Below are 88,190 nucleotides of genomic sequence, written 5' to 3' on the forward strand. Positions count from 1 at the left end.
CCATACATTCAGCTCCTGATGGATGAACGCGATGCCTTGGCGCTCCGCTTCCTTCGGATTGGCAAAATACGTCTCCTTGCCGTCGATGACAATCGTCCCTTTATCCTTGGCATGCAGTCCGGTGAGAATATTCATCAGGGTGGACTTGCCGGCACCGTTCTCGCCCATAAGGGCGTGAACCTCGCCTTCTCTCAGGTCAAAGTCCACACCGGACAGGACCTGGTTCGTGCCGAAGGCTTTGTGGATTCCTTTCATTTGAATGTGCATAAGGACTCCTCCTAAAAAGTTTTGCGAGCAATGCTTCTTGACTGTTCTTCATAGCAAAACTTGCTTCGTAAGCAGATGCTTAGTTTTGCGAGCAATGCTTCTTGACTGTTCTTCATAGCAAAACTCTGTTCTTCATAGCAAAACTTGCTTCGTAAGCAGATGCTTTGTTTTGCGAGCAATGCTTCTTGACTGTTCTTCATAGCAAAACTTGCTTCGTAAGCAGATGCTTTTCAGCCAAAGTACACGCCGGCTTGTAAAATGATGTTCGCGAACGGCTTGGCCTCGCCAGTGCGGATCACGGCTCTAGCCTTCCGGGTCAGCTGCTTGAACTCCTCATGGGGACAGGTTTCAATCGCCCGCCCCGCGAATTTCCCTTCTATATAATGAAGCGCTTGCGGATTATCGGTCTGAATTTCATTCGCAATCACGACCTTCTCAATCTCCATGTCGGCTGCTACCGCATTGACGGTTTCTTCAAAGCTCGGTGAGCCGAGCGTTAATGCCAGGTCGATTTTTTCGACACCATCGGGGATCGGAAGCCCGACATCCGCGATGACGATCGTATCAGTGTGGCCCAGATCGGCCAATACTTTGGAAATGTGGCTGTTCAAAATCCCCTGCTTTTTCATCTCACATTTGCGCCTCCACTTCTTCGCGCACCGGCATGCCGCCCTGGGCGCCAAACTTCGTTACCGACAAGGAGGCGGCACGATTCGCAAAACGGACGCTTTCATACACCGGTTTGCCTTCAGCCAGTGCGACGGCAAATGCCGCATTAAACGTATCTCCCGCTCCTGTCGTATCAACGGCCTCCACCTGGTAGGACGGGACAAGCACTTCCTTGGCTCCATCGAAATAACGGACGCCGTTGCTGCCTTCGGTGATGAACAGCTTGTTGGGATATTTGCGGAGTGCTTCGGAAACCGGAAGCCCGGAGAACAAAATCTCGGCTTCATGCTCGTTAGGCGTGATATATTCGGCATTATGAATCACCTCATCCTCCAGCGCCCGTGCCGGAGCCGGATTCAGCAGCAGAGGAATATTCAGCCGCTTGCAAACTTTGCTGACATGCGTAACGGTCTCAACCGGAATTTCCTGCTGGATCATGACCATATCCGCATCCTCGAAAGCATCCAAGGATTGATCAATATAAGCCGGTGTTACCTCATTATTGGCTGCTTTAACTACAACAATACTGTTATCGCCTTCAGCCAGCACGATGTGAGCCGTGCCGCTTTCCATATGTGTAACCGGTTCCACATAACGTGTAGAAACATGATTCTTCTTGAAGTTATTTAAAATCGTTTCGCCGAACGTATCGTCCCCTACTCGCCCGATCATCGTAACATCGGCTCCAAGACGTGCCGCTGCAACGGCCTGGTTCGCGCCTTTACCGCCGGGCACGGTTTTGAAACTCTCGCCGAGAACCGTTTCACCGGCTCCCGGGCGTTTGGACGATGTGACGACAAGATCTATTGAAGAGCTTCCTACTACAATAATTTTAGCCATGCTGATTCACCTTCCTGGTCGTATCCCGCTCCGTAAACGTCACGGGCATCTGAATGGTTTTGTTATCTATGTTTACATCGTCAATCAAACGGACAAGCAAATTCGCTGCAGCCCTGCCCATATCGTATGCCGGCTGCCGGATCGTCGTCAGCGACGGTGTAAGCAAACTGCTTAGCGGAATATCGTCAAAACCGATAATCTGCACATCATCCGGCACGTTCTTGCCAAGCCTGAGGGCTTCATGCAGAACGGCTGTCGCCACGATATCGTTGCTGGCGATGACCCCGTCCGTGAAGGGATGCTGCTCAAACAGTTCTTTCGCCCATGTCCCCGCCTCCGTAAAGGAAAACGACGAGGTCATGACAACGTTAAATGCTATCCCCTGTTCGCTCAGAGCTTCGATGGCTCCCTTAAAGCGATCCTGGGCCGGCCGGATATGCGTGGGCCCCTGCATGACCGTGATCTGCCGGCTGCCGCGCGCAACCATCTCTTGGGCGGCAATTCTTCCGCCTTCACACCCGTCGGCATAGACCGACGGGCGGTTATCCGCCGTCCGGTCCAGGAACACCACCGGAATGTTCAATCTCCGGTATGTATCGGTATCCGGATGGTTCGTGGAAGCGATGACGCCAACCACATTATTTTGGACGAAGGTTTGTATATATTCTTTTTCCTTCTTCATATTCTCGTCGCTGTTGCCAAAAATAATTCGAAAATCGTTCTCCTGCATCTCATCCTCCACCCCGCGAGCCAGCTCAGGAAAGAAGGGGTTGGTGATGTCCGGCAGCAGCAGGCCGATCAGCCTGGATTTACGTTTAAACAGAGATCTTGCGACTTCGTTGGGTGTATAATGCAGTGCTTTAATCGCGGTTTCAACCTTCTTGCGGGTATCATCATGCACATAGCCTGTCTCATTGATCACCCGGGAAACGGTTGCAACCGATACGCCGGCATGCTTCGCTACGTCTCGAATGGTTGCCATTTCATTTTCTCTCCTCGATGTGGAACCGGTTACAGATATAAAATAACACAATGTTCCCGATTTGACAACAGCGCTTTCAAGTTATTTTATGGCAGAATCTAAAACATGAAGCCACGCATAGTATAAACCAGCATGGCTTCATGAGCTTTTTTCAAGCTTCGCAGTGCCCTTTATCAAAATTAATTTTTGACGGGGATCGTCATCTCAAGCTCGGGAATAAAGGTCTTCTTGCCGGTAACGTAATCATCGATATAAGGACGGATCGTAATGGATTCCGGAAGCTTCGGCAGCGGATCCATATCCGTGGTGACGGCCATAAAATCCGTACCCTTGATTCGGCTTCCAAAAGACCCCCCCGTGCTCTCCACCTGATTGCCATCCTGATCGACCAGCAGATAACCAAACTTAGGACCACTATCGCTGATATCCCTGACTCCGTTATCCTCATGCATGGTCAGTCTTGTCATGACGGGCGTGAACTCGATGCTTCCCAAAGCCATTTTACAGTTTCCCCATACCTTGGCTGGAGCATCGGATGTCACCACCCTGCTTGAGGCTTCATTCTTCTTCACGGGAATATCGAATAGAAACACGTCCTTCGGCATGTCGACAAGTCCGATCTTGAGGTTCAGCGTAAACTGGTCGGGGAAATTGTACTTTTGTCCATCCTTGGAGCTGTATTCTGCATGGCTAACCGTTACGATGGTGGCGGAAGGCGCGTTGGCACGACCCCACTTTTTCAAGGGACCTCGGGACATCGTCATATCTACGTATTCCCCGTTCACTTTTCCGCTCATGCTGAAATCACGGTTATTGAATTTGTGATCCGCGGTATCTTCCTCCAGTACGAAATAGATGGTGGATCCCGTGTAGACGAGCTTCGTGATCCGAATGGTGACTCCGTTCTTCGTTATGCTTTGGTTAATGTCCTCCAGCATGCCCTTCTCTTCTGCCGTTTGGAGTCCCATATGGTTAGTGAGCTTGTAGATTTCCTGAATGAATGGCATCTCCTTCAAAGATTTCGCCATGGTAGGCGAGATGAAGGCGGAAGCAAGCAGGATCAGACAGAGCATAAAAACAGCGGCTGAAGAAAGTAAGCCGATATGGCGTTTCCGTCTCCGTGACGGTGACAGGGATACAAGCTGACCCAGAGCCTCCTGCATTTTAGTCTCGACGATCTCCGGCAGCGTATCGGTAGGAAGCCAAGCAGCCCGCTTCAGCTTCGATTCCAAATCATTTGGATTCATGTGCCACCATCCTTTCCGGCGAATCACCAAGAATACGCATCAGCTGCTGTCGTGCCCTGAACAGGCGGCCCTTGACGGCCCCTTCTTTAATGCCCAAGACATCGCCGACGTCTCTCATGGACAAGTCCTGAAAATAAAAAAGATTGACCGCCAACCGCAGCGGTTCGTCCAGCTGTTCCACGGCCTCTCTGACTGCTACAGCTTCATAATCCCCATGTCCGTGTTCCGCCATTAGCTCCAGGTTTTCAACCGCCACCGTTTTGGACTTGTTTCTCAGAAGCTGGTTGCATTCATTGATCAGAATTCTGTACATCCAGGTTTGGAAATATTCCGGCTTTTTAAGGGTATGCAGCGATTTGTATGATTTCAGGATCGTCTCCTGGATGGCATCCGCGCAGTCTTCATTATTGCGAAGGATCGAGAAAGCAAGCCCGTACATTTTGGTTTTCATGCTTAACACAAGCCGAATGAATGCGTCGTTATCCCCTTTTCTCGCCTTCTTCACCTCTGATTTGATATCCACACGTCACGGTCTCCTTCGTAAATAATCCTTCATCGGTTTTAATACATAACGTTAGATGCTGGTTATATGAAAAAGGTTATACCGTTTTGGAAAAAAAGCATCCTCCATAGATTCATGGATACGAATCCCATATTATGGATTTTGGCCTATAACTTATTTCCCTACCGAGCGTTATGTAAAATATAAGGTTTAATCGTGATAATCCGAATTCTATCATTTACCGCAAGAGAGAGGTGTTTATTTTTGAACAAACACGCGGGAGTGCTCGTCATCCTGCTGGTCGCTGCACTTCTCGCCGGCTGCAGCTCTGACAAGCAAACCTCCCTTGATTATGGCAAGCCGTCCAATCAGACCCGCATGGTCATTACCGACAAGGGCTATAAATGGGATATCGACAATTCAGCCCCATCGTTTGATGAGACACTCAAGCAGGTCTCGTTTGAAGTCAAACAGATCCGGATGCCTTTTCCGCCTAGCCATACGGCGGCGAGCATAATTCAAGCTCCTTTTGACATGATACAGCTCACCTACGCGAATCTGGAAATGGGACGCCAGATCATCCTGGTCGAGAGCAACTCGCAGGATAAGGACGAGCCTAAGGGTAAAGACGGACCCAAGCTGAAAAACGACGAGCCTTCTTGGATTCAAAGCGATTCTAACATGAGCGCGCTGTATTGGAGACACGACGGATTAACCTTCCTGCTGATTTCAAATCAGATTAAGAACCAGAAGTTCGTGCCGCTGTATAGTCCGGAGGAGCTTGTTCAGGTTGCCGACACCATTCAATGAACGTTCAGTCAAAATATGAACTGCGGGTGATTATAACAGGCGTCGTGCTCGTCACATTCAACCTGCAGAAAAAGTCCTTTATCCGGCGGATAAAGGACTTTTTCATCTCTTCTATTTCCAATCGATTCTGACACTGCGGCCTTGAGGACTGCCTTCGAACGACAGTAAAACGGTTCCCGTCTCGCTGTCATATTCAAACTGAATGGATTTGCCTTCAACGGCTGCTTGTATCGGAGGCAGAGGGGTCCTCAGCCGGGTGCTAACCATAATCCCTTCGGGGGATTCGGCAATCCACGAGTATCCTCCCTCATATAGCACTTCACTGCGGATTCTGGAAGATGTGGCTAGAATCCCCGGCTGCGCGGCATCATCGGCATGAAAGCCTAAATCATAGAGCAGCGCGTTACCATTGGGCTTCAGGTGGACCCGCTTGACCACCGGCAGGTGCGGATCGAACAACGGTATAAACGAGCCGGTAAGCTCGACTTGATTGTTCGAATCTAATGCATCAGTCTCATCCAATACATGGATGATTCGATAAGGCCCGCGCCGGATATCCAGCGTCCCCTTCGTTCTGAATTCCGCTGCCTCTCCGCGGTACCCTAGCGCCTGCTTGACGCCACCGATCACCAGCTCGGCGCCTTCCGCATGCCCGGCGAGATCCGCCGGATGCTTCCGGATGAGCAGCACGGCCCCGCTGCCGACGGGATGCATGCCTTCCTCCGGCACCCTGCCAAGGCCTAAGGAGTCAAACAGATGCTCCTCCGGATGCGCATAGGCACCCCTCAGCGAATCCCGGTTCCACCATTCTCTCACTTGGTGATAGGGATCGCTCCCATCCCCGACATATATGAGAATGCCGCCATCACGTATCCACTGCGCAAGCACCTGATGAATCCCGGGATGCTCCGGCTTCATGAATTCATAGCTGAGCAGCAGCACCCTGTAATCATCGAGGTATCCGGGGAAATGCAGCACATTGTCGTATTGGAGCGGCCGTACCGGAATTCCGCTTTTGAGAAGCGGAAGCGCCAGACCGTAGAACGGCGACCAGTCCAGCAGCTCCTTCTCCTCTTCCTCAAGCGTATAGGGCGAATGCGTTCCGTCGTATCTCGAAGCGGTGCGTGGAGAATCGCCTGGATGCTCCACGCTTCCGCGCTGATACATGGCCGAATTGGCCAAACAGAGTCCTATGCCCTTTAACGCAGCGGATTCCTCGATATCCCCGTCATACTTATGCATCTCGCCCAGCATATGCATGATGGTCAGCAGTTGAGTGGCATAGGTGCCGGGAATCGGCTCTTTTCCGCTGCCGTCTTCCTTCGGATAGCTGCCTTCGAATACCCGATGCGGCCAAGGGCACACCTCGTACCGGCTAACCCCAGGATGGAGCAGTGATGCGGTCACCGTAGCCAGATAATTCTGTTCATAGTCCGCCCAGGTATACGACGGATTGTCTTCAATCGGATCATGCAAGAACCACATATCCCTGCCGGTTCCGCGCGTGAGCTCCTGCATCATGCCGTACTCCAGGTAAGCCGTTTCGAACGTCCTTTCTCTGCGTACTCCTTGGTACACGTTCGGCGTCCGGCTGGTTCCCGTCCAGATCTGCGCGATAAACCCGTCACAGGATGGCATGGAAACAAACATCGACTCCGGACTGACGATCCGCCACTGCGTGTAGTTGATCAAGCTGTGCGTCGGAATATAAAAGCGGACTGTCCTGCCGTATGTCGTCAGCGCATATTCCTTCATTTCACTGCAAATCCGGTCCATAGCCCGATAATACATCGCTGCCTTCAGCTTGGAAGCCCTGTACTGCGCATCGCAGGAAGCATGAGGAGGTTGCCAATCTTCTCCGTAATAATTCAGCCACTCGCGCTTGAAGGCTTCCGAATATCCCGAGACTGCCCAGAATTCGGGCTCCTCCATATGGATGGCTTCCACGCCGGCATCGATCGCTTTTTTGATATGCGTGGATAGATACGCCGCAAAGGAAATGGTAGGCACCATGTAGGGAACATCTTTCCCATGAAGCAAGCGCTTGCCATTCCGGTCCATCTGAGCTTCGTCCCAATGATTGCGGCCGTCAAAACGTCCATAGAGATAATCCTGATATTCCCCCCAGGATACGCCGGTCATCAAATGAACGGTGTATCCTGCCTGCTTCCAGCCGTCGATACGTTCGGGCAAATCCTCTGATATGCCGTATACCATGACAAAATCCGTACGCAGATCATATTTGGGACCGTAGGGCCTCGCTTCCTGAAATCCCGTCCACTCCGGTCCTGCTTTCGATCGAAGGCTCACAGCGCGTTCCCCCTTTAGTTCGGCATCGCCAGCTTGACGACGTCTTTGCCTTTCAGTTCTTCGTTCACGTATTTCATCGCATCGTCGTATCCCGTCTTTTTGATCTGATCGCGCAGATCATTGATGACCTTCAGCGCCGCATCATCCGATTTGGTGAATATCGCCTGCTTCCATACAGGGTCCATCTGATCCATGGATGGTTTCAGCGCATCCCAGTTCGGCGCTTTCGTAATCACGTCGCCGGGGTTGAAAGCGGAGATGATGCTGATGCCGTTCGGACGCAATATTTTGCGCGCTTTGTCCATGGCCGCCAGACGATCCTGGTCAGCCCAGATATCACCGCCGCCGACGGAGTTGATCCGATCCAGGCCCGTCATGTTCTCCAGTCCGATCGCAATGCCTTGATTGCGCTTCACTTTTCCGGTGGTATCCTCGTTGAATTTGTCGAACCATTCCTTCTTGGCTACCGCCTTGCCGTCAACTTTTTCCCAATGCACCCCTTCGACGCCGTAATGCACGAGCATGAAGCCTTCGTCGGAAGCCAGGAAGTCCAGCAGCTTCAGCGCCGCGTCGACATCCTTGCATTTTTTCGTGATGACCGTGACGTTATTGCCTTGAATGCCCAGGTCTACCGGACGGTTCGGCTCCGCACCGGCGCGGTCGAGCGGTCCTACCGGAACATAGTCCGAGCCTGGATGTGCTTTCACGTAATCCTTGGACGCATCGAGGATCGCAGGGTAATGCGCTGCCAGAATCGCGATACGGCCCTGCTTGATCTTTTCGTTTGCAATCGGATCGGTCTGCGTGAAAACTTCGGGATCGAGCAACCCTTCGGAAATCAGTTTGCGATAATACAAAGTGTATTCTTCATAGGCCTTCGTGAAGAACACATTTTCGAGACTGCCGTCCCCTTTGTCCACGTAACTGGTTCCGTAGAAGAGGGTATTGCCGATGCCGACGGCCCAGCCGTCATGAAAGCCCCCGAGAGGCATGACAGGCATGCCGTTTTCCGTTAGATTCGCATCCTTGATTTTTTCAGAAATTCGTACAAATCCTCTTTCGTCTTGACCGATTGGGGATCGACCCCGACTTTGTCCGCGATATCCTTGCGCACGTAAAAGCCGTACAGCCAATCATTTACGTCTTTTCCTGTGGCGGGTTGATTCTGATACATCAAGTATTTTTTGCCGTCGATGCCCCCGATTCCCTTTTCATAGAGCGCAGGCGGCACATTTTCCTTGGCGATCGCTTTGGCGAGGTTCGGGTATTTGTCGATTTTGTCGGTCAGGTCCACGAGCTGTCCTTCCTTGGCCGCTTTGATAATGCCATCCAGCTCACCGCCCCATGCAGGTCCCGTATATATGTCCGGCAGATCCTGCGTCGCGAAAATCGTGTTGACCTTCTCAACCTCGCTGCCTTTCGTGTAGTCGATCTTGATCTTGATCCCCGTCTTTTCCTCAATCGCCTGTGTAACCGGCGTCGTGTCCGTGTCCGGACCGGTAGAACCGTTCCAGTTGTTCAGGATGGTCAGCGTCGGCGTTTTACCGTCCCCGCTTGCTCCGCCACCTCCGCCGCAACCGTACAGCAGTCCGGTCAGCATGATGACCCCCATCAAAGAACAGGCCGCTTTTAAATGTAATTTGCCCATATGAACCCTCCCCAACATTAGATTGATATGATCAAGTCCCTTAGGGAACCTGTATCCTCAGCCTTTGACCGATCCGATCATGACGCCTTTGACGAAGTACCGCTGCAGGAACGGATACACGCATAGAATCGGGAATACCGTAATCACCAAAAGGGCCATTCGCATCGATTCGGGCGTGGCGCCCGCCATGTTCACATTGACCGTTTGCCCGCCCTGCTGTGCCGCTCTCTGCATGGATGAGGACAGCGCTTCGGCTTCCGTCAGCATTTGCTGCAGCAGCGTTTGCACCGGAATAAGATTTTTGTCCGACACATAGTAGGCACCCGTAAACCAGTCATTCCAATGCGCCACGCCGATGAACAGCGAGATGGTCGCAATCACCGGACCCGACAATGGCAGAATGATCCGCACAAAGATCTGGAAATCATTCAGACCGTCGATCCGGGCCGATTCCTCGATTTCCTCGGGAATGCCCTGCAAAAACGTTCGAATAATCACAACATGCATGAAATTGAACAGCATCGGAATCACGTAGACCCAGAACGAATTGATCAGGTGCAGCTTTTGCAGCGTGATGAAATAAGGGATGAACCCGGCGCTGAAGATCGTTGGCAAAAAGATATAAAAGGTAAAAAACGTGCGTCCCGGCAGCGTTTTTTTCGACAGCGCGTAAGCCATGAGCGTACAGAGCAGCACATGCGCGGCGGTACCGATCACAGTCCGCAAGATCGTGATTTTATACGCCTGCCAAATTTGCCTGTTATCAAATACCTGGGCATAATTGTCCAGCGTGAACTTGCGGGGATAGAAATACAGCGCCCCCATCATCGAATCCTTTCCGTCATTCAGGGAGTAAACAAGTATGTAAATGAACGGATAGATCATGAGAAACCGAAAAAGGCTAGCAGAATGTAATTCAGCAAATTGAAAAAGGAAAATGAACGAGTTTTCATGCTTGACCTCCCCTAGAACAGTGATACATCGCTGACTTTGCGGGCGATCCAGTTGACGGTGACGATCAATATCAGGGCGATGCCGCTTTGGAAAAGCCCTACGGCTGCCGCATAACTGAGTCGTCCCTGCTGTATGCCCGAAGTGATGACGTGCACGTCAAGCACGCTGCCGATACTGGCGGTAGCCGGCCCGTTTAACAGGAGCAGCTGTTCAAATCCCGCACTCATGAGACTGCCTGTTGCGAGAATAAACAGAATGACGGCAATGTTGCGGATACCCGGCAGCGTAACATGCCAAATTTGCCTGAAGCGGCTGGCGCCGTCGATCTTGGCTGCTTCATAGAGCTGCTGGTCAATGCCGGCGATCGCTGCCATGTAGATAATGGAGTTCCAGCCGATGTTTTTCCAGACATCCGAGCCGAGAACAAGCGGGTAAAACCAGGTCGTATTGTTCATGAATTGGACAGGATGAGCGCCGAAAGAGGATAAAAGATCGTTAAGCGGTCCCCCGTACATGGACAAAAGACGCTGCATCAACGTGACGACGACGATCCAGGAGACGAAATAAGGCAGGTAAGAAAGCGTTTGGATCGTTTTCTTAAACTTCAGGTTGCGGATTTCATTGAGGAGGATCGCAAGAATAATCGGCATCGGGAAGCCCACAAGCAGCTTCATCAAGCTGATGACAATGGTGTTGCGGATGATGTCTGAAGACTGGTAGTAATCAAAAAACTGACGGAAATACTTTAGCCCCGCCCAGGGACTTCCCGTAAAGCCGCCGACAAACGTGAAATCCCGAAATGCGACCTGAAGTCCATAAAGCGGAACATACGAAAAGATAAAGAACCAGACGATACCGGGCAGCAGGAACAAGTAGAACAGCTTGTGACGCCATACTCTTTTCCAAAGCAAGGATGACTTCATGAACCTCACCTCTCTTCCAGTCGTAATTGAAACAGATGTCTAAATGTAAGCGATTGCAAAGTGGCGTGTGACAGTGAATTTCTCTATACTCCCCCTTCCACATGTATAGGTTGACTGATCTTCAGGTGTCCGGCGCGGCCGAATATGACTTACAGACTTTAGAATTATAATATAATATATATTTATTATATTCAATATGTTTTTTTGATAAATACATGGTTAATTTGTTTTTGGATTTTAAAGCTGCTAGTTACAAGCTCAAAAAAAATCTTCTCCGCAAGGGAAAAGATTTCATTCCAGCTGAACGCTGGAGGCTTATTCAGGGCTGTTCCGGAGGCTTTCCGGTCGTTTGTCCATGCACCAATTCCGGGTTCAAGAGAATCTTGCTGTAGCTTCTGTCCCTCTCCCTCCGGCCTTGATGAATCAGGTCCAGCATTGTCGCTGCCGCCTGGCTTCCAATCTCGTATTCAAACTGCTTGATATGGGTAAAAATGCTGAAATCATCCACAACGGAAGTCGGCTCATCGAAGCTGATGATGGATAGATCCTCAGGCACCTTCAGACCCGCCTGTTTTGCGAGCTGGTACATCTGCACGCCGAGCCTGCCGTTCAATGTGATGTACGCCGTGGCCATTTTGTTGCGCATATAGCGAAGCAGCGGATGGTTTTCGGCCTCCCTTAAGCTTTCAATATGGAAATCCGTAATGATATGCGCCGGGTTGATCATCGCTCCTTTCATTTTCAAAGCGTTGACGTAACCCTCGATCCGTTCCTGTACCGTCAACGTCTGAATCGGAGAATCCGAACAAATCGCGATCTGCCGATGACCGAGCTCCCATAAATAATCTACCGCCAGCTTCGCTCCCAGCTTGCCGTCCGCTGCAATATAATCCGTCTCAACCCCAGGCAGGAACCGGTCCATCAATACAAACGGATAGCCCGAAAACTTCATGCTCAGAAGTTCTTCATTATAGTGCTCTTCATCGACCGGGAAGATCACAATCCCTTCCGCTCCGATGCTCTGAAGCGTCTTCAGCGCTTCCTTCTCCTTCTCGATGTCTCCGTCGGAGAGGAGAATCATCACCCGGTAACCTTGCATGGCGAGTGTGTTTTTGACACCGTTGATGAGCCGAATGGCGAAGTAATCCAGAATGGAGGGGATAACCAGACCAATCAGCTTGGAGGCTTGAACTCCGGAGGTCGCGGGTTTCGGCAGCGGAGATTCGTCCTTGATGCTCGTCGGTTCTACCTGTTTGCGTTTGCCCACAAAGCTGCCCTTACCCGGTACCCGGTCGATAATCTGCTCGTCAGCAAGAGTGGATAAAGCCTTGACGACCGTGATCTTGCTGACGTTAAACTGCTCCATGAGTTCCTTTTCCGTCGGAATCCGTTCACCGGGCTGCAAACCGTTGGAACGGATGAGCTCAAGTATATATTGCTGGATTTTCTGATAAAGCGGTACTCGTGTATTCATATTCATCTTGAAATCACCATACTTTTATATATTTGCTATATACATTTTAAACTATTATGAACTTCATCGGAAAAAAAGTTGATTATTTTTAGCTTAAAACATAAAATTCTGTATTCGCAAGATGAATGGATACCCAAAACAAAAAAAGCGCAGGTCATGCCTGAGCTTTTGGTCTTCCGTTGGTACATCGATTTTACAGTACATCGGGCGTCGGCGTCGGTGCCGCATATCCACCTGTCGAATACGTCTTATCGATCACGGAGCGGATTTCTTTGACGGACTTGCCTTGTTTGCTGAGCTCCGATACGGTCATTGCCGTTTCCACACATACGCCGCAGCGTGTTCCGTGATCATCCCATACGACACTTCCATCCGGATGAACCTCTTTGATGAAACAGTTCAGGTTGCTCTTATGCCCCGCGCTTTCGCCGCAGCCGCAGTAGCAGGGAATGGATCCCAAAATATCCTTCACCCCGGCAGCAGTGGTATATGCCGTCTTTAAGACCGGATCGAGCGGATCCAGGAACGTCGGGAGCTTGTCCGTTCCACCCGTCATCTCCTGCAAATCGCCGTTAGCCGCCACCTCCTTATGAGCTTCTCCATGATGATCTGCCGGTTCCGCAGCCTTCGTGCCGCAGCCGGCCAGCAGCAATCCTGAAAGAACAACTCCGAGTATCGTAATTCGCGTCATCTTGCCCAACACCATCTCTCCTTCTGAACGATTTCTTTCCCTGTACTCCAGTATACCATGAGATCGTTCATTTGGAGGAATCGTCACGGATTCGCCACCGAAGAAGATATTATCCTGAAAATCCGTATTTCCACCATTAACTTAACTGTAATGATTCCGTTTAAGTACCACTTTTGTTATAATTGGAATCATCAGCTCGAACACGGAACCGATAGAAAGGTGATTAATCCATGGAACAGTCCGTCAATCCGATTGAAGAATGCGATGCAACCTGCATGGGTTCAGAATCAGAACTGAGCAAAATCAAAGAAGGACTGATCGATGATCAAGCCGCGTCTCAGGTAGCCGATTGGTTTAAGGCATTCAGCGATCCCACCCGGGTCAAGCTGATCGACGCGCTTCTGCAGAGGGAGCTTTGCGTGCATGATTTGACAATCCTGCTGGGCATGGGTCAATCTGCGGTATCCCATCAGCTCCGGTATCTTCGCAATTTGCGTATCGTTAAACGCCGCAAGGAAGGAAAAACCGTATATTACTCGCTTGATGATACACATATTGAACAGATTTTTGTTCAGACGCTTCAGCATACCCAGCACGCATAAACCATTGATCGCTGTATGTAGTTATTCCTTCTGGTATCTACAAAAGGAAGGCTCTCTTGTAACCCAAGAGAGCCTTCTTTGTCTTCATTGGAATTCAATTCATATGAATCGCAATGATCCTATTGTCTGAGCGGGCCGGCTTCATCGACCCAAACGGTAAGGCTTTCGAAGGATTTGCGTTTCGCATTCTGCTGCGGCTGCTCCACCGGTACGCCCAGATAAATGAATCCCAGCATTTTATCGTTCGTGCCCAGACCGAAATGCTCGTTCATCTTCGGATGATACGTCGGCTCGCCGGTTCTCCAGATGGCACCCAGGCCAAGTCCGTGGGCTTCAAGAAGCATATTCTGAATCGCGGCGAATACCGCGCCGTATTCCTCTAGCTCAATGACCTTAGCATGCTCCTTCGGCGACACGGCAACCGCAATGACGACCGGTGCCCGCATCGGCTTCGTTCTTGCCGACTCCGCAGCTGCCGCCGCTTCCGGTGATTCGGGATCAGCCGCATTAGCCCGCGCTACGTCCGCAAGTGCTTCGCCAAGCATTTGGCGGCCCTCGCCTCGCAGTACGAAAAAGCGCCAAGGCTCTGTCATCCGGTGATTTGGTGCCCATGTTCCAGCTTCCAGGATTTGCTCAATGTGCTTCACAGGAACTTCCTCCTGCGTTACCTTCCCTACGCTTCTGCGCGTACGTATGGCTTCTGAAATATTCATGTTCGTTCCCTCTCTCCAATTAAGAATCTTTCTCAATGACTTATATTGTATCAAATTTCCCTTCTCTTTTCCTGTTCGTTAACAGAAATCTTAACATTTTTACCATCGTCTGATCTTCCTCTGACTCTGAATTAATATTCGCTTTATACAATACTTGAAAGATACATAGGTTCTTTAACCATTTACTGAAGAGGGGAATGATTCATATGACAAGAAAATGGTTTATTTCCGCGCTCGCAACACTCACGGTTGGCTCCGCGCTGCTGACCTCCGCTCCTGCATTCGCTGCTGAGGTGCAATATTCAGCCAACGGACAAGCTTTCACCCCTGCAACCTCTGCAGTCGAACAGGACGGACGGCTCTTTTTGCCTGTACGCGACATTGCGAATTTATTAGGCAAATATGTGGACTGGGATGATGTCAGCAAAACAGCGTTGTTTTCAGACAAGCCTAAATTGACGGGTAAGTATATGCTCCATGAAAAAGATCTGGCGCAAGGCATCAAATTCGGCATCGGCTCTTCCCTCACGCATATCCCAGGAGATCCGGAGAATGTCTTCTACACAACGGCCGACCGTGGCCCGAATGGAGAAGTGGATGTTAACGGCACGACGCGCCGCACCTTCCCGCTTTCGAACTACACGCCTACGATTTACAAAATCCAGCTTGATCAAGGCAATATTAACATTTTGGACACGATACCGCTGAAAATTAACGGCAAGGACCCGGTAACGGGCACCAGCCTGATTACGGGCCTGCCAAATTTGAAATCCCGTGACGAAGTACCATATGACGGAGCTGCTGAAAAGGTTATCTCCTATGACCCTTACGGTCTTGATGTCGAAGGGCTGACGTACAACCCGCAGGACGATACCTTCTGGATTTCCGACGAATACGGCCCTTACCTCGTGCAGGTCAAGCGTGACGGCACGCTGCTGCAGCGTTTGGCTCCCAAAGGCATCAGCTCCGAGCTGAACACAGCCGCACTGCCGCTGAAGGAGAACCTTCCCGCCGTCTATTTGAACCGCCGCCAAAACCGTGGAGCGGAAGCGATCGGTATTACTCCTGACGGCAAATACATGTTCATGGCGATGCAAAGTCCGCTGCGCAACCCGGACAAAAGTGTAGACAACTCCCGTACGCTGAGAATTCTGAAATTCGACCTCTCCACGCTGAAGCCGGTTGCAGAATATGCATATATCACAGAAGATGCCGGTCAATACAAAGATCTGAAACAGGCCGATATCGTCATCTCCGACATGTTTGTGGTCAATGAGCATACGATTCTGATTGATGAACGCGATAAAAATGCCGGAGAAGCCGCTCAGCTCAAAAATTTTTTTTCGATCGATCTGCAGAACGCCACCAACATTTTGGGACAATACGATGATTCGACCAAAGCCGGCAAGACGCTGGAACAGATGAGCTTCTCCGAGGTTCGTCAAGCAGGAATCCAAACGCCTGTTAAACGCACCGTGCTCGATGCCGTTGAATTCAAGTACCCGAACGAAAAAATCGAAGGCATTTCGCTCGTCAATGGCCATACCCTCGTAATTGTAAACGATAATGATTTTGGTGTGGCCGATCCGACCTCCAAGGAAAACGGAACGGATCTGTGGACCTTCGAACTGCCTTACGAGATTAAATAGAAGCCTCCATCGCTAACGGAAAGCATAACGGATGGGAAGCAAAAAAAGACTGATCGACATGTCGATCAGTCTTTATCATTGAGCCATAGCCTCTATTCATAACCTGACTGCCGGAATGATTTGCAGCTTTGGTCTTTCCTACTTCAATTTCAGTACCCTCATGGCGTTCAGCACCGCAATAATCGTGACGCCAACATCCGAGAATACCGCCTCCCACATCGTGGCGATCCCGAAGGCTCCAAGCAGCAGGAACACCGCTTTGACGCCCAAAGCGAATATAATGTTCTGCCATACGATGCTTCGCGTACGCTTGGCGATATGAATCGCTGCCGCAACCTTTGACGGCTCGTCGGTCATGATGACAACATCTGCTGCCTCAATGACGGCATCGGAGCCGAGTCCACCCATCGCCACGCCTACATCCGCTCGGGCAAGTACCGGTGTATCGTTGATTCCGTCCCCTACAAACACGATTTTCTCTTTCGGGGACTTCTTGCCGTCCAGCTTTTCGATCTCCTCGACCTTATGCTGCGGAAGAAGCTCGGCATGTACTTCATCCATTCCCAGCGAGCGGCCAACAGCTTCACCTACAGCCTTGGAATCCCCGGTCAGCATCACTGTCTTTTTGCCCATTTGTTTGAGGGTTCGAATCGCCTCAAACGCGTCCTCTTTCACTTCATCCGAAATGATAATATATCCGGCATACGTGCCTTCCATGCTAATATGGACCGTCGTGCCCGCCTCTGACGGCTGCTGGAAAGGGATCCCTTCCTTGTTCATGAGCTTGGCATTCCCTGCCAAAATTCTCTTGCCGTCGACTTTGACCTCGATCCCATGTCCGGATATCTCGTTATAGCCTTCGATCCTCGCCTCATCCAGCTCTTTACCGTATGCGGTACGGATAGACACGGCAATCGGATGAGTGGAATGATATTCGGCATACGCCGCCAGCTCCAGTAGCCGATCCTTACTGATCTCTGCTTGAGATGAAGAAATATCCGTTACTTTGAAGGCGCCTTTGGTCAACGTCCCCGTCTTGTCGAACACGACATATTTAACGTCGTTCAATGCCTCCAGATAGTTGCTGCCCTTCACGAGAATGCCCGATTTGGAAGCCGCCCCGATCCCGCCGAAGAAACCAAGGGGAATGGAGACGACAAGTGCGCAGGGACAAGAGATAACAAGAAAAATAAGTGCTCTGTAGATCCAATCCGAGAACGCGGCGCCGCTAATCAGGAGCGGCGGTACAAGTGCCAGCAGGAGCGCCACGATGACAACCACCGGCGTATAATATCTGGCAAACTTCGTAATGAAATTTTCCGTTGGCGCCTTCTTGCTGCTCGCATTTTGCACCAGATCCAAAATTTTCGATACGGTTGATTCGCCAAATGCTTTGGTGACTTCAATGGTCAGCACGCCGTTTTTGTTGATGAATCCGCTGAGTACCTCTTGTCCGGTCTCCATCTCGCGAGGAACGGATTCACCGGTCAATGCCGACGTGTCCACCATCGAGCTGCCTTCGATGACGACGCCGTCAAGCGGCACCTTTTCGCCGGGCTTCACGACGATCAGGTCTCCGACCTGTACGTCTTCCGGGGCGACGCGTCTGGTTTCCCCATCCGTTTTCAAGTTGGCATAGTCCGGACGTAAGTCCATCATTGCGCTGATCGACTTTCGTGAGCGGTTAACGGCAATCCCTTGAAACATTTCGCCCACCTGGTAAAAGAGCATGACCGCGACGCCTTCCGGATACTGCCCGACGCCAAAAGCGCCGATGGTGGCGACCGACATCAGGAAGTATTCATCAAAGACCTGCCCGCGGAAGATATTTTTAAGCGCCTGCAGCACGATATCGCCGCCGACGACCACATAAGCTGCAAGGAAAATCGCAAGCTCCACATAGGCGTTCGCATGCAGGAGCATGCCGGCAGCTGTCAAAACCGCGCCGACGACCAGCCGCACGGCCATGACCTTGGTACCGCCGCTTCCGTGATCATGGGAATGGGAATGTCCATGGCCCTCTTCCCCTTGTGCTTCAGCGTGGTCATGCCCATGATCGTGTTCATGTCCGTGGCCATGCTCATGAGAATGTTCATGCCCTTGGTGGTGTGCTTTGCTGCGACCGGCACCTTGGGACGGAGGTGAATCCAGCACCTTTACATGGGGCTCCAGCTTTTTGATTTTACTTTTCACGTTAGTTAGCAGTTGTTCATTCTCGTCATCGGTTTCATAGGTTAATGTTTGTTTCACGAAATTGACGGAGCAGGCGGTAATGCCTTCCATTTTCTTGACACCGTCTTCGATTTTCATGGCACAGCTAGCGCAATCCAAACCGTCCAATAGGAGCTCCCGTTTCATTTTACCGGTTGCCTCAGCCATCGTAATGCCTCCGATCCAAACAGAAAAATATAATATGAGCATATATTCATATATAAACTTGTTAAGCACATTATATTCACTATCTTGGAAAGATGTCAATGAATTCTCGCCTAAAATGAGTATCATGTCCCAAAAAAACCGCGTATATACGCGGTCGTCATAAAGCGGCTAGATTTCATCTTCAGTTTGTTCGGAGCTCATTAAGCTTGCCTTGTTCACATGATACCGTAATAGATGACTCCTGTGACCGTTATGTAGAGAAGAGACCACTCTTTGGATTATAGCGGCTTCCTTTTCTCCAGATAAACTTTATTCATGAGTGAAAGCATTAAAACGATGAGTAGAAACAACTGCATGCCGCCGAAACCGAGCCATACCTCGTCAACCGGCCCTCCGAGCAGCGTGACGGCGAATAAAGCAATGGCCGTCCACATCACAGTCACATTCGCATGATAGGCGCTGTACATTTGACCGCGATGACGAAACTGATAGGCAACGACCGCTCCTGCAGCTGCGGCGGTTCCGATGGATTCCCATCCTCCATCTTCGAGAAAAGCCTGCAGCAGGCTCCAGCAGCCGTACCCGGAAATCAGCCAGGTCAGAGCCGTATTTGCGTACAATGCCCACGGTTTGTGATGCCGCATAATTTTATATGCCAGTATGAGGACGCCGATCCATATAGCAAGAATAGTCCCGCTCATACCGCCGCTGAAGTATAATAGCGATAACGGAGAACGGATGACCGATTTGAAATCGAAAATAAGCGGGCTGAATTTCCACACGAGAATACCGATCAGAAGAACGGTCATCAGATCGTCCAGAACGGCCTTGCGTATGACCGCATCCAGGGACCTGGTACGGATAAGCGTGGCCAGATAACCCACAGCCACTGCAATAATTATCGTGAGCAGCGAATATTTCAGCATCAACGGCCCAAGCATAATAACCTGCAATGCAACCGCTCCTTTCATTCGATAGATCATGATCTCTCTATATTCTACATGAAGTGAATATGGTTTTGATTTCTTTTTGTTAGCTCTGAAAAAAAGAACCTGGCAAACATGCGCCAGGTTCTTGCGTTTAACGGCTTTTGATCAATAGCTCCACCGCCTCGTTGACCTGCCGTCTCGGATCGACATGATCCTCCTGAGCTTGTAGAACACATTGCTCCAGATTGACGGCCACGATATAGGCAATGGCTTTATCCGCTGCGCTGCGAACTGCCGATAGCTGAGAGACGACTTCCTTGCAGTTCTTTCCGTCCTCCATCATCTTCAAAATCCCACGCGTTTGTCCTTCCAGACGTTTTAATCTGCGGATGACTTGTTCATCATACACCATCATCTCGCCTCCTTTCAGACAAGCAGGCTGGTAAAAGCGGATTGCCCCAGGCTCCTTCAAGCAAAAATTATTGACAGCAAGGTCCGCACCCGAAGGCACCTTTGCCGCCTTGAGGGGCATATATACGCATAAAACCGTAGCGCTTCAGCATGTGCGCTGCTTTTTTGGTCTGACGGCTGTTCGCTGCCAGAATGAGTACCGGCTCTTCCGCCGCCAGCTGGGACTTGTGAACATACGGCAATCGGCCCATGGATATATTGATGGAGCCCGGCACATGACGCTTGATATAGTCCACCGAATCTCTCACGTCGAGCATTTGCAGCTCGTTATTTTCATTGTCTTGCTCTCGCAGCTCATCCGGATTCACGAAGGTCAGCCCGTTGACCGGCGAAAACTCGCGCACGGCCCACCAGGCGAATGCAGCTGCGAGGAGAGTTAACATCAACCACCACATTGGTGCAGGTTCCTCCTCTTATCATGTTGAAGCCGTTCAGGATTATTTATGCAAGGGACAGGTGAGAATATTCATACCCTATGGGGTATGTCTTCATTATAATGATCATTCCTTATTAAGTCAATATTGATCAAACTTTATCCTCTGCTGAGATTTCGGCAATCCGCAGCTGCTGGGTGGCGAATTCCCGGTACATCTCATGACTTTCGAACAGCTCATGATGGGTGCCTCTGCCCGTGATCCGGCCTTTTTCGATAAAAAGAATTTGGTCGGCATCCACTACCGTCGATAGCCTATGGGCAATGACCAACGTCGTTCGGCCCTTCATCAGATTGTGCAGCGCTTTCTGCACAAACACCTCGGATTGGCTGTCCAGGCTTGATGTAGCTTCATCCAGCATTAGAATTTGCGGATTCCGAAGGAGCGCGCGGGCAATGGAAATCCGCTGGCGCTGGCCGCCGGAGAGTTTAATCCCCCGCTCGCCGACTTCCGTCATATATCCTTCCGGCAGCTCGTCGATAAATATATCGGCATAAGCCATGTGAGCCGCACGCTTGATTTCATCATCTGCGGCCTCCCGGTTCATGCCATAGCATATGTTATCGCGGATGGTACCGGCAATGATCGGACTTTCCTGCGGAACATACCCGATCTGCTCGCGCCAGGAGGCTAGTGAGAATCCGGCGACATCCTGCCCGCCGACACGGATTACCCCACTGTCCGGGATATAAAACCGTTCAAGGATCGCAAACAGCGTCGTTTTGCCGCCCCCGCTGGGTCCGACCACGGCCGTCACTTTCCCGGGCTCCAGCGTAAAGCTTATATCGTGCAGGACCGTATCTCCTTTGTCATACGAAAAATGCACGTTCGCAAGCTCAATGGTCTGAATCGGGCCGGTGAGCACTGCGCCTGCCGATACATCTTCCTGGTTGTCCTCCAGGATATTCACGATTCGTTCCGTCGCTCCGACGGATTTCTGCAGCTGGGTAAAAAACATCGTAATCTGGTTCATTGGCATGATGATCTGCACCAGATACAGAATGAAGGCCACCAAATCGCCTGCCGAAAGCGCCCCGCTGGAGACCCGCATTCCGCCGTATCCAATGATCAGCACCATGAGGCCCATCATTACGAAGGAAATGATCGGACCGATAAACGCCTGAATTTTCCCTTCGCGGATTCCCAGCTTAAGCAGTCCGCGGATCGCCTTTTGGCCAACCGCAGTTTCCCTGTCTTCCGCGTTCGAAGCCTTGACCAGCCGGATTTCGGATAATACCTGGTTCAGAATCGTCGTGAAATCTGCCGTCTCATCCTGCAAACGCCGCGAAATTTGCAGCATGACTCGTCCGAGCGGCACCAAAACTGCAGCCGTGACGGGAATGGCCGCGAGGATGATCAACGTCATCTTCCAATCGAGCAGGAGCAAAATAATAATGGCTCCGATCATGGATATGATGCCATTGAAAAATCCCGTGACATGCTCGGATACCAGGCCCTTGAGCACGGCCGTATCATTCGTCATCCGGCTGATCGTATCGCCGGTACGGTGGTTGTCGTAATAGGGAATGGTAAGCTTGAGCAGCTTTTTCCACAAACGGTCCCGGAGTTTTGCGACGACCTCCTGTCCGATCCTGTTCAGCAAATAGATTGAAATGCCGCCCGATATCGCGGAAGCGACGAAGGTTGCGACCAGCAGGACGATTTGCGACGGCTTGATGCTGTCGACCGTAAAGCTGTCGACCAGCCCTTTCGTAAACAGCGGTACGACAAGACTGACCAGCGTTGAAATGACGCTGAGCGCAACGGCCACGGAAAGCATCCAAACGGATGGCTTGGTTTCCCGAACCAGCCTTACGAATGCTTTCCAGTTCCCTTTTTGATAGCTTTCTTTCATATATGAGATGGCTCCTATCCTGTATACTTTTTTATCTATCATTGCTTTTCCTAACCGATTATACAGAGAATGCGGCATGAAGTCATATATTGAAGGATTGTCCGGATTTCAACAAGGCAGATATCATATTTGGAGTGAGCGGCAGCAATAAGAAAAACGTCTAGCGACGTAATTTCTCAGAAGACAGACCGCCATTAGCGGATGTTTTTCTTGCAATATCACGAAGCCGTGGCTCTGCAGTTTATACTCTCCGATATTATCAAAAAAGACGCGGATGGTATCCGCGTCTTTCTTCAGCTTCAAGCGGTAAACAAGCTGTTTACCTTCAGCTCCAGGGAGTCCCAGAAGGACTGTATATCCTTTATCGGCGGCCCTTGAATGCTGTCTTTTCCTTTTTCGTAAATCACGTCTTTATTTTGATTGAGAACTTCGAGATATTTTTTGACGAGAATGGCCGTCTTGGTCTCCGGATGCTCGCTGACGAAGGTTTGATACTGCTTTTTGACTTTGGGCAGCAGCTTTAAGGTTGTATCGTCCACCGCATCATACCGGTATTCCGTCAGGTACGAATTCAGGTACATCTTATATAGCTCGAGTACGTCCTTGGCTTTCAGGCCATCGGGATTCTCGGTCAAGTAATATTCCGCCTTCAGGATGCGGTCCGCCAGCTCCTCCCTGGTGATGACGAGGGCTCCGTCTTCGAAATAGCTCTTCTCCGATTCCATAGCCTTCAGAACGATGTAGCTCTTCAGATCATTGGACAAGTACTTATCGTATTTCTGCAGCGCCTTATAGTCGACCTTCCAATAGAACATGCCCTCCGTGTTACCGAGCGCCAAACCACCGGCCTGCTGCGACAGCAGCCACTGCTTCAATGTGTCATCGCCTTTGATGTTATTGATGTCCATCGGATAACCGATTTCATTCATTTTCTGCGACGTTTCCGGCTTGGACAGCATGGTCAGGAAGTTGTCGTTCAAGCTCGGCAAATACCGGTCATAGTATTTTTCCAGCTCCAGGAACAACCCGTCCGCCTGCTTCTGATCCGCCTTCGGCATGCTCTCGTCGAGGAAGCGGATAACCTCCCCGGGCTCCTTTGCCTGCGTGGTCAACAGCTTGAACCGTTCCAGCATGTCTTCCTTCGTCTCGGCCGGCGGCTGCGTGGCGGTTTCCTGCTGCTTCGCAGGCTCCTGCACAGTCAGACTCTTGTTCCCGCAGCCGGAAACCGCGATCACGGCCGACAATGCGAGCAACATCCAAATGGGTTTCTTCAAAAAAATCATCATCCCTATCCCCTACCCCCGTTACATCATTTGAAAGTATAAATTTCGGTCAGCAGCTTCGCGCCTGTCGCTGTCAGGTTCATTTCCGGATTCATAAGCCGGGTACCGTCCGGGCTCCAGGCAAGCAAACTCTGGAGGTTCGGATACAAGGACACCAGCGTCGTATGTCCGGTTTTCGCATCCATCACATATAGTCCGGAGCCGCCCCGTTCCAGATTGAACAGCGCGTAAGCCAGCCTCGAGCCGTCCGGCGACCAGACCATCTGTCTGGCCAGGCTGCCTTCGGCGATCGTGGTCGCCTGACCCTTGTCATTCGCCGGCTGCAAAATTACTGAATTCCGGTTATCGCCGCTTTCTTCAGCTATGGCTAACATGCCGCCACCGGGAGCTGCCGAGAAATCGGCAACCTTTTTGCGGATGAGGATGGGTCCCGCGGTAGTTTTCGGCTTGCTCGATGCGTCGAAGGAAGCATCCAGCCGGTACAGCTCTCGATCCTGATTCAAGTAATATGCCGTAAACTTGTCTGCATTCGACGGATCTAAGACCGCTTCCGTTTTGACGACGACTTCATCTTGCTTCAGCTTATGGATCGGCGTTATCCCGCCGTCCAATCCAGCAACGCTGAGCTCGTATACCGTTGCCAGCAAATAGCCCCGATTGCCGATCCATGCTCCGCGCACGTTGCCGTTCAGGATCGAATATGCTCCGTCATTCACCTGAATGCCGGTCTTCATTCCATCCTGAATCCGGACGAAACTGGCGTCCATCATGTTGCTGACAAACAGCATGGACGGATCGGGCGACGGATTGACCGTTAACGCATGCTCGATACCGAGCGGCCGGTCAGGATCCTTAGCCTTCACGAGCGAATGCACGGTCAGCTCCGCCTCCATCCACTTGGGCTTTCCGGTGCCGATCATTTCATCGGCCGACAGCCAAGCCAGACCGTACAGGTCATCCAGCCGGTCGATCCGTTCCAGCTCCACTTTGCCTGCGGGTTCGCGAATCGGAGGATTCTTGACCGTCACGCTGCCGCCGGCCCCGCTGCATCCGGCCGTGATAGCGATCACGACGGTCAAAACCGCAATGCCGATATGTCTATGCCACAACCATTTTTTCAATGCGGCTCCTCCTTTTCGTTAACCTCTGTCTGTAACCGAGTATAGGGAATAATCGTTTCTAAAAAATATCGAATTGTTTCAAACTTATAAACATTTTGCGCCAGCCAGCGGAAATGTAACGATAAATTCCGTGCCGATACCATCCGCCGGCGTCTCGACCCGGATGTCGCCGCCGTTTTGCCTGGTCAGCTGCCTGACCAGCGCCAATCCCAAGCCGCTGCCGCCGGACTTGCGCGCACGGTCGTGATTGACCGTATAAAACGGCTCGAACACCAGCTCCCGCCGGTCCTCGGGAATACCCACGCCCGTGTCGCGAAAACTTATTTCGACCGTATCCCCGACAATTCGGTTCGATAGCGTTACCGAGCCCTCCGGGGTATTGTATTTGATCGCATTATCCAGCAAATTGATGAAAATATGGGTCAGATTGTTGCGGTCACCCGTCATCCGTGCAGGCTGCAGGCGCACATGCAGCGTAATATCGAACTGCTCGGCCTTTCCCCGCATCCGCGACGCGGCGTCGGAGAGCAGCTCGATCAGCTCCACCTCTTCGGGGTGATGGTCAAATTCGTATTTTTCGGATGCGGCCAAGTGCAATACCCGCTCCACCAGTTCATAGAGTCGCCCTGCTTCTTTCGTAATCGATTGATAGGCGTCCTGAATCAAAGCCGGATCATCCGGGTACATCTGCAGCAGATCGGCATAGGCCCGGATCGAAGTCAGCGGCGTTTTGAATTCATGGCTGATGTTATGGATAAAATCCTTCTGCTGCCGTTCCAGCAGCTGCAGCTTTTCCAGCGTTTTGAGCAGCTTCTCCTGTTCACGTTCGAGAGACATCACGTTGGTTTGGATGGCAAGATTCATATCGAAGATCCCGCTGCTCAGCTCGCCCAGCTCATCGTTTCGCCGCAAGCCGGAATGCTCGAGGTAATGGCCGCCCCGTATCCGATCGGTATCCTTCTTCAGGCGGCGGATGGCGCTGGCCTGCCTGTTCATGTACAGGATGCCAAATATGAAGGAAAGACCGAGCACCACCGCTCCCGCAATCCAGAAGAGCCGCTGCATGTTGCGGTAAAATGCGTTCTGGCCGGCTACCGACGTCTGAAAATGAATGACCCCGAGCTGTTCACGGTCGGACGACACGGGAGTAAGGTATTCCAGGACGTCGCCGTGAATTTCATAAGCAATTTTGTCTTGTAATGCAAAATCCAGCAGATGCCTTACATTCGGCTTGGCGGCCATGACAAGCGAATCTCCCGTTTCGTTGCCATCCGCATCATACAGGATGACCCTCATGCCGCTCACGGTGCCCAGTTCGCGTGCAAGCGCGGGGCCTTGCAGCCGCATGAACGTCGCCGCGTCCACCTGCGTTCCCGTCACGAACAGCTGGCTGATCCGATCCGAAGCCACATCCGCCTGCTGCTGCATCGTGTGTTCCATCTGCTGCTTCTGATTGCCGGAGATTCCTTTTAAAATCAAAAAACTGAGCAGGCCGATAGCGAATATAAGCAACACGGCCAAAAACCCAGTAAATTTCCATTTCAAGCTGATGCGCATGCCCGTTTCCCCCGTCCTCCGCTAGCATTGGCCCGATCTGACGATGCAGCGTAGCTGCTGTTCGTCCGTCCGGGCCAAATGAGATGATCTAAGCGTAGCGGAGATAACGCTATTTTTCAACAAAGGGAATTTCGGGGCACCTTCATGCCGAGCCTGATGCGTTGGTGGACCGATAGTGGTCCGGCGTCCGTCCGTAAGTTCCCACTCGCCAAATCCATTCGAGCGGCCCCAAAGGAAAACGGTTCAACCACATGATGCTGAAGAGCACCTGCACCATCAAAATCTCGATCGCCAGCATCGCCAGGATCAAATAGTATGCTTGATGGCTCAATCCCAAAACCTTGTCCAGCGTCAAAATGATTATCGTCTGCACCATATAATGGGTCAGCGCCATCCTGCCCAGCCTGTTCAAAGGCATAAGCCATTTTTGTATGAACGGAAACTGCAGGAGAAGGGTTAACGTGGAGACGTAAAACACGTCTTCCGCCAGTCCGCCCACAGTCATCGCCAAATCCGGCATGCCTGTGAGATCCATTATCTCCAACTGTGCCCATAAACCGGCGGGAATCAGTAGCAGCGAAACCGTCTGCACCGCGATCCATCGCTTTCGATGAAAGGCTACCGTTTCGAAGATTCGGGATTGGCCGGCCCACAGGCCCAGCACGAACATGCTGAGAATCATCCCGATCGAGCCTGTCCAGAAATAGGTGAGCAACAGCAACAGAGCAATCAAGAAATTTATCCAAGGCTTCAGCTTGTACAAAGGCAGCAGGAGAAAACCGAGAATTGCATACGGCAGCAGCGCTTCCCCCGGTTGGAAATGGTGGTGTACGAAGCCGAAGATCATCAGAATCATCAGCCTGCGCGCAAATAGGATGTAAGCCCTATCCCCACGTGTCTTGGCACGGGATATGAACAGATAGAAGCCCGCGCCGAACAGAAAGCTGAAAATCGTAAAGAATCTCCCATAAACCGCCATATCAATGAAGAGTAGCAGTTTGCGTTCCATGACGCTCCAGAATCCCATCTGCGGCGGTATGGGGACGTAAGGGATCATTTGGAGAATATTGATGAAAAGGATGCCGACAAGCGCAAAGCCGCGCAAATAGTCGAGTATATCGATTCTTTTCATCTTACACCATCACCCTTTTCAGCTTTTGTATATACCGCGAGCTGACCAGCGCAAAGTACACGGCTTGAACGATCAAAAAGGCGGCCGAAGCGATCAGCACCGGCTGATTGACATCATCGAGGTCGAAGCCCTCGCGAACCCGGTTCAACACGACCAACGTCTGAATCGCCGAGACCAGAATGGGAATGAAGAACAGCATCGCGATTTGAATCACGGAGGATTTGCCCATTTCGACGTCCCGAAGCCCGATTTTGGACATGGAGGTGTACATCCGCTGATCCTGCCTCAGCTCCGAATGGAGCTTGAAATACAGAAAGCTCGCCGAGCATACCGACAGGAGCGATGCGATAAAAATACCGACAAAACTCATCATGGAGACGGACTGCTCGTGGTTGGCATACGTTCCGCCACGGACCATCATCAAGTTCGAGGATTGCCCGGTCGACATCCGGTCGTAACCCCACTGCTCCAGCTCCAGACCGACCCGATATTCCTCATTTTTTCTTTCCGGTGCCTTTTTTCCCGTCCAGGAAGGTACCATGAATATGTGCGCCGTCTGTTTCCAAAAGCTTTTCGATTCCGGAATTTGCCTGATCAGCTCGTTATACAGCTCCCGGCTTACGATCAACATACTCGTGCCCGGTACCGGAGATACTTCCTGCTTCGTACGGATTTCGTTCATGATTTCAAGGTTTGCGGACGGGTCGTTCAGCTTCACCGCGGTATGAGGGCTCCACCCTGGATTGTTTGCCGCTTGTTTATCCGTCTGCACCAGTACCGTTTGTTCGCCTTTCAGATCGCCCGCCTGTTTCAGGCCAAGCGCATTCGCTATGCGCTGATAGCTGTCCGCCGGCATGACAGAAACGTCAAGCTTGCTACCCAAAGCCTGGGCGCGGTAGGATTCGGTCAAGAATGTCTGATAAGCAATACCCTTCTCGTCCAACTTTTGCCGAACAAGCTTCAATTCGTCCTCGGCTTGGTCCGGCTGATTCACGAAATACCGGATCGGGTACGGATCTTCCAGGTACACGTTCTGGCTTCGCACGTTCACCGACATGATAAAAGCGACGGCCATGCAGCAGATCGAAGTGACGACCGTCACCATGAACAGGATCTGGGCATTGTCCTTGATTTTATAAGCCATTTCCGATATCCAGATCAGATTCGTGCCTCTCCACGTCAGCTTCCGGCTTCGTTTCAGCAAGCGAAATGCCAGCACCGTAATTTGCGTGAAAAAGAAATACGTACCGGCAATGCCCGTTACGGCGGCAGTCATCAGACTCTTATCGATTTCGAAATACCCGGCTGCCAGAAGGGCAATACCAAGCAGCGATATCCATATAGAGGCCTTCGGCTCTTTTTTCGGTTTGCTCGAACCTTTCAGCAGCTCTAACACCCGGTTGCGGTTGATGAAAAACAGCGTGAAGGCGGAAATGACAATAAACAGCAGCGCAAAGGAGCCGACGGTTAACAAGAGCGCCTTGACAGGAACATATAACCCGAGCTGCTCGATACCGATCATACGCGCGCTGAGCGCCAAAAACAGCTTGGACAGCAGCAATCCCGAAAGCAGACCCGTGAGGATGGCGAGCAAGCCGATGATCATATTTTCGACGAACACCAGCCTACCCAGCTGCCCCTGGGTCGCTCCCAGAATCGTCAGTATCCCGAACTCCTTGTTTCTTGCCTTCAAAAACGATCCGATGGAATACAGTACGAACAAAAACGCGAAAACAAAAATGATATATTCCATGACCTGCATCACCATCTGCACGTTTGCTCCAAGGTCGGTCCGGTTGATATCCGGATGAAAGATGAACAGCGCATAAGTGAAAAACACCATCACCATAAAGCTGCTGCTTAAGAAATAAGCGAAGTAGGCACGAGCGTTACGCCGTACGTTATTAAACGCGAACTGTCGAAAGCTCATGCGCATGACCTCCCAAATACGACAGCATATCGATGATTTTCTGAAAAAATGCCTGCCGGCTGTCACCCCTGCGTATTTCGCCGGAAAGCGCCCCGTCCTTGATGAACACGACGCGATGACAGTAGCTTGCAGCCACCGCGTCATGCGTAACGAGCATCATGGTGACTCCGTCTGCCTCATTCAGGCTTTCCAGCGTCTCCATGACCGTTCGCGAAGATTGGGAATCCAGTGCTCCCGTCGGCTCGTCGGCCAACAGTAAGGACGGCTCCGGAATGATCGCGCGTGCGATGGCGGCTCGCTGTCTTTGTCCCCCGGAAATTTCATATACGCGTTTGTTCAAAATATCCTTAATGCCGAGTCGGCCGGCAATTCGCTCCAGCCTTTCCTCCATGCTCCGCAGGCTCTGCTTGTCGAGCGTCAGCGGCAGCACGATATTTTCGGCGACCGTGAGCGTGTCGAGCAGATTGAAATCTTGGAACACGAATCCTAGCTCCCTCCTGCGGAATAAGGCCAGTTCCTTCTTCTTCAGCGCATGCGGATTGCTCCCGTTGATCGTCACGGTTCCGGAGCTCGGAGGATCGATGGTAGATACCATATTCAGCAGCGTTGTTTTGCCGCTGCCCGACGGTCCCATGATGCCGACGAACTCCCCTTTTTGAATCGAAAGTCCGATGTCCGTTAACGCTCGGGTGGTCACTTTGCCCGAGTATACCTTGCTAAGACCAGTGACTTTCAAGATTTCTGTCATATGAACTCTCCTCCTAAGATGGCTCTCTCTATGTACTCCACTTTATAGCACAGCCCCGCGGTACACTATGGATTCTCCTTACCCGAACCTTAAACATTTGTAAGGTTTTGTTCGCCCCTGCTTCGAAATGAATATTTCCTGAAATGGCAAAAGAACGCTGCGTGGTCCGCAGCGCCGTTTTACCTCTACTATCTGTCAAAAACAAATCGCACTGTCGTACCTTCCCCCTGTTCGGATTCGATCTCGACCAGATGTCCCAGCTTATGGCTGACTTCTCGGACGAGATACAGTCCCATCCCGGTGGATTCATGGTAATGCCTTCCCTGGTTGCCTGTAAAATAAGGATCAAATACCCTTCCTAAATCCTCTTTCGCAATGCCGATTCCTTCATCCCGGATTTCCAGCCGTGTCTTCGAATTCTGATTCCATGCTTTGAATATGACCTTTTTGCCCGTTTCGGCTGAATATTTCACCGCGTTATCCATCACTTGTCCAAGCATGAACTCAAGCCATTTGGCATCGGTGATGACGATCAGATCAAAAGGGATATCCATTTCGGGGTACACGCCTTTTCGGATAAACCACTGCCGGTTATCGGCGATGGATTTCTCCACCGCATCAAGCAGCGGGACCCCCTCCACCTTGAAATCCTGCTCGAACTTGTCCAACCTCGAAGTATATAAGGCCATTTCAAGGCCTTTCTTCAGCCGGTCGATTTCCTCCTGCAGCCCGTCTGCAGCCGGATCATCGAGATCCATATCCTGCAGCGAAAGCTGAATGACGGATACCGGCGTCTTCATGTGATGCACCCAGCGGTTAATGAATGCCGCATGGTTGTCCAGCTTCTGCTGCGTATCATAAAGGCCGCTTCTATAAAGCTGAAACTGGGCACGCAGCAAATCGCTCACCGCCTCAGCCAGCGGCGCTTCGTCAAGCTCATTCAGCGATTGATCCATTTGGCCCAGCGGTCGATCCAGTCTGGCATACATTTTTTTGTGACGGTAGAATCGATAAATGAGATACATTCCTAGAATAACCAAGCTCAATAGCGCGCCATAGGATGCATCGGAGAAGGAGTGCCGCTCATCCGCAAGCAAGTACCACAGCCCAACTAACATGAGTTGAAGCACATAAAACAGGATCAGCGGCAGCTGCTCTTTCAGAAAAAGCTTCATGTCTCTAATACTCCCTCCAGGCGAAGCTTGTAGCCTGCTCCCCGAACGGTTTCGATCGAATCTTCCATGCCGAGATCCTTTAACTTTTTGCGGATTCGGGTGATATAGACGTTGAGCGTATTGTCATCAATGAAATGCCGATCCTCCCACATGAGATCGAGCAGCCTTCCCCTGCTGACAATACGGTTTGCCTTCTTCATCAAAGCTTCAACGAGGACGGCTTCTTTTTGCGTCAATTCAGCACCGCCTTGTTTATACGTCAGCATAAAGCGCTCCGGATAAAGCACCAGCCCCGATGCCTCTACCGTTCGTTCCTCCGTCTTGGCAGAATAAGAGCCATAAGCCCTTCGTAAATGACTGCGGATCTTTGCCACCACGACATCGTAATGAAAAGGCTTGGTGATATAATCGTCCGCACCGTTTTCCAGCGCCATGACCTGATCCATCTCGCTTTCCCTCGCAGAAATGAACAGGATCGGGCAGATGGAATGCGACCGGATCTTTCGACACCAATAGAACCCGTCAAACATCGGCAAATTCACGTCCAGCAGTACGAGATCCGGCTTTGCTTCCCTAAATTCATCCATGACATGGTGAAAATCCACGACGGCCCTTGCCGTGTAGCCGTATTTCTCGATATGCGATTTCAGGAGCCCTGCAATTTTGGCATCATCTTCAATGATCAATATTCGGATTGATTCCAGTTTCCTCATCTCCATTCCCACCGCATTTGCGGATTGTATTTTCTCTCATATCCATTTGTTGCGGCGATTCATATGATATATAAATTTTTCCTAACTCATCCTCTGAAACAACTTCGGCGGCTGTAAAAGCCGATCCCTGTAACAGAGATCCGGACACAGCGGCAAAGGAGATGACAGCATGGCTAATTTCAAAGTTTTCAACCGATCGACACGTCCTTTGTATACGCAAAACGTGAATACTTACGCTTCACCCGTGATCGGCACAGAGGCAGGTTCGGGCGCCGCCTCGGCGGGAGAATCCTTTATGCTCACCTCGGGCAGCGTCAGCGTTCCGGCTTCGCAAAGCCTACTGCTGCAAATCAGCAACCCTTCAGGAAGCGGGAAATCGGTTCATGTCTCCCGAATATCGGGTGGTGCTACAGCCGCTGCAGCAGTCAACGTGTATTCCGGCGGTACGATTACCGGTGGAACAACGCCTACGCCTCAGAATAATTTGTTCGGCAGCAGCATAGCCTCCGTCGTAGCTGCCCGTCAAAATAACGGCACGCTTGGAGGTACCCCCATTCTCTATTTGAACTTGCCGATTACGACAGGAATATATTCAATCAACTTGGACGGCTCGCTGATCGTTCCGCCCGGACAGACGCTGACGGTTACGCTTGGGACTGGAGCATTAACGGCTTCCGTCAATTTGACCTGGTGGGAAGCTTAAATGAAAGAACGTGATGATACCGAACCTGTGAGGAGGGGACCGCATGCCCAATGATTATGTGTTCGACGACCCCAACCAGCCCGTGTACACCAACCTGACCAACACTTACACTTCTCCAGGGATCGTTGCTCCACCGGAGACAAACGCCGGCGCGACGGGAAATCTGTATGTCGTGAATGCAAGTAACTCCACAACGCTCGGCCTCCTCGGGGGGAGCGTTATAATAACCATTCAAGTCTCCAATCCGGCCGGAAGCGGCAAAACGCTCTATGTCTCAAGGGAAACGGGCGGCGTGAACGTCGCACTGAATCTGCTCTCGTCCTTCAGCGGTAATTTAACGCTAACCAAGGGCGGCACACTGACTTCACCGACGACGTTAACTCCCGTGAACAGTAATTTTGGAAGTACCCGTACGAGCGTGATGACCGCACGCTCTTCGACCGCGGCGCCAACGGGCGGAACTACCTTTACAGCGTTCCTCTTCAGGCGGGGCCATTCCTCTATAACGAAAATGGACGGTACGTGGTTCCCCCAGGTCAGACATTCACAATGACCGTCAGCGCGTCACTGACCGTAGCGGGTCTTGTCGGAACCTCCGCAGATCTCGTATGGTGGGAAGCCTAGACTCGGCCAATAAGATCGATTTGTTATTACCTGCTGACAGTTTGCGGCAGAGGCTGCCAGCCCGTCAACCAAGCCTGGGCCGTTCGAATCAGCTTTTGTGCCGCAGGCGTGCTGCTCTGCGAAGGATTGAGCGCAATTCCTAAATTCCGGCAGCTGTGATCCTCGAGTTCAAGCGCCGCGACTGTATTCGTTCTTCCCTGTATGATCATTTCCGGCAGGATGCTGATGCCAAGACCGTTTTCGACCATGGCGATGATGGCATAATCATCCGCAGCCTGAAATGAAACGGGTGGCTTGATATTGCCCTTCTTCAACACCCGTCTGACATCGTAATCGCTGCCTTCCTTCGGCATGATGAACGGTTCTTGCGCAATTTGACTGTATTGGATAGAGGGATGACCTGACAAAGGATGTCCCGGCGGCATGATGCAAAGCATCCGGTCCTGTCTGAGCGGAATGATATGAAATGAATCCATCGTCGGCAGCGAGACGAATCCAAAATCGATTTCTCCTTTAAGCAGCCATTCCTCGATCTCATGATAATCCCCTTCAAACAACCGGACTTCAATATTCGGATGCTCGCTGAGGAACTGACGGATTATCCCGGGCAGCCAGTGGACGGAAATACTGGTGAAGGTTCCGATCCGGATCGTTCCCACCTCAATGCCGCTGATTAACGCCGCCTCCTGTTTGAGCTGCTCCTGCACCAGCAGTATATCCCGTATGTATTTCAGCATGCGTTCTCCGTTATCAGTCAGTTTTACGCCGGAACGGCTGCGGCTCAGAAGCGTAAATCCGAATTCCGTTTCCAGGCTGTGAATGGCATGACTGACACCGGACTGCGTTAAACCGAGCACTTCCGCGGCTTTGGTTAAACTGCCCAGCTCGACAACCCGCTGTATTATTTCGTATTTAATCAGACTCATGAATCTTCACTCCGTCTCACAAACTTGTTCGTTCAGAACCATTAATTTTTCTCATGCTAATAATGATAAACATTCAATTTTCTTATCCTAAAATACCACTTATACTGATTCAGGCACAATATGAAATTGACTTCATGATGTAAAGGCTGGAACATATTCGATGAAACAATATAAGGCAGATTTAATCATTCTTATGGTGACCTTCTTCTGGGGATCCTCTTATTTATTCATGAAAGTCGGTTTGAACTCACTGGAGCCGTTTAACTTGATCGCACTTCGCTTCGGCGTGGCATTTATTGCGGCAGGCTCACTATTTTTCAAGAGAATCCTCCTTGCAGACCGTAAAAGCATACTCTACTCGCTGTTCCTTGGATTGCTGCTGTTCGGCGTCTTCGCCTCCATTATGCTCGGGCTGCGCGGCACCTCGACCTCCAACGCCGGTTTCCTGATGAGCCTGACGGTGATCTTTGTGCCGGTCTTGTCGGCCTTGTTCATGAAAACCAAACCGGACAAGCGCCTTGTCGCAGGCATACTCCTTGCGATGACCGGGATCGGTATGCTTACCTTGAAGCCTCATGCCACGCTGCAATCCGGCGATGCCTGGTGTATTCTCGCTGCGCTTCTGTTTGCCTTGCATATTATCATGACCGGCAAAGCCGCGAAAAACACCGATTCACTGAACGTCGGTATTCTTCAGCTGGGATTTGCCGCTTCTTTCGGCCTGATCTTTTCCTTGCTGTTCGAGTCGCCCAAATTACCGGGAAGCACTTCAGGCTGGATCGCCGTACTTGCTCTTGGCATCGTGTGCAGCGCAATCGGTTTCGTTCTCCAGGCCATCGCGCAGCAGTATACCACACCAACCCATACCGGCCTGATTTTCGCGCTGGAGCCGGTTGTCGCGGCCGTGTTCAGCATTGTTTTTTTGCATGAATCGCTGACAATTCAGGGATATTTCGGTGCGGCCATGGTGCTGCTTGGCGTAGCGCTATCAGAGCTGGATGCGAGAAAGCTGTTCGGCTTCCGGAAGATGGCCCGGGGCTCTTCGTATACATAGCGGCACATCATTGTTCGTTCATAAAAAAGAGCAGCCCGGAATATTCCGGGCTGCTCTTTTCTTATTTTCTCAAACCGTATTTCTTCAGCAAACTTTTCATATCCGCATTAATCGCCTGTACATCCGGGCCGGCTGCCGGTTTATCCGATAGTCCGTAAGCCTGTTTCAGCTTCAGAATCGCATAAACCCGGTTGTTCAGCACATCCTCAGAAATGGAGCCGTCTTTAACGGCTGCGGTTAACGCCGCAATCGCTTGCTTCTCTTTATCGTAATCATGTCCGACCAGGATGATGTTACCTCCGGCAAGAATGGCGCTCACCGAAGCTTTTCCGATCTCATAATTTTGCTCAATGGCACCCATCGTCATATCATCCGAGATCACCACGCCTTGATAACCCAATTCATTGCGCAGCAAGTCTGTGATGATCTTTTTCGAGAAGGATGCCGGATAATCCGGGTCGATCTTCGGCATAAGTAGATGAGCGATCATGACGACCTCCGCTTTATGTTGGATCGCATCCTTAAAAGGAACGAGTTCCAGCTTGCGCAGGCGGGAAAGATCATGATTCACGACCGGAAGCGAGGTGTGGGAATCGACGGAGGTGTCTCCATGGCCGGGGAAATGCTTGATGACCGGAACGACCTTCTGTGCCCGGATGCCTTCCATCGTGGCGATCCCCATTCTGCTGACCAGATCGGCCTTGTTGCCGAATGACCGGTCTCCGATAACCGGATTGTCCGGATTACTATTAATATCCAGTACTGGAGCAAAGTCCATGTTAAGGCCAAATCCTGACAACTCATGACCAAGCGTCTGCCCGATTCCGCCTGACAGTTCCGTGCTATCCTTCTGTCCGATAGCCTTCATCGCAGGTATTTTCACAAAATCGGCAGGCATGCGGGATACGCGCCCTCCCTCTTCATCGACGCTCATCCAGAGCGGCACGGGGTTGGATTTATTAACCGCCTTGAGATCATTGAACAACTGGAGTGCCTGCTTGGTGCTCTCAATGTTGTTTTTATAGAAAATAAATCCGCCGACATGATATTTCTCGATCAATTCCCTCGTCGCATCGCTGCTCTTGACCCCATCCATACCGACAAGAACCAGCTGCCCGATCTTCTCCTCCGTCGTGAGCTTGTTCAGCTGTTCCAGCGCCGGATCATTAGGCACTTTATTCACATCCTCCGGCTGCGTTTCCTGATTACCGGATGGCGTATTGGGCTCATTGGTATTCGAGGAACCCTGCGTATCTTGGCTCCCGGATTGATTCGATGCATTTCCCGTCCCCGGCTTGGCCGAATCCGTTCCTCCCCCGCATCCGGCGGTTAACATTCCGGCAAGCATCAGGGTCATGCCGAGCTGCCATATCCTCTTCATGTTCATGCTCCTTTCTCTTCCCGAGAGTCTGCAGTATTCACTCTTCTTGCCCTTCTTGGTCCGTTTCGGGTTGTTTCTTTGAAGGGTTCTTGTGCATCAGATTTCGCCGGGTCGCAAGCGTCGTGCCCGGAGGTACCTGTATCAAATGGCTTTTGGATATGCCAATACGCTGCGAGGTGTAAATGCCGCTGTATCCCGAAAATAGATAGCTGATAAGGCAGGCGATAAACATATAAACCGCTCCGCTCGAACCGAACAATTCGATCCCCATCAAAAAACAGGCTATCGGCGTATGCGTCGCCCCGCAAAACACCGCAATAAAACCAAGCGCGGCCAAAAATGGACCATATAAATGGAAAACATCCGCCAGCGTGTGCCCGAGAGTCGCGCCGATCGCAAACAACGGCGTGACTTCGCCGCCCTGAAACCCTGCTCCTAGTGTAACCGAAGTCAAGATCAGCTTCCATAGGAAAGCAAAATCAGGAACATACTGACTTAAGGCGTCCGAAATCAGCGGGATGCTGAGACCCAAATATTCGCGGGAGCCAATGACAAATACCAGGCCGATGACAATCAAGCCGCCTACTGCACTCTTCAGGGCGGGATGATGGAACCACCGCGTAAACAGCTTTTTCAGCGCATGCGTTAGCTCACTGAAGCAAATGCTTGCCAGCGCAAACAGAAGCGACGCAGCCGTTACCTTGAGAAGCACCGAGAAGCTGAGAGCTGGTGCTATCATTTGCGGGTATTGGACATGCGACACACCCCACAGCTTCGTCGTGATCAAATGACCGACAAAGCTGGCCGTAAAGCAGGGAATCAATGCCTCGTACTGAATGAGGCCAATGGCGATGACTTCCAAACCGAAGAGGGTTCCCGCAAGCGGGGTTCCGAACACCGAGCCGAAGCCGCCGCTAATGCCGCACATCAGCAGAATCTTGCGGTCTGCTGCACCGGCCTTGATCCAAAGGCCGAAGCGTTCCGCCAGGCTCCCTCCCATTTGTACTGCGGTTCCTTCGCGCCCGGCTGAACCTCCGAACAAATGCGTGATCAGCGTGCCGAATAACACCAGCGGAGCCATTCGCAGCGGAATAGCCTCATTTCCGTTATGGATCTGTTCCAGGATCAAATTGTTGCCTTTGGAGCTGTTCTTGCCCACTTTCCAATACAAATAGCTGACCAAAGCCCCGCCCAGCGGAAGAAAATACAGCAGCCAGGGATGCTCCAGCCGGGTATCTGTCACGAATTCCAGCGCGATCAGGAAGATGGCCGAAGCCGACCCGCTCAAAATCCCTACAACGCCTCCCAGCCAGATCCATTTAAAGAAACTGCGAAACAATGCTGCATGACTCAGATTCGAAAGCTTTTGGATATTCGGAAATTTATTCTGATTCATCAATTCAGTTATGCCCCTTTTCCTCAACGATATGTAAAAGAATACGGCGCACGCTTGGCAGGAGCACTGAAAACAAAACAGACTCCTACCAGTGTGTGATTCTTTCACTGGTAGGAGTCATCAGCCTTGCGGCGGTTATGGCGAACTCCATCGCCTCGTTACCATGATTTGCTGTTTACATTGTATACGAGTGCATCGGATTTCGTCAACTGCAGTGTACCGTTTATCATGTCCTGATGGTCGTCCGGCCCGCTTCTATGAAGCAAAGATCCCCCACCAGATTTTAATCGCGGTCGCGGCGATCAGTACGGCAAGTCCAACCCTTAAATATTTTACGTTCAAATGGCGGCTGACACGGGTGCCAAACGGAGCGCCCATGACGCTCCCGATAACCGTAAAGAGCGTTGGCAGCAGCGGGATTCCCCCGCCAATCAGCTTGCCCGATACCCCGCCGATTGCGGAAATGAACACAATCGCAAGCGAGGAAGCAACGGTTACCCGGGTCGGAATTTGCAGCACGGTCAGCATGATGGGAATCAGAATGAACGATCCGCCTGCACCCACAATACCCGATACAATGCCGACCATTAGAGCCGCAACCGAGGCAATCACCGGCTGAAAGGTGATGGATTGAAGCTCGACATGTTCCCGGCTTCCGCGGTTTGGAATCAGCATCATGATTACGGCAATCACCGCCAATACCCCGTACACGATGTTGATCGTGTCGCTCGGCAAATACCTTGAACTGACGCTGCCCGCCAAGCTGCCGACCAGGATGCTGCCCCCCATATTGGTAATCAGTCCTTTATGCATCAAGGGCTTTTCGGTTTTGCTCTGCTTCTTGAATGCAAGGATACCTGCAAGCGAGGAAAAGAAAACCTGGAACATGCTGATGGCCGCCACCTCTTTGGCCGTGAAGCTTCCCGCATGAAGGAGCCCGGGAACGTACAGCAGCAGAGGATAGTTGATAATCGCTCCTCCAATGCCGAGAAGACCGGAAAAGAAGGAGCCGACCAGGCCGATGAGAAACATGATGATGTAGCCTGCTGCATCCACGTTCGTAACACCTCCCTGCTGGTCACAATTTCGAATAAACTTCATCCAGAACACTATACTAATGAAACCATACGCGTTATAATATATCCAAGTAATTCAATGTGAATAGGATGGTGATTTGAATTGCTTCATAAAATTAGACGTCTTTTTCAAGACCGTTGCCCGGATTGCTCTGAAAAACTGCAGGCGACTACCGATCACCTTCGCTGTATCAAGAGCTGTCCCAACGAGCATTATACCGAGGAAACCTACTGCCATCTCAATATAAGAATCGTGTATCACAATTAGAGGTCATCCAAGAAAGATTGAAAACCGCAAACACTCCGGTGCAACGGAGTGTTTGTTTTTTCGTCATCAGCTTATTTTTTCTTAATCCAAAACGTATATGTGCCTTCTTCCGCCTTACTGTCAACCAACTGATGTCCGGTCGAGTTCGCCCAGCCGGTCATATCTTTTTGCGAGCCTTTGTCGGTTGTCTGTACTTCGAGAATTTGTCCGGACTCCAGCTCCTCTATGGCTTTCTTCGTTCTGACGATTGGCATCGGGCAGGCAAGTCCCTTGGCGTCCAATACTTTATCTGCGTTCATGGAAATCCCCTCCTTAGTTGTCATGTACGGCGCAGCGGTTAGGACCGATTTCCATTTCACGCTGCTCCTCTTCGTCCGGGTTGATTTTACCCATGTTGGTTTGCCTGATTTCCTGATAAGCATTCGGCTGCGGAGGCAGGTTCTCCGTCACGGTCTTCCGGAAATCGGTTTCGTCTTTTATATTCAGGCCCGGGTTCGTACTGAACAGATCCCCTAGTTTAGCCCACACCTTGCCCTGTACATCCAGCTCGTTTACTTTGCCGAAATGGGCTGGCAGCACGATCAGGTGCTCCGGCAGGCCGCCGTAAAGCTCATACAGCGAATTCCGCAGATCGCTGACCCAATCCTCCGCCTTTCCGGCAAGATCCGGCCGGCCGATGGAAGCTATAAATAATATATCTCCCGTAAGCAAATACTGATCATCAATCAGGAAGGACGTGCTTCCAATCGTATGGCCCGGTGTATATATCGGATGGACGTTCACGTTCCCAGTTCCGATTCGGATATCTCCGTTTTCCACAAGCTCGTTATAAGGATAAGTGACTTCGTCAGCATCTTTGGGCGGCAGCCAGTAAGCAGCTCCGGTCACATTAGACAACTCACGTCCGCCTGAAATATGGTCGGCATGCAGATGGGTATCCAGGACATGCTTGATCTGTACGTCACGCGCTTGTGCAAAATCAAGATAAGGCTGGATCATACGCGCCGAATCGATCACCACGGCCTCACCGTCAGAAACAACCATATAAGAGAGGCAGCCTTTGCCGATTCTAACGAACTGGTAAACCTCTCCGCCGCTCATGAGATCGCCGATTTTTACAGGCTCCAAATGCTCGCTCCAGAGCTTCATGCCCCCTTCGAGGTAGTATACATTTTCGCGTCCGGCTTCGGCAATCTGTTCCCCGATAAACTGGGATGACCCTTCTTTGGCGCAGACGACCAGGAGACGCTTATGATCCGGAATTTGCTCCAATGCAGGCTCGATCCCATCGAGCAAATCGAAATAAGGAATGTTGATGATTTCAATCTTTTCGCCTTCGATTTTCCAATCGTTAAATTCCGTTTCATTACGAACATCCAGGATGAACAATTCCTCATGTCCGGCGACGATTTGTGTCAGCTCATGCGGCGTCATTCTGGTGATCGTTGTTGGTTTCGTCTCTTCTGACATGATTTTTCCTCCTCCAAAATAGGGGTGTTAGAACGACAAGGAAATGTTCGCATCCTTGGCAAAATCAATGAAGGTCGCGGCGCCGCCGACCTCAATGCCGTCGATAAAATCTTCTTCCTTCAGGTTCATCACGTCCATTGTCATCTGACAAGCAATGATTTTTACGCCCAATTCCTGAGCCATCGATACCAGTTCCGGAATGGATGGCACATTGGCCTTTTGGAAGCCTTCCGCGAAATGTTCAGCGCCTGCCGGCATCGGAAGCTGATGATGGGCTTGCTTATGAATCAGGTTCAATCCTTCAAAGGTAAAGAAGATTCCGACTTCCGCATCGCTTGCCGCCGCTGCCGTTGCGATATTGAATACCTTGTATGCGTCGAACATGCCACCGTTTGCTGCGATAATTGCTACTTTTGTTGCCATTTTTACATTCCTCCAATATAGATTGTTATAGATTTCATTAGTCCCGTTCTACATCGCCGTTCCACTGCGACATGCCGGGAACGACGTTCTTAATATTCTTAAAGCCCTTTTCCTCCAGCAGGTTCGCCGCCAGATTGCTGCGGTTGCCGGTCCGGCAAATGATGTAGAGCTCGCTGCCGGGAATCAATTCGCCAAGACGCTGCTCCAGCTCGCCAAGCGGAATGTTCAGCGCGTTTTTGACATGGCCAAAAGCATATTCGGCAGGTTCGCGGACGTCCACTACACGGATCTCCGTATTCCCATTCAGCAAGCGTTCCAGTTCATCATTGTGCACGGTATGTGGGAACGTCATTTCTTCCTTCACTTCATCAGGTTCCGATTTTCGTACATAATGTCGGTAGACATGGCCTTCCTGCTTCGTACCCAAAAACTGATGGCCCGTCGAATTTGCCCAGGCCTGGATATCGGCTACAGAGCCTTTATCGGTAGCTTGCAGTTCTAGCACTTGTCCGGTGTTCAGCTCGTTCATGGCCTTTTTGGTGCGGACGATTGGCATCGGACATGCCAGCCCTTGGGCATCCACAACGCGGTCAACTTTAATATCCATACCTTCACCTTCCTCACTAAGCTTTCGAACAATCGAGTCATTTCCTTCGTGTACCCTATCGACCGGTTAATCCCTGGACGTTTCACCGTGCCAGTTCAGCATGCCGCCTGTCATATTATGGAGCTTCCGGTGTCCATGAGAGGATAAAAATTCGCAGGCTTGGCGGCTGCGGTTGCCGCTGCGGCAAATCATAACCGTTTCTTTGCTGCGGTCGATCTCATCATGACGAACCTCGAGCTGGCTAAGCGGAATCAGCTTCACTCCCGGGATATGTCCTTCCTTGTATTCCGTCAATTCCCGGACATCAATGAACTCGACATCTTCGCGGCTATTCTGTAGTAACGCTTCAACTTCTTGCGGCGTGATGTCAGTCCATAATTGGTTGAGCATCATTGTCAGCCTCCTTCCCTTTTGAATATACCCCATAGGGTATTAATCAGGCCGTAAAAAATGCAGGGGATTCTTTTCGGCCTCGTAATACCCCTACGGGTATTCATTCTATCTCGTTCGTAGTTCCCTGTCAAGTCCGTTGAAACATCCATACTCATCCCATTACTCTGGGAACCTGTTTTTTCTTGGATGCAAACGATGTATACTGGCATTATTCATCTATTTATGAAGGCGGTGCATTTGTATGAGTATTGTCGTAAGTAAGCCTTGGGTGCTGGCCCGGATGTACGAGCCTGATGTGACGATCGTTGATTGTCGTTTCGAGCTCGGCAAGCCGGAAGCTGGAAGAGATACCTACGAGCAGGAGCATATTCCCGGTGCGGTCTACTTGGATCTCGAGCAAGACCTCTCGTCCCCGGTTCGCGATCATGGCGGGCGCCATCCCCTCCCGGATCCGGAACAGCTCAGCCGTACCCTGGCCCAAAAAGGAATTACGCCCGAAACCCGGGTCATCGCTTACGATGATCAAGGCGGCATGTATGCATCCCGTTTGTGGTGGCTGTTAAACTACTTGGGACATGAACAGGCTTATGTCATGAATGAAGGCTTCACCGCCTGGAAAGGCGCCGGTTATCCGGTTGCGGCAGATCAGCCGATCCGCGTGCCTGCAAGCTATACATATACCCTGCAACCCGAAATGCTGGCCAGCATGGAAGATGTACGTGAGGCTGCGGGAAACGATGAAGTGATCGTGATCGACTCCAGAGATCCGCGCCGCTATCAGGGCTTCGATGAAACCTTGGATCCGGTGGCGGGCCATATTCCCGGAGCTCGAAACAAGTTCTGGAAGCTGCTTATCGGGCAGGACGGCAAATGGATCTCATCCGATTTACTTGCGGATCATTACAAGGAGTTCCCTGCCGACAAGGAAATCATCGTATACTGCGGCTCCGGCGTATCGGCCTGTCCGAATTTCATCGGACTGAAGGAAGCGGGTTATGAGAATGTGAAGCTGTATTCGGGAAGCTGGAGTGACTGGATTAGTTACAGTGATAACCCGATAGCGACCGGGGATGAAGAACAACCGAGCAAGGAATAGCAGGATGCGGCTTTTGAATACATCGCCATGAGGTCTCTATACCCCGGCGGTGTATTTTTTATGGTCGTAAGTCAACATGGAGTCCACTCACAATGATGAAAGTGATTGCAGCGTTGAAGGCTCAGAAGGAAATAATCAGATGGTGTCGAATTGAAGTATTAATAATAATTGTATTATTTTGTAAAGGCGTGATGATTAATTAAACGAATAATCCTTTTTCTTATTGCAGGAGTTCTTGTAGTTTCAATGCTCACCGGAGCCGTTAGAACAGCACCAAGTCCCGGCAACGTACCTGAACTAAAAATAACACTCAAGAAAGTTGCCATGATGAAACCTAAGGAATCCTTGACTATTTACTGGACAAAGAGTGAACAAGGTATATTTAAAACAGGTATCGATTCCAAGACGACGAAGACTTCCTCTGTGCTATCAGGGAGCTATGGCAACGTCATGTATCAGAATTATGGTTATGTGTTCCTACTGAAGTATGATGAAAATCGCAAAAGTGATATTTACCAACTTGAGATTTCGTCCAATAAACTAAAGAGACTTACAAACGAGGGGGACATCGAGTATTTTTTCCTAAAAAAGAATAGTATTTATTATGTTAAAGGCAGTATGACTATAGAGCCATCCGTTTACCGGATCTCTATGAGTGGGAAGTCACGAGTAAGAGTTAGTCCAACCGTGTTGGATGAGGGAGATAAAAAGTATCGATATTACATTGCTAGTACTGGACCATTAGATATGGGAGACGATATATATTTTCCATTAGTGCGGCAACCGTGGCCGTCGACTGGAGAAAAGTATATCGAACGTCAGGAAGAAGAGGAGTCCGAGCATAAAGGCGAGGAAGTATTATCTGCTTACGAAGTCGGATATTCCGACTATATTGGTGATGTTGACTCAGATTCATTTGTCTATACAGAGAAGGATCTAAAGTCAGGGGCGTCCTATCTCCATCTCTTCTTTAAGAATACTGAAAAGGTGAGAAAGATAAATGGTTGGGCTTTAGAGCCAGTGGATATTATTAATGGATGGGCTTATTTCACGGCCGAGTCTCTAGATGGAAATAAAAGTGGATTATTCGCTATTCAATTAGACGGGTCAGAGTTACATCAAATCGGTAATGACGAATTTACATATTCAGATTACATCGGTAGTGTTAAGGGATATCTCGTGTTTCAGGATCGAAATAACGGCTCGTTTACAGTTTATAAGTAACATAGATGGTTTCACTTAAAAATACGTATACATGATGCTCCGAGCGTGTGCGCGTTCTCGTTAAATAAAGGCAAAGGCTAAAGGCCGAAACTCCACACAAAGGAGAACCGGCCTTTATTGATGTACGTATAACGAAGGGGCCTTGTGAATCAGGCTGGAGCGAATTCAAGCCTTGCCTCATTAATCCAGGCGGTCAACTTGAGATCAACCAGACAACCCGTTACATTATTATTCTGCGTCCTGCCAAACGTTGAACTTGTTTCCGTCCGGATCTTTGAATTTAAATTGCAAACCACAGCTGCCTTGGTCGCTTATCGGTTCCACGTAGACGCCACTTTCGCGAATTCGTTTATGGACCTCTACGATATTCTCAACCTCGAATGTCAGTGAGAACATTTCATACTTTTCGCCTTCCCATTGATCCGTCAGGAAATTTGCCGTCCTCTTCTCTTTCGTTTCCAGCAGGAACAGCCATTGCCCGTTACCGAGCACGAGAATGGCAGGGTCGAAAGATCCCCGGGGTCTTACGGAAAGTCCAAGTGTCTCACTGTACCACTTGGAAGCAAGTTCCAAATTAGATACGGGTAAATAGTTGTGAGACACCCTTTTTAACATCGGTGCTCGTGTTGCTTGTTGCTCCTCTGTTTTGGTTAGTTCTTTTTTGGCCATGAACAGTTCCACCTCTCTTCATAATTCTTGTTTCTACATAGAATGAATTATAGTAATTACCTCTCATTCCCTGATCCACGGGGGATTCTTGCGTCAAGGATGTAATGATCTTGATTCATTCTATCTAGATATAGACGATCTAACTTGATCAAAGCCGTCACGCTCAAGCTCTTTTTTTACTTTTATTTTCAACTGCATGATACGCATTTCCATCCGGGTCGTAGAAAACGAAGTGTTTGCCGATCAACTTGTTCGTTTGGATCAACTCCGACTTGATTTCGTCATGTTGCAGCTTATGCCACAGCTCCTCTATATCGGACACCTCAAAGGCTAGTAAGGGCAATTCGCTTGGCAGATGGGGATGGCATTCCAGCAAATACAATTCATGTCCCGACTCTATTAAAAGGTTGCCATGTCTGCTGATTCCCAGTTGAAAATGACGGACAAACCAGTCGGATATCTGCTCTCGATGACGTACAGGAATATAGAAATGCCCGGCGTTTCTCAGTATTGTTTCCGAGACTCTCTGTTCGAAATTCCGATCTAGACGCTGCAGGCGGATATAAGGCTCGAAATCGCCGGTGAGATGCCGCTTCAGTATTTCCTTGGCCCGACGAATACGGCTTTCCACAGCAGATAAGGAAATATTCAGGAATTGACCGATTTCTTTCATTGACCATTCGCTTAAATAATACAGCATAATGGCTGTTTTACTGGTCTCCTCTAATTTTTGCATAGCGTTCCAAATCATTTCTTGCGCCATATACTGATTTAACCATCGATCAACATTATTAATGGATGGGGCAATTGCTTCTTCGTAAGGCAATGTTTGTTTTTTCTTTTTTACGAAATCAAGACTTGTTCGATAAACAATCGCGTATAACCAACTGCCCAATTTCGAAGGATTCTCTAAGGTATGTAATCGACGATAACACTTAATCAAAGCTTCTTGCGTTGCATCCTGCGCTTCATGGAAGTCCCCGATAATACTGAAAGCAACGGATAGCATAGCGTTAGAATATTGAAGCACGATCTGGCGAAATGCATTGAAATCGCCATTTCTGGCTTCGGTTATGAATCGATGAACATCGGCCCCCTGCTTATCTTCATCCATGCCAATTCCCCCTTATGATTGAGACATTCACATACCGTATAGACCGTTTTGTTCCATTATATTTTGGATGTTTGGTGAAAAGTGGCGGCAACAAACAGATTCATATATGATTATATAAATTATGGAAATACAAACAGTCAAGATATCTACATATTACTCAAAGCAATTTCTAAGCGAATACAACCCAAATATTTTGATTTTCATGGAAAAGAAAGGAGGTACGAAATCATGTTAAAAATCATGAAATATTTGATTTTCAAAATCGGTTATATATACGGCAAGTTCCAGTATTTGATCATGAGCATTGCCGTAATAGGCATTTTAGATTTCCTTGTTTACTATGAACTTGCTGTTTCGATGATGGCGCTGCTAGCTCCTGAACTAGCCCCAGTGGTATTACTAATCATTGCTTGGCTCATGTATAAAGGGATTAAGAAGTTCATTGAAACCCGACGGGGCAAGAAATATAGTTTTTTTTAGACGAGTAAGCACGCCGACATCATAAGTTGTCAACATCAATCAAGTCCAGTTACGGCAAATATTTCTCTGCAATACTGGTCACATAACCGTCTTTTGAAGTAATAGTGCACAGGATTCCGGACTCGGGATACGGCTTGAAATGATCCATGAAGGCTTGCTTGCTTACGACTTTGGTTTGATTCGCGCCCCCGCTCTCCGGGTCAAGGAGGATGTACTTCGTTTCAACCGTCACTTTAAGGGGTTCCGTATCGGTGCTTTTGCTGAGAACATAGAACCCACCGGGCATATCCACGTCCGGATTGATGTTCAAGTTTTTAAATCGTGCGGAATCCTTCAGCGTAAGCCATTCGGCTTTATCAAAATCAAAAGAATCATCGTCCACGCTAAAGTTCAGAACATATCCCAATAACGTGCTTTCAGGCGTGATCGCAAAGTCCTTAGCCGTAGCATTATGGTCCGCAACCAGTTGATCTTTGGTCACATGTTGACCAAGATCTTCATTGATATACTGAAGGGCGACCTGTAAGGGGTCAAGAAGAGTGGGTGCCTCCCCTTTTGCCGCTTGCATCTGCAAACTGGCATAATAATCCGCTATCGCCATCTCCGTTTGGGGCGTATTGTAATATTCATTCCCGTTGGTATCCTTCCATCGCTCCACGCACCAAATCCCCGCATCGCCTTGAACAACGGGCTGGGATAATAAAAGCTGGCTTGTTTCTCCCGTGGACAACGGGAATTTCACCAGGATGTGATTTCCTGGATAGGTCTCATGAGGCAGCTGCCCATTCCCCTCCAGAAATACGCGAAGCGCCATTTTCTGTCCGGATGTTGTCTTCATATCATACTCCCCGCTTCCGATCACGCCCAGATACTGCGGTGTCGAGTCTGTAACCGAAAATATTAGCATCGGCTTTCCCATGCTTCCTTCTTCGGTAATGTAACCATCGCTCATCCCTTCGGTCACGATCAACTTGCTAGGATCTTCCGGTTTCAGGCGGTATTCAAGCGCCCAGATTTCCACAGGCGTTGGAAGCAGGTCGTCGAATTCCGCTATTTTTTCAAATTTAGTCATTTGGCTATCGACAATCTTCACATCTTTAAAGCCTTTCATTTTCTGGTGGATATATTGCTCAGCATAATCTTTGACGGTTAATTCCGCTTTTCGCGGATTGCTCATGAGTCCTACGCAAAGGGCTATGACGGCAATGACTGCCACGATTACAACCCAAAATGCCGGCTTCTTGTAATGAAGGATATTGATGATTCGCCCTTTCGTGCTACTCTCTCCAAATGCAAGAGGAGATCCGCCTATGAAGCGTTTTCCGGTAGACAAGGTCAACAACGAAGTCGAATAGTCCTTTTTTATTCCACTGCCCAATTGTCTAATAACACTTTCGTCGCAGGATTTCTCCATGTCATCGCTCATGAGGAAGAATGCCACCCAGACCAACGGATTAAACCAGTGAATGCACAGGACGGCGAACGCCAAAGGTTTAATGATATGATCCAGCCTTTGGATATGAACTTGTTCATGTTTGATGATATAAGCTTTTTCTTTATCGTTCAGACCGATCGGCAGATAAATTTTGGGACGAAGAAAGCCGAACACAAAGGGCGTCGTCATTGCGCTTTTTTCATAAATATTATTAAATAAGGGGACTGCATGCTGTAATTTCCGATGAAGTCGTACCGTGGTCACCATGCTGAATGCGATCAGCAAAACAATTCCGAACAGCCATACATACTGGCCGAATTCGAACCATAGATTGGCGGGAGTTGAACTGAGATTAGCATCTGGTGAAGCAAGAGGAGTAGATGCGGGCAACATGGGATTCGCCGTTTGGGCTTCCAATTCGGTGATTCCGCTTTGCATGGGAGGCGTTTGCGGGTAGATTCTGTTAAGCGGAACACGTTGTGCCTGAGCAGGGATGAAGCTGAATACGCTCTCGAAAGATACTGGGCATACGAGCCGGAACCAGACGACGGACCAAAGCGCATAGGAGTAAATCTTGGGGATTTTTCTGAACAGCATTCGCGCCACGATCACGAACAAAATGACATAAATCCCTGTAATGCTCATGTTTAACGTATGCATAAACAGCTGAGCCACGGATTATCCCTCCTTATGCTCGTTGATCAGTTTTAGCACATCATCAATTTCACTCTCGCTCAGCTTTCGGGTTTTGGTGAATGCGGCCAAAAACTTTGGCAATGACCCATTAAAAGTGTCCTTCACAAACTGATTGCTTTGCTCGGCAAAGAAATCATCCCTTTGGATAATCGCGACGACAACACCATTTTGGTTAGCAAAGATCCCTTTACTCTCAATACGTTTTAGCATGGTGTACGTGGTCGATTTCTTCCAGTTTAGCTCTGACTCGCACAACTTGACTAAATCTCCAGACGAGATCGGCTCATGGTCCCAAATTAATTTTCCGCGAATTTCCCTTCCGTTTCCGTCAGTCTGATGTTCCCCAATTTACACGCCCCCCTCTGGTCTACATTTCATAGACCGCTTCTTCTCATCCCAGTCTATAATTTGTAGACTCATTTGTCTATATATGGTTATTATGTTTTTTATTACATTTTCTTCATTCATCGTTCATCGAAGAATTTAAGTATTCGGAAAGATCAAGCGATTGGTGTTTTATAATCGATATTCTGTAGCCACGGTAGAAATAAGGAGGGAAATCTTGTGGACCGCAAGCCCGGGGGGCGTGGCAGGTTGGCCATACGTGATTTGTTGTGGCCTTCAGCCAGCGAACGTTGACAGCCTTCCGATGAGCATGATAATAATGTATATGGAATACGATGGTATTCCTAATGCTACCTTCAGAAAGGCGGAATGTCTTTTGATTGATACCCAGCCTAACCCTAAACCTTTTATCTCGTAAATACTAAGATAAGAGGTGCATTAATTGATGAACATCATACATGAACGCAATAAAATCGAACGACATATCAGGTCCTTGAAAGCATCAGAGGAATTCAAAGGCAGCGTACTGGTTGCCGCACATGAAAACATCATTCTCGCAAAGGGATATGGTCTGGCAAGTGTCGAACTAGGCGCAGCGAACCAGCGCGAAACCGTCTACCGCATAGGCTCCGTTTCAAAGCCGATCACTGCTGCAGCCATTTTGACCCTAGTCCGGCATGGCCGGCTTCGGACCACTGATTGCGTAACAACCTATTTGCCAGCGTATCCGCAGTGGAGCAAGATCACGATCGAGCATTTGCTTACCCATCGGTCAGGCATTCCGAACCTTGTCATGCTTGCGGATTTCCCACAGTTCTCGCTGCAGCCGCATACCCTTGATGAGCTCATGGCACTATTCAGTGCCCTTCCCTTGAACTTCGAGCCAGGAACACAGTTCGAATATACCAATTCGGGCTATATTCTGCTCGGAAAAGTGATTGAAGCGATCAGTGGGATGAACTACGCCGAATGTGTGCAGCAGCATGTGTTCCTTCCCGCAGGGATGGAGCATACATGTCTGGACGATTCGCGCACAATCATACCAAACTGCGCAAGCGGGTATGAGTATGATTCTTCAGGCAGAATGATACGAGCATCCTATATCGACATGTCGAACGTTCATGCGGCAGGGGGATTCCTATCAACGATCGACGATCTCTACCGATTGGACCATGCGCTTCGCCACCATCGTTTGTTCGATCACCATGTTTCTCAAGGCATGAATGCTCAGCACTTCCACCCCTACGGGTACGGTTGGTTTCAGACAAGCTTCCCCGTTCTCTTCCATCATGGGGGAATCAATGGTTTTACTTCCACGTTCATTCGCCATCTAGAGCAGGATTTCACGGTTATCGCACTCAGCAACCGGGTCACGCCGAATACGGCGGCGCTCGGTCTCCAGCTTATGGAAATGTTGATCGAAGATTGATATCCTGAATGTCCGCGACGAAGACGAATTTGAGGATGCTGCAGGTTAGGACAAGCAACCTGTAACCGTCTGATATGAACATAAAAAGGCCGTCAGCCCTCCCCCGCGAGGATGCTTGATCGGCCTTTTTTTTGAATAAAATTGAATGACTTTATCGTCCCCCTGCTTGCGCATTTGCTAAGAAAAGTCGCCGTCTGCTCATTCTGGCCGGACAGCTTGAATATAGACGGCTTCGCCTGTAAAGCTTGAAAGCCTTCCCGTTTCATCCGCTTCCACCGAGAAAAATCCGCGAACATCCTCCTCGGCCTCCAGCAGACTTCTCTCCAGCGCATCTCGATCCGCTTCCGGCAGCCCGGCCCGCTCGCACCAATCCTGGAACCGGAACGGCTTCGGAAAGCAGCTGAGCGTCTCGAGGCGGAAGCCGGTTTTTTCGAGCACATGAATCCACTCCGATTTTTTCCATGCTCTCACATGGCTTACATCCCGCCGCTTTTCGATATCATTATAAAATGCATCATAACGATTCTGCTCGGGAGCCACATTATCAATCAGCAGCAGCTTGCCTCCCGGCTTGACGACCCGCAGTGCTTCCGCCGCGAAAGCGGGGATATCCGTAAAATGATGCGCGGCGATTCGGCAGGTAACCAGGTCAAAGGAGGCATCCTCGAACGGCAGCTGCTCCGCATCCCCCGTTACATAACTTACGTTGGTGTGGCCATTGCCGCGGATAAACCGCTCCGCCGCTTCCAGCATTTCACGGGTCAAGTCATAAGCCGTCACATGCCGAACCCGCGGTGCCAACGCATTGGCCACATGGCCGCCTCCTGTCGCAATATCGAGCACATTCATAAGAGCATCGGCTTTGGAGCAGGACACGAGCATGGCCAAATCCTCACCGTTGGCGTGGCGTGCGCTCGTCACATACTTTTCCGCATTCCGGGCAAATTGCTGCCTTACCTGCTTTTTCACCAAATCTTCCGACATAACCTCTCCTCCTTGAAGGTCCATTATAACTAAGTTTTCAAAAAGCATATATGTTTCATCTAGTAAAACCTCATCCCGACTATCGGTACAAAAATAACTTATCACAGATCATGAAGATTGTAAATTATGCCATGCAAATACGCTCCATTACTCCGATTAGGCGCTTATGATAGCAGGTCGTTTGCAATCATTGCTTTCGCCCCCGTTCGATTCGACGAACCAAGCAGCCTCTGGCATATTGTATGGATTTTGCTGTTTTTCACCAAAAATTTTGCTATAATACAAACCAGTTTGTCCCCCTTATTCTTAAGTCAAAAGGTGTGTTCCTTATGCTTTCATTTTCCAGATTAATCAAATGCAAACCCCCGATCCCGTAATTTCCTTGCCAGCTGATTGAGATTTTCGAAATATAAGGGGGATATGAGCTGTGCAAAGAAAAATCTCAAAACCGTCATTATTATTGTTGATTGTTCTCGTGGGTTTTCCACAGATGAGCGAAACCATGTATACGCCGTCCTTGCCGGACATCGCCCGCCACTTGGGCGCAAGCAATAACGTGATCCAGCTTACGCTCAGCGTGTACTTTTTAGGCTTCGCCATCGGTGTTTTTTGCTGGGGAAGACTTTCGGATTCCATCGGGCGGCGGCCCGCCATGTTGTGGGGAATTCTCGTATACGGCCTGGGCAGTTTCGGCTGCTATCTCGCGAATTCCGCCGATTGGCTGATGGCATGCCGCTGCATCCAGGCTTTCGGAGCCAGCACAGGCTCTGTCGTCACGCAAACGATGCTGCGGGAGAGCTACGATGCAGCCAAGCGCCATGCATTGTTCGCGCAAATATCGGCCGCGCTCGCGTTTACGCCGGCGTTAGGGCCACTCATCGGCGGATGGATAGACCAGGCGCTCGGCTTCAAAGCCGTCTTCTTCGTGCTGGTGCTGATAAGCATCGTGCTCCTGTCCTATGCATGGAACGCCCTACCCGAAACAAGGGTGACGATACCGGCGAATATCCGAATATCATCCGTGGCCAAGCGCCTTCTCACGGACTCCAGAATCTGGGCGTATGGCTGTCTCATCGGAGCGGCTAACGGCGTCCTATTCAGCTATTATGCGGAAGCCCCGTTTATTTTCATCGAATATTTTCATATGAATCCCGGTGTCTACGGCTTCTTCGGGATATTTGTCGCTCTGTCTTCCATTGGCGGCGCGATGCTGTCCAAAAAGTGGACTTCCCGCCGCGGGCCGCAAAGCATGATCTTGACCGGCTCCTTCATCGCAGCTCTCGGAGCCCTTTGCCTCCTGTGTCTTACCCTGTCTGGCATGCAAGCTTCCGCGGGGACATTAACGGGCATGGTCATCTGTACCTTCATCCTGTTGCTCGGCATCGGCATGTCGCTCCCGAACTGCCTTAGTCTGGCGCTGACCCGTTACGGGGATGTTCTCGGCACGGCCGGAGCCATTTTCGGATTGGGTTACTACCTGATCATCAGCCTGATCACAAGCGGCATGAGCTTGCTGCACAATGGATCGCTGGCGACGATGCCATTGTATTTCCTTGGCTTGACCGCGGCTATGGTCCTCATCAGCCGATGGCTTGCGAAGACCGCAACGGCATAATCCGATATGGGATTAATGATGCTGAAACCAGCAGAAAGAACCCGCCACATGGCGGGTTCTTTCTATTAAACTCATTTTCATGCAATGTTGTAGATTCATCCAGCATCGTCTGCATATGGCAGCATATTTTCGCGGTATTTGCCCGGCGTCACACCCTCCAGCTTTTTGAATGCGCGGATAAACACGACATCACTCGTGTAACCGACCATCTGGGCAATTTGCCCGTTGGTCAGATCCTTGTCTCCCATATGCTGCTTGGCAAGCTCGATCCGTTTGCGGACGATCGCATCGCTCAGGTTTTGGCCGCTCTGCTTCTTATAGAACGTCGAGACATATTGCGGGGTCATGCCGAAGCGGTCCGCCACCATGCCAAGTCCCATATTCGGATCCGTGAAATGGGTTTCCACGAACCGCTCCATCTCCTGCTGCAGCTGCGCGCTGTGATCGGTCCGCTCCGTGACCAGCGATTCCGTCAACAGCTGGTACAGCTTTTTCGTCCGCCGGTGCATTCCTTCGGCCGTCTCGTACGAGAAGATATCCTTCACCAGATCGATGTCCGGGCCCAAAATCTCGTTCGGCTCCGTGCCGGTCGCGTTGATGATTTTCAGGAACGTGCTTGTGATGTTGAAAAATAAGCAGCGCCCCATCTCCGGCGTCATGCAGCCGGACTCGAAGTTCATCATATAGATGGTATCCAGCAGCTTCAGCACGTTATCCGCATCACCGCTGCGGACGAAATTGATCAGCTGTACCTCGATATCAATCGGGTAATAGTAGTGCGCGTGGACGGTCTGAATATCCCGGAAATAAATAATCGTGCCGCTGCCGCGGATAATGCGGTATTCAAAGGCGGCCACCGCCTCCGCATAGCTTTCCCCAATGCTTTTCGCTCCGGAATGAGGCTGGCCGGCGGCCACCGTAATATCCATTTTAAAACGCTGCTCTATCACGTTTTTCAGGGATTCACACATCAGCTTCACGACGAGTTCCGCTTCGGCGCCCTCCATGACATCGAAGTTCATCAGAAAAGCGATCCGATCGCGGTCCAGCTCTACGGCGAATGATTTATGCGGACTCGGAATGAGCTCCGTTCCGATGTTCGAGATAATGAACCTGGCAAGGGCCCACTGCTCCTCGTCCTGCCCCCCGTTAAACCTTTCGATGCTGTCCAGATGAACCAGAACGACCGAGAAGTAATCGCTTACAAACTCCAGATTCATAAACCGCAAGGAATGGCCGCCCTTATCCGACGTATCCACGTTCATCTGTCCGCGGATGAGCCGCGACAGATAATTGGACCGGATGACAGGGGTTTGGCGGGCCAGCAGGCTGCGCAAATTCCTCTCTTCGTGCAGCGAGCCTTCGATCGTCTGCAGGATAAACTCGTATTCGTTGACGGATGGCTTACCGCTCCAATCCTTGCCGCGCAGAATGACATTGACCGCTCTTCGCAGCGGGCTGTAGTTGCGGTATGTAATCATAAAAGCGGCGGACATGCCGACGAACAGGCACAAGGCGAACAGGATCATGGCCCAACGTTTAATGAGAATCACCTGCTGCATGAACACGCTGCGCGGGGTAATGAGGACGTATTTCCATCCTTCTTTTTGGGAAGGGGTATACGAAACGATCTTCTCATCTCCGTTCAAGGTTTGATTGAACAAGCCGCCCCCGCCCTCGATTTTGGACAGCACGCCTGAGGGAAGCGGTTCCCGGTCCGTCGCCATAATCGTTCTTCCGCCGCCGTCCACGATGTATATCGAGCTGTCGCTCGCGGTTTCGATCTGCGCGAACATTTCCTTGATCCGGCTTTCATCGATCAGGACGACAAAGCTGCCTTTGATATCACTTCTGTCGCGGCCGGGAAGGGACTGGATGAACGTCACGACGTTAGCCGGCTTTTTATCCAGGCTTTCCATCGGATCGTATTCCGCCCGCCGCAGCAGCGTGGAAGTTGGAAGATAGGCCATCGAATGATATTGGTGCAGCATGTCGTCCCGCCACTGCTCGTAAGGCATGCCCTGATAGCTGTAATACATGTCGTAAAACTTTCGTGAATCCGTCATGAGTCCTGTCTTGAGGATCAGATCACTTTTATCGAAATACACATAGTAATCCAAAATAAAATTCGTAATATTCCCGGGACGGGACATGGTGTTTCTCATAAACTCGATAAATTTGTAACGATCCGCACTCTCCGGATCTCCGCTCAGCTTCAACAGATACTCCAGCTTCGGGTCAAAAATGATTTGTTGAACGAGCTTTTCCACTTCATTCAGCTTGCCGTCCAAGGACAGCTTGAGCTGCTCCAGCATGGCTTTGTTGGACCGGTTGGCCCCGTTTTCCAGACTGGCCTCCACTTTGGTATACAAGAAGGCGCCCATCGAAACGGGAATAAGCAAAAGAACCAGATTCGAGATCAGCATGGTCATCCATACGCTTTTCAAATTTCGTATTCCGAGTGGACGAAGCAGCCATTTCAACAAGCATCCCCCCTTGTTAATGCATTATGACTTTTCGCAAAAGCGAACGATTACGTTCATTATAATGCAGCAGGCAGGGCTGGTCACTGATTTATTCTTTGATGGCACCGATCAAAACGCCCTTGACGAAATACTTCTGCAGGAACGGATACAGACAGATGATCGGGAGCGTCGAGACGATGATGGTGGCGTATTTGATCGTCTCCCCAATCGCGTATTTATCGTCGGCAGCCACCCCCGTCGACATGGAATCGGTCGAGTTCGCGATCAGAATTTCCCGCAGGACGAGCTGCAGCGGATATAGTGTCCGGTCCCTCAAATACACGAGTGCGGAGAAATATGAATTCCAGTGTCCGACCGCGTACCAGAGAATCATCACGGCGATAACCGGCATGGACAGCGGAACCACAATCCGGAAAAGGATCGTCAGCTCGCCCGCCCCGTCAATTCTGGCCGATTCCTCAAGCGATACTGGAACGCCTTGAAACGCGGTACGCATAATGATCAGATTAAACGTGGAGATCGCACCGGGGATCAGCAGTGCCCATGGGGTATTCATCATACCCAGCTTATTGACAAGGATGTAGTTCGGAATCAGGCCGCCGCTGAACACCATCGTGATCACAATCCCGAACATGAGAATATTTTTGAAATAAAGGCTGCGCCGTGAAAGCACGTAGGCCCCAAGCGCCGTCATGAATAAGTTGATCGCGGTACCTGCCGCGACGTAAAACAATGTATTCCGATAACCGCTCGTGATCATCGGATTATCGAACACCGCTTTGTAGGCTTCAAAATTAAACCCGAGCGGCTTCAAGAGAATACCACGGTGTTGAATGAAAGCCGGCGCCTCGCTGAGAGAGGCAAACAGAACATACAAAAACGGGTATAACGTTATGAAGCAAAGCAGTAGCATCAGTATCGTGTTGACGACGCCGAATATTTTTTCACCTGTCGTTTGTGCGCCCATCGTTTGGCCTCCTTACCACAGTTTATTTTCGGATACGCGTTTGCTGATGGCATTGGCGGACACGATCAGAATCAGGCTGATGACCGAGTTGAACAAGCCGACGGCCGTGGTGAAGCTGTAGTTGGCTTCCAGCACGCCTTTGCGGTACACATACGTTGAAATGACATCGGCAGTCTCGTAGGTAAGCGGATTATATAGAAGCAATACTTTTTCGCTTCCTACCGACAGCAGATGTCCCATGTTCAAGATCAGCATGATCACGATCGTCGGCATAATGCCTGGAATCGTAATATGAAAAGCCTGCTTCCATTTATTCGCCCCGTCGATCTTCGCCGCTTCGTACAGCGTCGGATCGATATTGGCAATGGCCGCCAAATAAATGATCGATCCCCAGCCGATGCCCTGCCAGATGCCGGAGGATACGAAAATAAACCGGAACCAGCCCGCCTCCTTCAGGAAATCGATCGGCTCGAAACCGATCAGGCCCAGCAGCTGGTTGATCAGGCCGTCGCGGCTCAGAAAATCGAACATCATCCCCGCCACCACGACGATCGAAATGAAATGCGGCAGATAGGAGATGGTTTGTACGAAGCGCTTGAACTTCATCCGGCGGATTTCGTTCAGCAGCAATGCCAGGATGATGGCGGCCGGAAACCCGAAAATTAGGTCGTATACGTTCAGCAGTAGCGTATTCCGGATCAGCCTCCAGAAATAAACGCCGTTAAAGAAGCTGTCGAAATGCTTGAAGCCCACCCATTCGCTGCCCCAAATGCCGCTGGCCGGCGAATAATCCTTAAACGCGATCTGTTGTCCATACATCGGACCGTAATGAAAAATAAGATAGTAAGCAATCACCGGAAGAGCCATCAAATAAATGATCCAATTCCGGCGGAGAACCTTCCGGATTGTCTGTCCGGTGGACAGTTCGGACGCGTTCTTGGCGGAACGCTTGTTCATTCGTTTGTTACTGCTCAGCTGCCACATCGGTTTCCCTGCCTCTCTGTTCGAATCTGGTTAGAAAAGCCGGGAGATGCGCGAACATCCCCCGACCTTGAATTCGGCATCCATGCCTTAACGTTTATTGAAGCGGTCCAAGGCAGCCTGCTGAATTTTGATGGCGTCTTCAATGCCCATCGCCTCGATCTTCTTCACGTATTTATCGAAGTTGTCGAGCGGTTCGGCGCCCATGATGAATTTCAGGAACATTTCGTCCTTATACGTATTGATGTCCGTCATGATCGAAGCGTACTGCGAGCTTTCGTCCTTGGTCGGCGTGACGAGCGGCATTTTGCGCTCATCGGTCGGCTGGGACCATACTTCAAGCGCATCCCGCTGGTTCGGCAGAGCCAAATACTGCATTTGGAAGTCGTCGCTCAGCACGAACGGCGCGCTCCACGTCGAGCGGTTATGCTTGGCGAACGACTGCTGCAGGCTGACGCCGCTTGGCGGGTTCAGCACGTCCGGCAGGAAGACCGGCTTGCCGTTCTCCATATTGTAGGCTTCGCCTTCCTTCCCGTAATTGAACAACAAATTTCCTTTATCCCCATACGCATAATCAAGCCATTTCACGGTTTCGATCGGATTGGTGTTGCTCGTCGAGATCGCCGCCCCAATGCCGTTCGTCGCAAAATCCTTTTGTCCCCACAGCGGCTTGTCGCCTTTATTCAAGACCGGATACGGAGCGGCAACCAGATTGAAATTCGGGTCCTTGTCTTTCATCAGGTTGGCGTATTTGCCGATGCCGCCGCCGTTATATACCGGAGCCGCGCCGAGCTGGTTGCCCGTCATTTTCGCGTCAAACAGCTTGTCGTTCGGTGCCGCGAAATCTTTATCAAGGAGGCCTTCCTTATACCACTGGTTCATCGTCGTCAAAAATTCCTTGTACTCCGGCTGAATCGGACCGAACTTCACTTGATTGTCGATCTGGTAAAAGCCGTAGTTGATGCCCCAAGCGCCCAGGAACGGCGCATCGATGCCGACATCGTCCTTGGTGAAGTACAGCGGAATTTCATCGGCCTTGCCGTTGCCGTTCGGGTCCTTTTCTTTAAAAGCCGTCAGCACGTCATGCCATTCGCCGATCGTCGTTGGTACCTGGAGACCGAGCTTATCCAGCCAATCCTTGCGGATGGATGGACCGTAGAACACGCGAACCTTTTCCCCACCGCGGAAAAACGGGAACATGTACAGGCTTCCATCGTCCGTCGTCACCTGTTTCTTCCAATCCGGATGCTCTTCCAGCAGCTTCTTCAAATTCGGCGCATATTGATCGATGAGTTCATTGAGCTTAATGATCTTGCTATCCTGGATCGCCTTTTCCGGACCGCCCGGATACCCGATCCATGAGGTTTCGATGACGTCCGGCAGCTTGTCGGAAACCATCATCAGGTTAAACTGCTCGGATGCCTGCGCGGAGTCCGTCGGCGGATGCTGGAAATCGACTTTGACGCCCGTGATGTTTTCGAGCTCTTTATACATCCCCATTTCCGCATAGGTTTTCATCTGAGCCGCCGCCGCTGGATGCATGCTGACCCAATAACTCAGATGCGTAAGCTTTGGCGCTTCTTCTGTCTTGCCTTCCGCGGAAGTGCCCGCTTTGGATTGATCCGTGCCTGAACTGCTTCCGCATGCCGCCAGCGATAACACCAGCGTCGCTGCCAAAAGCGCAGTTCCGATTTTTTTGCCTCTTTTCACCATGTAAGCGCCTCCCTTTTGATCGTTTCCGAATTTCCGGAGCTCGGTTTCGGCTGTTTCCTCCCACCGGTATCCCAAGTATAGGGAACGCCCCCTACTGCAGGATACTGGAACTTTTTCACCGGCCTTAACCTTTCATAAGATTCCGGACTGACGATTTTAATTTGCGTAGATGTATTTTAAGATAAAATTGGTATGAAATGCGAAAGAACCTTGCTGCGCCTGGATTTCCGGCGCGCTTGTAAAACATCAGTCCTCCAGGCGCACGAGCCGGATCGCCCTCAGCTTCACCGGGTCGGCATGCCATATCTCGGTAAATTGCGGCGATGGGTCCTTGAGCCTTGAAGAACCGAGAATCAGCGTTTTGATGCCCGTATCCTTCCACGTGAACGTTCCCAAACGCGACACAACGGCCGTATAGGGATGCTGGCATGACGGCGAATCCAGGTCTGCCTTGTCCTCACCCGGCTCTTTAGCAATTGCTTGACCCTCGGATTCCAGTACGATCGGCTCGGGATAGAGACCTTCCCAATCCTGGTCATGGCGTTTGAAGCTCACGAGCAGCAGCTCGTAGGTTCCGGGTTTGACCAGCTTGAAGTTCCATTCCGCGCTTCGGAATGGGGCTGTGCCGGCAGCTGCGTCGGGCTCCCGGACGAGACGGACCTGCGCGTAAGGCACTTCCAGCTGAAACACACCGTCCGGCAGCTGCGTGAGCGTGCGGTCGAAGTCGTTCTCGCCTTCAAGCTCGAGCGCGATGACCGAGACATACTGATCGGTCGGCTGGGACGGCAGCTGAATCTGCAACATATGAAGATCCAGCGGCTCGTCGTAAAATTGCTCGCAGCTCAGGTTCGTTTGGCTCGCATCGGCCAATGCATACGCTCGAAGCACTCTATTGCGAATGCCGGTAAGGCGCAGGCTGCGCACCGTCCAAGTGTCGTTATGGATGTGAAGATAGACGCGTCCCGGTTTGGTCGTAATCGCACCCCATTCCGGCTCAAATGGAAAAGGGCTGCCGTCCGTTCCGTACACCGCCTCTGCGTTTCGGCGGGTCCATTCCCCAACCTCACGCAGGCGCTCCGCGGAGAGCTCGGGGATTGTTCCCTGCGGCGTCGGCCCGACGTTCAGCAGCAGGTTCCCGCCCTTGCCGATCACGTTCACCAGCTTGCGGATCAGGGTGTCCGCCGTTTTCCAAACCTGATCCTTGGTGGTATAGCCCCAGGATTGGTTCAGCGTCATCGGCGTCTCCCACGGCCGGGCATCCTCCCCGCTCATGCCGATCTCATTGTCCCCCTTGGAAACGAAATCGCCCATGCCCATGTAATGCGACACCCTGGAGTTGATCAGGCAGTCCGGTTGAAGACTTTGCACATGTCGGACGATGTCCTTGCTGTCTTCCTCGGATAGACCTCCGGCGGTATCGAACCAGAGCAGCCCGACCCTTCCATACTCCGTCAGCAGCTCCTTTATCTGAGGCTTCGCCTTGCCTTCCCAATATTCCGGGAAACGCTTCTCCTCCAGCTTGTAATCCCATGTGTTGTTATGCTCTTTATGGAGCGCATGCGGATGATGCCAGTCGATGACATGCGAATAATAAAAGCACAAGACCACGCCAGCCTCCTCACATGCTTCGGCCAGCTCCTTGAGCGGGTCGCGCCCGAACGGCGTCGCATCCGCGATGTTAAAGGCATCCGCCTTCGAACGGTACATAGCGAAGCCGTCATGATGCTTGGCGGTAATCACGATGTACCGCATGCCCGCTTCCTTCGCCAGCGCGACCCACGCCTGCGCATTAAACTCGGTTGGATTGAACTGTTCCCCCAGCTTCTCATATTCCCGGACACGCGTCCGGCTGGCGTACATGAACCATTCCCCCTGCGCCGGAACGGCGTATAATCCCCAATGAATGAACATGCCGAACCTGCCTTGAGTCCACCATGCGGTACGCGGATCACGTTCCATAAGGCGGGTTTGCTTGTTTTTGTCCGTATTTTCCGTTCGATTCAATGCTTCCACGCCCTTTCCTACCAGTATGGCTTCCAGTCTCTGGTAACCCTGACGAGAGCCTCCTGCACGTAATAATCACCCCAGATGCAGCATTCATCCACTCCGTTATTCCCCGGCTTGCTGTATACCGCATGCAGCAAAATGCCGTTCGATTCCGGCGTATGCGTCGTCATATAATTTTCGATGAGGGATTCCAAAATAAGCAGCGCGGCATTTTCATATTGACGTTTGAGCGGATCGATCACAGGAAGGTGCTTGGCTGCCTCGAGTAGTCCGCATACCGCGATCGCAGCTGCGGAGCTGTCCCGTTCCTCCGGTCCTTCCGTGAAGATCAGGTCCCAGTAGCAGACATAATCCGCCGGAAGACGGTTGAGAAAATAGTTCGCGATTTTAGTCGTCAAACCGATCAGCTCGGCTTCTCCGGTATAGCGGTAAGATAGCGGGAAGCCGTAGATCCCCCACGCCTGACCACGTGACCAGCAGGAATCGTCGGCATATCCCTGGGCCGTGGAGCCGTACTTCGGCTGCCCTGTCTCGGTATCCATATAAAACGTATGGAAACTCGATGCGTCCTCGCGGATCAGGTATCGGGCCGACATCCGGACGTGGGAGGCGGCCGCCTCATAAAATTTCGTGTCCCCGGATACCTCACTTGCCCAGTAGAGCAGGGGCAAATTCATCAAGCAATCGATGATCATCCGTCCCTGCTGCTTGGGATCGCTTAAATCACCCCATGCCTGGATGATGCCGGCTTGATCCAAATAGCGGATATACAGCAGCTCGGCAGCGTCCAGCGCGATTTGTTTCGCCTCTTCGTTGCCTGTCAGCTTAAAAGCAGACACGCAGGAAAGAGTGTATAAAAAACCGAGATCATGGGTGTTGGTATACCGTCGTTCCTCCACCCGCTGCCTGAAGCTTTCAATCTGTTTTTCTCCCGCGAGGCGGTATTTTTCATTCCCGGTGGTCTCATAAGCCAGCCACAGCATCCCCGTCCAAAAGGCAGGCGTCCACTCCGTATTTCCGACCTGCCGGTATACGTTACCCGTACTGGCTTCCGACGGGAACGTATCCTTGAAGGTCTCCAGATTGCGGTCGATCTGTCCGTAAATAAACGTCAGCGCCTCCATGCACCGCTCTTTCGTCAGCCTGGGCGCTTGCTCATACTTGCCGGAGGCCAAAATCCCTTCATCCATGACTTGCTTCATGCCTGCAATCCTCCCAGTTCATCAATTGGTTTCGGTTTGAATTGTAGACAGATCCGCCGAGCCAGGCAATCATATCCTTTTCCGGTGCACTTGCGTTTTTACTCATCCCGCCTCAGGTTAAAAAAAGTCGATGCGATTAAAAATCGTTGGTCCACCCTGCCGAATCGCGTATAGGTTAGCTGCTTACGGCATCTTGCAAGCGAACATTCTGTCAAAAACGCAACAGTGAACACAAAAAGGCTGCGCCCGCAACCAAATCGTCCGTGGCACAGCCTCTCTTCAATTAGATTTCCGGAATCGTATCGTCGGATAGCCGCTGCGAGATTCGTTCGACGGGCTTCCGGCTGTCCAAGTATACATGCGCGTAAAAGCAGCGTAAAAGCAGCGTGAAAGCCATGCTTCTTAGTTACTGTGCCGTCCAGCCACCATCAACCAACAGTAAGGTGCCGGTCACCAGGTCGGATGCTGGAGAAGCCAAATAGATGACTGCGCCTGCCACATCCAAGATAGTCCCGATGCGCCCGGCGGGAATACGTGCGAGCACCCCGTCCCGGAACTCGGGAGTATCCAGCCGTTCGGCCGTGCCCGGGGTATAGATAAAGGTCGGACCGACCGCATTGATGTTCACTCCGCGTCCCGACCACTCCAGCGCCAGCGTTTTCGTCAATTGATTTACGCCGCCTTTCGAAGCGCAATAGACGGAGCCGCCGGGAATGCCGACGACGCTCACCTGGGAGCTGACATTGACGATTTTCCCGCTCCCCTGCTTCAGCATGATGCGGCCGGCCGCTTGACAGCTGAAAAAGACTCCCTTCAGATTCACGTCGATCATCTCGTCCCAGTAAGCTTCCGTAACATCCTCCGCCGCCATTTCTTCCCCGAGACCGGCGTTATTAACGAGGATATCCAGTCTTCCGAAATCCTCCGCGACCTGCCCGAACACCGTCCGGATTTGCTCCACATTCCGAATGTCCAGTTCGTAAGCTTTGGCGAAGCCCCCGCTCTCTTCGATTTCATGAACCAAATGCTCCAGCAGATCGAGGCTGCGGGCCGTAACGGCCACCTTGGCTCCAGCTGCCGCTAACGATTTGGCCAATCCGTAGCCGATCCCCTTGCTTGCTCCCGTCACGATCGCGATGTTGTCCTGTATGCTGAAATTAGGCTGCATTGTGAATCCCTCCATGAACAAGATTGATATAACCCGCTCTATGCTACCATTCTAGTAAAGCACGCATCAGACTTAGGCTGGCTTACCTCACATCATACAGACTGCTTCCGAAGATATATTTCTCCTCTTCGAACTCAGCATAAAGCAAATGGTTCTATGATTTACAGTATATAACATTATATCTAATGCCATTGCTTTTTCAGAAACATTTTCAATGTTATTGCGTCTATGGATAGATGAGAAGGAAAAATCCGGCACAACGTTTTGCTGGATAGACCAAAGCTAAGGAGGGTGATTCAATCATGAAAAAACTTACCGCATTAACCCTTGGGATAGCGCTGTCCGCTTCTTTAACCGCCGCAACGCTTACAGCCGGAACGAGCAACGTAAAAGCAGCGCCCGTTAAAGAATGGGTACAGATATCCGCAGGCGTAACCTACTATGGCGAGGTCGGCAACGGAATTCCGAATGGACGGGGCACGATTCATTGGGGCGAGCATAAACAGTATGCTGGTGAATTTGTGAATGGCAAGCGCGAAGGCACAGGCAAATATATCAACGAATATACAGCAGACGGAGAACAGCATAAGGTCGTTTATAATGGAGCCTGGAAACAGGATCAAATGGATGGCAAAGGCACCTCGACCCATCGGGTGACGGAAGCGGACGGTACAGTTCGCTCGAATGAAATTCAGACTGGAACCTTTAAAGGCGGCCTGCTGCAAACCGGGTACGACGTGATTCACGCTTTGGCCGACCCTGATTTCAGCTTCACCTACGTCAGCCCGCAGGAGACGCTTCACATCATGGGAAGCAATCTGGACATGAAAGCGAGCTTTAAAAAAGGACAGATGTTCAGCGCCGATTACACCAAAGGCCCGATCCGCAAAAGCACCTCCATCTTCCCGGCGGACACCGCAGCCGACCAGCGGAAAAACGACGCCGATTTGAAATATTTGAAGAGCATTCAAAGCCACTTGAATCCGTATATCGAGGAGTTCGAACGCCTTTCCAAGCAGGTACCGCTCAAATAATCAGATTCTCTGCCTCTACACGAACAGGCTGCGCATGAAGCGCAGCCTGTTTTTCTTATCATAAAATATGACTTTCCGAAGCAAGGCTACCCGCGTATCCCCGAAAAATCACAAGATCTTTCCGCGAAAGATCGCCGTTACACATTTTACCGTGAATCAGAAGCAGATGACTGAAGACCGTTCAAGATATAGCCGACCGCAAGCTCCGCCGCTTCCTCCGGGGTGTGATTGTCGTTCGAAGGATTCAGGAACGGGTTATTTAGCGTGAACATCAACGTACCCATCACAAAATTGACGGCCATATCGATTGACGGGGAATCGATAACGCCTTTTTCCTTGCAGGCCAGCAAAATGCTCCGGAGCTGCTCCCAAGACGGCAGGAACACATCCTTCAGCATGTCGATCCGCGGGCTTTTGAGCAAAAGCTCCTGCTGCAATATATTAAACAGCTCCTGCTCCTCGTAACGATAGATGACGAATGTCTTGCAAAAAAAGATCAAATCCTGTTTCGGCTCCGACAACGTGAATTCCGAATCCATGAAGGGCAGACGAAGCGGATCGAAAATTTCGTAAAACACGTTTTCCTTACCGCCAAAATGATACGATACCAGCGCCAAGGACACGTTCGCTTCATCGCAGATCTGTCTGACCGTCGTACCGTTAAAACCGTTTTTGGAGAACAGCTTTTTGGCCGCCTGCAGAATCTGGTGTTTGACTTCCTTGTTTTTGTCTTTATCCGTGTTGTTTCGTTTTTGGTCCATAACTATGTTCATACCCCATGCTTCTATATTTGATTAGCCGCTTTAGCCGATATGGATGATCTGTCCATTATATAAGCTGAGCCCGCCTTTGAAAAGCGAAAGGGAGAGGCCTCGCAAATGTATTCATTTGCGAGGCCTCTCCCCTTTTTAGATTCATGACTTTAGATGCAAATGATCAGCTTTTCAAGAAATCAGGCTGCGCAAAGCTCGGGTTCGGATACTTGTAGAAGCCTTCCCCCGTTGCCGCTCCCAATTTGCCTTGATCGATATAATCCTCTTTCAATATCTTCGCGATTTTTTCGAAAATTTCGTCTCCTGTCGCTTTCGCTTTAGCCAGTCCGATATTGTAGGCGGTATTAATGCCTACGACGTCCAGAATGGCGAACGGTCCCATCGGCGCGCCGGTGGCAACCATCCAGGTTTTGTCGATCGTTTCGACGTCGGCGACTTCCTTCACGAGCAGCTGCTGGGCAGCATCCAGCAAAGGCACCAGCAAGGAATTCAGGATGTACCCAGGCTGCTCTTTGTGAATCGGCAGCGCAACCATGCCAATGGCTTTGGCAAATGCAATGACATCCTCGAAAACAGCCATGTCCGTGCCCGGATGCTTCATGATTTCCGCGGTATTATTCTTCCAGATTTCATTCGCAAAGTGCAGCGCCAAAAACTTCTCCGGACGGCCGGTCGCTTCAGCAAATTGGCTAGGCAATAGCGTCGAGGAATTCGTCGCGAACACGGTGTTTGCAGGCGCGCATTGACCAAGCTGCTTGTAAAAATCGGTTTTGATCTGCACGACTTCCGGAATGGCTTCAATCACCAAGTCGGCGTTTGCAGCAGCGGCAGACAGATCGCTGTTGAACTTCATGCGGTCAAATGCAGCATTGACCTGTGCCTCCGTAGCGCCCAGATCCGCCTGGTAACGGGACTTCAGGTTAAGAATTCGATCCTTGGCACGCTCCAGCGCCTCGTCGTTAATGTCGTATACGGTCACGTTAAAACCTTTAAAGGCAATTTGATAAGCAATTTGGCTGCCCAGCACTCCGCTGCCGGCAACGGTAATGTTATTGAAATTCATTGCTGTTCCCTCTTTCGTTGATATGGGTAATTAGATGAACGTCATATTAAACACTTGTTTTGAACGTTTATTTTAAACAAGTGTTTAATTCATAATCTACATTCTTTAATATCGATTGTCAAATGAAAATCATTCTAATAAATAGCAATGATTTCCTTCGACATGCTTTGATATACAAAGACCGGATCACGATTTCGTGATCCGGTCTTGTAACAGGATTGCAGCCTCATTTTTTAATTGTAGTTATCCATCAGAGAGTTTACGGATTCCTCCATCGTTTCCAGATCGGTGGAACCAATGATTTCATCGATCAATTCGCCTCTGGAGTTCACGAAATACATCGCCGGAAAGCCTTGCCCTCCAAAGTAATCGTATACCTCCTGCGTTTCATCCAGCAATACCGGATAAGTAATGCCGTATTGATTCACATAATTACGGACTTCCGCAGGATCATCCCGTTTAATCAGGTTGATGCCGTACACATTTAAACGGTCTTTGTATTTATCATAAAGCGAGACCACTTTAGGGGCATCCTCATTGCAATAAGGACACCAGGAGGTAAAGAACACAACGATCGTTGGTTTCTCCGCAAAGTTGATCACTTTCTTATCTTCTGTATTCAGCTCTTTCAATTGAATCGCTGTTGCAGATATGAATGCTTTATCGGCCTCTTGGCTGTTTACGTTTGTCACGACAACATACAAACAGGCCATCACAGCAGCGATGACAATGATACAAGCAATCAGACTGGACATTTTCTTCAAGCAATCCCGCACCTTCCATGGGTAAAAGATCAATGATTCGGCAAGGTATGTTTATCCGATCGTTTCGACGATATTTCCCTCTTGATCTTTAATATGGGTCGGAACGATTTGAATGGCCGTACCTCTGATCGCAGAAAGTTCAAACGTGCTTTCCTTGGGAAGCAGATACCGGCAAACTTCCGCAGCTGTCTGCTCATTAAGCGTCATTCGAACCTCATCATCCTGGAAGTGGCATTCTGCTTGGGTTCCCGGTTCAAACACAGCCCTGATCTCTGGGCCTACCAAGGTCAGACTTTTTCCCTTCAGAATACGCCCTCTCAGCAGCTTTCCGATAATTCCGGCCTGCTTAGCCCCAAGGCTCAGAATGGAAGGGGTTTTACTAAACAGGCTCTTTTTGCCGGGTGTCCAAGCCAATTGGTCCACATACAGGAAACCGGTACTGGAGCCTTCCTCCTCCATCCCTTTGCTCACTGCTTCGGAAACGTCCGGATGCAGAAGCACCGAACCACGCTGTACATCCGTTACATATTGCGGGAAATGCTCCAACCCGACACGAAGGACTCCGAGCGTATTCCATGTTTGCATCGCTTCCATTTCATCTCGGGTAATGCCCACCATCTGCAAAAACTCCACGTGGCAATTAGGCGTATCCATCGGTGGAAGTTCGGGATCTTGAATGAAAGCAAGCGCTGTGAGAAGGGTGTCGGAACCCAGGCAAATCGGCCCGTTCGCATCCAAATAATCCCCCGATCTGAAGATGTTGCCGCTGTTGAACACGTATCTCCCCATGTTTTGAAGCAAGTTCAGAGCCCATGCCGGCGGCTCTTCCTCCTCTTCACTTCGGGTTAGCCGGAACGTTAATTCGAATCCGTAGCCGCTGTGCTCCGCCATATCGGACTCTTTGGCATACAGCTCCGAAAAACCATAGGTTACGAAGTGCCAATGCGGCACCCCGGATTCACTCTTATACGCGCTGATTCCGTCCAAAGGATCTTGCCCGCCAAGCGAATAAGGAAGGAGCGTGCCGTAATGCTTGGGTTCCTGCTGTCCATAAATTCCAGCCATTCTCTGATCGATCGCATCCCATCCGGATGTATTGTTCTCCTCGCTCATCTCTCTTTTCTCCTTTCGATTCGCCTAAGTCAGCCTCTGGCAAACGACAGTTACCTACTCATTTATGTACCGCAAACGAAAAAATCAGGAAATCGGACTCCCCTCACATTTATTGGCACAGATCGTTCGCCGGGGGGGATCCTAACCTGAATCATGATCAGTATAAAGCAGTACAAATCACCCAATCAATTTTTTTCCAGTTCCGTCATTCAAATCAATCCGTTCGTCCTAGAAAAGCTAGTCTATTTTACCTATCGAAAATAAACAACTGCGTATTCCCACGCGCAACTTTTCCGTAAGTCATCCCGTTTGGCCCAGGAATGGATTTCCAATAATATATTGACAATCGATATATTATTATTTATTATATCGACATACGATATATCGTGATTCGTAATAAGCGAATGGAGGAAATCAGGTGAATAAATGGAACGACATGCTTCCTCTAACTGAAGCCTTTTACTATATCCTCATTGCATTATACCGGGAACCTTCCCATGGATACGGTATCATGCAGGACACCGAGCAAATGAGCGGGGGCAGAGTTAAAATCGGGGCTGGCACGCTGTATACCGCGCTTAACACGCTGCTGAACAAAGGATGGATCGACCATTTCCCCGTACCCGAAGGCACGGACTCGCGGCGGAAAATGTATCAGATTACCCCGGAAGGCAAAAGGGCTGCCGCGGCGGAAATGGTCCGTCTGGAAGAAATGTTGATGGCTGGACGCCAAATCATGTCGAGCGAAATGGAGTGATCATCCGTGGAAGAACAATTGGAGAAGCGTTATCGTTTAAATTTAAGCTGGGATTACGAAAAGGAGGAACAATGGATTAATCAGCTATCCGCCCAAGGGCTTCATTTAATGAAACCCGGCACTGTAAAGAGCTGGTTCAAAAAGGATCCTTCCGTCAGATATTCATATTGCCTGGATTACCAACCAGGGTTAAAGAGGGGCGCTTCCATGCAGGATTATCTCCAGCTGTATCAAGACGCGGGCTGGGAATACGTAACCTCCTACAATGGAATATGGCATTACTTTCGCAAGATCTGGGAGCCTGCCCCCACTCCCAAGCTGTACACCGACCAGGAATCTCTTGCCGGCCAGTACCAAAAAATGCAGCGGATCCTGTCCGTCGTGTTATGTTCCAATGTCATGATTTTTATCATCGTGATGACGATTCTACTCTTACGTTGGCAAAGCATGCTGTGGACTATCGCGCTTCCCGTCACGATTCTGTACATTTTGCTGTTCATTCTGTTAGGATATGGATATCGACGGGCAGGCAGTAAAATCAAACAATTATCGGACCGCTTCTGAGGCCTTCATTGATGTATTATATTTTCGAATTAAAAAGGAGCTAAGCGTGGATCATTTGAAAAGGAAAACTCAAATTCATATCCAGCCATGGACAGATCCGTATCTCGAATTGCTGTTTCGCTTGAACGCGCCGGAAATGCTGGAGCATCTCGGCGGACCGGAGAACGATGAACAGGTGGAAGAACGCCACCGCAGATACCTGCGCTTAACGGAGGACAACAAGGGCTGCATGTATGGCATCCATTTTGAAGGCATCCCCGAACCGGTCGGTAACGTCGGTTACTGGGACAGCACCTGGAACGGAGATTCGATCTACGAAATCGGCTGGGGCGTACTCCCTGCTTACCAGAATAAAGGTATCGCTTCGGCTGCAGCAGCAGCCGCCATCGAAGAGGCAAGAAAGCAGCACAAGCACCGCTTTGTTCACGCTTTTCCATCAGTCGATCATCCCGCTTCGAACGGCATTTGCCGAAAGCTTGGCTTCACGTTAATATCCGAATGTGATTTCGAATACCCTAAAGGTTCTTTTATGCGCTGCAACGATTGGCGCCTGGAACTTTGAAACATGCCAAAACAGCGGCTGAACGAAGACATACCATGTCGATCGTCAGCCGCTGCTGCTGTTTACAGGGACTCTTTCGTCTATATCGTCTCTATCGTCTCTATTGTGTCCATGCTCCGTTATTTCAATATGTTTTTGAATGCTTCGGTTTGCTGCTTGATGCCGACCTCGGTCGCAAAGCGTTCAATGCTGGACGCTCCGAAAAATCCTTCCACGCCTTTGGTTTTAGACAGTACGTATTCCGCGTCTCCCGGCTCGGCAATCGGTCCGCCGTGGCAGAGAATCATGATGTCCGGATTCACGGCTTTGCCCGCGTCGCAGATCGCCTGGATTTTATCCACGCAATCATCCAGCGTCAGCGCGGTTTTGGCGCCGATGGTTCCTTTGGTCGTGAGCCCCATGTGGGCCACGAGGATGTCCGCCCCGGCTTCCGCCATCTTTTTCGCCTGATCCACGTCGAACACGTATGGCGTCGTCAGCAGATCGAGTTCATGCGCCTTGCGGATCATGTCGACCTCCAGGTCGTATCCCATGCCTGTTTCTTCCAGGTTCGCACGGAATACGCCGTCGATCAGTCCCACGGTCGGGAAGTTCTGGACACCGGCAAATCCCTGCTCTTTGAGCTGCTTCAGGAAAATATCCATGATGCGGAATGGATCGGTACCGCATACCCCTGCTAGCACAGGCGTATCTTTGACGACGGGAAGAACCTCGTTCCCCATGTCCACCACGATCTGATTAGCGTCTCCGTAGGCCATCAAGCCTGCAAGGGAACCGCGGCCAGCCATCCGGTAACGGCCCGAATTGTAGATGATGATCAAATCAACGCCGCCTGCTTCCGCGCTCTTCGCGGAAATCCCGGTGCCTGCTCCCGCTCCCAACAGCACGTTTCCTGCTGCAACCTCCGCTTTTAATTCCGTCAAAATTTCTTGTCTTGTTTTCATCGTATGTTTCCTCCATCCATATGGATTAGTTTGCGCTCGCCTGGCTCTCTTTTTGTTTGATCAGCTCGATAAGCCGCTTGGCAGCCGCGAGGGCAAAAGCCTGATCATTGATGTCCGTATCCATTTCGATCAATTGAACGACGTCCGGGTTGATCTGCTGACGAAGCGTCTCGAACAGTGCGGAATCTTCTTCGGCTCCCTCGAAGGGTTCTCCGGTTACATCCAGCATAGATACGCCCTTCAGCGGAAGCATTAATACGGTCTGACCCTGCGCTTGATTCAGTTTCCCGGCAATGATCTCGCCTAATTTGCGGTTCTCCTCTACGGTGGTCCGCATCAGCGTGACCGACGGATTATGCTTGTACAGATTCCGTCCTTTAAACGCTTCCGGAACGGAATCATAGGGGCCGAAGTTAACCATGTCCAGTGCTCCTGTCGATACGACCTGAGGCACTTTGCAGCGTCCTGCCGCTTCAAGGCGGTGAGGACCGGCGGCGAGGACACCGCCAACCAACTCATCGCACCATTCGGTTGTCGTCAGATCGAGCACTCCGTCAATGAATCCGCCTTCGACCAAGCTCTCCATCGTTTTGCCGCCCGTGCCGGTGGCATGGAAAACGAGAACCTCGTATCCCTGCTCCTCCAGATACTCCCTGGCGTAGGTGACGCATGGCGTAGTGACGCCGAACATCGTCGCGGCAATCAGCGGCTTTTTATCGCGCGGAGGCTCGGATTCGAACTGCACCATACCGGCCATGGCATGAGCGGCATTGGTGAATATTTTCGTCGAGAACGAATTCAGTCCCGCCACGTCCACGATGGAGGGGAACATGATAATGTCGCTCGTGCCCACATAAGGCTCGGTGTTACCGGATGCAACCGTGGACACCATCAGCTTGGGAACACCAATCGGAAGTGCTCGCATGCCGGCGGTCACAATCGATGTTCCCCCCGTTCCGCCAAAGGACAGGATACCGTCGAACTTGCCTTCCGCATACAGCTTCGGTATGAGCTTCTCCATGCCTCTGGCCAAAGCCTCCGTGCCTTCCGCACGGTCCTTCTTGGCGGCAATATCATGGATATCAAAGCCGGCGGCACCTGCCACTTCCGTATTGGACACGTCCGGGGTAAACGCAGGCTCGAATACGCCGCTGTGTATCGTGAACGTGTGCGAACCCAAGCTTTCAATGACCGATTTTACATATAAGAATTCCGCGCCTTTAGAATCGAATGTTCCCGCAATGGCTATCGTTTTCACCGTATAACCTCCTTCGAATAACTGCGATCAGGAACCGCGGCTCAGCCGTTCGGAACAGCGCCGTGAACCTTGACATCCTCATAATACAGCGCTTTCATCTTAAAGTAATCGTATTCTTGTATGATCTTTATGTATATTTGTCTTATGAATGGATTTCAGGCGAATTTGTCGCTTCTTTACGATAGTTCTGCGGGGTCATTCCCGTGTATTTTTTAAAGGTTTTGCTGAAATGGACATAATCGGGATAGCCCACAAGCTCCGCGATCCGGGTTAACGAGAGCTGGGTATGCTTCATCACGTCCTGCGCTTTGTGAATGCGGAATTTGGCAAGATACTCTGGAAAGGTACAGCCCACTTCCTTATTGAATAAGGCGCTGAGATGCGTCCGCGACACATGAATCCGGTCAGCCAGCTCGGTTAACGAAATGTTATGCATATATTGCCCGGCAATATACTCTTTCACGTATGCGACGTAATCATAAGGCTCTTCCGTACGGCTCAGCATGTCCATCAGCTGACGGTCCTGCTCCAGATGTCCCGTGATTTTGAAGCGGTGCGTCGTCTCCACGATCGCTTCTTCCGTCGGAATCCGTTCAAAGCTGGAGCCTCCCACGTAGCCCATCGCCGATGTATTGTCATACATATACTGCACATCGATCGGGGTATGAACCGGTCCGCCGTAGACGAGTTTAATAGGGGCTTGTCCGGATGCATCGCATGCGGCAAAAATTTGCCTGGCGATTTCCGCCCCCTTTTCCAGGGACCACACCTTTTTCGTTCCCATCCGTCCGCCGGCGGTCACCCCTAAATGAGCGCAAATGCAGTCGGCCCCAGCCTCGATCATCAGTCCCGCCTGCTCTGCGTTAAAGACGAAGGCGATCGTAAACATGTCCTTCTCATGCGCAATGCGGACAGCCTCGACCTCCTGCAGATAGGATATCCCGTCTTCCTCCAGCGCTTCGCGAAATTGGCCGTCAATGAGTCCAAGCGTGGGATAATTAATCATGCCCGAGAAGCCGCTACGATGGATCTTATCTAAATAGGAGGATAACTCAATCGTCGGATCCGTTCCGCAAAATCCGAAAATGACGGGCGCGTCGCCGACCACAGATAAAATTTCGCGCGCTCCGAATTCCATGACCATATCATTGCAATTCGCAAAGGGCATCAATCCGGCTATGGAACCCAGCCCCATCTGCCGAAAACGCCCCGAGTTGAGCGCGAGTATCAGGTCCGCGCCTCCCTTTACGGCATACTTGGCCGAAATACCCGCTCCAACGGCTGCGCCAATCAAGTGTTCACCCTCATGTATCAATGCATGCAGCCTTGATAAAGTCCGTTCTCTTTGAGTAACCAATTGCATAATCCCCTTCACTTCTGATCAAACGCTCTAGATTATCATGAGATGCTCTACATTATATTATAAGGGATTATGATCCGCTCACCTAATGGCTTGCATTTCCTTTTTGGTCACGACTCTCTCACAACCTTGTCCTGCAAATCATGTTAAAATACACAATGTGAATCATTACAGGACTTCGGAGAAAGTGGAGCATGGAGCCATGTCAAAAAGCAAACTGTCTTACGGCCTGCTGGTCGCTATTGTAATCATATTTTTGGTCTATATTGCATTCATGCAGTTGATGCAGGATCCGCAGGCAGATGTTTTTCTCGGGTTCAAGACCCGCCTGAACCATCCCCTGAACGTGCCGTTCTGGCTGATCGCGTTAAGAGTTCATGTCGCGTTTGCCGCGGTAGGCATGATTTCGGGAGCCATTAATTTTTCAAAAAGAACAAGACAACATCATCCGAGGTTTCATCGATGGAACGGCTATCTGTATGTCGCAACCGTCATGATGGTCGGATTGACGTCTGGCTACATGGCCCCGTATGCAACGGGGGGAAGAGCCGTCAGTATCGCATTCAACATCCTGACCATGCTGTGGCCTGCGTTTACCCTGATCGCCATCATTCAGATTCGCAAGCACCGCTTGGAAAGCCACCGCAAATGGATGATCCGGAGCTATGCTTACTGCTTTACGAATATGACCGTGCATCTGCTGACGTTTGCGATCCGATCCATCACGGGATGGTCCTATCCGGTTAGCTATTCGATCGGCGTATATGCCGCCATTCCGCTGCTCTTTATCACGGCGGAAGTCGTCATCCGAACCCAGCGGAGTATGACTGACCTCTAAAGAAACTGCGATTCCCCATTGTTAAAAAGCCGCATTTCTGCGGCTTTATCCCGTTTATCAATAATCCAAGCTTTCCATTGTATGACTAGATCAAAGGGACTGCAGCTGCTCCAGCTCATCCTCAAGCTCCACAGAGATCGGTGACATCGGAAGACGAAGATGGTCCGAGGAGATGAATCCCTGTCTCTTCAACAGCCATTTTAATGGAGCAGGATTCGATTCCTGAAAAAGCTTTTGGATCCAGGGAACGAGTGAATCGAAGGCTTCCTTTGCTTTGATAAGATCCCCCTGCCTCGCCCATGCATACATCTCAATAAACCGCTCCGTGTTCATATTCGCTGAGGCGAGTATCCCTCCTGAAGCCCCGAGACTCAGCTTGTCGTGGAGGTGAAGGTCATCGCCGCATAAAACCGGTACCCCGACATGCGACAGCGCAGAAACAAGCTCCAATTGGTCCGAGCTATCTTTTATTCCGATGACGTTATCCAACTCCATGATCCTTTTTGCCGTGTCGATGTTCAATCGGACTCCCGTTCGGGCAGGAATTTCATAAACGACGACCGGTATTCCCACTTGCGCAACCTGTTGAAAATGTTTGAAGATTCCCTCCTGTGAAGGCTTGCTGTAATAGGGTATGACGACCAGCACGGCATCCGCACCCGCTTGCGCGGCTTTTTTGGTCCGATCGACTGTGGATGCTGTATCATTTGTACCCGTGCCGACGATTACAGGCATTTTCCGATGAAGCCCGTCTAATAGATCCCGGGTGATTCGGATCAGTACCTCCACCTCCTCCCAGCGAACCGTCGGTGACTCCCCTGTCGTTCCGTTAATGACCAAGCCGTGAATAGGATGCGACAATAAGTTCGTCACGTAATTTGCATAGGATGATTGATCCAGTTCACCATCCGATCCAAAAGGCGTTACTACGGGAACGAAAATACCATGTAATCCATTTCGATCCATCATTGAAAAAAACCTCCTGTTTGTTTGATTGATTTCAATGTATCATGAGAACTGTAATCGGTGTTATCTATAATGATTGATGGTCATTATCAATATTATTGATGGGGTGAGGACGATGGATTTAACTTATTTTCACACCTTCCGCGAAGTTGCCCATAGGCAGAGCTTCACCCGTGCAGCAGAGGAGCTGGGCTACGCGCAGTCCAGCGTCACGACGCAGATCCAGAAACTGGAGAAAGCCTACGATGCACAGCTGTTTGAACGTTACGGCAAAGGTGTTAGGCTTACTTCGGCGGGTGAAGAGCTTTTAAAAATCGTGATCCCCATGCTGGATCTGTATCAACAGTCCAAAGAAAAGCTAAGCATTCAAGGAGGCGGCACCCTTTCCATAGGAACGATGGATTCGCTTGCTTCCTATTTCCTCCCCTCCTATATCGAAATGATGCGCCAGCACTATCCCGGTTTGCATATCCGGCTGCAGACAGAGCGCGAAGGTCATATCGTTCAGAAGGTCAGGGAAGGGGAATTGGATATCGGCGTCATTTTTGACAATGATCCTTCCGATCCGTACCTGAACTGGCGGACGATAAAAGAAGAGCCTCTGGCTTTACTTGCCAAGCCCGGGCATCCTCTCACCTCTTTAGCAAATGTACAGCTCGCTGATCTGGAGCATGCGGCATGGATCATGCCGGAAGACAGCTGCAATTACCGGATCATGATGGAGAAAATGTTGATGTCTCATCAAATCCCCTTTCGCATTGAGCTGGAGCTGGGTAATCCGGAGGCGATCAAACGGTGTATCCTCTCCGGCGGTTCAGGCATATCCGTCCTGCCGAGAATGGCTGCCGCTGATGAGATCAACAGGGGTGAGCTCGTCATGCTTCCATTTTCTCCGCCGGATTTCAGCCTGAAGCTTCAAATGGTCTTGCATCCGAAAAAATGGATATCCCATGCGCTGCGGGCATTCATAGAGCTGATCGGTCACTGAACACTCTGATTTCTGCAGAAAAAAGAGTGTCTCAAGGGACACTCCTTACTTTCCTCATATACGGCGATTAGGCGTCATCCTGCCAAATCGCTATTTTTTCAGCTCATAAAATTGGCATTCCCGGCGTGAATGGTACGTCATATCACTGACATCCGACTGGGTAATAATCATGGTATCCGTAAACCGGACGATATAAGTCAACGCATCAATCAGATGATCGTCACGAAAAACGCGGATCGGAAGCTTCCGATCTTCCGCCTCCTGAAAATCCGCTTCAGTTAAAAGCTCTCGGATGGTAGCCATAAAATATATTGTTCTCCTTTTTCATCGATTTCATCGGTATAAATAATTCATGGTTGGAGTCCACATAGGGGTGCCCCTCTTTCTGATTGTATATCATATAAGCCTTCATTCAAAGCTGATTTGATATCGCCAGCAAATCGGGTATGCTATTCACATAACGATCCATTTAAAGGAGCTGAAGCCTGTTGTCAAACTTAACCGTGACCCCGTTTCTGATGTTTAATGGACAAGCCGAAGAAGCGATGAACTTTTACTTGTCCGTCTTCCAGCCTTCCGAAATCATCCATATCCGCCGGTACGGAGCGGATGAGCCAGGTACGGAAGGTTCCGTTCAGCTGGCATCTTTCTCTCTGAAAGGTCAAACCTTCATGTGCATTGACAGCAACATAAAGCATGATTTCACGTTTACTCCTGCGATTTCGATGTTCGTAAACTGCGGATCGGACGAAGAAATCACCGACGCGTTTCAACGGTTATCGGAGGGTGGCTCTGTCCTGATGCCGCTATCGGCCTATCCCTTTGCGACTAAGTTCGGATGGGTACAGGACAAGTACGGGGTGTCTTGGCAGTTGAGCTTATAGATTCGAAGCAAGACCGGAACCTCCATTCAGGAGGAAATCCGGTCTTTATACATACTGGAGCCCTCTGCCTGACCCTCCTGTTTCAAGACTGCTCCCCTTTCAGGATGGCAGCTTCACCTCGGCGCGTCGCAGAATCTCCTTCATCGCCTTCTCCCATTGCATTATTTTCGTCTGCGAATCGCGAATCCGTTGAAGCTCCTCCACCATGATCTTCAATTCCGCAGCGGCGGATACCGCATTCCCCTCTTTGACGGCGGCTTTGTAACGCTTCTCTGCTGCAGTTTTGGCCTGATTGCGGCCGGTAATGTGCGAATTCTCTGCGGTCACCTGCTTCTTCAATGGCTGAATTCCGGCCAATATATCCTTAACGACCTTGGCTTTCGCGGTTGCTTGCTTCTTAGCCGACGCGTAAGCGTCTTGTCTGGATTTGATCTCCGAGCGCGCGTTCGTCACAGAAGCCTTGATGCGGTTGCGTTTCAAATCGTACAGCAGGGCTGATTTGCCATCTTTGCGCTTCCTCGCTTCTGCTGCCTTCTTCCCAAGCTCCGCATACTCCGTAAGCAGCGGGGCATATTTTTTCTGTGCCAGTTCCGCCTGTGACTTCAACTGATCGAGCTTCGTCTTGTCGATTTGCTGCACGCTCGTCTGGATTGATTTCAGCTTGGCGTTATTTTGCCGGCTCAGCTCCTGAATACGAAGCTTCTCTGTTTTGTTCTCCAGCTCCAGCGCGGAAAAAGCATCATGCAGCTGACCAATCCCTGCGATTGCCGTATCCCAATCCGAATTCGCCGCTGACGTCATGGCTGGCCCGGACAAAATCATGATGAAGCACATCATTAGAATCAGGGTCCATGTCTTGCCTCGGTTACAATAAGACTTAAGCTTAAGCATTGCATCATCTCCAATCAGGTCAGATTCAACGGAAACAAAGAAAAAGCACCTGCAAGAAAGGCCTGGCGGCCCGTCCTGCGAGGTGCTTCTCCCGCATTTTATCCGTTTCATTTTGACCATAATATACAATTGATTGGATTAAAAGTCAATCATTTAACGAACATTCATTCCCATCAGACACGATTAAAGATCAAAAATCCTTCCTCTTATTGCCCTACCATGCCGCCGTCAACGGTATAGAGCGATGCGGTAACGAAGGAAGCTTCGTCGGACAGCAGGAAGTTCATGACAGCGGCGACCTCTTCTGGTTCCCCATAGCGGCCAAGCGGCGTTGCGGATTCATTCGCTTTTTTGTACTCGTCCGGAGAGCCGGAATTTTGTTCGATTTGACGCATCATGCGTGTGTTGATCGTTCCAGGCAGCACGGCGTTCACGCGGATGCCAAGCGGAGCCAGCTCGTTGGCCGCAACGCGGGTTAATCCGATCACGGCGTGTTTGGACATGATGTAAGGTGCCATGCCTGGTGCGCCCATCAATCCTGCGAGCGAGGATGTGTTCAGAATCGCTCCGGATTTCTGCTGCTTCATGACCGGGATGACGTAATGCAGACCAAGGAATACCCCGCGTACATTGACGTTATATACCAGATCGAGCGCCTTGACGCTTTGTTCTTCCAAAAGACCGGCAGGGCCCTCGATGCCGGCATTATTCGCGAAATAATCAATCGTTCCGAATTTTTCAACGGCCTTGTTCACATAGTTCTGCACGTCCTCTTCCTTCGATACGTCTGCCGCAACGGCAAGGGAATTGGAGTCATTCAGACCCAGCTCCTGAATGACTTGCTGAATGGCCTCCTCTTTCAAATCCACCAAAACCAGGTTCAACTTGCGCTCCGCCAGCCGACGGGCAAGCTCTTTGCCGATACCGCCTGCGGCACCGGTGATGACGGCTGTTTTTACTTGAGTCTCATTCATTGTATAATCGCTTCCTTTGGATTAGATTGAATAACTCTTCGGCGTAAGCGGAAACATTCCGCTCACATCCTTAGCTTACTCCTCATTTAGTTGTTGTTACAATAATCATAATTCGAGGTATTGTCGCCTAGGCAACAAATGCTCCGATGGTGTAGCCAAACTGCGCAAAATTGAACAAACGGAGCCGCTTTGTTGCCTTCCGCATGGACAAACATCGCGGAATCCGATTTTGTCGGGTAAGATAGAATATAGCAAGCTGGATCATGGAGGTATGCTGCAGAAATGACAGAGCAAAAATTGGACCGCAGAGCACGAAGAACCCGGGAAGCCATTCAGGCTGCTTTTGTAGAATTAATTCTGGAGAAAGGCTACGATGCCGTCACGATTCAGGAAGTTGCGGACAAAGCCGATTATAACCGGGGAACCTTTTATAAGCATTACGTGGGTAAAGAAGAGCTATTGAAGGAGATCCGGGAGGTTTTTTTGAAGGGAATCCGGGAAGCCTTATTGAGACCATACAAAGGCATGGATCAGGTGGAGGCCACTAAAATTTATCCTTCCACCCTGAAGCTGTTTGAACATATCGAATGCCACAAAAAAGAATTCAAAGCACTCATCACTGTACATAGAGGCATCAGCGAGGATTTGTATAACACCTTGAAAACATCCATGCGGGAGGATATGCACATGGAGATGGAGCCGGGCGACCCCCCGCTGGATTATGAATTGATGCTTAGCTATCGATTGTCTGCAACCGTAGGGGTAATCATGCACTGGGCGGACATGGATTTTAAATATTCGGCGGAATACATGGCCGACCAGCTCTTGGCGCTCGTCAACAGCAAAATCGATCATATTGTTTTTAAGACCAAGCCTTGAACAAAAGCCATGTGCGTCCCTTATTGCACATCCTTAGGATGACGGAATTTGACCAGGGACCAGACGATGAGCAGGGCTAGAACGGCAACACAGATTCCGATGCTGAACCGGTTCTTCTCGTCGAACAGGAACAATGCCGCGATTACGGCCAGACATAGTACAGCGGCTCCCGTCATATATGGATAACCCCATACTTTAAACGCAGGCTTGACCGGATACCGGGAACGCAGCTTCAGCTGCGACAACGCAATGCAAATCCAGACTAAAAGCACGACAAAACCCGGAACGGCCATCAATACCCGGAACAGCTGGTCCTGCGCAAAAATACCGAGCATTGAACCCGCCAGCAAAATAATCCCGCACAGCACCAGCGTATGGATCGGACTGCCCTTCCGGTTCGTGCGCATCAACGTTCTGGGCGCCTCCCCTGCCGAAGCCATTGAAAAGAGCATGCGTGATGCGCCATAAATCCCGGAATTTGCGGCCGAGAGCACGGCGGTCACCAGAATGAAATTCATAATGTGCGCGGCGCCTGATAACCCGGTTGACGCAAGCACCTGCACGAACGGACTGCTCTCCGTCCCCACCTCATTCCACGGAATCAGGCCGCAGATCACAAGAATCGGCAGTGTGAAAAACAAAATAATCCTTAATATAAAATTACCGACAACCTTAGGCAGTACCCGCTCGGCATGTTCCGTTTCGGTCAGCGTCAATCCGATAAGCTCCGACCCCCCATAGGAAAACATGACCACCAGCATGGCAGAGAATACGGATGTCCAGCCGTTCGGGAAAAACCCGCCGTTAAGCTTATAATTCTGCAGATACGGGGTATGTTCACTCGGAATGACCCCAAACATCAAACCAGCCCCGAGTAGAATAAATAGGATGATCATCGCTATCTTGATGCCAGCCAGCCAAAATTCAAATTCCCCGAACGTGCCGACGCTAAGTAAATTGATGAGAATAATAAACGCGGCGCAGGCCAGACTAAGCACCCAGAGCGGCACCGCCGGAAACCAGTACTGCAAGAAACTGCCCGCGGCAATGATCTCTATGACACAAACCGAGAGCCACATGAAGCAGTACATCCAGCCCATGATAAAAGAGACCCTCTCCCCGAATGCTTCCCTGACAAAGTCCTTCATATTCCGGTTCGTATATACGGTCGCCATTTCCGCCATCGCGGCCATCACAACCAAGAGCAAAAGTCCCGCTATTATATAGGTGACGATGACGCCGGGTCCCGCAAGTCCGATCGTTTCGGCACTGCCCTTGAAAATACCCGTCCCGATCACGCCGCCCATTGCCATAAAACTGATATGTCTAGGCTTTAATTTCTTCTGTAAGGTTCCTTCTGGTTGTCCCATCCATATCCTCCTGATGTTCGTCATTCATCAATGACTATGTATTAGCATAAATGCATAGTTCAGTATAACCTATTATGCACTTTTGTGAAGCTTTTGGGCGTGATAAGCTCCCGAAAATTTAAGGTAAATTTAAACGGCTTGCAGCATGTTTTATGATATGATCGAATTCGATTGAAAAAGCTTTGAAAGAATAACACTATTCCTGAAAACATGGCGGTGATTGCATTGCTTCATTCCTATCTGTTTCCGATATCCTATGCGTTCATGTCTTTTCCGTTTGCGGCGCTGTTGTTCACCCTCCCGTTCCTGATCGTTCAGTACCGCAAATATGGATATGTCAATAAAGTTCGTGCGCTCGTGCTGTACCTGTTTCTGTTATATTTGCTGAACGCGCTGTTCCTGGTCATTCTGCCGCTTCCTTCTTCTAGGCATAACCCGGCGCTTGCCTCGGGAGCCATGCAGTTCGTTCCGCTCAATTTCATCAACGACATCCTGAAAGAGACGTCGGTGATCAGCTCCGATCCGTCGACCTACCTCCATCTGCTGAAGGAGCGGGCTTTCCTGCAGGTCGTGTTCAACATTCTGCTGACAGTACCGTTCGGTATGATCCTGCGGTATTATTTCCGGACCGGATGGGTTCGCTCGATTCTGTTTTCGTTCCTGCTGTCGCTCTTTTTCGAGGTCACCCAGTTGACCGGCATTTACGGCCTGTACGATCATGCGTACCGCGTTTTCGATGTCGACGATCTGATGATGAACACGCTTGGGGGCATTTGCGGATTTCTCGCCGCGGAATGGCTGTCCGGATTGCTGCCGCGGATCGAGAAGCTCGACGAGCAGGTCGACCTGTCCGCCAAAAGGGTCACCTATACGCGCCGCGCCATTGCCTTCATGATCGATTCGTTCATCTGGCCGATCTTGATGGGAATCCTCTTCCTGCTTCATGTCCCAGCGGCATTTTGGGTTGCGACAGGCATGTATTTCATCCTGATTCCATGGTGGACGGGAGGCGTTACACCCGGGAAATGGATGGTGCGCATCCGCTTGACGAAAGCAGGAGAACGGATCACGCTCGCGGCGCTGGTGAAGCGTTACGGGCTGCTGTATTGGATCTTCTTCGGTCTCAACCGCCTTCTCGCCGGTTCGTTCGATAACGTTCCGGATATCGCCCGATTGCTGCTTGGCATCGTCGTGTTCGTCATGAACGCCTGGTTTTTCATCCATGTCGTGATCCATGTGTTCAAGAAAGACCCGACCCTCTTCTATGAAAACATGAGCCGCACCCGTCATGTCATCTTGTGGCATGGGAAAAGCGAGCAACAAGAAAAAGAGCCTGTATAAGGCTCTTTTTCTTGTGCCATAAGTGATGAGTTTATTCGTAACGCAGCGCTTCGATCGGATCCAGCTTCGCGGCTTTGCGGGCTGGAAACACGCCGAAGACGATCCCGATGCAGGCCGAAAATCCGACAGCGAGCAGCACCGAGTTCAGCGAAATCGCCGTCTTGATGCTCATCATATTTCCGACAAGCTTGGAGCCGCCAAAGCCAAGCAGGACGCCGATGACCCCGCCGAGAATAGCCAGCGTGACGGACTCGACGAGAAACTGGGAGAGGATGGTGCCTTCCTTGGCACCGATCGCTTTCCGCGTACCTATCTCACGCGTCCGTTCCGTCACCGAGACCAGCATGATGTTCATGATGCCGATACCGCCGACAAGGAGTGAAATCGCCGCAACGCCGCCCAAAAACAGCGTCAGCGTTTTCGTGACGCTCTCCGCCGAAGACAGCACGTCTTCCTGGCTCTGTACCTTGAAGTCATCCTCGCCGCTTCCCAGCTTGTGGCTTTGACGCATCGTGTATTCCATGAGCGCCATCGTGCTTTGGATTGCGTTCGGTGACTTGGCCTCCACCAGAATCTGCCGGATCGCATTTCTCGAGCTGCCCGACTGGAACCGGGATTGCACGGTCGTGATCGGCGCGATCGCCGTATCGTCGAGATCCGCGGAGCCTGAGGAGCCTTTGGATTTCAACACCCCAATAACGCGAAAGGGGATATTGTTAATTTTAACAATGCTGCCGATCGCATCGAAGCCGGCTTTGCCAAACAGGTTTTCGGCCGTTGTCGCGCCCAATACGACGACTTTGGCTTTGTCGGTCACTTCATCCTCCGTAAAAAAACGCCCGATATCCGTCTCCCACGATTTGATGTCCGCGTAGCTTGGCGTCGTGCCAATCACGCTGGTCGAAGCGAGGTTGGCGCCGTTTTTAAACTGGCCGGTCGCCTGCATCACGGGCGCGACGTATTTGACGGTATCAATCTTCGAAATCGGATCGGCATCCGCGAGCTTGAGCGTTACATCGCTTCCCGTTCCCCCTTGCCCGGAAGAGGAAGACGCGGTCACTGTGATCAGATTGGAGCCGAGACTCTGTATCTGGCTGGTTACCTGGTCGTTTGTGCCTTGGCCGATCGATATCATCGCGATGACCGTCGCAACCCCGATCATAATGCCGAGCATCGTCAAAAACGATCGGAGCAGATTCGTTTGCAGGCTGCGAAAGGACAGTTTCAGCAGTTCTCCCATATTCATACGAATACACGCTCCGTGTTCAGCCGGTCCGACTCGATTTTCCCGTCACGGAACCAGATGATTCGATTCGTATGCGCGGCGATCTCCGGTTCATGCGTAACCAGTACGATCGTATTGCCTTCGTCATTCAGCTGTTTGAAAATGCCCATGATTTCCTCCGAAGACACAGAATCCAGGTTGCCTGTCGGTTCGTCGGCTAAAATAATCGCCGGGTCATTGGACAACGCCCTGGCGATCGCCACCCTTTGCTGCTGCCCGCCCGACAGCTCGTTCGGCTTATGGTGCATCCGGTCCTTCAGACCGACAAGCTCCAGGCAATACTCCGCGCGCTCGCGGCGCTCCTTCCTGCTTTTACCCGCGTACAGCATCGGCAGCTCCACGTTTTCGATTGCGGAGGTCCGCTTCAGCAGATTGAAGTTTTGAAAGACGAAGCCGATCTTCTGGTTGCGGACCACCGACAACTGTTTGGACGAGGCGGAACCGATATCGATGCCATCCAGCACGTACGTGCCCGACGTCGGTTTATCCAGGCAGCCGATGACGTTCATCATCGTGGATTTGCCGGAACCGGACGGGCCCATGATGGAGACGAATTCCCTTTCGTCGATATGCAGCGTCACGTCCCGGAGTGCATGGACCCTCATTTCTCCCGACGCATAGATTTTGTCGACATGACCGAACTGGATCACTTGCCCCCACCTCCCGTACCTCCGCCGGCGCCGCTTGTTCCGTTTCCTTGGCGCATACTGCCTCCGGTACCGGTCCGGTTGAAATCTCTATTGCCTTGCATTTGACCGCCGCTGAAGCCACCGAAGCCGCCAAAGCCTCCCTGCATCATGGACGATGAAGAAGTCCGGCTATTCGAGGTGGTCGTCATCGTAATGCTGACCTTGTCTCCCTCCGTCAGGCCGGAAACCACTTCCGTGCTGGCCCCGTCATCAAGGCCTGTCGTAATTTCCTTCTGTTCGGTTTTGCCTCCGCTGTCGACCATGACGATTTTGCGTCCGCCGAAGGATTTAATGGCTGCATCCGGCACAGTCAGAACATCTTTTTTTCCGTCGGTAATGATCGCGATCGTCGCGCTGAGCCCCGGAATCAGCTTATCGGCGTTATCCTGCCCAGGCGTAATTTCAACCGTGACCGGGAAGGTGACGAGACCGCTGCTTTGCACTTCACCGAGCACGGCTTTGCTGGTTACTTTGCCTTTCAGCGTAACGCCTGTCAGCGCATCGAAGGTGATGTTCACGTCTTGTCCGACCTTCACGTCCGTAATGTCCGTATCGTCAACGGAAGCGGAAATTTTGTAATTGCCCTCCGTGGAGAACATGGAAACCGCCGTGCTATCACTGGCTGGATATTCCCCGGCCTGGATGTTTACCGCTGAGATCATGCCGCTGAACGGGGCATAGATTTTGGCTCCTTCCAGATTCGCTTTCGCATCGCTCAAATTCGCCTGTGCCTGCGCAACATTGGCTTTGGACATGGCGAGCTCGCTATCCTCGGGTCCCTTTTGCAGGTTGCTGAGCTGTGTCACTGCCTGGTCGTAGGCTCGTTTCGCGCTGTCTACTTTGCTCTGGGCGGCAGCTACCGAGGTCTGGGGAGAATCCTGGCCGCCGCTTTGCTGGGATGCCGCCTGCTTGTATGCGTTTTGCGCATTTTCAAGCGCTACCTGTGCGAATAAAATTTGCGACTGATCCGTACCTTGCTTAGCCTCGTCCAGCTTCGTCTGGGCATTCACCACCGCGGTCTTGGCTTTATCGATCTGCTGCTGCACATAGGTCGGATTCGTCAGCTTTTTCGCGTTCGCCAGATCGCTTTCCGCACTGTCGAGCGCCGCTTTCGCTTGGGATACCTGGGATTTTTGATCGGCGATCGTAGAAGCGTCCGTTCCCGCCTCCAGGCTCTTCAGCTTCGCGACCGCGCTGTCGTAGCTCGCTTGCGCGGATAAAAGCGCGTTTTGCAGCGCCGTCGCATCCATTTCCGCCAGAAGCTGGCCTTTTTGCACCTGGTCGCCGCTATTCACCAGCACCTTCGTTACTTTGGACTTTCCGGTAAAGGACAAGTTGACGGAATTCGAAGCCTCCACGTTGCCTGAGGAGGTAACCGTTTTCGATAAATCCCCTTTCTTGACCTCGTATGTAATCGTCGCGGTTTCCGTTTTGGGCTTCGCCGAGCTTTTCTGGACAAAATACGTTCCTCCAGCTCCGATCACGACGACGCATCCGCAGATGATCAACACGTTCTTAGTCACCTTGTTCATTCATCTTCATTCTCCCTTCCCTTAATTATCACTGAGCTTACCACCGTTCATTTAAAACGAGCTGAATAACAGCTTAATGCCTGCTGAAAAGATCATTAAACGTAAATTAATTATTTTGGCATGAAATGTTAATTGCATACTGAAACAGCTGTTAGACGAAATCAATGCAAAAAAGCCTCAGAGCGGTGATTCCCTCCGAGGCCTGGGTCGAGCGGCAAAATTCAATTTGAAGGCTGCAGCGTATTGAGCGAAACGAATGCAAGGGGTGCAAAGCCTTCCGAAGCCTCCCCCTGCGGAATGTCCACATGAAAGGCATAGCCGTTACCGTTGATTTCTTTCACGATATACTCATGCATCCCCTGTGCGTCACGCGATATCAGAAACAAACGCGCGTCCCGCATTGTCTCCGTCATTTCGTCTCCCTTCAGCCGGGTGACTTTTCCGTGCTTCTCCAGCTCCTGGCCGCCTTTTTGTGCAAGATGATCCAAATTGAAGTCAGGTTGAAGCTTCTCGATGCGGACCTGATAGTGGGGATACACCTTCATGGATAACCGATCTTTGGTTTTGTCGAACGAAAATTGCTCAAACATGTAAAAAGCATATCCTTCACCTGTAACCAGCTTCGCCGAGCGCTGCTCACGATTCCCTTCGAGAGTCACTTCGAGCTGCTTCTGCGGCGGCAGGTCAGGCCCAGTAGATCCATTTTGCCCGGAATCGGACGCTTCCGCCTTATGAATCTCCTTCAGAACCCGCTGCATGAGGCCTGTTTCTCCTTCGACGGTTTTTTCTTCGTATGTGAAGGCCACGGTTTGTTGCGGCTTCATGCTTTCCATAGCCTGACCCAATGCTTCACCGAATTGAAAGGACATCGGCTGTCCATCAACGATAATCTCTACCGTATGCGAATCGGCCAGACCCGTGAAGCTTCCTTCGCCTTCTTTTACCGCGGGCGATTCTTCTTTCGGCGGTTCGGCAGGAGGCTTCTCATCCCCCGAGGCTTTCTCGTCTGGAGAAGCAGGCCCGGTAACCGATGAATCCGGCGAAACGGCGGGTTCTTTGGGCTCGGTGCCGCATGCGGCAAGCGAGCACATGACCACTGCGGCCAGCAGCAGCATCCTTATTTTCACATGATTTTTTGTCATCAGGTACATTCCACCTCCATTACCTTAGACGGGGAATACTCGCATTAGGTTTCAGGATAACAGTCCAAGCTTGGCTCCCGGCATACCGTTCCCTCGACTCCAAAGCCGCCGCAGTAAGCCGATCTTCGTACGCCAATGCGGCTGCATTCCTCGGAGCGAAAGTCTTGGATTCAAGTAAAAACGTCTATCGACGTACCTTCAAAAAAGACAGACCGCGTTTAGTTGAAGTTCTTCTTGCGATTATAGAATGGTTCAGCTTCGCTGAAATTTATAAATTCT

The 88,190-nt window shown here is 50.7% G+C and carries 84 protein-coding genes and 1 riboswitch (1 of these 85 cut by a window edge); of the genes, 20 read left to right on the forward strand and 64 right to left on the reverse strand.

Features of this window, described 5'->3' with window-relative positions; all coding sequences use genetic code 11:
* The 6 genes from PCH05_RS09475 to PCH05_RS09500 all read right to left on the reverse strand — a co-directional run.
* Positions 1-267, reverse strand: partial view of a sugar ABC transporter ATP-binding protein gene (locus PCH05_RS09475; RefSeq protein WP_127602139.1) — the start only. Its footprint begins 1,215 nt before the window's first position; 267 of the gene's 1,482 nt are visible here — the first part of the coding sequence; its start codon is at positions 265-267; its stop codon lies beyond the left edge, outside the window.
* 230 nt (positions 268-497) lie between these two features.
* Positions 498-896, reverse strand: coding sequence for a D-ribose pyranase (rbsD, locus tag PCH05_RS09480; RefSeq protein ID WP_127602140.1), 399 nt, complete (start codon positions 894-896; stop codon positions 498-500).
* Between the two features lies 1 nt (position 897).
* Positions 898-1,776: a ribokinase gene (gene rbsK / locus PCH05_RS09485; RefSeq protein WP_127602141.1), complete on the reverse strand. Its 879-nt coding sequence runs from the start codon at positions 1,774-1,776 to the stop codon at positions 898-900.
* Complete coding sequence (locus PCH05_RS09490) at positions 1,769-2,758, reverse strand: LacI family DNA-binding transcriptional regulator (protein ID WP_127602142.1); 990 nt, start codon at positions 2,756-2,758, stop codon at positions 1,769-1,771. Before PCH05_RS09490 ends, rbsK begins: the two co-directional genes overlap by 8 nt.
* A gap of 179 nt (positions 2,759-2,937) precedes the next feature.
* Complete coding sequence (locus tag PCH05_RS09495; protein ID WP_127602143.1) at positions 2,938-4,005, reverse strand: DUF4179 domain-containing protein; 1,068 nt, start codon at positions 4,003-4,005, stop codon at positions 2,938-2,940.
* Entirely contained in the window at positions 3,992-4,528 is a 537-nt protein-coding gene (locus tag PCH05_RS09500) for a sigma-70 family RNA polymerase sigma factor (protein ID WP_127602144.1), read from the reverse strand. Before PCH05_RS09500 ends, PCH05_RS09495 begins: the two co-directional genes overlap by 14 nt.
* A 243-nt stretch (positions 4,529-4,771) precedes the next feature.
* Between PCH05_RS09500 and PCH05_RS09505 the strand changes: the two genes are divergently transcribed.
* Complete coding sequence (locus tag PCH05_RS09505; protein WP_127602145.1) at positions 4,772-5,317, forward strand: hypothetical protein; 546 nt, start codon at positions 4,772-4,774, stop codon at positions 5,315-5,317.
* 111 nt (positions 5,318-5,428) lie between these two features.
* Here PCH05_RS09505 and PCH05_RS09510 read toward each other — a convergent pair whose 3' ends face one another.
* The 7 genes from PCH05_RS09510 to PCH05_RS09535 all read right to left on the reverse strand — a co-directional run bounded on the left by PCH05_RS09510 (position 5,429) and on the right by PCH05_RS09535 (position 13,332).
* Positions 5,429-7,627, reverse strand: a complete 2,199-nt coding sequence (locus PCH05_RS09510; RefSeq protein WP_127602146.1) for a hypothetical protein — start codon at positions 7,625-7,627, stop codon at positions 5,429-5,431.
* Positions 7,628-7,641: 14 nt separating this feature from the next.
* The gene (locus tag PCH05_RS27635) at positions 7,642-8,628 is read right to left on the reverse strand and encodes an extracellular solute-binding protein (protein ID WP_246049431.1); all 987 of its coding nucleotides are present in this window, start codon (positions 8,626-8,628) and stop codon (positions 7,642-7,644) included.
* Between the two features lie 11 nt (positions 8,629-8,639).
* Positions 8,640-9,275 carry a type 2 periplasmic-binding domain-containing protein gene (locus PCH05_RS27640; RefSeq protein WP_246049432.1) on the reverse strand — a complete coding sequence of 212 codons (636 nt, stop codon included), beginning with the start codon at positions 9,273-9,275 and terminating at the stop codon, positions 8,640-8,642.
* A gap of 57 nt (positions 9,276-9,332) precedes the next feature.
* A complete protein-coding gene (locus tag PCH05_RS09520; RefSeq protein WP_246049433.1) occupies positions 9,333-10,160 on the reverse strand; it encodes a carbohydrate ABC transporter permease in 828 nt (275 codons plus the stop codon).
* 80 nt (positions 10,161-10,240) lie between these two features.
* Positions 10,241-11,152, reverse strand: coding sequence for an ABC transporter permease (locus PCH05_RS09525; RefSeq protein ID WP_127602147.1), 912 nt, complete (start codon positions 11,150-11,152; stop codon positions 10,241-10,243).
* Between the two features lie 319 nt (positions 11,153-11,471).
* A complete protein-coding gene (locus PCH05_RS09530; protein WP_307719520.1) occupies positions 11,472-12,626 on the reverse strand; it encodes a GntR family transcriptional regulator in 1,155 nt (384 codons plus the stop codon).
* 193 nt (positions 12,627-12,819) lie between these two features.
* The gene (locus PCH05_RS09535) at positions 12,820-13,332 is read right to left on the reverse strand and encodes a PCYCGC motif-containing (lipo)protein (RefSeq protein WP_371860533.1); all 513 of its coding nucleotides are present in this window, start codon (positions 13,330-13,332) and stop codon (positions 12,820-12,822) included.
* A gap of 215 nt (positions 13,333-13,547) precedes the next feature.
* Here PCH05_RS09535 and PCH05_RS09540 point away from each other — a divergent pair, with 215 nt between their 5' ends.
* Positions 13,548-13,919 (forward strand): ArsR/SmtB family transcription factor, encoded by a 372-nt coding sequence (locus tag PCH05_RS09540; protein ID WP_127602149.1) that lies wholly within the window; start codon positions 13,548-13,550, stop codon positions 13,917-13,919.
* 119 nt (positions 13,920-14,038) lie between these two features.
* On the opposite strand, the gene PCH05_RS09545 is transcribed toward PCH05_RS09540, so the two are convergent.
* Positions 14,039-14,632, reverse strand: coding sequence for a nitroreductase family protein (locus tag PCH05_RS09545; RefSeq protein ID WP_127602150.1), 594 nt, complete (start codon positions 14,630-14,632; stop codon positions 14,039-14,041).
* Positions 14,633-14,838: 206 nt separating this feature from the next.
* Here PCH05_RS09545 and PCH05_RS09550 point away from each other — a divergent pair, with 206 nt between their 5' ends.
* On the forward strand, positions 14,839-16,281 hold the full coding sequence (locus PCH05_RS09550) for an esterase-like activity of phytase family protein (RefSeq protein WP_127602151.1): 1,443 nt from the start codon (positions 14,839-14,841) through the stop codon (positions 16,279-16,281).
* A gap of 138 nt (positions 16,282-16,419) precedes the next feature.
* Here PCH05_RS09550 and PCH05_RS09555 read toward each other — a convergent pair whose 3' ends face one another.
* From PCH05_RS09555 to PCH05_RS09615, 13 genes are all read right to left on the reverse strand, one after another.
* A complete protein-coding gene (locus PCH05_RS09555; RefSeq protein ID WP_127602152.1) occupies positions 16,420-18,660 on the reverse strand; it encodes a heavy metal translocating P-type ATPase in 2,241 nt (746 codons plus the stop codon).
* Between the two features lie 278 nt (positions 18,661-18,938).
* Positions 18,939-19,643: a hypothetical protein gene (locus PCH05_RS09560; protein ID WP_164766600.1), complete on the reverse strand. Its 705-nt coding sequence runs from the start codon at positions 19,641-19,643 to the stop codon at positions 18,939-18,941.
* Between the two features lie 97 nt (positions 19,644-19,740).
* Positions 19,741-20,004, reverse strand: coding sequence for a metal-sensitive transcriptional regulator (locus tag PCH05_RS09565; protein ID WP_371860534.1), 264 nt, complete (start codon positions 20,002-20,004; stop codon positions 19,741-19,743).
* Positions 20,005-20,068: 64 nt separating this feature from the next.
* The gene (locus PCH05_RS09570; protein ID WP_127602155.1) at positions 20,069-20,455 is read right to left on the reverse strand and encodes a rhodanese-like domain-containing protein; all 387 of its coding nucleotides are present in this window, start codon (positions 20,453-20,455) and stop codon (positions 20,069-20,071) included.
* A 130-nt stretch (positions 20,456-20,585) separates the two neighbouring features.
* Positions 20,586-22,358, reverse strand: coding sequence for an ABC transporter ATP-binding protein (locus tag PCH05_RS09575; RefSeq protein ID WP_371860537.1), 1,773 nt, complete (start codon positions 22,356-22,358; stop codon positions 20,586-20,588).
* Between the two features lie 290 nt (positions 22,359-22,648).
* The gene (locus PCH05_RS09580; protein WP_127602157.1) at positions 22,649-23,605 is read right to left on the reverse strand and encodes a hypothetical protein; all 957 of its coding nucleotides are present in this window, start codon (positions 23,603-23,605) and stop codon (positions 22,649-22,651) included.
* Between the two features lie 53 nt (positions 23,606-23,658).
* On the reverse strand, positions 23,659-24,753 hold the full coding sequence (locus tag PCH05_RS09585) for a TolB family protein (RefSeq protein WP_127602158.1): 1,095 nt from the start codon (positions 24,751-24,753) through the stop codon (positions 23,659-23,661).
* 84 nt (positions 24,754-24,837) lie between these two features.
* Positions 24,838-26,310, reverse strand: coding sequence for a sensor histidine kinase (locus tag PCH05_RS09590; RefSeq protein WP_127602159.1), 1,473 nt, complete (start codon positions 26,308-26,310; stop codon positions 24,838-24,840).
* Between the two features lie 142 nt (positions 26,311-26,452).
* Entirely contained in the window at positions 26,453-27,442 is a 990-nt protein-coding gene (locus tag PCH05_RS09595; protein ID WP_127602160.1) for a DUF418 domain-containing protein, read from the reverse strand.
* A 1-nt stretch (position 27,443) separates the two neighbouring features.
* On the reverse strand, positions 27,444-29,372 hold the full coding sequence (locus tag PCH05_RS09600; RefSeq protein WP_164766601.1) for an FtsX-like permease family protein: 1,929 nt from the start codon (positions 29,370-29,372) through the stop codon (positions 27,444-27,446).
* Entirely contained in the window at positions 29,347-30,120 is a 774-nt protein-coding gene (locus tag PCH05_RS09605) for an ABC transporter ATP-binding protein (protein ID WP_127602162.1), read from the reverse strand. The genes PCH05_RS09600 and PCH05_RS09605 overlap by 26 nt, the downstream gene beginning before the upstream one ends.
* Positions 30,121-30,308: 188 nt before the next feature.
* On the reverse strand, positions 30,309-31,295 hold the full coding sequence (locus PCH05_RS09610) for a sensor histidine kinase (RefSeq protein ID WP_127602163.1): 987 nt from the start codon (positions 31,293-31,295) through the stop codon (positions 30,309-30,311).
* A complete protein-coding gene (locus PCH05_RS09615) occupies positions 31,292-32,008 on the reverse strand; it encodes a response regulator transcription factor (protein WP_127602164.1) in 717 nt (238 codons plus the stop codon). Before PCH05_RS09615 ends, PCH05_RS09610 begins: the two co-directional genes overlap by 4 nt.
* 169 nt (positions 32,009-32,177) lie before the next feature.
* Here PCH05_RS09615 and PCH05_RS09620 point away from each other — a divergent pair, with 169 nt between their 5' ends.
* Together PCH05_RS09620 and PCH05_RS09625 are read left to right on the forward strand one after the other, a co-directional pair.
* Positions 32,178-32,711, forward strand: a complete 534-nt coding sequence (locus PCH05_RS09620) for a hypothetical protein (protein ID WP_127602165.1) — start codon at positions 32,178-32,180, stop codon at positions 32,709-32,711.
* A gap of 43 nt (positions 32,712-32,754) precedes the next feature.
* A complete protein-coding gene (locus PCH05_RS09625) occupies positions 32,755-33,264 on the forward strand; it encodes a hypothetical protein (protein WP_246049434.1) in 510 nt (169 codons plus the stop codon).
* 97 nt (positions 33,265-33,361) lie between these two features.
* Here the strand turns inward: PCH05_RS09625 and PCH05_RS09630 are convergent, their stop codons facing one another.
* Positions 33,362-34,261 carry a LysR family transcriptional regulator gene (locus tag PCH05_RS09630; RefSeq protein WP_127602166.1) on the reverse strand — a complete coding sequence of 300 codons (900 nt, stop codon included), beginning with the start codon at positions 34,259-34,261 and terminating at the stop codon, positions 33,362-33,364.
* Positions 34,262-34,421: 160 nt separating this feature from the next.
* On the opposite strand from PCH05_RS09630, the gene PCH05_RS09635 reads away from it, so the two are divergent.
* Positions 34,422-35,315, forward strand: a complete 894-nt coding sequence (locus tag PCH05_RS09635) for a DMT family transporter (protein ID WP_127602167.1) — start codon at positions 34,422-34,424, stop codon at positions 35,313-35,315.
* 61 nt (positions 35,316-35,376) lie between these two features.
* Here the strand turns inward: PCH05_RS09635 and nagZ are convergent, their stop codons facing one another.
* The 8 genes from nagZ to PCH05_RS09675 all read right to left on the reverse strand — a co-directional run bounded on the left by nagZ (position 35,377) and on the right by PCH05_RS09675 (position 42,326).
* Complete coding sequence (gene nagZ / locus PCH05_RS09640; protein WP_246049435.1) at positions 35,377-36,696, reverse strand: beta-N-acetylhexosaminidase; 1,320 nt, start codon at positions 36,694-36,696, stop codon at positions 35,377-35,379.
* Between the two features lie 37 nt (positions 36,697-36,733).
* On the reverse strand, positions 36,734-38,092 hold the full coding sequence (locus PCH05_RS09645) for a voltage-gated chloride channel family protein (protein ID WP_127602168.1): 1,359 nt from the start codon (positions 38,090-38,092) through the stop codon (positions 36,734-36,736).
* Between the two features lie 104 nt (positions 38,093-38,196).
* Positions 38,197-38,256: riboswitch (Fluoride riboswitch) on the reverse strand.
* 91 nt (positions 38,257-38,347) lie between these two features.
* Positions 38,348-39,148: a sulfite exporter TauE/SafE family protein gene (locus tag PCH05_RS09650; protein WP_371860535.1), complete on the reverse strand. Its 801-nt coding sequence runs from the start codon at positions 39,146-39,148 to the stop codon at positions 38,348-38,350.
* A gap of 359 nt (positions 39,149-39,507) precedes the next feature.
* Positions 39,508-39,735 (reverse strand): sulfurtransferase TusA family protein, encoded by a 228-nt coding sequence (locus tag PCH05_RS09655; protein ID WP_127602170.1) that lies wholly within the window; start codon positions 39,733-39,735, stop codon positions 39,508-39,510.
* 13 nt (positions 39,736-39,748) lie between these two features.
* Complete coding sequence (locus PCH05_RS09660) at positions 39,749-40,906, reverse strand: MBL fold metallo-hydrolase (RefSeq protein ID WP_127602171.1); 1,158 nt, start codon at positions 40,904-40,906, stop codon at positions 39,749-39,751.
* Positions 40,907-40,933: 27 nt separating this feature from the next.
* Complete coding sequence (locus tag PCH05_RS09665; RefSeq protein ID WP_127602172.1) at positions 40,934-41,329, reverse strand: DsrE/DsrF/DrsH-like family protein; 396 nt, start codon at positions 41,327-41,329, stop codon at positions 40,934-40,936.
* 37 nt (positions 41,330-41,366) lie between these two features.
* Positions 41,367-41,936 carry a sulfurtransferase TusA family protein gene (locus tag PCH05_RS09670; RefSeq protein ID WP_127602173.1) on the reverse strand — a complete coding sequence of 190 codons (570 nt, stop codon included), beginning with the start codon at positions 41,934-41,936 and terminating at the stop codon, positions 41,367-41,369.
* Between the two features lie 66 nt (positions 41,937-42,002).
* Positions 42,003-42,326: a rhodanese-like domain-containing protein gene (locus tag PCH05_RS09675; protein WP_307719521.1), complete on the reverse strand. Its 324-nt coding sequence runs from the start codon at positions 42,324-42,326 to the stop codon at positions 42,003-42,005.
* 244 nt (positions 42,327-42,570) lie between these two features.
* Between PCH05_RS09675 and PCH05_RS09680 the strand changes: the two genes are divergently transcribed.
* Positions 42,571-43,425 carry a sulfurtransferase gene (locus PCH05_RS09680; RefSeq protein WP_127602175.1) on the forward strand — a complete coding sequence of 285 codons (855 nt, stop codon included), beginning with the start codon at positions 42,571-42,573 and terminating at the stop codon, positions 43,423-43,425.
* A gap of 246 nt (positions 43,426-43,671) precedes the next feature.
* The gene (locus tag PCH05_RS09685) at positions 43,672-44,649 is read left to right on the forward strand and encodes a hypothetical protein (RefSeq protein ID WP_127602176.1); all 978 of its coding nucleotides are present in this window, start codon (positions 43,672-43,674) and stop codon (positions 44,647-44,649) included.
* Positions 44,650-44,877: 228 nt separating this feature from the next.
* Here the strand turns inward: PCH05_RS09685 and PCH05_RS09690 are convergent, their stop codons facing one another.
* Together PCH05_RS09690 and PCH05_RS09695 are read right to left on the reverse strand one after the other, a co-directional pair.
* Positions 44,878-45,318 (reverse strand): VOC family protein, encoded by a 441-nt coding sequence (locus PCH05_RS09690; RefSeq protein ID WP_127602177.1) that lies wholly within the window; start codon positions 45,316-45,318, stop codon positions 44,878-44,880.
* A gap of 163 nt (positions 45,319-45,481) precedes the next feature.
* Complete coding sequence (locus PCH05_RS09695; protein ID WP_127602178.1) at positions 45,482-46,432, reverse strand: sigma-70 family RNA polymerase sigma factor; 951 nt, start codon at positions 46,430-46,432, stop codon at positions 45,482-45,484.
* A gap of 228 nt (positions 46,433-46,660) precedes the next feature.
* On the opposite strand from PCH05_RS09695, the gene PCH05_RS09700 reads away from it, so the two are divergent.
* The gene (locus PCH05_RS09700) at positions 46,661-46,912 is read left to right on the forward strand and encodes a hypothetical protein (protein WP_127602179.1); all 252 of its coding nucleotides are present in this window, start codon (positions 46,661-46,663) and stop codon (positions 46,910-46,912) included.
* Positions 46,913-46,961: 49 nt separating this feature from the next.
* Here the strand turns inward: PCH05_RS09700 and PCH05_RS09705 are convergent, their stop codons facing one another.
* Together PCH05_RS09705 and PCH05_RS09710 are read right to left on the reverse strand one after the other, a co-directional pair.
* On the reverse strand, positions 46,962-49,007 hold the full coding sequence (locus PCH05_RS09705; protein WP_307719523.1) for a M56 family metallopeptidase: 2,046 nt from the start codon (positions 49,005-49,007) through the stop codon (positions 46,962-46,964).
* A gap of 18 nt (positions 49,008-49,025) precedes the next feature.
* Positions 49,026-49,391 carry a BlaI/MecI/CopY family transcriptional regulator gene (locus PCH05_RS09710; protein WP_218030519.1) on the reverse strand — a complete coding sequence of 122 codons (366 nt, stop codon included), beginning with the start codon at positions 49,389-49,391 and terminating at the stop codon, positions 49,026-49,028.
* A 442-nt stretch (positions 49,392-49,833) separates the two neighbouring features.
* Here PCH05_RS09710 and PCH05_RS09715 point away from each other — a divergent pair, with 442 nt between their 5' ends.
* On the forward strand, positions 49,834-50,817 hold the full coding sequence (locus tag PCH05_RS09715) for a serine hydrolase domain-containing protein (RefSeq protein ID WP_127602181.1): 984 nt from the start codon (positions 49,834-49,836) through the stop codon (positions 50,815-50,817).
* A gap of 198 nt (positions 50,818-51,015) precedes the next feature.
* Here the strand turns inward: PCH05_RS09715 and PCH05_RS09720 are convergent, their stop codons facing one another.
* The gene (locus PCH05_RS09720; protein WP_127602182.1) at positions 51,016-51,801 is read right to left on the reverse strand and encodes a class I SAM-dependent methyltransferase; all 786 of its coding nucleotides are present in this window, start codon (positions 51,799-51,801) and stop codon (positions 51,016-51,018) included.
* A 427-nt stretch (positions 51,802-52,228) separates the two neighbouring features.
* Here PCH05_RS09720 and PCH05_RS09725 point away from each other — a divergent pair, with 427 nt between their 5' ends.
* Positions 52,229-53,416, forward strand: a complete 1,188-nt coding sequence (locus PCH05_RS09725; protein ID WP_127602183.1) for a multidrug effflux MFS transporter — start codon at positions 52,229-52,231, stop codon at positions 53,414-53,416.
* A 95-nt stretch (positions 53,417-53,511) separates the two neighbouring features.
* Here PCH05_RS09725 and PCH05_RS09730 read toward each other — a convergent pair whose 3' ends face one another.
* The 7 genes from PCH05_RS09730 to PCH05_RS09760 all read right to left on the reverse strand — a co-directional run bounded on the left by PCH05_RS09730 (position 53,512) and on the right by PCH05_RS09760 (position 63,940).
* Positions 53,512-55,899: a helix-turn-helix domain-containing protein gene (locus tag PCH05_RS09730; protein WP_127602184.1), complete on the reverse strand. Its 2,388-nt coding sequence runs from the start codon at positions 55,897-55,899 to the stop codon at positions 53,512-53,514.
* Positions 55,900-55,990: 91 nt separating this feature from the next.
* Positions 55,991-56,869 (reverse strand): carbohydrate ABC transporter permease, encoded by an 879-nt coding sequence (locus PCH05_RS09735; RefSeq protein WP_127602185.1) that lies wholly within the window; start codon positions 56,867-56,869, stop codon positions 55,991-55,993.
* Positions 56,870-56,881: 12 nt separating this feature from the next.
* Positions 56,882-57,826: an ABC transporter permease gene (locus PCH05_RS09740; RefSeq protein WP_127602186.1), complete on the reverse strand. Its 945-nt coding sequence runs from the start codon at positions 57,824-57,826 to the stop codon at positions 56,882-56,884.
* Between the two features lie 114 nt (positions 57,827-57,940).
* Positions 57,941-59,563, reverse strand: coding sequence for an ABC transporter substrate-binding protein (locus PCH05_RS09745; protein ID WP_127602220.1), 1,623 nt, complete (start codon positions 59,561-59,563; stop codon positions 57,941-57,943).
* A gap of 246 nt (positions 59,564-59,809) precedes the next feature.
* Positions 59,810-61,576: an alpha-L-fucosidase gene (locus PCH05_RS09750; RefSeq protein WP_246049437.1), complete on the reverse strand. Its 1,767-nt coding sequence runs from the start codon at positions 61,574-61,576 to the stop codon at positions 59,810-59,812.
* A gap of 8 nt (positions 61,577-61,584) precedes the next feature.
* Positions 61,585-62,772 (reverse strand): glycoside hydrolase family 88 protein, encoded by a 1,188-nt coding sequence (locus PCH05_RS09755; RefSeq protein ID WP_127602187.1) that lies wholly within the window; start codon positions 62,770-62,772, stop codon positions 61,585-61,587.
* A 406-nt stretch (positions 62,773-63,178) separates the two neighbouring features.
* On the reverse strand, positions 63,179-63,940 hold the full coding sequence (locus PCH05_RS09760; RefSeq protein WP_127602188.1) for an SDR family NAD(P)-dependent oxidoreductase: 762 nt from the start codon (positions 63,938-63,940) through the stop codon (positions 63,179-63,181).
* A gap of 302 nt (positions 63,941-64,242) precedes the next feature.
* Between PCH05_RS09760 and PCH05_RS09765 the strand changes: the two genes are divergently transcribed.
* Positions 64,243-64,974, forward strand: a complete 732-nt coding sequence (locus PCH05_RS09765) for an MORN repeat-containing protein (protein ID WP_127602189.1) — start codon at positions 64,243-64,245, stop codon at positions 64,972-64,974.
* A gap of 146 nt (positions 64,975-65,120) precedes the next feature.
* Here the strand turns inward: PCH05_RS09765 and PCH05_RS09770 are convergent, their stop codons facing one another.
* The 4 genes from PCH05_RS09770 to PCH05_RS09785 form a co-directional block, all read right to left on the reverse strand.
* Complete coding sequence (locus PCH05_RS09770) at positions 65,121-65,735, reverse strand: TetR/AcrR family transcriptional regulator (RefSeq protein WP_246049438.1); 615 nt, start codon at positions 65,733-65,735, stop codon at positions 65,121-65,123.
* A 175-nt stretch (positions 65,736-65,910) separates the two neighbouring features.
* Positions 65,911-66,810: a 3-hydroxyacyl-CoA dehydrogenase gene (locus PCH05_RS09775; RefSeq protein WP_127602191.1), complete on the reverse strand. Its 900-nt coding sequence runs from the start codon at positions 66,808-66,810 to the stop codon at positions 65,911-65,913.
* Positions 66,811-67,043: 233 nt separating this feature from the next.
* A complete protein-coding gene (locus PCH05_RS09780) occupies positions 67,044-67,565 on the reverse strand; it encodes a TlpA family protein disulfide reductase (RefSeq protein WP_127602192.1) in 522 nt (173 codons plus the stop codon).
* Positions 67,566-67,625: 60 nt separating this feature from the next.
* Positions 67,626-68,687 carry a suppressor of fused domain protein gene (locus PCH05_RS09785; protein WP_127602193.1) on the reverse strand — a complete coding sequence of 354 codons (1,062 nt, stop codon included), beginning with the start codon at positions 68,685-68,687 and terminating at the stop codon, positions 67,626-67,628.
* Positions 68,688-69,105: 418 nt separating this feature from the next.
* On the opposite strand from PCH05_RS09785, the gene PCH05_RS09790 reads away from it, so the two are divergent.
* The 3 genes from PCH05_RS09790 to PCH05_RS09800 are packed head-to-tail and all read left to right on the forward strand — an operon-like array spanning position 69,106 to position 70,570.
* Complete coding sequence (locus tag PCH05_RS09790; protein WP_307719522.1) at positions 69,106-69,444, forward strand: PadR family transcriptional regulator; 339 nt, start codon at positions 69,106-69,108, stop codon at positions 69,442-69,444.
* A 6-nt stretch (positions 69,445-69,450) separates the two neighbouring features.
* The gene (locus PCH05_RS09795; protein WP_127602194.1) at positions 69,451-70,008 is read left to right on the forward strand and encodes a DUF2812 domain-containing protein; all 558 of its coding nucleotides are present in this window, start codon (positions 69,451-69,453) and stop codon (positions 70,006-70,008) included.
* A 55-nt stretch (positions 70,009-70,063) separates the two neighbouring features.
* A complete protein-coding gene (locus tag PCH05_RS09800) occupies positions 70,064-70,570 on the forward strand; it encodes a GNAT family N-acetyltransferase (protein ID WP_246049439.1) in 507 nt (168 codons plus the stop codon).
* Positions 70,571-70,689: 119 nt separating this feature from the next.
* Here the strand turns inward: PCH05_RS09800 and PCH05_RS09805 are convergent, their stop codons facing one another.
* The 3 genes from PCH05_RS09805 to PCH05_RS09815 all read right to left on the reverse strand — a co-directional run bounded on the left by PCH05_RS09805 (position 70,690) and on the right by PCH05_RS09815 (position 74,135).
* A complete protein-coding gene (locus tag PCH05_RS09805; protein ID WP_127602196.1) occupies positions 70,690-71,514 on the reverse strand; it encodes a phosphoenolpyruvate hydrolase family protein in 825 nt (274 codons plus the stop codon).
* 25 nt (positions 71,515-71,539) lie between these two features.
* Entirely contained in the window at positions 71,540-72,772 is a 1,233-nt protein-coding gene (locus PCH05_RS09810) for a Tm-1-like ATP-binding domain-containing protein (protein WP_127602197.1), read from the reverse strand.
* Between the two features lie 142 nt (positions 72,773-72,914).
* Positions 72,915-74,135, reverse strand: coding sequence for a phosphoenolpyruvate hydrolase family protein (locus PCH05_RS09815; protein WP_127602198.1), 1,221 nt, complete (start codon positions 74,133-74,135; stop codon positions 72,915-72,917).
* Between the two features lie 199 nt (positions 74,136-74,334).
* On the opposite strand from PCH05_RS09815, the gene PCH05_RS09820 reads away from it, so the two are divergent.
* Positions 74,335-74,970, forward strand: a complete 636-nt coding sequence (locus PCH05_RS09820) for a DUF2306 domain-containing protein (protein ID WP_127602199.1) — start codon at positions 74,335-74,337, stop codon at positions 74,968-74,970.
* Positions 74,971-75,060: 90 nt separating this feature from the next.
* Here the strand turns inward: PCH05_RS09820 and dapA are convergent, their stop codons facing one another.
* Positions 75,061-75,939: a 4-hydroxy-tetrahydrodipicolinate synthase gene (gene dapA, locus PCH05_RS09825; protein WP_127602200.1), complete on the reverse strand. Its 879-nt coding sequence runs from the start codon at positions 75,937-75,939 to the stop codon at positions 75,061-75,063.
* 112 nt (positions 75,940-76,051) lie between these two features.
* On the opposite strand from dapA, the gene PCH05_RS09830 reads away from it, so the two are divergent.
* On the forward strand, positions 76,052-76,924 hold the full coding sequence (locus PCH05_RS09830; RefSeq protein WP_127602201.1) for a LysR family transcriptional regulator: 873 nt from the start codon (positions 76,052-76,054) through the stop codon (positions 76,922-76,924).
* A gap of 90 nt (positions 76,925-77,014) precedes the next feature.
* Here the strand turns inward: PCH05_RS09830 and PCH05_RS09835 are convergent, their stop codons facing one another.
* Complete coding sequence (locus tag PCH05_RS09835) at positions 77,015-77,227, reverse strand: hypothetical protein (protein ID WP_127602202.1); 213 nt, start codon at positions 77,225-77,227, stop codon at positions 77,015-77,017.
* Between the two features lie 185 nt (positions 77,228-77,412).
* Between PCH05_RS09835 and PCH05_RS09840 the strand changes: the two genes are divergently transcribed.
* Positions 77,413-77,808, forward strand: a complete 396-nt coding sequence (locus tag PCH05_RS09840; RefSeq protein WP_281278753.1) for a VOC family protein — start codon at positions 77,413-77,415, stop codon at positions 77,806-77,808.
* Positions 77,809-77,907: 99 nt separating this feature from the next.
* Here the strand turns inward: PCH05_RS09840 and PCH05_RS09845 are convergent, their stop codons facing one another.
* Both PCH05_RS09845 and PCH05_RS09850 read right to left on the reverse strand, forming a co-directional pair.
* Positions 77,908-78,630, reverse strand: a complete 723-nt coding sequence (locus PCH05_RS09845; RefSeq protein ID WP_164766603.1) for a hypothetical protein — start codon at positions 78,628-78,630, stop codon at positions 77,908-77,910.
* Positions 78,631-78,905: 275 nt separating this feature from the next.
* Positions 78,906-79,673: an SDR family NAD(P)-dependent oxidoreductase gene (locus PCH05_RS09850; protein ID WP_127602204.1), complete on the reverse strand. Its 768-nt coding sequence runs from the start codon at positions 79,671-79,673 to the stop codon at positions 78,906-78,908.
* A 282-nt stretch (positions 79,674-79,955) separates the two neighbouring features.
* Between PCH05_RS09850 and PCH05_RS09855 the strand changes: the two genes are divergently transcribed.
* Entirely contained in the window at positions 79,956-80,552 is a 597-nt protein-coding gene (locus PCH05_RS09855; protein ID WP_127602205.1) for a TetR/AcrR family transcriptional regulator, read from the forward strand.
* Between the two features lie 20 nt (positions 80,553-80,572).
* Here PCH05_RS09855 and PCH05_RS09860 read toward each other — a convergent pair whose 3' ends face one another.
* Positions 80,573-81,922: an amino acid permease gene (locus PCH05_RS09860; protein ID WP_127602206.1), complete on the reverse strand. Its 1,350-nt coding sequence runs from the start codon at positions 81,920-81,922 to the stop codon at positions 80,573-80,575.
* A 225-nt stretch (positions 81,923-82,147) separates the two neighbouring features.
* Here PCH05_RS09860 and PCH05_RS09865 point away from each other — a divergent pair, with 225 nt between their 5' ends.
* The gene (locus PCH05_RS09865; RefSeq protein WP_127602224.1) at positions 82,148-83,263 is read left to right on the forward strand and encodes a VanZ family protein; all 1,116 of its coding nucleotides are present in this window, start codon (positions 82,148-82,150) and stop codon (positions 83,261-83,263) included.
* A 31-nt stretch (positions 83,264-83,294) separates the two neighbouring features.
* Here the strand turns inward: PCH05_RS09865 and PCH05_RS09870 are convergent, their stop codons facing one another.
* From PCH05_RS09870 to PCH05_RS09885, 4 genes are all read right to left on the reverse strand, one after another.
* Entirely contained in the window at positions 83,295-84,509 is a 1,215-nt protein-coding gene (locus PCH05_RS09870) for an ABC transporter permease (RefSeq protein WP_127602207.1), read from the reverse strand.
* Complete coding sequence (locus tag PCH05_RS09875) at positions 84,506-85,153, reverse strand: ABC transporter ATP-binding protein (RefSeq protein ID WP_281278756.1); 648 nt, start codon at positions 85,151-85,153, stop codon at positions 84,506-84,508. Before PCH05_RS09875 ends, PCH05_RS09870 begins: the two co-directional genes overlap by 4 nt.
* 41 nt (positions 85,154-85,194) lie before the next feature.
* Complete coding sequence (locus PCH05_RS09880; protein ID WP_127602209.1) at positions 85,195-86,769, reverse strand: efflux RND transporter periplasmic adaptor subunit; 1,575 nt, start codon at positions 86,767-86,769, stop codon at positions 85,195-85,197.
* 221 nt (positions 86,770-86,990) lie between these two features.
* A complete protein-coding gene (locus PCH05_RS09885; protein ID WP_127602210.1) occupies positions 86,991-87,911 on the reverse strand; it encodes a DUF8580 domain-containing lipoprotein in 921 nt (306 codons plus the stop codon).
* Positions 87,912-88,190 lie beyond the last annotated feature (279 nt).

The organism is Paenibacillus chibensis, assembly GCF_004001045.1.
GTDB classification, from domain to species: Bacteria; Bacillota; Bacilli; order Paenibacillales; family Paenibacillaceae; genus Paenibacillus_AQ; species Paenibacillus_AQ chibensis.

What these genes read in the sequence shown, in the direction of transcription:
- PCH05_RS09880 (WP_127602209.1), bottom strand. Translation starts at nt 86,769, where the DNA reads ATGAACAAGGTGACTAAGAACGTGTTGATCATCTGCGGATGCGTCGTC.
- PCH05_RS27635 (WP_246049431.1), bottom strand. Translation starts at nt 8,628, where the DNA reads ATGCCTGTCATGCCTCTCGGGGGCTTTCATGACGGCTGGGCCGTCGGC.
- PCH05_RS09715 (WP_127602181.1), top strand. Translation starts at nt 49,834, where the DNA reads ATGAACATCATACATGAACGCAATAAAATCGAACGACATATCAGGTCC.
- PCH05_RS09580 (WP_127602157.1), bottom strand. Translation starts at nt 23,605, where the DNA reads ATGTTGCTCGCATTGTCGGCCGTGATCGCGGTTTCCGGCTGCGGGAAC.
- PCH05_RS09680 (WP_127602175.1), top strand. Translation starts at nt 42,571, where the DNA reads ATGAGTATTGTCGTAAGTAAGCCTTGGGTGCTGGCCCGGATGTACGAG.
- PCH05_RS09560 (WP_164766600.1), bottom strand. Translation starts at nt 19,643, where the DNA reads ATGATCTATCGAATGAAAGGAGCGGTTGCATTGCAGGTTATTATGCTT.
- PCH05_RS09535 (WP_371860533.1), bottom strand. Translation starts at nt 13,332, where the DNA reads ATGGTGTTGGGCAAGATGACGCGAATTACGATACTCGGAGTTGTTCTT.
- PCH05_RS09615 (WP_127602164.1), bottom strand. Translation starts at nt 32,008, where the DNA reads ATGAGGAAACTGGAATCAATCCGAATATTGATCATTGAAGATGATGCC.
- dapA (WP_127602200.1), bottom strand. Translation starts at nt 75,939, where the DNA reads ATGATGGATCGAAATGGATTACATGGTATTTTCGTTCCCGTAGTAACG.
- PCH05_RS09770 (WP_246049438.1), bottom strand. Translation starts at nt 65,735, where the DNA reads ATGGACCAAAAACGAAACAACACGGATAAAGACAAAAACAAGGAAGTC.
- PCH05_RS09595 (WP_127602160.1), bottom strand. Translation starts at nt 27,442, where the DNA reads ATGAAAAGAATCGATATACTCGACTATTTGCGCGGCTTTGCGCTTGTC.
- PCH05_RS09550 (WP_127602151.1), top strand. Translation starts at nt 14,839, where the DNA reads ATGACAAGAAAATGGTTTATTTCCGCGCTCGCAACACTCACGGTTGGC.
- PCH05_RS09785 (WP_127602193.1), bottom strand. Translation starts at nt 68,687, where the DNA reads ATGAGCGAGGAGAACAATACATCCGGATGGGATGCGATCGATCAGAGA.
- PCH05_RS09735 (WP_127602185.1), bottom strand. Translation starts at nt 56,869, where the DNA reads ATGGGCGCACAAACGACAGGTGAAAAAATATTCGGCGTCGTCAACACG.
- PCH05_RS09720 (WP_127602182.1), bottom strand. Translation starts at nt 51,801, where the DNA reads ATGTCGGAAGATTTGGTGAAAAAGCAGGTAAGGCAGCAATTTGCCCGG.
- PCH05_RS09520 (WP_246049433.1), bottom strand. Translation starts at nt 10,160, where the DNA reads ATGATCTATCCGTTCATTTACATACTTGTTTACTCCCTGAATGACGGA.
- PCH05_RS09740 (WP_127602186.1), bottom strand. Translation starts at nt 57,826, where the DNA reads ATGAACAAGCGTTCCGCCAAGAACGCGTCCGAACTGTCCACCGGACAG.
- PCH05_RS09685 (WP_127602176.1), top strand. Translation starts at nt 43,672, where the DNA reads ATGCTCACCGGAGCCGTTAGAACAGCACCAAGTCCCGGCAACGTACCT.
- PCH05_RS09540 (WP_127602149.1), top strand. Translation starts at nt 13,548, where the DNA reads ATGGAACAGTCCGTCAATCCGATTGAAGAATGCGATGCAACCTGCATG.
- PCH05_RS09885 (WP_127602210.1), bottom strand. Translation starts at nt 87,911, where the DNA reads ATGACAAAAAATCATGTGAAAATAAGGATGCTGCTGCTGGCCGCAGTG.
- PCH05_RS09815 (WP_127602198.1), bottom strand. Translation starts at nt 74,135, where the DNA reads ATGCAATTGGTTACTCAAAGAGAACGGACTTTATCAAGGCTGCATGCA.
- PCH05_RS09665 (WP_127602172.1), bottom strand. Translation starts at nt 41,329, where the DNA reads ATGGCAACAAAAGTAGCAATTATCGCAGCAAACGGTGGCATGTTCGAC.
- PCH05_RS09495 (WP_127602143.1), bottom strand. Translation starts at nt 4,005, where the DNA reads ATGAATCCAAATGATTTGGAATCGAAGCTGAAGCGGGCTGCTTGGCTT.
- PCH05_RS09530 (WP_307719520.1), bottom strand. Translation starts at nt 12,626, where the DNA reads ATGAATACACGAGTACCGCTTTATCAGAAAATCCAGCAATATATACTT.
- PCH05_RS09570 (WP_127602155.1), bottom strand. Translation starts at nt 20,455, where the DNA reads ATGTGGTGGTTGATGTTAACTCTCCTCGCAGCTGCATTCGCCTGGTGG.
- PCH05_RS09635 (WP_127602167.1), top strand. Translation starts at nt 34,422, where the DNA reads ATGAAACAATATAAGGCAGATTTAATCATTCTTATGGTGACCTTCTTC.
- PCH05_RS09610 (WP_127602163.1), bottom strand. Translation starts at nt 31,295, where the DNA reads ATGAAGCTTTTTCTGAAAGAGCAGCTGCCGCTGATCCTGTTTTATGTG.
- PCH05_RS09645 (WP_127602168.1), bottom strand. Translation starts at nt 38,092, where the DNA reads ATGAATCAGAATAAATTTCCGAATATCCAAAAGCTTTCGAATCTGAGT.
- PCH05_RS09675 (WP_307719521.1), bottom strand. Translation starts at nt 42,326, where the DNA reads ATGCTCAACCAATTATGGACTGACATCACGCCGCAAGAAGTTGAAGCG.
- PCH05_RS09775 (WP_127602191.1), bottom strand. Translation starts at nt 66,810, where the DNA reads ATGAATTTCAATAACATTACCGTTGCCGGCAGCGGAGTGCTGGGCAGC.
- PCH05_RS09845 (WP_164766603.1), bottom strand. Translation starts at nt 78,630, where the DNA reads ATGATTTTGTCCGGGCCAGCCATGACGTCAGCGGCGAATTCGGATTGG.
- PCH05_RS09855 (WP_127602205.1), top strand. Translation starts at nt 79,956, where the DNA reads ATGACAGAGCAAAAATTGGACCGCAGAGCACGAAGAACCCGGGAAGCC.
- PCH05_RS09755 (WP_127602187.1), bottom strand. Translation starts at nt 62,772, where the DNA reads ATGAAGCAAGTCATGGATGAAGGGATTTTGGCCTCCGGCAAGTATGAG.
- PCH05_RS09660 (WP_127602171.1), bottom strand. Translation starts at nt 40,906, where the DNA reads ATGTCAGAAGAGACGAAACCAACAACGATCACCAGAATGACGCCGCAT.
- PCH05_RS09830 (WP_127602201.1), top strand. Translation starts at nt 76,052, where the DNA reads ATGGATTTAACTTATTTTCACACCTTCCGCGAAGTTGCCCATAGGCAG.
- PCH05_RS09545 (WP_127602150.1), bottom strand. Translation starts at nt 14,632, where the DNA reads ATGAATATTTCAGAAGCCATACGTACGCGCAGAAGCGTAGGGAAGGTA.
- PCH05_RS09820 (WP_127602199.1), top strand. Translation starts at nt 74,335, where the DNA reads ATGTCAAAAAGCAAACTGTCTTACGGCCTGCTGGTCGCTATTGTAATC.
- PCH05_RS09630 (WP_127602166.1), bottom strand. Translation starts at nt 34,261, where the DNA reads ATGAGTCTGATTAAATACGAAATAATACAGCGGGTTGTCGAGCTGGGC.
- PCH05_RS09695 (WP_127602178.1), bottom strand. Translation starts at nt 46,432, where the DNA reads ATGGATGAAGATAAGCAGGGGGCCGATGTTCATCGATTCATAACCGAA.
- PCH05_RS09625 (WP_246049434.1), top strand. Translation starts at nt 32,755, where the DNA reads ATGCCCAATGATTATGTGTTCGACGACCCCAACCAGCCCGTGTACACC.
- PCH05_RS09870 (WP_127602207.1), bottom strand. Translation starts at nt 84,509, where the DNA reads ATGAATATGGGAGAACTGCTGAAACTGTCCTTTCGCAGCCTGCAAACG.
- PCH05_RS09590 (WP_127602159.1), bottom strand. Translation starts at nt 26,310, where the DNA reads ATGCGCATCAGCTTGAAATGGAAATTTACTGGGTTTTTGGCCGTGTTG.
- PCH05_RS09805 (WP_127602196.1), bottom strand. Translation starts at nt 71,514, where the DNA reads ATGAAAACAAGACAAGAAATTTTGACGGAATTAAAAGCGGAGGTTGCA.
- rbsK (WP_127602141.1), bottom strand. Translation starts at nt 1,776, where the DNA reads ATGGCTAAAATTATTGTAGTAGGAAGCTCTTCAATAGATCTTGTCGTC.
- PCH05_RS09745 (WP_127602220.1), bottom strand. Translation starts at nt 59,563, where the DNA reads ATGGTGAAAAGAGGCAAAAAAATCGGAACTGCGCTTTTGGCAGCGACG.
- PCH05_RS09850 (WP_127602204.1), bottom strand. Translation starts at nt 79,673, where the DNA reads ATGAATGAGACTCAAGTAAAAACAGCCGTCATCACCGGTGCCGCAGGC.
- PCH05_RS09620 (WP_127602165.1), top strand. Translation starts at nt 32,178, where the DNA reads ATGGCTAATTTCAAAGTTTTCAACCGATCGACACGTCCTTTGTATACG.
- PCH05_RS09690 (WP_127602177.1), bottom strand. Translation starts at nt 45,318, where the DNA reads ATGGCCAAAAAAGAACTAACCAAAACAGAGGAGCAACAAGCAACACGA.
- PCH05_RS09670 (WP_127602173.1), bottom strand. Translation starts at nt 41,936, where the DNA reads ATGGATATTAAAGTTGACCGCGTTGTGGATGCCCAAGGGCTGGCATGT.
- PCH05_RS09760 (WP_127602188.1), bottom strand. Translation starts at nt 63,940, where the DNA reads ATGCAGCCTAATTTCAGCATACAGGACAACATCGCGATCGTGACGGGA.
- PCH05_RS09765 (WP_127602189.1), top strand. Translation starts at nt 64,243, where the DNA reads ATGAAAAAACTTACCGCATTAACCCTTGGGATAGCGCTGTCCGCTTCT.
- rbsD (WP_127602140.1), bottom strand. Translation starts at nt 896, where the DNA reads ATGAAAAAGCAGGGGATTTTGAACAGCCACATTTCCAAAGTATTGGCC.
- PCH05_RS09780 (WP_127602192.1), bottom strand. Translation starts at nt 67,565, where the DNA reads ATGTCCAGTCTGATTGCTTGTATCATTGTCATCGCTGCTGTGATGGCC.
- PCH05_RS09525 (WP_127602147.1), bottom strand. Translation starts at nt 11,152, where the DNA reads ATGAAGTCATCCTTGCTTTGGAAAAGAGTATGGCGTCACAAGCTGTTC.
- PCH05_RS09605 (WP_127602162.1), bottom strand. Translation starts at nt 30,120, where the DNA reads ATGACAGAAATCTTGAAAGTCACTGGTCTTAGCAAGGTATACTCGGGC.
- PCH05_RS09705 (WP_307719523.1), bottom strand. Translation starts at nt 49,007, where the DNA reads ATGCATACGTTAAACATGAGCATTACAGGGATTTATGTCATTTTGTTC.
- PCH05_RS09600 (WP_164766601.1), bottom strand. Translation starts at nt 29,372, where the DNA reads ATGAGCTTTCGACAGTTCGCGTTTAATAACGTACGGCGTAACGCTCGT.
- PCH05_RS09835 (WP_127602202.1), bottom strand. Translation starts at nt 77,227, where the DNA reads ATGGCTACCATCCGAGAGCTTTTAACTGAAGCGGATTTTCAGGAGGCG.
- PCH05_RS09565 (WP_371860534.1), bottom strand. Translation starts at nt 20,004, where the DNA reads ATGATGGTGTATGATGAACAAGTCATCCGCAGATTAAAACGTCTGGAA.
- PCH05_RS09490 (WP_127602142.1), bottom strand. Translation starts at nt 2,758, where the DNA reads ATGGCAACCATTCGAGACGTAGCGAAGCATGCCGGCGTATCGGTTGCA.
- nagZ (WP_246049435.1), bottom strand. Translation starts at nt 36,696, where the DNA reads ATGAAGAGGATATGGCAGCTCGGCATGACCCTGATGCTTGCCGGAATG.
- PCH05_RS09655 (WP_127602170.1), bottom strand. Translation starts at nt 39,735, where the DNA reads ATGAACGCAGATAAAGTATTGGACGCCAAGGGACTTGCCTGCCCGATG.
- PCH05_RS27640 (WP_246049432.1), bottom strand. Translation starts at nt 9,275, where the DNA reads ATGGGCAAATTACATTTAAAAGCGGCCTGTTCTTTGATGGGGGTCATC.
- PCH05_RS09700 (WP_127602179.1), top strand. Translation starts at nt 46,661, where the DNA reads ATGTTAAAAATCATGAAATATTTGATTTTCAAAATCGGTTATATATAC.
- PCH05_RS09555 (WP_127602152.1), bottom strand. Translation starts at nt 18,660, where the DNA reads ATGGCTGAGGCAACCGGTAAAATGAAACGGGAGCTCCTATTGGACGGT.
- PCH05_RS09875 (WP_281278756.1), bottom strand. Translation starts at nt 85,153, where the DNA reads ATGAGGGTCCATGCACTCCGGGACGTGACGCTGCATATCGACGAAAGG.
- PCH05_RS09860 (WP_127602206.1), bottom strand. Translation starts at nt 81,922, where the DNA reads ATGGGACAACCAGAAGGAACCTTACAGAAGAAATTAAAGCCTAGACAT.